This window comes from Bradyrhizobium sp. 195 (assembly GCF_023101665.1).
GTDB lineage: Bacteria > Pseudomonadota > Alphaproteobacteria > Rhizobiales > Xanthobacteraceae > Bradyrhizobium.
In genome coordinates this window covers 1,483,589-1,598,931 of the sequence record NZ_CP082161.1, presented here as the reverse complement: position 1 = coordinate 1,598,931, position 115,343 = coordinate 1,483,589, and the positions used below count along the sequence as shown (strand labels likewise).

Genomic DNA, 115,343 nt, shown 5'->3' with positions numbered 1-115,343 from the left:
CGCGAATGAAAGCATCATCCTCCCAGGAGTCCCAAAGACCCTTGACTACTTCGACAAATTCTCTCGCTCGAGCATAGCGTGTGCTATGATTTGGCAATTCCTTTTCGCCAAAGTTTGCCGCTTCGAACTTGTAACCCGAGGTGACAATATTCCAAGCAGCGCGCCCCCGCGAAAGCCGGTCGAGCGAGGCGAGCATTCGCGCAATATGATATGGCTGATTGTACGTCGTGGTCGCCGTCGCAACAAGGCCGATATTTTTTGTTCGCGATGATAGTGCTGACAGTAGGGTCATTGGCTCGAATCCGTCGTGTCGACTTCTGCGAGCTATGGTGGCGTGAGCCTCATCTGTTACGCTCGGACTATCGGCGCAGAATATGAAGTGAAATGCAGCAGTTTCCGCAAGGGCTGCGAGATTTGCAAAATAGTCGATATCAATTCCGCCATTCGCTGGCACGCGCGGATCGCGCCATGCAGCTTCATGGCATCCCGCTTGAAGAACCATCACTCCGAGTGTCATTTCGTCGTACCGCATGCCGCACCTCCTCGATCGCAGTAAGATTCCTTTAACGTCTTCCAATGGCACGAGCAAAACGAGCAGCATCGGCCTCGCAAGCAGCCATCTGAGCATACGAAATGGTCTAATAAAAAGACGACATCCAGAGCGGCTTAGAAGCGAGGCGCCGAGCGCCGCGCCTGAGAGACGATGAAAGACGAACTGTTAACGAGCGACATCTGAATGCGTCCAATCGTTTCTAGTCAGCGCGTTTAGGCGATTAGCCCTCCTTGAATTGGGCTATCAAACTCACTGCAAGCGACTTCCCAAATGCGAAGTTTGATGGGTCTCATAGCATACAATATCGTTACACGCTCTCAGCTCTAACTCAACCACCAGCATCGGTAGGTGGCGCGAAATACACGCTCATGGCAAGCGCGAGTTTCTTCAATCGAAAGTGACTGGTACGACGCGCCATCGCCGCAGCGAAGAAGCGCGTGCGACATAGTGAGCGGGTAGAGGCCGATCCACCGAGAGATCCAAATCGAATGAACGGTCGTGAGTTTGCGCAAGGTAACGACTAAACGATACAGCGGTAGGCCAGTTCTAGCATGGTACAAACCGCGCCGCTCCGCTATGAATGCAGCGAGAAGATTGGGGTCACATGCTATCGTCGGCCGACTTACCTACGCCCCCTGCTCCGCCTTGCCGCGAATTCTAGCCGCGGGCTAGCACCGTATTGACGTTCTTAAGCTGGTTGGTTCGCTTGATAGTGCGCAGGACCGGGCTTGCGCCCATCCTGTTGGTCGAGCGGGACGAGGTTGTCGTATGCGCGACCGTTCTGGGCGAGTTGCGAAACCGGCTTAAGCAGGTCGATCCTTTTGGCAATTCGGACGTCTCGCTTGAATGAAGATGCAGACGTCAAAACTAAAGGATTAATTGCGTTTCACAGCCAAGCTAATGATTCCGGGGCCGCTGCTCTCCCGCTGCCTCCACCGCAGTATGACAGGAGACGGATGGCCATATGCCAAACGCATCGCTAGAGTATGTCTGCCGGTCAGTTGGATTGGCGCGATAGGAGATGCCGCGTGGGTTCAGTGGATCTGATTGAGGAAATCAAGGAAATTTGCGTCGATTTGTCCGGTCAGGCCGTCGAGGCGGCTCATTATCTCATCAACAATCCGGATGAAGTGGCCTTCCACTCGATGCGGGAGATGGCTCGGCGGGCAAACGTACCGCCCGTGAGCCTCGTCCGGCTGGCCCAGCGCATGGGATTGCCCGGCTACGGCGACCTGCGGCAGCGTTTCATCGACACGATGCGCGATCGTCAGCAGAGGGATCGCCTGTCCACAACCCGCAACGAACAAGCCGCAAGATCGTTAATCCATAAAATGGGCGAAGGCGCCCGATTGAATGACATCATCGAATCGTTTTTCGCAGCGGAGCTCGATGTTGTAAGGCGAGCTCGTGCGCATCTGTCCAAGGAGAAGGTCACCGAAGCAGTCGGTCTTCTGGCGAATGCGCCAAAGATATTTGTTTGTGGCAGAAGGACTACATTCACTCCAGCTTACACATTGGCATATGCCTTACGAAAGGCGCGGCCAAACGTGATCCTGTTAGACAGCCCGGGAGGAGCACCCGAAAGTCTTCTAGAGGACCTCTTGCCCGGCGATGCGTTTGTGGCGGTAACTTTTGCACCCTTCAATCGGGTAGTTCATCGCCTCGCTGAGAAGGCCGCGCAATCGGGGGGGCACATAATCTCAATTACCGATAGCTTCGCTGCGCCTGTGAGCGAGCTTGAAGGTCTGCATTTTGTCGCGCAAACTTCTGGGCAATCATTTCCAGAGTCCACATTCGGGGCCACTGCCATAGCCAATCTTCTCGCCGCCTTAGCAATCGGCCGTCTAGGTGAGCCTGCGCAAACCAGGATTCGCGAAAACGAGCGGTTCTTGCACGCATCTGGCGAATATCTCCTCTCTGGAAAACTTATCAAGCGCCGGCGTCCGGCGCCCGCGGTTTTGCGAAAGCCGACGGCAAAAGATAAACGAAAAAAAAGTTAGGTCATTCCGCAGAGAACTTCTGCCATTTGCCCGTCCGCTGCAGCAGGTTGAATTTTGACCTCTCTGGATCAAATGATCTGGTGAGCCGGCCGGTTCAGTTTAATGACAAGCTGATCGCGTTCGCGAAGCATTGGGGCTTCCGTCCTCGCGTCTGTGTGCCGTATCGGGCGCGCACAAAGGGTAAGACGGAGAATGGCGTCGGCTGCGTGAAGGAGTACGCGATAGCGGGGCATTCCTTCGAGCTGGGAGGCATTCGAGGCGCATCTCGCCGAGTGGAAGCGTGAGGTGGCGAACGTGCGTATCCACGGCACGACCGGCGAGGCGACGATCGTCCGCTTTGAGCGTGACGAGGCGCACCGATTGAAGCTGCTCGGCGGGCCGTCGTTCGGATCGTTGCGCGAATTGCCCCGCGTCGTCGGTAACGATTGCGCCGTCGAGATCGACACGAACAGTTACTCGGTGCCATGGCGGCTGATCGGCGAGCGCGTGGCGGTGACGGTCGCGGCCGGCGAGGTGCGCATCCGCAATGCATGCGTGAGGTTATAGAAGTTTCGACTTAATCTTACAGCATGGCTTGATCTGACGGGGAATGGAGCTGCGGGCAAGCAGGAGCGCTCACCCGAATGGGCGCTCCCGCGCATCTCGGAGCGTCTTGCAGAGGAGACGCCACCATGACGCAAGAGCAGAAGGTCATTCGCGCAAAGGTCGGCATGTTGGCACTGGCCAAGCAGATCGGCAACGTCAGCCAGGCCTGCCGGATGATGGGCTATAGCCGCGACAGCTTCTACCGATTCAACGAGCTGTACGACAAAGGCGGCGAGCTGGCGATGTTGAGATCAGCCGCAAGAACTGATCCTAAGAAAACCGTGTTGCGCCCGAGCTCGAGGCGGCGGTCGTCGAGCTGGCGATCGAGGAGCCGGCCTGGGGCCAGGTGCGGGTGAACTCAGGAGCCGGGGCCTGTCGATCTCAACGTTCGGCATGCGGGCGGTATGGCTGCGTCATGACCTCGCCAACGTCAAGAAACGGCTGAAGGCGCTGGAGGCCAAGATGGCCCAGGACGGCCTGGTGTTGACCCGAAGCCCCGCTCGTCGCGTTGGAAAAGGCCAAGTCCGAGAAGGAGGCACATGGCGAGTTCGAGGGCGAGTGCCCCGGCTACCGTGGCGCGCAGGACACCTTCTATGTCGGCAAATACAGGGGGGCGGGCGCATTGTCAGCAGACCTTGATCGACACCTACAGCAAGTGGCGTTCGCCAAGCCGTATGACCGCAAGACGCCGATCACGGCAGCCGAGCTGTTGAACGACCGTGTCGTGTCGTTCTTCGAGGCGCATGGCATCCACGTCAAGTCGCCACTTTTACATCCAACGCGCGCGCCCTGCAGGCGGGCTCGAGCCGGCGGTCGCGACCAGCACGGCTTCCTCCTCCGGTGAGTTCTTCGCTCAGCGCTCGCTCCAGGTTGCCTTCGACAAACAGCCGCTTGGCTCGGTAGACCGTCGAGGCGCCAACCCCGACACTTGCAGCGATGTCCTCGTCGCTGCGCCGGCGTCGGCGGCCAGCAGGATCTGGGCTCGCTTGAGCTTGCGGGCGCGATCCGCGGGCTGCACCGCCGGAAGGCCTCGTAGTACTGGCGGGCGAGCAGGCCTCGCTGGCGACTGCGACCCCCTGGGCCGCCTGCTTGCCGCCGCTCATGAGGCGCATGAGTTCTGCGCGCTCGCTTTGGCTCAATTCGACCCGACAGCGTACATTCATCCGTGCCTGCACGTCTTGAGGCACGGATCACCAGCTGAATCGGATGGCCGGCGTGAGTCGCTCGGGAAAAACCTTCACCGCAAAGCAGGGCCAATATCTGGCCTATATCCACCTGTACACGCAGTTACACTGCCGTCTGCGCATTTCGGTGATCGTGAGCGGCGTCCCCCCGGCCGAGACCGACATGCGGGAATACTTCCGCGTCAGCCCGCCATCGGTTCATCAGATGGTGGCGTGGGCTCGGTTCTGTCCGGACCCAAACGCACCCGACGTCAGGAATCCGCCAAGCTGATTGCGAACACGACATTCCGCCGAAAGCCATTGGGCGCTTCCTCTGGTTCACACTGGCGCGAAACATGCATTGATCTAAGCCAGGCGGGCATCTGGCGGTCGCATCCGCTCGCGATATCCCTTCCCGGCGCTGCGGCCATGCCGTTGATGGCGAAACGCACATCGACATGCTGAACGAAACGTTGATCAAGGCAGAGTGCGTGCAGTGCAAGCGGGAATGGGTCAACGAAGACTGCTTGCTCCCCTGCTTTCGGAATCGGAGCGATTTTCGGATGGATCGAGTTTCTGGTGCTAAAAATGGAGGTAGTATGCGGATCTGCGGCATGAAACTGACGCATGACGGAGCAATCGCTCTTGTCGAGGATCGCCGGCTCGTCTTCTGTTTCGAGCAGGAGAAGCGGGATAACAATCCGCGGTATCAGACCATCAACAATCTCGATAGTGTTGTTGTCGCCTTAGAGAGGCACGGTCGGGATCCGCAGGATATTGATCAGTTCGTCATCGATGGCTGGCGGGGCGAAGTAGAGTCCCAGTTCCAGATCCTCAGTGGTGTGGCGCCCATCACTCTCAAGGGGGCGCCATACATTGAACCTGATCGAGGCCTCCTCACTTCGCGCGACGGCTCTGGGTTGCTACTCGATGGCAGGTGCTTCCCGTATCGAAGCTATTCACACATCACGGGTCATGTCGCCTCTGCATACTGCACGAGTCCCTTTGCCAAGGCCGGACAGCCCGCGTTCTGCCTGGTGTGGGACGGCGGTACCTTCCCACGTTTCTACTACGTAGAACGCCGTAAAGCCCAATTCCTCGAATGCCTGTTTCCGATCAATGGTCATGCTTATGCCGTCGCGGGTCATCACTTCGGACCGTATAAGCAGGCGAGCTGCACCAACTCGGATGTGGATCGTGCCGTCAAGCGCGACCCGGGTGGTGGCACCACGCTGGATTTAGGTGTGGCAGGGAAATTGATGGCCTACATCGCGCTTGGCTATGTTGATGAAAACATTGTCACGGTTTTTCAAGAACTCTACAAAAAGCACCTTGCGGCTGGCACAGAGCTTGCCAGTCGGTACAGGGCCCAGTCCTCCCTTGGGACTTTGCATGACTTCTTCGATGCAAGCGCGCTCCGCCTGAAGGCCAAAGCACCCGAGGATGTGCTTGCATCGTTTCATTGTTTCCTCGAACGTCTGCTTGTCAGGCAAACGGCGATTGCCTTGCAGCGGCATTCGCATCTTTCGGAAGCGCGCAATCTGTGCGTAGCTGGCGGCTGCGGTCTGAACATCAAATGGAACAGTGCTCTGCGTGCCACAGGTCTGTTCGATGCTGTCTGGGTGCCACCCTTCCCGAATGACAGTGGCTCCGCAATCGGTGCCGCTTGCTCCGCACTGGCGGCCAACAGCGGCTTCGTGCCGCTGGAATGGTCGGTCTACGGCGGTCCAGCCGTGCAACCTAGCGACGTGCCACCCGGTTGGCAGGCCGCGTCGTGCAGCATGCGCGAACTTGCGGCCATTCTCGCCAGCAACAAACCCGTGGTCTTCCTTGCCGGCCGCGCCGAACTGGGACCACGGGCATTGGGTAGCAGAAGCATTCTTGCAGCCGCGACTTCGTCGAGAATGAAGGATCATCTCAATGAGATCAAACTTCGCGAACCCTTTCGACCAGTGGCACCGATATGTCTAGAGGACCGAGCGCCACATATTTTTAACCCTGGAACACCGGATCCTTACATGCTATTCGATCACCAGACACGACTGGGATGGCAAGAGAAAATCCCGGCCGTTGTGCATCTCGATGGATCTGCACGATTACAGACCGTTCCCAGAACCTCGCAGCACAAAGTCGCCGAGCTTCTCGTCGAATATGAAAAGCTCACGGGCGTTCCCCTGCTCTGCAATACGAGCGCCAACCTCCATGGACGTGGGTTTTTCCCGGACGCCGCTAGCGCCTGTCAGTGGGGGCGCATTGAACATATATGGTGCGACGGCATGCTGTGGACGAAAACGCCGCAAATCAGCGATGGTCGACCGACTGCGTTTTGACGCTGAGATGAGCGCCAGTTCCGACCACGGAACTGGAAGCTCTCTGTCGTGGCGGTGACATGTAAGCTGACGTTGATCATGCGTCGGGTGCCCGGCTTGACGGCGGGGACACCATTGGCGATGCGGAGATGCTTGCGACAGCTCGTTCCGGGTGTAGACCACGCCCGCGTTGCAACCAGGAATCGACAATAGGATCTAGCGGTCACATTGCCTCGGCTTAATTGTTACCCGATGCTGAGCCGTTTGCCTCACGCAAATTGCTCCCTTGGATCGGAAACGAGCGGGGGCGAAGATGGGGTGGCTAAGCATGGCGACGCCGAAGGAACTGACGGCGGCAGCAGGCGCGCGCTATCGGACGTCGGATCGCGCGAAGAAAGCGCGGATATTGGACGGATTCGTCGACATCACCGGATTCCATCGCAAGCATGCGATGCGGCTGCTTCGAGGTCAGGAAGACGCACGCCCAGGCCGGCGGGCGCGACGCAGGGTCTATAATGAGGCAGAACACAACGCGCTCGTGCTCCTTTGGGAGGCGTCAGACCGGATCTGCGGGAAGCGGCTGAAGGCGTTAATGCCTGCGCTGATTGAGGCGATGGAACGGCACGGCCATCTCGGCCTTGCCCTCGAGATCCGCGACATTTCGGCAATGAGCGCTGCGACGATCGACCGTGCATTGGCGCGGGTCCGGGAAGTGTTAGTCGCAAACGCCGACGGCACGCGACGCACTCGTTGCGTCGCAGTATTCCAATACGGACGCCGGCAGATTGGAACGATCCGGCGCCGGGTTTTGTCGAAGCGGACCTCGTAGCGCACAGCGGACCTTCAGCGCGGCGGCAGCTTCATCCAGACCCTCGTGCTCACCGACATCGCGACTGGCTGGACGGGTGCGCTCCATTGATCGTGCGCGAACAGACGCTGCTGAGCACGGTGCTGACGGAATTGCGCAAACAATTACCCTTCGCGCTGCTCGGCCTCGATACGGACAACGACATGAACGAAATGCTGAAAGTCTACTGCGATGCGGCCAACATCGGTCTTCACGCGTGCCGGCCCTACCGGAAGTACGAGCAGGGGTTCGTCGAGCAGAAGAACGGCGCCGTCGTGCGCAGGATGGTCGGCTATCGTCGGTTCGAGGGCCTGGAAGCCGCCAAGCTGCTGGCTGAACTCTATCAATCGGCGCGGCTGTTCGTGAACTTCTTCCAACCCTCGTTCAAATTGATAGCCAAGCAGCACGACGGCGCCCGTGTGCACAAGACATACAGCGCGCCGGCAACGCCACACCAGCGCTTGGCTGCCGACGCCGGCGCGTCCGACGCGGTTCGACACCATCTCCAAGAACTCTATACCGCTCTCGACCCGGTCGCGTTGTTGCGCGACATCCGCGGCGCGCAGGAACGCCTCGCGGCCCTCGCGGACACCCGGCCAGTCGCCCATCCTGCTGCGGCATTGCAATCCAGCTGACGACAGTGATGAGGGCGAGCAGCTTCACCAGCCGCTCGGCAGTCTGCAATCTCGCGTCCTCGGCGCGGCAACCAGATTTCATGACCTGTGGAACACCTCGACCTTCCAGCGCAATGCGTACCAGTCGAGCTTTTCGACGGCGGCTGCGAGATCGTCGATAGGCAGATTGGTCACCAGCTTCCAGTCGATCGGATCGCGATCCGAAAGTGGGTCGACCTCCAGGGCATGAATGTAGACGAGGATTTGCGGCGCGTCGCGCTTTTGCTCGCCGACAGGCGGCAATGTTTTCACCGAGGCGAACTTGATCTGCAAGCAAGCAGTTTCGCCATCTTCGCCATCGCGACCTGGTGGCGACCAGACCAGGGACCGTGGCGAGTGGGGCGAAGACACGATGGGCCGCATCCGTCGGCGCGGCTTTCGGTGGTGGCTCGGCCAGCCGATTGGTCTGAACCCGCACAAGAACCCGCGTCCCGAGATCCGGCGCCAGGCAAAACAGTTCGTAGATATCGCTTTCCCGGTCGCCCACGTGCACGCAACGCTCGGGTGAGCCCATAAGCGCGATGGACTGGCGCAGATTCTCGAGCCAGCGATAGCTTTCCTTGGTCTCGATCGGCACGCGCGTTTGGTTCACGAGCCGTCTGAGCGCGGCCGCCCCTTTGAATTTGCTGCGGGTCCAGAACTTCACCGCCGACAGGCCGAGCGGAGTCCCGCTTGTGGTGACGACCAGACTCGAATGCATCAACACACCGCACGAGGTGTGGGTGGTGGGTTGTCCGGCTTTATAGCGGCCAGCGTTGATGGTCTTCGTGTACCCGATCTTGCAGGGCGACTCGCGACTGTAGATGAACTCGGGCGTGTCCTGAAGGATCAGGACAGGCCCTTCGCTGGCTTTGAAACGCGCTGCAGTCGCAGCGAAATGTCCCGCCATCACGCCGTGTTCGGTGACGCGCGGATTGTCGAAAAATCGATAGGCCGCCTTCGTCGCAGCCCAATTCGCCAAAGGCCGCTGGAACCGGCTTACCCGGCGCGGCGGAAAGCTGCTCCAGCAACCGCCGTAAACGACGCTGCAGACGTTTATCCGGAAGACTCGCCGCAGCCGACGCGGCATCTTGCCGGCCGGCCGGGCCGGGCTTCGATCCAACATTCATTCATAACGCCCCAGTGATTCGGCGTCATGGACAGAATCACGCCCGATTCAGATTGGGCAAGCCCGCCCGAAGATGTGGGTAATTGAAAGCTTCGCCGGAGCGATAGGAACAATCAAACACGAAGCAAGGAGCTCAGACAAAATCGACGAGGTCGTCAGTGAGCCGCGGGCCGATGGACCGTAAGCCGCTCACGACGTGCTTCGCGCATCGGATTTACGATCTTAACTCCGGTGAAATCTCCCGTAGCGGGCTCGTTGGCGAGGGCTTCTGTTAAGTTGCTGCGCTAGCTGCTGACTCTTCCTTCTTCTTAATGTCAGCGACCAACAAGTCCACCTCCCTTTGGATGACACGCCGACACATCGATCGCAGGCGGTCCAAAAGTACGCGCTCGTGCATATTCAACCGATGCTTCCCTCGTTGAACGACGTGTCGTGGCGCGACTCCCGTACTTCGTTGGTCTTCAGGGCCGAAGGAGTTTTGGCATTGCGGGGGAGGTTTATGAAGACGCTCTCGCGATCAGTAAACCTGGACGCCAGACACATCTGTGTACTGTTCGTACATGGTAGCAAACATGAGTGCTTGAATTGATGCAATGACTCGAGCCGCGCTTAAATTTGGCGCTCCATCGAATTTTTCGACGAATTCCACCATTGATGACAGCAGACCGGCCCTTGCGGGGTGCAGATCGAGCTTGAGTTATGTCAGTTGTTGGGACGCCCACACGACGCCAGCAAAATCGAGATAGACTGCCTCACCGACCTGCACACGACGAAGGTGCTGCCGGTATGCGCCGCTGCTGGTCTCGTATAACTTTTCAATCGTACGAGGCAGGTCCTGTCCATCATCGATAAAGACCTCTGCGAGCGCACGACCGGTCATCGTTGCCGGTCGCGAAAGGCCCAGAAGACCGAGCACTGTCGGCGCAATATCGCAGATGCCTGAGGGAACTTGCGAGACGAAGCCGTTTTTGATCGGCGGTCCCGCCAAAATGCCGACCGACGACATCTCCTTGGCATGCAACCCGCCGTGCACTCCGAAGCCGATCGGCCCATCCGCACTCCAACTGCGGCCGATAAGACCAAATGGATCGAGATCGTCATCCGACCGGAACGAAAACAGGATGTCCGCCGATCGGGCATGGTCGGCGAACACCAAATGGCGGGCAAAGCTGCCCGGTGCAATGCCATCGTCCGCGCCACCCGCGGTAAACACCGGACCACACCAGGGCCGCTCGATCATCGATCCTACTGTGCGGCGGATAACGGCGTCCGATGGCTCGGCGAGGTAAATTGCTCCGACCTGGCCAGGTATGACGATGGCATCGATCCCGGCCGCTGGTGCGGGACCGCAGCGCAGCCCAGCAGCCTCGAGCGTCTCAAATAGATCGGCCCGCGCATGCACCGTCACGTGTCCATGATCGGAGGCGGCAATCAGGTGCACGCCAAGGGAGACGCCCTCAGCGTCCCACCAATCGAGCACGCGGCCCAACTGCCGATCGACAAAGCTGATCGCTTCCAGCGTCTTTGGCGCGCCAGTCCCACAATCGTGAGAGGAAATATCGGGCTCGCCGAAGGAGAGGATTGCGACGTCGGGCCGAATTTGAGGCCAGATTACGTTGAGGAACGCTGAGGTCAGAAAGGCTTGAGAGGCAAGATCTGGGTCGCCGGGGGGCGGCGGCGCAGGCGTCGGCCCCAGCAGGGTTTCCACCTGTCTGAGCATCTCGGCGGAGGTCGCGATGCAAGGGAAGTGGCCGGAGAGCGTCACTTGTCTGAACTTTCGAGCTTTATGGTTCAGCAGGCGCGTTGCCCCCGCCGAGTTGGAAGCGAGGACTGAGAAGGTCCTGCCGTTCGCCGCGAGGATCTCACCAAGTGACGGCACACCGAGTAGATGGCCGTCGCTCGCGGCATCAAGGTGCTCGATCAGGCGCGCGTCGCTCGTGTCGACAGAGCGCGGTATCGGCGACTGCCTGTCGAGATATTGATTCCCAACGATGCCGTGGCGATCCGGCGTCGTGCCCGTGACGAGGCTCGTGAGCGCTATTCGTGTTTCACTGGGATAGACGGTGCGCTGCCGGGCCAGCACCGCACCGCGGCGCTGAAGCCTGACCAGATTCGGTGTCAATGACGGTTTGACGAGATCGGGTCGAAGCCCATCGAACAGCACGATGAGAACCCGATTCCGGTTCGGTCGGTCGAACATGCGTAAAGCTTTCGCCTAGCTGGAACGTAGCGGACCGGGAGCGACCAGGACTTGGCTGGCGCAGCCCAGCGCCATCGACTTGGAGCCGAGGCTGATCGCTAGCGCGAGCGCAATGCGGGTATGGCGCTCCCAGCCACGCTGACCAAAGCCCGGCCAGCGCGACGGCCGGTCCCGAGCCGGGATTAGCGGCGTGCGAGCGCCAGCAGCTCTCCTGAGCCGTAGATCGGCCCGGCTTGTCTTGGACGGAGGCTGCGGCGTCAGTGGTTTGGTCTGATCATGATCGCCTGATGCACCTCTGCGGGCGCAGCGCGAAGCCACGGAATTCATCACAGGCCCCGAGGACCGCCCAACTCCGGCGAGGACGTCAGGTAGGATGTCCAGCAAGCCGTCGATAGCATGGCCTCGCAAGGAAGGGTGGCAAATACCGCGTCCAAGAGAACTGCTCGGCGCCCTAGCCGATCCTGATCTGGTCCACGTCGCGATTGAGCCAGGAACCGTGGCTGATGCTGCCCGCGGATCGTTTTCGCGTGGCGGCTTGATTCCGGCGAATGCGATGCATCTCGTGTGCTTGGCAGGAATCTCACAGCTGTGGCGGTCGCAGACACCGGTCGGGGTGTCGAAAGATATGCCCTGACTAAGCGTGATCGCATCGGCGCCTGGTGCGCGCCGCTGGGCCGCTCGGGCCGGCGTTGCTCTCGAAGGGAGGGACCCGTTGAGCCATTCCGCCAGGAGTGACAAGTTGGAAAGCCTGCAAATCGCCGGGGACGCCTTGAGGATTCCTACTCGCAATGAAACGAGCTAACCACTTTGGCCATCGTTTTTTGAAATGAAATGATCGAAAAATACGATGCTAGTCGAGTTACTATCTCTTGTTATGTTATCCCTGCAGTCGCGCCGTGACACGGAACCTTCAATTTTCAGTCCGACTTGCGTTCGCCCCGGTCACAACCGCGCGGGCAAGCATCCCGGCGTATCGTCGCCGCTTGGAATCAATGATGCGCGCGCATCAGAGAGGACGACTTGCTAAGTGGCGGAACCGCAGGACGAGGATCGCCGCATAGATTGTGTCTCCGGTCGACAAGCCAATCCATATACCGACGGCGCCCAAACCGATCTTCAGACTGAGCCAATAGCTGAGGGAAAAGCCGATCAGCCACCAAGCAATAGCCGAAAACAGCAGCGGCACCCGCGTGTCCTTCAGCCCGCGCAGGCCGCCTGCCGCAATGCACTGGGCGGCGTCAGTCATAAAGAGGGTTGCGCCGACCATGAGGAGCTTTGCAGCGAGGCTGATCGTTGCCTCGGAATCGCGGGTCGCTCTGCCCAGAAACAGCTCCACGATCTCAAAACGCACGGTGATCAACGTAAGCGTTAGCGTTGTAGCTATGACCATACCAAGCAACATCGCCGCCAGATTGGCCCGCTTGACGCCTGCACGGTCGTCGCGGCCGGCGGCATGGCCAACGCGCACGGCAGCGGCCGTCCCAATGCCGAGATAAATCATAAACAGGGTCAAGGAAATCTGAACAACAATCTGGTGAGCGGCCAGCTGTTGCTGATCAAGCCCGCAAGGAGCGACGTGGCTCCAAATAGTCCCGACTCGATCGATGAAGAGATGGAGATCGGCGTCCCAATTGCGATGAGCTGCCGCATTGCGCGCCAATCGAAACGCCAGAGATCCGCAAGCACATGGTACTCACGGAACGGCCAGCGCAGTGCAGCGAACCACAAGCCCGCCAAAAACATGCCGCAGTTGACCAGCGTGGTCGCAAGGCCTGCCCCGAACAGCTCCAACCGGGGCAGCCCAAGCTTCCCATAGGCCAGAATATAGACCAACAACGCATTGAGGGGGATGGCTGTTAGCGTAATCCAGAAGACTGGCTGTGGCCGATTGACCCCACCCATGAAACTGCGGATAGCCAAAAACGCTAGTGCCGGAGCCGTGCCGAAGGCTAATCCGAAGAGGTATTGCTGGGCAAGCTGCGCCACATCTGGGGTCTGGCCCAAGGCAAGCAGTATTTGCTCTGCTCGCAGCGCCACAGCAGTGATCGGGAATGACAGGATCAGGGCCACCCATAGGCCCATGCGCAGCGAGCGCTGTACCGCGCCTAGATTATTTTCCCCGAGCGCCCGCGCCGCCAAAGGCGCGATGGCACTTAGTAGTCCCACGCCGAATGTGACGCTAATGAGATAGAGCCGGCCTGCCAGCGCTGCCGCGGCGAGCGCCTCAGCGCTGATACGCCCGATGAAGGCAAGATCAGTCGTCATCATCGCAACCTGCGCAACCTGCGTCAGCACCATTGGCAACGCGAACTTCGCGGTTTCATTGAGCTCGATAGAGAAGCGACGGATAGCCGCCCGTCTCGTCCCTTCTGGTCGCGAGATTAATGCCGGCTTTGTCTTGGCTATCTTGTCCATATCATCATGCCGCCCGTTTGCGTCGGCGAACGAAATACCGCTTCTTTCACGGGAGTATTACGTTCCGACGTGAATTCACGGTCAGCCTCCGATGCTGCTCGCGGGCAGCCTCGTGCGACGGCACGTTTAGACGCAAAAACGGACCACGGCTTGGACGCTGGGCTTCGACCAGCGCAGCCCGCTTTTCGCATGCGATAAGCGCGAAGGAGAGATTGCAAATGCCGCGCCAGAATTGGCCAATCATCCGCGCAGTCGGGACGGCGCGCATCGCGATCGAGCGAGCTTGATCGCGGAGGCGATTCATGCGCAAGCCATTGGGTTGATGCCAAAGGTTGGAGGGCCCGAACTTGGACCCGATCCACGCCATGAACTGAAGACTTGTCATCCCCTAAGCCATCCCTGCACGTCTGAGCAATCGGGATCTCACTCTTCAAAGCTCATGCCAACTGCGACAGCTTTAGTAATGCTTGCTCATCCAAGCCGACCTGTCGCAGGATCGACAGCACGTCGCAAATAAGACAACGACATCGCACGCTCACGCCCGAGAGGGCGGCGATGCGACCACATGGCGACTCGCGATTTCATCGGTTAGGAAGATCTAGTGGGATTGACTCGTTTGCTCGACTGGATCACAGATATCGATATGCAATCACATTGATGAGCTGCGTGGCCTCGATCCCAGTCTTGGCACTTAGAAAAATGAAGTGCTCTCGGCATTAAGGGCACAAGTCAGGAAGCCATAGACGTCGATGCTGACTTCCCCTTCTTTGGCCTTGCGCAGGCTTGTCCACTTCGTTCACACGGGACACATTCCGCTGGGCGGGTGCAGCGCTTTTTTCCATCTGTTTGGGTGACGGCATGCGCCAGCTTGGGGGTCGACCGTTCATGAGAATCTAACAAGAACACAGAGTCGTGTCCCGATCCGCAGTCTTGTGTGCGGCGAGCGGCTCGGCCCAGACAAGCAGCACGATCCGAGCTGCGCGGGCACATGAGGTGGCGGGTCCGAAGACTACATATGAATGCGGTACTCTGCTCCCTCGTTAGCCTTATCCGAAATGTTTCCGTGGAAAGCGCTGATGTGCGCTACCCGGCCGTGGCCAGCGCCGGTATCGTCGGGTTTTCAATGACTCTTTGCGGGCGCATGTGAGCTTTCAACTGTCCATACTGAAGATACTTGCCGGGCAGCCGGGCGGCCGAGCCAGTCTTGAAGTCGTCAAACAGCACTTGGTCATCTTTTACACCAGCGGGCCCGAGTGGCCGGCGCGCATGAAGCGCATCGCGAGCCGCGAGCCGAATCTCGACATCTTCCGACAAAAGCTCATCGATCGGGAGCTGGGATACTGGACCATCACTGAGGAGGGACGGAAGGTACTGGAGGCCCTTGAGAAGCTCGATCGATCTGTAGCGCAAGGCCAGCCCGAGGCACAGGCCGAGGAGCCGGCTGGCGATGAGCGACAGCCATTGCAGGCCGCGCCGCCACGACCGACCGGCCGCAGGAACCGTCCTCGGCGTAAAAGATTATGGACGCGTGAGGGGCGCTCAGCGTGAGAGCTACCTATTGGGTGGAAGTCCTTATGGTTGGGAAGCTCTTCGATCAGATTGCGGTACTTCAGTTTGGAGATAATGCATTGGCGATGGGGGCTGTGAAGTGGTTCAACGCGGCCACAGGATACGGCTTCATCCAGCTAGAAGACGGGGAGCTGACGTCTTCGTTCACATCAGTGCGGTCGAGAAGGCAGGCTACACCAATCTCGGCGAAGGCGTTCGGGTGCGCTCCGAGCTGATGGCTGATCGTTCGGGCGACGGTGAGCGCCGAAAATCTGGCGCGTCGGCTGATCGACTTGCCCTGAGGAACCTGCCAAGCTTTGGCTTTTCTGAATCAGTTTGTGGCTTGCGCGAGAAGCATCGACACGGCCTCAGTATATCTCCCGGCACCGCTGAGGCCGTTTCCTGTCCGACGCACGATCAGCGCTGCGCATTGGAGCGCCGCGCAAGGCGCTTATCGGGATCGCATTCTCAAGCAGACATTGCAGCGAGGGAGGCGACAAATCTCTCGGCTGCTTCAACGCGCGAGCACTGGATCCGCTCATTCACTCCGTTGGACGAGCGAAGATCGATCTCACCATATACGCAGATCGGTAGCTCCCGGTTGTTCTTGAAGCGCCGGTCCGGACCGCCCCTACGATTCACGTAGCGACAGGTCTGGTCTACGACACGAGAGCGTAATCAAACGTAATCAGCACGATATCGACAAGCAGACAGTGATGAAGGCCTACAAACCGGTCAAAGACAATGCGGGCGCGGCCGTCGTGGATAAGGTATCGTTCGAAGCTTTTGAGAAGGACTTGAAGGGCAACCTTTACAAGGTCTGGAATCGAATGTCTTCTGGCGGCTACTTTCCACCTGCCGTTCGGGCTGTCCCCATTCCCAAGAAGAACGGCGGACAACGCATTCTAGGCGTGCCGACAGTAGCAGATCGCGCGGCGCAGACGGTCATCAACCTGCAGATTGAACAAGCACTCGAGTCTTGCATTATGCGTTCGATACATGGATGGCGCTATTCGAACGCGGCCGCCGCGAGATCGCTGCAGCCGGTCGAAAGGCAGGATGTTGCGGGGCAGAGGGATCGAAAGCAGGGTTCTGGAAGGCTCATGATAATGTCTTGTCGATCCGATCGCGCAGCCAATCGCCGACGAGCGAAATCGACAAAGTGGTGAGTGAGATGACCAGCGAAGGGAGCAAGGATCCAGGGAGCACGGGTCAGATAGTCACGGCCGTAACCGACCATATTGCCAAGCGAGGTCAGCGGCGGCTGCACTCCAAGTCCAAGAAAGCTAAGGCCGCTCTCGAGCAAAATGACGTCCGGAAACGCGAGCGTCATGGTGACGATCACGGTGGAGGCGATGTTCGGCATGACGTGGCGCAGGTAGACGCGCGATGGCCTTGCGCCAAGCTGGCGTACGGCGATCACATAGGCTTGCTCGTTGGAACTCATAGCAAGCGCACGGGTGACACGCGCGTAGCGTTCCCATCCGTGCAGACCAATGAGCCCCACGAAGAGGAGCAGAGAGTTGCCGAAGAAAGCAAGCACCGCGAGTGCCAAAACGAGAATCGGCATGCTCGCCTGGAAATCAACACAACCGAGGATGACCTGCTCTACCCAGCCTCGGAAGTGAGCGGCCAAAACTCCAAGCGTAGTGCCAAGGACGACGCCGATCAACGTCGCTCCGAAAGCAATAAGTAAGCTGATGCGGATGGATATAATCAGGCGCGCCAGCACGTCCCGGCCGAGTTCGTCCGAACCGAAGGGATTCGCGATGGTTCCGCCGAGACCAAGAGGTGCAGCGAGGCGATGATGAAGGTCGAGGGCTGCATAGTCATAAGAGGCGAGGCGATCAGCGAAGATTGCGACAAGAAGCATGAGGGCGAGCCAGGCAACCGCAATTGCGACCCCGCGGTCACGCCACCACCCCAGACTGCGCATCCTCGAAGTCGGCAGAATTCGGTCTGCGGAAATGCTCGACAATTATTGCCTCCCAGAGCGCAACTCGCGCATACGTGGATCGAGCACGCCATAGAGCAGATCGATGGTGACATTGGTGGTAATCATGGCGGCGGCCACAATGAGCAGGATGCACTGGACGACAGCCAAATCACGGCTCGCAACCGAGACGACCAGCAGACTGCCAATGCCTGGCCATGAAAAAACGCTTTCGACGAGCACCGTTCCCGCGATGAGATTGCCAACCATGAAGCCGACGATGGTCAGCACCGTTATCGCGCCGTTGGGCAGAGCGTGGCCGGTGACGACTCTCGCCCAAGGCACACCCTTGGCGCTGGCGGCACGGATATAGGGCTGCCCAAGTACCTCGAGCATAGCGCTGCGGCTGAAGCGGGCCAAAACGGCCGCACCACCCAGACCGAGCGTGATGACGGGCAGCATCAAATGCTGCCAAGTGCCTGCACCGCCCGAGGGGAACCAAGAGAGCTCGACTGCGAAAGCCAATACGAACACGAGGCCGAGCACGAAAGATGGCACGGTGAAGCCCACGACCGCTACCATCATCACCAATCGATCCGCGATGCTATCTCGTTTGAGAGCCGCGTAGATGCCAGCCGGAATGCCGACCAACAGATTGAGGGTCAGTGCCGGCGCAGTCAGCATCAGCGTGACGGGGCGCTCGGCCACGACGGTGATCGCGGAACGCCCGTCACGCATCGATTGGCCGAGATCACCATGACCGACCGCAAAGAGGTATCTGAGGTATTGCACCCAGAGCGGCCCATCGAGCCCCCAGGCCTTTCGGAAGGCCTCGACCGCTTCCGCCGGGGTTTCCGGCGAAAGTAACGCACGGGCGGGATCGCCAGCGGCGCGCAGCACCGCGAATGCGAATGTGACCACAATTCCGATGGTCAGCAACGCGCGCGCCGAGCGAACCACGATCAAGCGAGCCATCATGCCTCCTTCTCGAATACGGCACCATGGTCGCCGATCAGATGGCAGGCGACGCGGCGCCCGTCGGGAGCGGATGTGAGCTCTGGGGCGAACCGCGCGCAAAGGGGAGGCGCTACCGGACAGCGAGGATGGAATGCGCAGCCGCCCGGTCGCGCAGCCGGATCGGGCGGATCTCCTTGCAGGATCGTGCGAGACCGATGTCTCCCCGGCCTGTCACCGCGGAAACGAGCGCCCGCGAATAGGGATGCAAAGGATCCAGAAGAACCGCCTCAAAGGCGCCTTCCTCGACGATGGCGCCGAGATACATCACAGCAATCCGATCGCTGATCAGCCGGACTACTCGCAAATCATGGCTGATGAAGATCATCGCCATGCGCCACCGCGCCTGCAGATCCTGCAGAAGATTGATCACTTGCGCCTGGATCGAGACGTCGAGCGCCGATACTGGCTCGTCGCAGACAATGAGATCTGGATCGGTCGCAAGCGCTCGGGCCAGGACAGCACGCTGGCGCTGACCGCCTGAAAGCTCGTGCGGAAAGCGCCTGAGGTGATCGGCCCTAAGCCCCACATCCGCGAGAAGCGCATTGACCCGCCCCTTTCGTTCCGACTTGCTGCCAAGCCGATGAATTTCGAGCGGCTCGGCTATCTGCGCGCCGATCGTCAGGCGGGGATCGAGCGCAGCTAGCGGATCCTGAAATACCATTTAGATTCGCATCCTGAGCCGGCGCCATCGAATATCGCCGATAGCAGGCAAAGCTTCTCCGCCGAAAGTCACAGAGCCGGCATCTGGTCGGTCCAGGCCGATCAGGAGCCGGCCCGTCGTGGACTTACCACAGCCGGATTCGCCAACCAGTCCGAGCGTTTCGCCCTGAGCCAGCTGCAGCGAGAGCCCATTCACCGCGTGGACCATCGCTGGACGCTGGAAAGGGCCCTTTGGCAAGCGATATCGACGGACAAGCCCATCGGCTTGGAGGATCGGCGGAGCAGTCGTTGTCATGCAGCCACGACCTCGCCCGTGGGCACCTCGCTCGTGACATGCAAGCAGGCAGCCCTGTGTCTGATGTCGCCATCCAGCGAGGCGAGCTCAATCGCCCATTCACTGCAGCGTCCGATCCGCCGATCGCAACGAGGAGCGAAAGGACAGCCTGGCGGAAACTCGGCTGCGTTTGGCACGACCCCCGGAATGGGGAAGAGGCGTTGCCGCGGCGCATCCAGACTTGGAAGAGCGGCAAGAAGACCTCTCGTATATGGATGATCAGGTTGGTCGAAGAGACGGTCGGTGGGCAATTCTTCGACGATGTGCCCCCCGTAAAGGACTAGTACGCGTTCACAGATCTCACTGACGATGCCGAGATCATGCGAGATCAGGACCAACGCCATACCTGTCTCGCGTTGGATCTGCCGCAGAAGCTCAAGGATCTGCGCTTGAATAGTGACATCCAAGGCGGTGGTAGGTTCATCAGCGATCAAGATGTCGGGTTGCCCCGCAAGGGCCATGTGCGATCATAACGCGCTGGTTCTGCCCACCGGATAATTGGTGCGGATAGGCGCCAAGCCGGCGCGCGGCATCGGGTATACCGACCTGATCGAGCAGACGTCGCGCCTCGGCAAGCGCCGTGCGGCGGTCCATGCCGCGATGAAGCCGCAAGGCCTCGATGATCTGATTGCCCACCGTGTGCACAGGATTAAGCGCACTCGCCGGGCCCTGGAAGATGATGGCGATCTGCCCGCCGCGCACGTTGTCGAGGCGAGAGGCTGGCGCATGGAGCAGCTCCTCTCCGGCCAGGCGTACGCTGCCCGTTATGTTAGCACGCCGTGTCAACAGACCGAGCGCTGCAAGCCATGTCACGGATTTGCCGCAACCGCTTTCGCCGACCATGCCCAGCGATTCGCCACGCCTGAGAGTGAGATCGAACCCGCGCAGCGTCGGCACACCGTCGAACGCGACACCCAAACCTGCGATCTGAAGAAGCGCCTCCATGCGAGATCCCTGCCCTTCCCGCATCATAGGGGCCGCATCAGCTCGATTTGAACGAAGCCCTTGCCACGGCAAGAGAGCAACGATGCGGCATCCTCGAATGGCAACTCCGCCGACCTTCGGCGATCGGCGGCAAGCGTGCTTAGCCAGCGCAATTGTGCGACAGGTGTGCGGGCGCGCCTGGAATTGCTGGTATCGACAAGGCCGGCAAAAGAGCACGAATGCTCCCCAAAGGAGATCGTACCATGCGCCTCGGAATGGCCGATGTTCGCGCAGCTTTCGAACATGGGCTGGACACTTGCAGCAGCCTTGAGCTCGCATCCGATCTCAAGGCGCTCCGCTACTTGCCGGCGCGCTATCAGATCGTCGGCGCGGTTCTGAGCCACGCTTTGATGAATTCGGCGCAGCGTCCGCGCCTCCCAGGCAACGCGGCCGTCCCCTCGAATCGGCTGCGAGACCTTGAACAGGATCGCAAGATCTCCAGCGGCAAGAATGTCGTCAAACCAGGTCATCGCCAAGACACTCTGCCCGAGGGCTAGCTCCAAGGGCGGATTGCTGTCGGACAATGGTCGATTCAAGGTGTGCATCATCGCGATCAGGTCCGGATCAGAGCTCTGTTGAAGGGGCCGAAATTGAGGTCGAGCGTCAGTCCCGGCAGCCATGGCACATCGCGGCGCTTGCCATAGAACTGGCCCGAGACGTGCAGAATCACGCAAGGCGGATCGATCTAGTTGATGATCTCGAGCATACGACGGATGATCGGCCGGCGCTGTTCGGCCTGGACGATGTCCTGGAGCTTGGCGCCGAGCGCGAAGTATTCCTCGTTCCTCCAGACTCCGATCGACTTTGGCAGGGTGCCGCTCGGACCGAATTCACGCCAGGGATGGCCGAGATGATCCAAAAAGAGCGCCGTATTCGACGTATCAAAGATGGCACGCACCGGCTGGCGTTGAATTTGCGCGAAGTTTTCCATCATCTGGATCTTGACGTTCAGGCCAACCGCACGCCACATCTCGATCATAATCTGCGCACCAGAGACCTGATTGGGGTAGTAATTGTTGAGCAGACGATAGGCGATCTGCTCTCCCCTGTAGCCCGCTTCGGCCAACAGCTCCTTGGCTTTGCCGGGATCATAGGCAAGCGAGGGAAATTCGTGGATGTAGCCTTCGCCGTAGCTCGGCAGCTGGTAGCCGTTCGGAATCGGGAGCCGGTCTTCCCACAAGCTCTGCACGATCAGCTTGCGATCGAGCGCAAGGCTCATGGCGCGGCGAACACCCGCATCCTTCAAGATGGCATCGGTCTGATCGAAGACGAGCGAGCGGATATTCTGCACTGCACCACCCACGATCTCGAGATCAGCACGCTTCTGGATGGTCGCGAACTGGTCCGGCGGAATGTCAGTGGCGATGTCGAGCTCGCTGGCGAGCAGGCCGTTCACGCGGGCGGAAAGCTCGGGAATGATGCGGTAGTCGATGCCATCGAACGGCGGCCGACCGCCCCAATAGGCATCGTGGGCGGTCAACGAGACGCGAAGATCGAGCTTGTGGTCGACGAGCTTGTAAGGACCGCTTCCGACAGGGGCTGTGGTCCAGCGCTCCTACGAGCCCGCCGCCACGAAGGCGCGCTGACTGACGATCTCCGATCCCCAAGCAGCCAGGCGCTGCTCGAGGAGCGCGTCGCCGCCCTTGGCATGCACAATGACGGTGTAAGGATCGACGATTTCGACTTTCTCGAGCCGATCAAGCAACTGAAGCGCCTCGGACTTTCCGCTGCGTCCAGGTCCCAGCAGGTGGTCAGGACCAAGACTAAAGGCGACATCTTCGGCCGTCAAAGGCGTTCCGTCATGGAAAGCCACTCCCTTGCGCAAGAACAGCCGCAGTGACTGCGCATTGATCCGCTCCCAACGCTCGGCTAAGCCGGGCCGTAGCGGCATATCATGGGCATGGTCGAAGGTGATCAGCGTATCGAAAAGCTGCGGCATGATCCGGCGAATGGCAGTATCGGTCGCGATGACCGGGTCGAAGGATCGCGGAAATCCGGACATGCCGACCTTGAGGCGGCGACGCGTCAACGTCTTAGGCTCACCCTCCGCAGCACCGGCGCCTGTGCTGGCCAACACGCTTGCGGCAACCGCGCCTGCGATGGCTTGCCGTCGCGTCAGATCGATATGGGTCATCACCGCCTCCGGTTCCACTTCCATTCATACGAATGCCACGCCCGCGAATTCTTAGATCGGCACTGACATTGGCGGGCCACCGAAATTGGTCGCTTGTGTCATCAGGCATATTCGCGATTGTGTGCGACCTTAAAAACCTGAACTGCTACGGCAGGATGACACTAATCGAATAAGTCGATGTAAGCTTGCGAAGATGCGATAGTTGGCACTTCTAACGCAGGCTGATGAAGAGGGAGAGCGAAGACGCAACGCACTGCGAACGGCCCAACAGAGCCGCACGAAGAAGCGATACAGTTATCGTAATCTTCGATTATTTTATCCAATGCCGCGATCACCCGGTTAGTTTGGTCGTTCTCGTTCGGATAGATCGCCACGAAACCGCTCATTCGAACTCGAAGGATATTGTGTCTTGTCTCTCGTTTCAGAACGGCTCAAACTCGTCCGTCCCTCTCAAACCAAGGTCATGACAGCTCGCGCCGCCGAGCTGCACGATCAGGGCGCCGACGTGATTACGCTCAGCCAGGGTGAGCCGGATTTCGACACGCCGTCCGCTATCTGTGAAGCTGGCATCCGAGCCATCCGCGACGGGAAGACGAGATACACGGCGGTCGCCGGAATCAAGCCACTGCGGGCAGCGATCGGCGAGAGCCTCCGTCGCGATCATGGCCTCGATTACGGTATTGACCAGATCACGGTGGGCTGCGGCGCCAAGCAGGTCGTTTTCAACGCACTATTCGCTAGCCTCGATCCGGGCGACGAGGTTGTGATCCCAACGCCATGCTGGGTCCTCCTATCCCGACATGGTGGCGCTGGCTGGCGGCAAGCCGGTGCTCGTCGCCTGCAGCGAACTCGATGGCTTTAAGCTCCGGCCCCGGGCGCTGGAGAAGGCGATCACGCCGCGCACCAAATGGTTGATGTTGAATTCGCCGTGCAATCCGACCGGCGCAGTCTACAGCCGAGGTGATTTGCTCGCGCTCGCTGCGGTGTTGCACGAGCGTACCCATGTGCATGTGCTATCCGACGACATCTATGAAAAGCTCACCTACGACCCCGACTTCGCAACAATGGCCGCAGTCGCGCCGGATCTCTTTGAGCGCACCTTAACAGTCAACGGCGAGTCCAAAGCTGACGCGATGACCGGTTGGCGCGTCGGGTATGGTGCCGGACCTCTGGCGCTAATCAAGGCCATGAACCTCATCCAGGGCCAGACCTCTTCACACACCAGCTCGATTTCTCAACATGCCGCGCTCGAGGCGCTGTCAGGGAGGCGGGACCATATCAAAGAGTTCGTGCGCGCGTTTTTGGAGCGCCGCGACCTTATCGTCGCCAAGCTGAACCAGGCCAAGGGGCTTGCTTGCCGTGTGCCGGACGGTGCCTTTTATGTTTTCCCCTCTTGCAACGGGGTTATCGGCAAGCGCACGCCGGACGCGAAGCTGATCGAAACAGACGGTATTTGCTCGACGCTTTCGCCGTGGCTGTCGTGCCCGGCGCTGCCGGACATGAGCCTCATCTCAATGACACAGCATCTCGACATGCTGCGGGCGATCGCCGGACGCACGAGGCTGCCGATCGTCGCGGACATTGATACGGGCTTTGGCAATGCGATTAACGTCATTCACGCTATCACGGAATATGAGCGGGCCGGCGCCAGCGCCGTTGTGATCGAGGACAAGACTTTTCCAAAAGTAACGAGCCTTGTTGCCGACGGCCGTCAGCACCTATTGCGAGTTGAAGAGTTCGAGGGGAAGATCGAGGCCGCCATCAAGGCCAGATCGGACCCGGATTTCCTCGTCATCGCCCGCAACGAAGCCTTGATTGCCAACCTCGGCGAAGCGGAGGCCCTGCATCGGGCGCACGCTTATAAGGAGGCTGGCGCGGACATGATCCTGATCCATTCGAAGAGGGCGAATCCTTCCGAGATCGAAAGCTTTTCGCGCGCCTGGACCGGAGCGGTGCCGCTGGTGATCGTGCCGAACGCCCACCCTGACCTCGACTCCAAGCGGGTCAAAACGTTGGGCAATATTTGCATGATGATCTATGGCAATTACGGCATCCGTGCTGCTGCAACCGCCATGCAGGAGACCTTCCGTCGGATCATCGCCGACGGCGCAAGCCTCGGCTCGGCCTCTTTCATCCGGCCATAGCTCATCGCTTTGTTGATCCCGGCATTGGCCTTGATCTTGGTGCCGTCGAGCGCCACATGGCGAAGCTTCACAAGGCCGGCCTCCCGGCACAGCTTCAAGACCTGCCGGAACAGGCCCGATAACGCTGCCAGATGGCGTTTGCGGAACTCGCTGATCGTGCGGAAGTCTGGAGGTTGCTTCCCCGTTACCGCCGCAAAATCCAGTCGCTCCTCGCAGCCCGCGCGATCTTGCGCGACGAGTAAACCCCTTGGCTGTACGCATAAAGCAGCAGCGCCACCATCATGCCAGGATGATAGGGCGGAAAGCCGCGCTCCTCGTCGTAGACATCCATGATCGCCGACAGGTCCAAACCGGTGCGAACCGTATCACGGACAAAGTGCGCCACGTGCCCTGAAGGCACCAAAATCCTGGATCGACGGCGGCGGCAGCCAAACCTGATCAACGTCCCACGGACGAAATGTCTTGCTCATCCATCGTTTGAATCACGATGCTTGTGCTTCGTCGAGAAAAATCAGATTACTCAGACAGGCTTCTAGGGCGCAATTCTAAACGCTCTTAAGACTGCGAGCCTGTCGTCTAGACGACCCTCGATGTCGACTGGGATCAACGGTTAGCCGCCTTGCCGACGCCTGGAGATCACCTCTTAAAGAACCGTCGACAGCAATCGTAGTTGCGGGCAGACCGCACGAACCATACCGAGAAGGCGGATTTTGTGCGTGAGATATCGTTTATAAGCAGCGATCCGGATATACACATCGAATAATGTGATGGAGCATTTATTCCGGCAATGGCCCGCCGTGACAATCAGCGGACATTCCAGGAGCTACCGGAGCAGAAAATGACTGCCGAACACGATGAAGTGCCCCTCAATGCTATCCGGGTGTTTGTGACCATTGCGCGTGAGGGTAGCGTCACGCGTGCAGCGAGCACATTGGGGATGACACAGAGCTCGGCCAGCCGTTATTTGTCTGTGTTACAAGACTACTTTGGCACGGATCTTGTTCAACGGCGAGGCCGACGGAGCGAATTGACAGAATTCGGAAGGCTCTTCGCGAACGCCGTTGCCGAACCGCTTGACACAGTGTGTTTCACCGCGAAGAGGATGCGGCGTAGGAGCCGAGCGGATGCTAATCGAATCGTGGTCCACACGTCTCTTTCCACCTTCGCGTACTCCTTTCTGATTCCGAATCTCCAGGCGTTCTCTGCCGAGATGGGCGGCGTAGTCGTCGACGTGATCAGTTCATTGTCTCCGCCGAGATCTTCCGACAATTTCGACATCTTGCTCACTCGCGATCTTTGTATCGCTGAACCGGCCGACGATTGGGCGATCTACAATGAGACGCTCGTATGCGTAGGTTCTCCAAATTACGTCATGGGAAAAACGCTCTCAACTGTCCGTTCGATGCCAATTCTGAACATCACATCGCGGCCCGACATACTGCCAACATGGCTTAGGGCCATGAACCTTTCCGCAAAGGACATCAAGTCGGGGGCGCGATACGATCATAATTACCTTGCTTTGCCGGCCGTGATGACCGGAAAATGCCTGCTGGTGGTGCCTGAAATTATTGTCAGCGATCTCATGCGGACAGGGGCGCTCCATGTGATACCAGGATCGCGCACTTCAAGCGGCATGCAGTATCGGGCCTATGCGGTGGACCGAAGTGACAACCCCGAGATCGCTCGTGCCTTTTGCCGATGGGTCGGTCGGCTCTGTAAAAAGGCCGCAACTCCGGAAGCCGCCTAACCGCGTATCGGTGTTAGCAGAAGTTCGATCGATGCTTCGAATAGTGCTAGCGTCCATTTGCACGTGCGGACCGTTCCCGATCGACGGCGATGCTCATTTTTAGGCGAGTACCGCGGCCAACCCGCAGTCCAAAACGCTAACCGCGCCCCGCCAGAACCCTTTCCGCCCTCAAACCGGCCGACTACAATCGTCTTGTGAGATATCAGGGGCCGTACCATCAACCAAAAGCTCAGGACCCCTCGCCCTTGTCTTTGCGGTTGCGACGGAGCAACGCGCGATAGCCGCCTCGCATGAGACGCAGCCCCGCCCGGACCAGGCGAATGGTCCGGCTGCGGAGATGGTCTGTTTTCCAGCCGCGATCGGGAATACGATGCCTGCCGAATAGGCCTTGCGCGATTTCGCGATAGCTGTTTCCTTCCAGGGATCCATCGACTGCACGCAAGGCGAGGATGAGCCGATGACGCGTCAAGAACGGCAGCGTCAGAGGGGATGGTCCGATGGGCCGCCGTTCGAGCGCCAGCCAAAATCGATGAGCTGCCCGCATACCAACCTCGAAATTGCGATCGAGCGGCAGGTCGACAGCAACCGATGAGCCTCCCGGTGGCAGTTCTGCTAGCCAAAGGCGATGCTTCGCGCCTCCGAGCGCCACGATGGCATGCCATCCATCCGGCGCGCAACGAAGCTCGCTATCCGCTAGTTTGCTGAAATCCAGGTTGTACCGTTTGGACGCCGCTGAGCGGACAGCCGCGCGCACGGACAGCACGGTCGACAGCACTTCAGGCGCCCAGAAAATGGCTTGTTGGTCAGACGTCTTTTGCGGATCAGCTGCGAAAAGACAGCCCCCATCGCCGTCGAAAGTGGTCCGCCATCGCGCTGGATCGTTCGTTGGCCGCCAGGGCCATATAGTCTCTTTGGTACTCGCAATTGCGGCGCAGCCATTCCCAGGCTATGTCCGCAGCTTCTGCTTTCTTGGCGTCAGGATAGGCTTCCTCTGATTTCCAGTCAGCACCTGGCATCGTACCACTTTCCCCTATGTTCTTTGACGCACATGCAACTGCAGCCCGACAAATGTGACGGTTTATGGTTGCACAAACGCAGATATTCGCTGTTAAATGCAGTTACGCGATGGGACGATCTAATTTTGCGATCGGACATCAACAGAAGTGACGTCCGCATCAAACACATTCATTCCTCGCTGTTCGGCCAACCGCGCTGCAGGAGATGCCGAAAGCCGTGACGCGCCGCCCATTTGGCGCGAGCCAGATGACTTTCAAAAGTACGGCGGGCGCGATCCGGATCCAGGGTAGGATCAATACCAAGCACCATGCGCGCAACTTCGCGCCAATCAGCATTATCGGCTTCGGCATCCAGGAGACGCATATAGGTGACGGCATGTTGCTCGTCATACGGCGTGAGCTGGGGCGCGTTAGGCGCGGAATCTGCGATCTTGGGATCGGACGGCACTGCCTGAAAGTCCTACCAGATTGAGAAGCGTCGATTTAAGCGAGGGTAGCGGTATTCAGAGCCTCTTCGTAGAGAACGGATTGTCGCTGTCTGCAGGAACATGCCTTACCGTAGTCAATTGATGGCTGGGAGCGGTTTCCCGTCCTTCTATTTCGCCGCTCCGACAAGGCCAGAATGCTGATCGCAATTCGTTGCGCTCAGAAGCGCGATTGTCAGAACTACTGCCCTGCAGCGTGCAGCGCCGTCGACCCGACTCAAGAAGTCCACATCGGATGCCGCCCGCCATAACTCATCAACACTGGATCAGTCGGCGCGACGTAGCGGTATCTCGATCAAATACAGGCTGTTTCATTTAGCTTGCGCTTGGTGTCTGCGATCAGCAATCTGAACAGACTTACCGCACTCATACGGCTATAGCCAGTGGTTTGATCGACGTCAGAATGGCTGTTTTGGCGCATGAAAGCTCGTGCGCTTGTCGCCTGGAATGTGCGCCGGATCCGCGTAGATCGCGGTATTCCGCAAGAGCGCTTGGCGTATGATGCCCGGATTGACCGTTCCTATATGGGCGGTATTGAGCAGCAATCGGAAAACCCGACCGTTGATATCCTCGACCGTATCGCTGCAACGCTTGCCGTTCATGTGTCTGAATTTTTCATCCAACCACCCAAAGGTGCGACGCCTCCAAAGACCTTGCGTAAGGGTCGCAAGCCCGCGCGCCAGCATCGCAAAAAGAAATAGCGCTCCTCGCGGACGAGGGTCTATGCTTGCTGCCCAAGTGGCGGACAATCGCGTGCCTTCCGGAACCCGCATCAGCTACATAATCAGCACGCTGAGCTGTTCGGCGAAGAACACGAGATTCGCGAACAACGGACCTGAGTATAACGAGTGACCTTGCCGCCAGCGCCATACGGCATCAGCAATGTCGCGAATCGTACGAATTATAAGTTCAGGACTGCGGTTTCAGGACTGCGGTTAATGAGACGTAACTTCCTTAAGTTTCCGAACGAGGACGTACGAATAATACTTTGGACTTGTAGACTTTAGAAAGATCGGCACCGGCCCACGACGTGACGTTCGGCAAGTCAGCTCTCGAAACCTGTCGCAAGCACGTTTGGATCACCGACATCGGCTTCTCAATTGCGCTCGTCCTTTTTAGTGTGCTTGGAGTGGCGGCGCTGCAATTCGCTGCCAATTGTATACCATCCGATGAAAACAGATAGGCGCCTTGCCGGAGGTGGCCAGACCGGACATACAACATTCACGCAATCCTATCGGGTCCTCAATCCGGTCTCGCTGCACACTCCGAGGCTCTAACCGCCGCTGCATGAAACTTCAGGTCAGGTGCCGCCAGACGCTCCTTGAGGCAAGTCTCCCGGGCAGCGAGGGCTTTTTTTTGCCGCGGCGAGGGCGTCCAGCCGCCCGCCACAATGTAGTCTTTTAGGTGTCTTGCGGTTAATCCCGAGCTCCCGGGGCGATCCGTTTGCTACTCACCGCAGCTCGTGAGCCGGAGTATTGCCGAAAGCTCGTCAGGCTTCGGGGCATGGGATCGTGTCCCCTAGCGTGGTGTAGCTGGCGGCGGGTCACCGCGGTCGCCGGCAAGAGCCGGGCCGGTCAGCTGGCAATAGCCGGAAGGCTGACGGTTGGATTATCGCTCAAGGGTGCGATGGTTTCCAGCGTCATGTAGCGGGAACGCTGGACGGCCCACTCATCGTTTTGCTCGAGCAGGATCGCACCGATGAGGCGAACGATGGCATCTTCGTTGGGGAAGATGCCGACCACCTCGGTCCGTCGCTTGATCTCGCCGTTGAGGCGCTCGATCGGGTTGGTAACCGGTATGAGATTTCTCGGTGCCAACGTTCCGCTGCGGTGTTCTGCGTCGTGGCGTATGGTGCGACATCGGGACAGAGGCACCGGGAGCACGATGTGCGGGCAGGCCGATGCATACGATGAGCCGAGAGCTCGAGTTAGTAGCTGGCCGCCTCTGCGACTCGCCCGGTTGCGCTGGGAGCGCGAATCCGTAGTTGTCGTGTCGCCCGCAGCTCCCGTCATGTGGTCTGATTGGCAGGAGGTGCGAATGCGACGGGTGATTGGCATGGACGTCCACCGAACTTTCGGGGAGGTGGTGGTTTGGGAGGATGGCAGGCTTCGACATGCGGGCCGCATTGATATGACGCGGACTGCGTTGGAGGGATTTGGCAAGACCCTGCTGGCCAGTGATGAGGTGGTGGTCGAAGCGACCGCCAACAGCATGGCGGTATCGCGGGTTCTGGCACCGTTCGTGGCACGGGTGATTATCGCCAATCCGCTGCAGGTGAAGGCGATCGCCCAGGCTCACGTCAAGACCGACAAGATCGATGCCGGCACGCTCGCCAGTCTGCAGGCGGCTGGGTACCTGCCGCAGATCTGGACGCCTGACGCGGAGACGGAACGCAAGCGTCGGCTGGTGGCGCGGCGCTACCAGGTTGTGCGGCATCGCACGCGGCTCAAGAACGAGGTGCATTCGATCCTGCACGCGCACCTGATCCCGAAGTGCCCGCATGCCGATCTTTTCAACGGCCGCGGCCGGGCGTGGTTGGCGGCCCAACCGTTGCCGGACGATGAGCGCGCGGCGATCGATCGGCACGTCCGCGAGCTTGACCGGCTGGCGGAAGATCTGGCCCTGCTCGACCGCGAGATCGCGCAGGACGCCATCGACGATTCCGCGGTCAACAGATTGATGACGATCACCGGCGTCAACTTGGCGGTCGCTGCCGGCATCATGGCGGCGATCGGCGACATCAGCCGGTTCAACAGCCCGCAGAAGCTGGTGAGCTATTTTGGGCTGAACCCGCGGGTGCGGCAGTCCGGACTGGGCGCCGCCCATCACGGCCGCATCAGCAAGATCGGCCGTAGTCACGCGCGCGCCATGCTGGTCGAGGCGGCCTGGGCAGCGGCCAAGGCGCCCGGTCCGCTGCATGCATTTTTCGTGCGCATCCGCGCCCGGCGCGGCCATCAGATCGCCGCGGTGGCCGTGGCCCGGAAGCTCACCGTGCTTTGCTGGCATTTGTTGACGAAGGGCGAGGATTACCTGTGGACGCGCCCGGCACTGGTCGCCATCAAGACCCGCGCGATGCAGCTTCAAGCCGGACATCCGCAACAGAAAGGCAGCCGGCGTGGGCCAGCGTATGCCTACAACATCAAGGCATTGCGCGACCGCGAGATGTTGATTGCTGCACAGGCGGAGCAAAGCTACGAGCGCTTGGTGACGCAATGGAAACCACGGCGGCCAAAAACCGGCGCGCGGGCGCCTCAGCTCGGCAAGGCAAAATAGGGCAGCCTGGTGGCGCTTGCAGCCCATGCGCCACGCTTCGCCACGAGGTCGCCCGCGCCCGCCAAGGATAATCCCGCCTGACGGCAAGTGCCAGCCAGGAATGCAGTCCCGTTCCACGCCAGCATGCCGCCGTGCTCGGGCCGGTCAAGGCCAAGCCTTGCGGTGGCCGCAAACGCGGCCAGCCTTGACCGCCCCTGCGCGCGGCGGCTGCGAGATCGATGGCCGGGACGGACGAATGGCCCGCGGCGCAGCCGAACAAAAGAATGGACGTACGCGATTTCTGCAATCGTCATCACGGTCATGAAAAAAATTGCTTGTCCATCTCATCCGTGGAGTGCAGCTTGGTCCGATGCTGCGGCGGGAAGGTCATGTAGGCGAGCACGTCGGTCTCGGCCTCATCGAGGAAGCCGGCCAGCTTCGGCAGCTTGGGGCGGAGCTGATCGGCGACCTTGCGCCATTGCGTCCGCGCGGCCTCGGCATCGTCCTGGGCAAACGCAGTGGCGATGAAGGCGGAGACGACGCGGCGGCCGCTCTTGCCGGCATGCGCCAGCGCGTTGCGCATGAAGTGGACGCGGGAGCTATTGAAGAACCCAACAGCGCTGATTCACTCCATGTGAAGGTGAGTCGCGATAGGAACGACGGCGATGCTGGGATGCAAGGAACGCGGGCAGCTCGAACTGTTCATCACCGGCTCGTTACGCCAGCTTGTCCCCGACGATCATATCCTCGCCAAGGTCGATCGGGTGTTGGATCTCTCTTGGCTTCGGGGCGAAGTAGCGGGCCTCTACTGCAACGGCAACGGCCGGCCGGGGATTGATCCGGAGGCCGCGCTTCGGCTGATGCTGGCTGAGTTTCTCCTGGGCGTCGTTCACGATCGGCGCCTCTTGCGGGAGGCTCAGGTCAACATCGCGATCCGCTGGTTCATCGGCTACGACCTTCACGAGGTTCTGCCTGACCATTCTTCCCTAACCCGCATACGCCAGCGTTGGGGCGCTGATCGTTTCCGCCGCATCTTCGAACGAACCGTTCAAGCCTGCCTCGTGGCGAAGATCGCCACGTCGTACCGAAAGCGTCGGCGGTGACCGTGGTCACCGCTGTGCCGGTCCTCTCAGCCGTCCGGTCCACCTGCTCGACCGAGGCAAAGACTTGGCATGGACTCGCGCGCGCAATCCGACGCGATCTTCAGAACATGCGCGTCCAGGCGTTCCTGACCGCCACGGCCGCGACGTGCCTCACCGCCAGACTCTCCCAGAATACATTGGCGCGGATCAGGGAGGCGTCGATGTGCACGATCTCTCCAGTGGCTCGTGGAGAAGACCCCTGATGCCGATCTGTTACGCGAGATGATCGGCTTTGCCGCCCAGCGGGCGACAACGATCATCGCCCTCTCGCCGCCGCCTGATCGGCAACCGCTATCGGCGTTCGGCTCTAACTGGTTCTTCACTTGTTCCGACGACCGGCAGACAGGCAGAGGTTCGCCATCGAGCAACGGCCGCAGTCCTTGGCTTTCGAGTAGAAGAAGCGCCCGTGCCTGGTGAAACGCGCTGCGGCCGCAGGACCTTGCCTCTGGGGCACTTCAGGATGTCGTTCTGGGCGGGCTGTAGTGGTGAGCGACCATCATCCTGCGCTCCTTCGAGCGCGTCGCCGCGACGAACGGTCGTAATCGCCGGCTCGAGCCGGCTTATAAGCAGCACGCCGTCGCCGTGGACGACAAGCGCGGCGTCATCCGACGCGGGCTACGCCTACGCCAAGGTCTATGGCGCCATGGAAGAGCGGAACACCCATGCCATGATCCCAAGTGCGCCAGAATGGCCCGCATCGTATCGGTCGCGGTTGGCGTCACCTCGACGTGGAGCGATATGCTGGCCCTTGTTCAACTCCCCGGTGGTGACCTAAACCACCCTCCTGACAGTTTCGCGAGGGGCCATTCCTCGGGGGCACTTTTCCATTTCGCCTGGCATTCCTCGCCGGATATCGCAATGGGTGAACCCGCGCGGCAACTGCCGTCGACGAAGTCCTAGCCGGTTCTCGTCCTCTTGGCGCAAGACCGAACTCCATGCGTCGCTTCTCGTGATCGTCGTACAACCAATCTACATGCTAAATAGGAGAGATCTGTTTTGCGGGGCTGCAGCAAAGCCAACTTAACCGTCCCTCAATTGGTCGATTTATCAACCCGCGCCTTATGCGGACTGTGTGGAATAACCAGTTCGATCTCGCGAGATATCTCGAGGATAGCTTCTGGATGTTGGCCATTTTCGCATAATGCATATTTGAGCGCTTGCGCGCGGCTCGCGAACATGCCACCAAAAATACCATTCTGTTCGCGAACGACCCAGTTTCCAGAATGATCTTTGCCAACAAAGACGGTCGACCCGGCAGAGCTTTCGGGAGGATATTTAGGTTTCATGACCATGAGTCCATGAGTTTGCATGCTTCATCATCTGGAGATCTCCGCATCGATTCATGAAACGGCTCGCTGCACAGCACCGGTGGACCGATCGCCTACTATTGCTGCGAGACCATCGCTGTTTCGGCTGAGATAGGTAGCTCGGCTGTACCGTACGTTCGACGCGCAAACGGGGCATTGCCATCCGGGTTCTCAGCCCAGCTTGCTTGGCGCCTCCAGGTACGAACCGCATCGGTGCAGCGACATACTAGTTGTCGTGAAAATTGTGAGCGCTGGATAAATGGGACTATCTATCGGTGCTTGTCATCTGCAGCTCCGTTCTTAGATCGGGATTCATGAATGGCGGGAGTAGAACCTCTCAGGTTCTAGTCATCTGCCACGATAGTTGCAGATCGCGGTCACCAATTATGGCGCTTTGCTCGCGAACCGGTCGTCGATCTCAACGGCGAATTCTACGGCAAACACGAAGTGAGTCCCGCTACCAATTCTAGGGAAGGCAGATCGCTTTCGCCTTGGCTGAAGCGAGAAACGTGCCCTGCAGCCGTCGGGAAGCCTTCGGTTCTCTCTCCAGCAGATCCGAGAGAATGAATAGACGACAATTGATGACGCTCGCGAATTCACGTGGCATGCGTAGGACTTGGCTTGGACTAACGCCAAGGCAGAACTCCGCCGGAGGGGCCTTGGCCGTATAAGGAAGCAAAGAGACGCCCATCTCAGGCACTTGCTGGTTATTGGGGCCTGCAACATCATCCGCTACCCAAAGGCGCTATCACGAGTTGGAGCGGTCTGGATCAAAGCACTACTTGAGCGACGTCGCCCCACGATCGTTGCAATCGCCGTTGCCAACAAGTTTGCTCGGGTCATTTTGGCGATGATGATGACCGGTGAGTTCTACCGGCCTAAGGCTGCGGGGTAAACTGCAAAGCAGGTAGGCAACTTTAGGCTGAGGGCAAATGACAGCACGATGGAAACCGGCAGAGCTGGGATCAAGCGAGCCCGAAGGGCGAACCGCGATCACCGTCAGGGCCCGCGGCCATGATATCGGCCGCAATACGAGCCGTATACATGGATGCACCCGACCGATCTCCAAAATACTGTCGAAATCGCTTGCGCCGGAGGGGCCATCTATAGATGAAGCTCTCGGCGTCTGCATCGGTTTGCCTAGCGCGATGTAGTGCCATCCGACACGGCTCTGGTCGGTCCATGCGAGAATGGCGTTGCTGGTGAGTTCGCTACCGTTGTCGCTGACCACCATCTTGGGCTTGCCCCGCTCGATTATCAGCCGGTCCAGTTCCTGCGCCACGCGGACGCCGGCGTGCGGGCAACCAGCACCAAGCACCGCCGTTACAATCACCGACGAACGTCAGGATGCGGAGACGGCGGCCGCCATCAGTTGATCCCGCGCAAAGTCGAGCGACCATCGGTCGTTCGGCGTCATCAGATCCGGCATCGGCGCCCTAGTCCCGATCGGCGATTGCGGCCACCCCCGCGGCGTTCCGTCAGCTTCTCTTTCCGATAGGGCCGGAAGAGCTTTTTCTGGTTGATCAGCTCCCAGAACATGCAGCTGCCGTTAGTCGAAGGGGCAGCGTCCCTGGGCAATCGCCCTCATGCGTTGGCGAAGGCTAATACCGTCAGCCGGGGTCGACCGATATCTCATGGGCATGCATGCTGATCCCGGCCGCAGGCCGAGGCTTTGTCGCCAACTTCATGGGCCACAGCGGCGAGGGCGCGCCGGTCAGCGGCGGAAGTCTTACTGCGGAAATTGCTCCCGTAGCTTCGCTTTCCAAAACTTGCCGGTCGACGCTCGTGGTACTGCGTCGATGAACTCGTAGCGATCGGGCAACTGCCATTTTGCAAAACTGCACGCCAATAAATGCTCGCTGAGCTCATTTGTGTTCGCCTGCTTATCGATTTTGAGTACGATGCAAGCGAGCGGTCTCTCGCCCCATTTCTCGTTGGGAATCGCGATGACCGCTGCTTCGGCGACTGCGGGATGCTCCATCAACGCGTTCTCAAGATCGGCCGAGCTGATCCACTCGCCGCCGGATTTGATGAGGTCCTTTGTTCGGTCGGTGATACGCACGAAGCCAAGCGGATCGATTGAGCCAACGTCTCCGGTACGTAGCCAGCCATCCTCGGTGAACGTGTCGCGCGCAACGGGCGTATTATGATAGGAGCCCGAAATGAAGGGCCCGCGCACCTGAATCTCGCCTACGCTCTTGCCGTCCCATGGCTGCTCACCTTCATCGCCGCACAGCCGCAGCTCCACCAACGGTACGGCTACGCCGGCCATTGCAGCGCGACGGTACTTCTCCTGATTGCCCGCATCGCGCAGTTCAGCCCGGTGGTATGATCTGGTGCAGAGAGGAGACGTTTCGGTCATGCCCCATCCCTGCTCAATCCACACGCCATGCCTATCGAGAGCCCGAATCAAAGACTCGGGCACCGATGCGCCGCCAGTCACGGCACGCAGCGATTTCGGCAACTTCCATCGGCCGCGGTCGGGCGAGCCCTCAGCCCGCGACGCCTCGAAAGTCTGCAACAAAGTCATCCAAATTGTCGGCACACCGAAGGCCAACGTCGGCGGTTCCATTTGCATCAGGTCGAGGAGGTCGCCGGAATGCAGGTACGGTCCGGGGAACACGAGCTTCGCACCCAGGTTCACCGCGCCGTAGGGAACGCCCCAGGCGTTTACGTGGAACATCGGCGTGATGGGCAGCAGGACGTCGGTGCTACGCAGCGCCCAAAACTCCGCGAGGCTTCCGACGAGCATGTGCAGGATTGTCGAACGGTGAGAGTAAACAACGCCTTTAGGACGGCCGGTCGTACCGGACGTGTAGCACATTGCAACTGGGTCGGTTTCCTCGTGCGCTTCATATTCGAAAGCATCGGGATCCGCGTAATTCAGCAAACTTTCGTAGTCTTTTGTGTCCGGCGGAACGCGCCCTCCAGAAAACGGGAAGACGATCACACGCTCAAATTGGTGCAAATGCGCGAACTGCTTGTATAAGGGCAAGAGGATATCGTCGACGATCAGGAAGCGGTCGCCTGCGTTTCCGGCAATCCAGCCGATCTCGTCGGGCGTCAGTCGCAAATTCAGGGTGTGCACCACACCGCCTGCCGCAGGGATACCGAAATAGCACTCCAGGTGAGCATGATGATTCCAGCACAGCGTGGCAACGCGGTCACCTTTCTTAAGACCAAGCCGCTGTAGCGCAGACGCGAGCGAGCGTGTGCGCCGATAGAACTCACGGTAGGTGTGCCGGCGAAGGCTCTTGTCAGGCAGCCGCGAGACAATTTCGTTAGCTGCAAAAATCTTGCCCGCGCGCTCCAGCAGATGATTAAGCGAGAGTGGCACGTCCATCATCGTGCTTTGGAACACTTGTCTTCCTTTCGAACGGATTTAGGTACTGGCCAGCAAGCTGCTAATCTTAGGATATTGGCAGATCGAGGATATATCTGACGGCGAGCTCGTGGGATAATGAGATCGTCGGAGGCTCAGAAATTCGGCGTGTGCACATACGATAAGTTGCCTGGCGCGCGACTACCAAACCAGAAAATAGATGGATGGCACGCACTCGGCGTAAAGCCAAAGTCATCGCTGCCTGCCGACTGTCTCCGGTCGTTGAGGAATGCATCGCGACCAGCCGTCTCGTGGACGAGCTTCCGAAAGCGGCTGACCATTTCGATATCGTTGACCACCGCGGGGCCCCCTGCGAAATGATGCATTCGGGGGCGCCGCGGTGCGTTACCGCGCCCCCCTCGGCTGCCTCGCGGGCGCGTTGAGAGAGCAGCGCCCCTCTTTCGGAGCTGCTGATCCTGATGGTCCCCTTCTTCACGACCGACGGGTAGATGATGTTGGTCGCCTCCTCGCCATGGATCGCGCCGATTGTGGTGATTGCGCCGTCGTGGACGGGCATTTCGCGGGAAACCACCTTCTGCACGTCGTTGACGAAGGGGGGCGCGACGGCGATCGCGTCAATGCCGCTATGCGGCGACGGACCATGCGCCATCTTGCCGGTGATAGTGAGATTGAACCGGTCGGCGGATTTGGTTACCACGCCCTCTTGGGCTCCCAATATGCGAGTGGGAACTTCAACACTGATGTGGAAACCGACTGCCCGGTCGAAACCGTCCAGCAGATGCTCGTCGTGCAACGTGCGCCCCCCGACCAGCTCTGCCTCCTCACCCGACTGAAAGAATATCCGCCCCTTGCCAACGAAATTGTGACGCAGCCGGTGCAAGGGAAGCGCAGTGCCGAGCGCGATAGAGCTATGCATGTCGTGACCACAGGCATGCACGACACCATTGATCTGCGAGCGGCAGGAAAGATCGACGCGTCCCTCCTGGATCGTTAGCGCATCGATATCGCCGCGCACCGCGATCGATCGCTTGGGCGCGGAAGATATTGCCAAAGGTGACGTCAGCGTCTCGTAGAATCTTGACCATGGCATCGAAGCCCTGATGCTGGCCCTTGGTTGAGGCCGTGTCACAATCAGATCGCCAGCCGCTATCATCGCGAAGCCATCCGCAACGTTCGTCGCGATCGACCAACCGTATCGTAACAGTCAGCCTGCACAACTGAGTGAGATTCGTTCGCGTCCAATTGTCTTCCCATAGGTTTCTCCCGAGACCAGTCTTCCTCAACCAAAGCTCTCTGCCGTTGCGCCGGAGTTGGCACAAGCTGTTGAATTGTGATAGAAGTCTCCTCCTGAGCGCGCCAGAGAACTGCCAGGGCTTTCGTGCGGGAGCGGGCGCGAACTGGTGCTCGCTCATTGCTGGCTATCGCGGAGCAGCCGTCCCAACGTCTGCATCTGCGGCAACGTGATTCGGTCGCCGTGAACGGCCGATGCGACCGGATGAGACGCAAGGCGCGCACAATCATCTCTGCCTTCGGTGCGACATACACGCGCTGACCGTGAATGCCACGCGGTTCGAAGACGTCCAGCGCGTTGTGGGCTACCCACCACAAGCTGCGATACGAGTAGCCGGGTTGCGGCATGTATTGGCACGTGGCGGGATCGTGCCCCTTTGCACGTTGCCGACGACGGACGCGGTTGGAAGGCCCCAAAATGCTACGACCATTCAAACGCTGCACTTTTGCGTGCTTGCACGACATACTGCGGCGCGCTTTCTTCTGAGCGATGGCGGCTTGGCGAGAGCACCGGAGAAGTCTTGATAGGCGTTGAAATGCGCCGTACCACGACGCTAACAGTACATTAATCTGATTCCGTTCATCGCTCGGAGCAGGTACGTTGCCGCAAGGTTGAGGCACAACGTCTCCATGACTGACCACCTGCTGTGCAACGCATACAACTCTCGATAAGATCGCATCCGCAATCTGCGAACCGTACCCAGAATTGCAGGCGCGGTCCTCTCCAAAACCGTTATCTGTTCCTATCATTGCCACCTCGGTTTGCCTTCAGTTACTGGCAGCTTCGCCATAGACATCCAGCAACGCGCGTGCCAGCCGCACTCCAATTGCAAGGCTCAGGGCGCGACAAAACCTGGGTCAGCTTGGCGCTTTCTGCCGGCGGCTCTGCAGCGGCCGCGAGCTTTAGGATCGTACGGGACCAGCAACCGTGCGTTTACTTTTAGCCACTCACGATTGACCCCTTTTGATATCAGCGGCGTACACCGCTCGCCGGTATCAATGTTTACTTTGGCACTCATGTGCCAGACATCCGACACGGTCGGCAGGATCATTTCCCTGCGGAATTTACTGATCTCGCTCGTAACACTCGTAGCGCTTGGCTTGTGCCAGATTCCGCAAACGGCTTGCATATTGCTGACAACATGCTGATCGTTCCAGATGCCACAACGAATGCTTATCCAGACTTGGGCTAGCGGATCCCATGCGGAGGCAATGCAATGGAGCAGAGTCAACATCGTTTTTGCCACGAACCAGCGGTATGAATCGGTAGATAGTAAAGATCCGAATCGTCGTACGTGACTTACTTGTTGATGCGCCAATCATTAACGACCAACGCTAACCTGCCAAGGCGGTTGGCTCAAGAAGGCGTTTGAATCGATGTCTTTCCAAGATTCGAAACTAGCATTCCCGGTCAATCGGGCCCGGCGCGCAGGCGTTAAGCTCGGTTTGTCGTTTCTTGTGACGGCTGCATTCGCAAGATGCAGTCGCACAGCTGCTCTATGTCGCGAACGTCATGATCGGCCGTAATGCATACTCGAATCCCTGCCTTTCCTTGCGCCACTGTCGGGAAGAATGTCACCGAGGTATAGAATCCAGCATTGAGAACCTCTTTGGCAACTTCGATGGCTTTCGCCTCCGATCCAGTTGTGATCATTCTGATCGGAAGCGAATTGCCTCGCTCAACAGTCGGGATAAGATCGTCAAACATTTCTATTCGTCTCGCTAACCGTGTTTGCCGTTCGTTCAGTTCTGCGGAGCGATGGATTTTACAAGAGCCAAGCGCCGCCCCGACAGCCGCCAGATTTGGCGCGGCGGAGAACGCGTAGGCAATGCCATACCGGCGAAACAGAGCCTCCTGGTGCTTAGTTCCAAGCATCAACATTCCGCCAGAAGCACCGAATCCCTTCCCCAGGGAGGCTGCTATGATCGTACGCTCACCGAGCTCCTGAGGAAAGTGAGAGCGAGCAAATCCTTGTCCCTGGTCTCCAAACAATGAGATGCCGTGAGCATCGTCGATATAAAGAAACAGTCCATAGCGCTCCTGGAGCCGGCGCAAATCTTGGACAGGTGCATTGCCTCCCATGGAGTAGACGCCATCGCATACATAGGCAACGGCTGGATATTCACGGCACAGTTCCTCGAGCGCGTTGATGTCGTTGTGGGCGATCGTTTTCACCTGGGTTTCGTCAGCGACCACGGGCTTGTGATAGGCAAGCGATATGTGGGCTAAGCGATCGTACACGACGACAGGCTTCGTCCCCGACGTTAATTGGCCGGAAGCGAGGAGTGGCATTGCGCTTAAATTGGCCAGCATAACAGTTGAAAATGCCAGCACGCGAGCGCCGAACAACTCCGATAGGGTCTCCTCAAGCTCTACCAGAAGATCAAAATTAAGGCGAGTGCGCGCACATGACCAGTGTAGCGAATGATGCGCTTCGATGGCGTCGATGGCGCCCGCGACAACTGTCGGATGATTGTCGAGACCCAGATAGGAGCACCGCACAAAATCTACTATCTGCGGTCGATCATCAAGTGGTCCTGTACCAAGAGCAAAGACGCGCCGGATCGTAGAGCGTCCCTGTATACCCATGAGATCAGCCTCGTAGGCCGCATCGAAATAAGCCCGGCTCCGATCAATAACGTAGTGAGTATTGCGAAAGTTTCCGGCACGATAGTCGGAGACGCGGTGCTTCATCTGTTGTCCACTTTGGTTTGGGCCTGACATGCGTAGCGTCCGCAAAGGGCTGTGCGAGTGCATAGATGCGCATCTACAAAGCTGCCGGCTCTGCATGGTGCTTTAGCTGAAACACAATAGTCATGGGCAAGGGCGCCTTGACAGCTACCAGATTGAACAGGCGGGATAGAAAACTACACGAGTTGCTAGTCCTCGACATCTAACTTGCCCGCCGGACGAGCTTGGCAAAAGAATTACGAGAACGATTCCCTTGCGCTTGACGAGAGGACTCAGACACACGCGTCCCACCATGCATCGTCCGTGCTCGCTCATCGCCCCTGTCCCTAGGTTGCACCTGGAGAGCGGCGCTGGAAGGCGCCGCACCACAAAAGCAAATATTACTGAACTTTTGCATCGGTCAGCGAAACGTCCGCCAAAACACGATCACAGACGTAGCAACGTTAAGCTACGTCAGATCGGCAGCGGGCACACAAATCCGCTTTGTAGAGCGGGTCGCAACAACAATCGTAGAATGGATAGCTGTCGCGACGCCGCGCATGAGCGCGCAACTACAAAAGATTGTAGTTGCAGATACATTAATCGTCTGACACGCTCACGATTAGTGCTTGCAGAACGAGTGACGAATCTCAATCGTATGACTCTCTGAGATGCGCGAGCGGCCCGGGCCGATCACAACAATTGTCGATTGCTTCTAGGCGGCAGTAGCCACCTACTTCCCACTGTTCCAACAATGGGCAACGCTGCCTGAGCGATGCAACTCAGTTCAACAAGGCGCGAGGAGAAGCGATACATGATGGTGCAGACGGTGACAGGGCCGATCCCCGCGGAGCGCCTAGGTCGAACTCTGATGCATGAGCATCTTTTCATTGCCTTTCCCGGCGCCGCATTCGATCCGCTCGCCAAATTCGACTGCGCGGAATTTACTAAAGACGCGGTCCTGCGGCTGTTGAAATTGCGCTCCGAGCACGGCGTGCGCACCTTGGTCGACCCGTGTCCCATTGAACTAGGCCGCGACGTCACATTGATGAAGGAGATCTCCGAACAATCCGGCATGCAAATCGTCTGCACAACTGGTTTTTACTATGAGAAAATGGGGCTTCCAAGCTATTGGCGCGCACGTAGCGTTGATGAAATAGCCGAGCTTTACGTCAGCGAGATCACTAATGGGATCGGAGACACTGGTGTGAAGGCAGGCGCAATCAAGGTCTCAACGGGCGCGCCCACGATCGCAGAACAAGAAATGAGATTCGTCTCAGCCGCTTGCATCGCACAAAAAGCGACTGGCGTGCCGATCATTACCCACACCACAATGGGCTGTCAGGGACCGGAACAACAGCAGCTGTTCGCCGAAGCCGGCATTGCTGCCCGTCACTGTCTCATCGGCCATAGTTGCTGCAATGATGATCCGGCTTACCATCGCCGCATTGTAGACGCTGGCTCTTATATAGGTTTCGATCAAATCGGGATGTTCTACTATCGGACGGACGAGATACGCGCAGACAACTTGGTGAAGCTCGTGCGCGATGGCTTTCGCGCGCAGCTCATGATGAGTATGGACCGCTTCTGCGCCAGACTCGGCAAGTTCAGCTTCCATGCTACCCCGGAGTATACAGCAAAAGTTGAATACCTGAAGTCGCAAGGGCTCTACCAGGCCTACAGCTACATGTTCACCGACTTCATTCCGATGCTGCGCGCGCGGGGTGTGAGCCAGGCGGACATTGACTCGATCTTGGAGGACAACCCTCGCCGATTCTTTGCCGGCGACGAGATAGCCACGTAGTCAGGCACCAGATGATCCACCTGCGCGCGGCCGGCGCGACCGAGAGCCCAAATGAGCAGGCCGACATCCCTAATTGCCGGAGCGCCCCATCACTAAAGTTAGCCGCGCATGAGGGTGCGGTTCTTTCTCATTCGTGCTGGTCGATGTGGGTTGATCGGCGAGGCGGTTCGAGGATCATTGAGTTAGCAATGTGCCTAACGATTGATAGCGCAGACGCTATGACCCGCACCAGGACCATGCCGAGGCTGGCGCAAAGATCAACGCCAATTCAGCTCCTCCTCGTGGGGATGTGCTTTTTCGAGCGAGCGACGAAGGCCTTTATCGAGAATAGCTTAATCGGCCTCGTGATCGATAATGCGGACATTCGTCCACAGAACTCCGTCGCGCGATACCGATCTCCGTGCGCTAAATGCTCGGTCGACGACCGGCTGAAATCTACACTCTCACGCCACAGCCGCGGAGGACGATACGGCGCCTGGGCTATACTCGCCAACGTGACTGCGCCTGCAGGGTCGCGCGGACCCAAACGCATTCATGAACTGCCGCCTCGGGGCTCCCGCACGTTGAGCACAATCGCCATTCCAAACAATCGCTGGCTAACTGCCATTGGCGGCTGCGCCGGAGGCTCGTCGCCTCGAAGCTCAATTGCACAAGCTGTTACCACAGGGAGCCTTGATGTCGGTCGGCTTGATTGGGGACACAACATGATGAGTTGCTTTAGCGCCCGTAAACCGCTCGTTCGACGCTGGTGCCTCGAGGACCCAGGTGCCGGCGCGCAGGCCTGCCAAGTCGCTTCGGCACTCCATCATGATTGCCGGTCTGAGGCCGAGCTTGCCGCATAAATAGGCCGGGCTCATTTCTGATGGAATCCGCTTACTTTGGCGCTCCACCGAGGCACATTACGATTATAGGATATATACAATGTGGGCAAATCAAGTGGCTGTGGTCACAGGCGGTTCCAGGGGTATCGGACGAGCAATCGCGCTCTTGCTGGCTAGCCGGGGAGCTGCCGTGTGTGTAACCTATACAGAGCGTGCCGACGCGGCGGAATACGTTGCGACGGAGATTAGGGCTTCTGGTGGTCGGGTGATGGTCGTGTGCGCGGACGTGACAGATGTTGCATCGGTTCAGGCGACGATCGAGCAGACGGAGACGGAGCTCGGTCCGGTTACGATCCTCGTAAACAACGCCGGTGTGCTGTATCAGGCGACGCTCGACACCGTTGACTGCAACAAGTTTGACTCCATGCGTCGAGTCAATGCAGACGGCATTGTTCACACAACTCGCGCCGTAATGGCGAGCATGCGTGCAGGTCGATATGGCCGGATTATTAATATAACATCAGTCGCCGCGATTGGGTCAACGCTCGCCGGAAACGCGTTCTATGCTGCTACTAAAGCAGAGGCGCTGATTCTGACTCGGCGGTTCGCTATGGAGTTGGGGAGCCATGGTATTACCGTAAACGCCGTTGCGCCAGGCTTCATCCGCACAGACATGACGCGAGGACGAATTCACGGCCAACCATGGGATTCGATTGAGAAGCACGTCCGCGAGCGGACCATCTTAGGGCGGATTGGGGAGCCCGATGATGTTGCGAATGCCGTAGCTTTCTTGGCAGCTCCTGAGGCAGGCTGGCTGACAGCTCAGATGCTGGTCGTAGACGGCGGACGAATGGATTATCTTGGGTCGGGTTGACTTGGCGGCATGCGTGGATCCGAACGGCATTCCGATCACCGCCACAAGATGGAGAGACCAAATAAATTGCACGCCCTGTTAACTGTCAGTATACAACCAGTTACAAATCTTGCTGATAACGCGAGCTACCGATCGCGAGGCCCACCGGATAGATGCAGATCGAGCTTTATCGACGTTGAGTATGACTCGCAGCCTAAATCCCATGAGCTGCTCGTTAGCGCAGCATCATGGGATGAAAGCTCATTAATGGATTGAAGAGCTTTCTCGGATTCCGGCGGAACTCGATGTTGTAAGACGAGTTCGTGCGCATCTCTCTGAGGAAAAGCTGACCGAAGCAGTCGGTCATCTGGCAAATGCGCGAAAGGTATTTGTTTGTGGCAGGAGGACTACATTTACTCCAGCTTATACATTGGCATATGCCTTGCGAAAGGCGCGGCCAAACATGATCCTGTTAGATAGCCCGGGAGGAGCACCTGAAAGTGTTCTGGAGGACCTCTTGCCCGGCATGCGTTTGTGGCGGTAACCTTTGCGTCCTTCAATCGAGTGGTACATCGGCTCGCGGAGCAGGCGGCGCAATCGGGGGTACCGATAGCTTCGCTGCGCCTGTGAGTGAGCTTGAGGGCCTGCATTTTGTCGCACAAACGTAAGCGTCGTTTTCAGGCCACGGCTTTGAAGTCTTGACGGTGGTAGGCCAGGGAAGCAACTGGTCGATCTCGCTGTTCGGATGGCTGTTGACGATCCTGGTGAGGACGTCGGTGAGGTAAGCGAGTGGGTCGACGTCGTTCAGCTTGCACGTTTCGATCAGAGACGAGATAGCGGCCCAATGCTCGGCGCCACCGTCGGAGCCCGCGAACAGCGCATTTTTCCGATTGAGCGCGATCGGACGGATCGAGCGTTCGAAGGCATTGTTGTCGAGCTCGATACGGCCATCATCGATGAAGCGCGTCAGTCCCTCCCAGCGCGAGAGAGCATAGCGGATAGCCTCCGCAAGCTTGCCCTTCTGGCTGATCAGACCGAGTTTTGCGCGCAGCCACTGCTCGAATGCGTTGGCGAGTGGCTGGCTTTTCTGCTGCCGGATGAGACGCCGCTCCTCGGCGCTGCGACCACGGATGTCCTTCTCGATGGCGTAAAACTCGGCAATGCGCTTGAGCGCCTCGCTCGCAATGGGCGCCGGGCCAGGGGTGGCAAGTTCATAGAAGTTGCGCCGCATGTGCGCCGTACGCATGCGACGAAGGCCGCCCGATTGACACATGCGCGCGGGGGCCGGGTCGGCTATGATGGCGCTGCGTGAAGGTTAGGCAGCTTGCTGATCGTTGGGTTCGTCGGCTTGGCGCGGGAGCTTCCATTTCCAGGGCAGCAGTTCGTGCAGACGCGACGCGGGAAGATCGGCGATACGGGCGACGATATCGGCGAGCCAGGCCTTGGGATCGACGTCGTTGAGGCGACAGGTCGTGATCATCGTCAGCATGATGGCGGCACGGTCGGCGCCACGCTGGCTGCCGGCGAAGGTCCAGTTGCGCCTTCCCAAGGCGATGCCTCTCAATGCGCGCTCAGCACAATTGTTGGTCAAGCAGATCCTGCCATCGTCGAGGAAGCGGGCAAAGTCGGCCCAGCGCCTGAGCATGTAATTCATGGGCTTCAGGACCTCGGAGGAGCGCGAGAGGGTTTCGCGCACACGCAGCAACCAGGCGTGCATGTCCTCGAGCAGCGGCTTGCTCTTTTCCTGGCGCATGGCGCGCCGCTCGTCGGCGCCGCAGCCGTTGATGGCGCGCTCGATCTCGAACAACGCATCGAGGCGTCTGACCGCCTCCAGCGCGATCGGAGAGACCGGTTTGCCCTTCTTACCTTCCCGGGCATTTTTCTCGATGTCAGCCAGCTCGAAGAAGCCCCGCCGCGCATGGGCCAGGCAAAACGCCGGTGTGATCGGCATCGCTTTCTTTTGCGGGTCGAACAGCGGCTCGAAGCCGTTGTAGCAATCGGCTTGCAGGATGCCGGCGAAGGCGGCCAGATGCTTCTGGGGGTGCTCGCCTCGACGGTCGCTCGAGGCGTAATAGACCGCCGCCGGCGGCGCACGCCCGGCGAAGGGCCGGTCATCCCGCACATATGTCCAGATCCGCCCGGTCTTGCACTTGCCCTTCGCCAGGATACGGATGGTGGTGTCGTCGCCATGCAGGCGCTCGGCAGCCAGTACATGGCGTTCGATCAAGTAGAAGAGCGGCATGACAGCGAAGGTCCCGTGGCCGACCTGGTCGGCCAGCGTCGACAACGGCAGGTCGATCCCCTCGGCCTTGAAGCGTGCACTCTGGCGGTTGAGCGGGATATGCATGCCAAACTTGTCGAACAGGATCGTCGCTAGCAATTGTGGGCCGATGAAGCCGCGCGGTGTGGCATGGAACGGCGCGGGCGGCTGGCTGATCTTCTCGCAATCGCGACAGGTGAACTTCTCGCGCACGGTCTCGATCAGCTTGAAGCGGCGCGGGATCTCCTCCAGCGTCTTGGTCACATCTTCACCGATCTTCGCCAGCCGCGATCCACCGCAGCAGGCACAGCTCGTTGGAGCCTCAATGACGACGCGCTCGCGTTCGATGTCATCCGGCCATGGCTTGCGTACCGGCCGCTTGCGCATGAAGGGGCGGACGTTCTGCGTCTTCGCCGCTGCGGCCTGCGCGGCAAGCTCATCCTCGCTCGCCGTGGTGACGAGTTCTTCGAGCTCCAACTCCAGCTGCTCGAGCAGCCGTGCCGTGCGCTCGGAGCGCGGCCCGTACAGTTCGCGTTTGAGCTTCTCGATCCGCAGCTCGAGATGCGCGATCAGCGCCTCGTTGTCCGACAGCTCCGCCCGCGCACTGGCAGCCACCGCCTCGGCTCGCAGCCGGGCCTCACGCTCGGCCTGCAGCGCTGCCAGGGCACTGACAAGATCCGATGGAAGGTCGTCCGGCTTCGATATCATGAAGCTATTGAATCAGATCAAGCAGCAGATTCAAACCCAAAACGGCTATCCGACCCGCGCCGGACGCTGGGTTTCTTGAGGGTTGCGCCAATCGATCCCGGACAACAGGTAACTCATCTGCGCCGCGAGATCGTCACTGCATCGCCCGCAACCGAAGGCCAGATGAACCGCCCTCTCTCCAGTCTTTTGGTGAACAGGCATGCTCCCTGGCCATCGTGCCAGATCACCTTCACAAGATCGCTTCGGCGACCGCGGAAGACAAACAGATGACCGCTGAGCGGGTCCTTGCGCAGCACCTCCTGGACCTGGAGTGCCAGCGACGGAAAGCCTCGGCGCATGTCCGTGTAGCCTGTCGCAAGCCACACTCGTGCGCCCGTCGGAACCGGGATCATCGGCGTACCAAAGCATCGAGGACGCGACGTAGTGCGCCTCCATCAACGTCGCCATCGACCCGGATGCGGTGCCCGCTACCAAGATCTATCTCGATAATGCCCAGGCTCTTCCGTCGACGCGCCGCCGTCGTCGTCAGCGGCGCTTCGGCCACCTCCCGCGGCGGCACAGACGGCCCAATCTCGACCGGCACGAACGGCGCTATACTCGCTTCACCGTGCTTGCAAAGCTCTTTGCGCCACCTGAACAGCTGGCTTACATGAAGGCCAGCCATGCGAGCCACCTCGGAAACACTGGCTCCGGGCTCGAGCGATGCTGCAACAAGCTGTTCCTTCTCATCCTGCGACCACCGGCGCCGCCGCTCGACCGATGTGATCACCTCCGCCCTCGAAATCGTCATAGCGCTTCTCCTAGGATTACCCCTAGGACCTGCAGCGTTCGCGTCCGTCAAACAAGGCGGCCCTCAACGGAGGAATACTGTGCGCCCAGCAGAACGCCAGCTGGACGTCGCCGCGCTCGGCGAGCTTGCGGTAGCCGGCATAGCCGTCGACCTGCAGGATCCCCTTGAAGCCGTCGAGATGAGCGATCGGCCGCTCGGCCTTGCGGTCGGGTGCATAGACATAGACGACGCCCGGTGGATCGGCGCCGCCCCATGGCCGGTCGTCAGCGGCATAGGCCCAGAGCTGGCCGGTCTTGGTGCGGCCGCGGCCGGGATCGAGCACCGGCATCGTCGTCTCGTCGGCAAACAGTTTTGATCTCTGCCTGAGCTTGCCGAGCAGACGCTCGTGCAGCGGACGCAGGTGCCAGGCGGCATGGCCGACCCAGTCCGCCAACGTCGAACGATCGAGATCGATGCCCTGGCGGGCGTAAATCTGGGCCTGCCGGTACAGCGGCAGATGATCGGCATATTTGGATACCAGCACTTGGGCGATAGTGGCCTCGGTCGGCAATCCGCCCTCGATCAGCCGGGCCGGAGCAGGCGCCTGCACGACACCGTCTTCGCACGATCGGCAGGCGTATTTGGGCCGCCGGATGACGAGCACCCGGAACTGCGCCGGCACCATGTCCAGCCGCTCGCTTCTATCCTCGCCGATCCGATGCAGTTCGCCTTTGCAACAGGGGCATGTCCTGTCGTCGACATCGACGACGACCTCGATCCTCGGCAAATGCTGCGGCAGTGCTCCACGATTAATGCGGCGCTTGCGAGCCCGCGCCGCGCGGGCATCAGGCGCGCTTTCGTCCTGCTCTGCCTCACCGGATGCTCCGACCTGCTCGACGTCTTCCAGACCCAGCAGCATCTGCTCCTCGGGCAGCGTCTCGGCCCGGCGGCCAAAGCGATGTCGCTGCAGCTCCTTGATGATCTGACGCAGCCGTTCGCTCTCGCAGCGCTCGGCGAGCAGCATCGCTTTCAGCGTCTGAAGGTCATCAGGCAGGGCGTCGCTCGGCACCAACAAATCAGATCATATTCGCCGGAACTTTGCGACGATCTCGACCGCCCTGATTCACTTCGCCGCAGTGCTGCCAACAGCTATCCGGGCTGCGTTGGCTTTGCCGTCTCCCGTGCCTCATGGACACGCCGCCAGTCGATCACGCCGTCTTCGATCTTCGGCCAGCGGAAGATGCCGTCCTCCAAGCGCTTCGCAAACAGGCACAGACCCGTTCCATCCCAGAAGATCAGCTTGATCCGGTCCGCGCGTTTGGCTCGGAACACATAGACCGTGCCCCGAGAACGGATCGGCCAGCATACGCTCGCGCATCAGTGTGGCTAACCCTTCGGCGCCCTTGCGGAAGTCGACCGGCTTGGTCGCCACCATCACCCGAACCGGACCCGTTGGGCCGATCAACGGCTCGCCTTCAGCGCCCGGACGATGGCTGCGATCGTGTTGGCGTCCGCGCCGCGGCTGGCCCGGATCGTCACCCCGTCGACCTCAACTTCGATCATTCCGACATCGGCCTCGGACTTGCATCGCGGTGCTTTGCGCCGCCGGCGAAGCGCGGGCGTCGATGCGTCCACATCGACCACCGCCGGCACAAACTGCAATTCTTCCGCTTCAGATTGCCTGGCCGCAGCTTCTCTCAGTAGACGGCGCCAGCCAAACAATTGCTGCGGCGACAGACCATGGCGCCGAGCCACGGCACAGACTGACTCCCCACTCGTCTCGATCTCCGCGACAATCCGTGCCTTGTCCTCGTCGCTCCACTTCCGCCGCCGACCAGCTCCAGTGAAGACTTCCAGCCGCCGGACCGGCTCCATGATAGCACTATGCACTGTGTCCATTCTAACCCAACGGTCAAAACCAAACCGCAGACTCGCAGATCAGCACGTCATCCGGAAGGTGGCCGCAAAACATCGCTTACGCACAAACATCCGGGCAGGCATTTCCAGAATCGGCCCTCGGGGCCATTGCAATAGCCTACCTTCTCGCGGCCCCGCGGCCGCGGTTTCGCGAAAATCGGCAGCAAAAGCTAAAACAAATCGTTAGCCCAGCCCGCGGAGTCCTTCGCCATTTGCCTACCCACTGCAGCCGGTCGAATTTTGACGTCTCCTGACAATCGTCCGCCTTGGTGAGCCTTCGCAAATCAGGATTCGCGAAAACGAGCGTTTCTTGCACGTATCTGGCGAATATCTCCTCTCTGGAAAACTTACTAAACGTCAGCCTCTGGATCAAATGATCTGGTGAGCCGGCCGGTTCAGTTAAATGACAAGCTGATCGCGTTCGCGAAGCATTGGGGCTTCCGTCCTCGCGCCTGCGTGCCGTATCGGGCGCGCACAAAGGGTAAGACGGAGAATGGCGTCGCTGCGTGAAGAAGAACGCGATCGCGGGGCATTCCTTTCGAGCTGGGAGGCATTCGAGGCGCATCTCGCCGAGTGGGAGCGTGAGGTTGCGAACGTGCGTATCCACGGCACGACCGGCGAGGCGCGTCGTCCGCTTTGAGCGTGACGAGGCGCACCGATTGAAGCTGCTCGGCGGGCGGCCGTCGTTCGGATCGTTGCCCTCTCACTGCAACCCGTGAAGCTCTTTATGAGTTTGCTGCCTAACCAAGCGCGAATCTCAACCGCGACCGCAAGACTCGCCGACGGCGATGTCGATGCCGTAATCGTGCGACGGTTTTCTTCGCGATCGGCTTCTTCTTGGCCTTCATGATGTTGGGCAGCGAGGCGTAGCGCGGCTCCTTGAGAAGCAGGTCGGCGATCACCATCGCGGTCCCTTCAGCTTCATGGTCTGCAGGCCGCCACCGACCTCGCGGGTGACCTTGAAATCGCCGCCCAAGCTGATCGAAACCCCATTCAGATGCTCGTGATGGTGAGATTCGAGCGGGAGCGTTCAGATCTACTGACAGACTCAAGAAGGCCATCAAATCGTCCGTCGAAATTGTCAAAGGATTTTACCTGACGGACGAGGTCGAGTCCGTCCTCTGCATCATAGCGCGTAGCATGGAGGGCTATGAGAAGTTCACGCATCGCTCCTTCAATGCGAACTCGGACATCAAGACTACCACAACTATGGTCATTGTAGACCGCGTGAAGGTTGGCTTTGCCGTTCCCATTGAAACTCCATCGGAGGATTGATCTCGTCGCTTGCGCTGCAGCTCTATCCTTTTGCGCGTTTTTTCATCGCGATCTCGTAAAGAACGCGGGAAACCGCACTGTCGCTCCGTCTAGGAGCTTGTCTCGGTAATGGACTTTGGATCAAGCGAATTGCGTTCTGAGCGATTTTTTGGAAGAGGCAAGTCTCTCCTCAGAGTGCGGCTACGAGTTTTGCGAGGTTGTGGGCGGTGCAGATCATGGGCCCATTCGGCTTTGACCTTGTCTATGCTGCGCAGGAGGAACTGGCGGAAGCCTCTTGCCTGCTTGATCTGGCCGAAGAAGGGCTCGACGATCTGTTTTCGCAATCGATACCGGCTTCGATAGCCTGCGCGCTTGAGCTTCGTGCTCATTTGAGCGTGCCAGATTTGAGTTTCCTTTTCGTCGTGGCCGCCTTGGTGCCGTGCTTTTGCCGTCCGGTGGCGACGTAGCCCTCGATCCGGCGTCGGATGAGCGTGCGAAGATTGGATTGCGAGCAATAGCCCGCATCGGCCGACGCTTCGTCCGGGTTCTTCCCGAGATTGGCTTTTATGGCATCGAGCAATGGCGCAAGCTGCGCGTTGGACTTCCGCTGCAAGCCTCGGCTCGGCCTCTTTCATCCGGCCATAGCTCATCGCTTTGTTGATCCCGGCATTGGCCTTGATCTTGGTGCCGTCGAGCGCCACATGGCCAAGCTTCACAAGGCCGGCCTCCCGGCACAGCGTCAAGACTTGCCGGAACAGGCCCGATAACGCTGCGAGATGGCGTTTGCGGAACTCGCTGATCGTGCGGAAGTCTGGAGGTCGCTTCCCCGTTACCGCCGCAAAATCCAGTCGCTCCTCGCAGCCCGCGCGATCTTGCGCGACGAGTAAACGCATAAAGCAGCAGCGCCACCATCATGCCAGGATGATAAGGAAAGCCGCGCTCCTCGTCGTAGACATCCATGATCGCCGACAGGTCCAAACCGGTGCGAACCGTATCACGGACAAAGTGCGCCACGTGCCCTGAAGGCACCAAAATCCTGGATCGACGGCGGCGGCAGCCAAACCTGATCAACGTCCCACGGACGAAATGTCTTGCTCATCCATCGTTTGAATCACGATGCTTGTGCTTCGTCGAGAAAAATCAGATTACTCAGACAGGCTTCTAGGGTATAACTGCTCGGCAGTAGCGGCTTCGCTGCTACCGATTTTCACGATATGCCATGTTGATTGGTCGGGCCAGCGGCAGCAATTCCGAACGAGATTACAGCCGAACAGGATATGCCACAGCCAGCCGCCGTCAACTTTGCTCAAGCGCTGGGCATCGTCACACCCTATCCAAGATGATGATGCCTGTTTCGAGAAGGCCAGCACGGTGGGCAAGGTGTTTGGTGCTCACTTTCGGAACAGCAGAGGCTGTTCATCGCGGACGGAGTGGCAAGCGCCGAAGAACCAGGATGCCTCAAGATATTAGCAGATCTCGTAACCCCTTGAAATGCGAACTGAGCTATGGGTGCGAAATTGAAAGACCGCTTGCGCGGTTGCTAGTGAGCAATTTGCAGAGAGTATCACTGACCTGGGCCGAAACGCAGCAACTCTACTCGGTTCGGAGGCCGATGTGACCGATCGAATCGAGCCCCAGACGTTCAGCGCCGATGGCATAACCGCTCCGCTTCGCTATGCGGCCTTCAGGCGAATATGGCTTGCCGGCCTGCTTGCCAATCTCGGCTTTCTGATCCAGGGAGTCGGTGCAGCGTGGACGATGACGCAAATGACATCGTCGGCGGGCAAAGTTGCGCTGGTGCAGACGGCACTTTCGTTGCCTGTTATGCTGATTTCAATGCCGGCTGGCGCTATTGCAGATATGCATGATCGCCGCATCGTTATACTAATTGCGCTCTCCATTGAGCTCTGTGGCGCAATCGCGCTAATCGTTCTTGATTGGACGCGTCTCACCACGCCGGAGCTGTTGCTTGTCTTGTGCTTTATGTTCGGCAGCGGCGTGGCATTGAGGGGACCTGCCTGGCAATCCTCTGTCAGCGAGCAGGTGTCGGCCGATACGCTGCCCGCGGCCATTGCGCTCAACGGCATCAGCTACAACATCGCGCGCAGCGTCGGACCTGCGATCGGCGGCATTGTGGTTGCAATGGCTGGAGCAGTCGCAGCGTTTTCGCTCAACGCGTTGCTCTATCTGCCGCTGATTGCGGCGCTGTTCCTCTGGAAACGTGTGATCGAGCCGTCGCGGTTGCCGCGCGAGCAGCTGAGCCGGGCCATTGTCTCGGGTGTGCGCTACATTACCAATTCGCCGTCTATCAAGGTTGTGCTAACGCGCACCATGGTAACTGGCGTCATCGGTGGTTCGGTTCCGTCGCTCATGCCGCTGGTTGCGCGCGACCTCTTGCATGGGGGTCCGCAGACTTACGGTATCATGCTCGGCGCGTTTGGCGTCGGGGCCGTAATCGGAGCCCTTTTTATCAGCGAAGTACGAAAGCGCATGAACGGCGAAGCCGCTGTGCGTGCCTGCACCCTCTCTATGGCGGGCGCGACTGCAACGCTGGCACTGAGCCACGAGCCGCTTCTAAGCGCGGCCGCATTGGTTTTAGCTGGCGCGGTGTGGGTCATAGCGGTGACGCTGCTCAATATTGCCATACAGCTATCCGCGCCGCGTTGGGTCGCGGGCCGTGCGCTTGCGGCCTACCAAGCTGCGGGTTCAGGCGGCGTAGCAATCGGCAGCTGGGGCTGGGGTCGCCTGACCGATGTCGCTGGCGTCGAGACTGCGCTTCTGGTTTCCTCCGCGCTCATGCTGCTCTCCCCGCTTATTGGGCTCTGGTTGGGTATGCCGCGCATCGACGGAAGCGGCGAGGACGGAGAGGCATTGGCGGATCCCGAAGTACGGCTCGGGCTCACCGGTCGCAGTGGGCCGCTTGTTGTCGAGATCGAATATCGTGTCGCGCAGGAGAACGCGCGCCCATTTCACAACATAATGCAGGAGGTTCAGCTCTTACGCCAACGTAACGGCGCTTACGGCTGGTCGATTGCGCGAGACATCGCCAATCCCGAACTGTGGACCGAGCGTTATCACTGTCCGACGTGGCTCGACTATTTGCGCCAACGCAACCGCTCGACCCAGTCAGAACGCGTGCTTGATCAGCAAGCGGCGGCTTTCCACATTGGCGCTGAGCCTGTGCGAGTTCGCCGGATGTTGGAGCGCCCGTTCGGATCGGTGCGATGGAGGGATGACGTGCCGGGCCGCGCCGCGGACGAGCTCGTGCCCGGTGGCTACAATAGCGGCCGTAAACCTTAGCAAAGCCTCGCTACGCTAGTCTCAACACCAGCGATTTAATGCTCCTGTTCAAGAGTACGTTGCACACGCAAGCTTGTCAGCAGCAAGAAACAAGGGCGGTCGGTGGACGGCTTTCGTAAGCTGCGAGCGCGTCGTCTAGCCGACGATTGTCGCAGATGCCCTAGACTAGCTCAGCTCTTCCTTGCTACCGGGAATGGGTCGCTCAACCTTCCTCGCCCACACGTAGTTCAGACTCCGCAGTCCCCCTTGTCAGCGAGTCCACGCGCCCTAGGAACCTCCCGAAATCCGGCCGCAGCTTGTTGATCGGTGAACACTCCAGATCGAGACTCGTGCTCAAGCTTGATGTGGATCGAGGAATTGGTCCACACCACCTGGGACCAACTCGCGAGACTTGCTGCGCATGGAGCGGTCTGGAAGAGCTCCCGAATTAAGCGTGCGGCGTGGTTCCGCCGGAAACTGATGAACCCCATCCCGGTGAAGGGCTTACGTCGTCTGGGGCTTCGGAGCCGTGAGCTGAGGCTGTAGCCTCGACCGCCACCATGTGCCGTAAAGGGCGACCAGCCATAGCAGGGGAAGAACTACTAGCAGCGAGGCCACCGCGGCGATCGTCGGGTCGATGTCGTGGCGCATGTTTTCCCACATTTTCAGCGGTAGGGTGCGGATCGAGAGGCCGCTGACGAGTGATGTTTTGACGACCTCGTCGAAAGAGTGGATGAATGCGAACACCGCCCCGCCTATGACTCCAGGCCAGATCATGGGCAGCGTCACCCTCGCGAACGTCCGCAGTGGACCGGCCTGCATGCTCTTTGCCGCCAGCTCCAGCCGCTGGTCGAAATTCGCCAGAGTCGCCGAAACGATCACAACGACGTAGCTGATGGCACCTATGCTATGCGTCATCACGATGCCGGTCATCGTTCCGGTCAGTCCGAGATTGAGCAGACCTAGATAGGCTGCGATACCGACGACGATACTCGGGAAGGTGATCGGTGCCAGCAGAATCATCGTCAGGAAAGCGCGCAGCCGTGGACGAGTCCGGCTGAGGCCGAAGGCCGCGAGCGTACCGACCCCCGTAGATAGGATAACGACCGCAACACCGATTTCGACGCTGGTCAATGCGGCGTCCGTCCAGGAAGGGTCGCCAAAGAAGGACCGGTACCATCGCAGTGAAAGTACGAACGGCGGAAATTGCAGATAGTTCCCGGCGCTGAAGGACATGATGATGACGACGAGCCCCGGAAACAGCAGATAGAACATGACGAGCACCACGAAAACGGTACCGAGCATCGACGACCAGCGGCTGTCTCCACCCGCCTTGTAGAGGGTGCTCGTCCAGCGTTTCGCCCGATAGGGAATAGCGCGCTCATTGAGATAGTGTGCAAGTGCGCCGAATAAGCCTCGTGGAGTCCACCAGGACTTCCGAAAGGGTCGCTCCCCGCGGCCCGGCGTACCAGAAAGATCCACCCCCAGAACAGAGAGCATGACCGCGGCTATGCCCAAAAGGATGAAGGCTGACGTGGCAGTACGTGCCATGTTGAAGGAGCTCTGAACCTCCGAGGCGATGAAGGTCGATAGCATAGCATCGCGTAGCCCGCCGAGGGCGGCTGGCGTAATGTAAAAGCCCAAGCAGAGTACGAACACTAGAAGCGATCCGCTGCGCACGCCCGGCAGGCTGAGCGGAAAAAACACGCGCCAGAAAGCAGAAAAGGGGTGCGCACCCATGCTGCGGGCGGCGGCCACCAGTGACTTGTCAATGCTCTGCATGACGCTGATCAGCGGCAGAATCATTACCGGCAGCATGATGTGCACCATGCCGATATAAACCGCGCCGCGGTTGTAGATGAGCGAGAGCGGAGTGGAGATCAGCCCCAGATCGAGCAACAGGTTGTTAATGAGGCCGCGGTCGCCGAGGATCACGATCCATACATAGGTGCGCGCTAAGGCGCTGGTTAGATATGGGATAATCACCAACACCACCAGTGCCATGCGCACGCGTTTCGAGGCGGAGGTGATCAGATAGGCTGTTGGATAGCCGATAATGAGGCAGATGGCCGTTGCTACCACGCTGACTTCGACAGTCTGGAAGAGCACGCGGACATTTGCTTGCTGCGCAAGAAACGCTTGATAATTGGCGAGCGAAAAGGCCGGAGCATTCAGGCTGCTTAGGAAGAGCAGAACCGTTGGTATTCCCACTACGACCAGCAAAATCGAGAAGGCCGGGACAGTGAGCACGATTGGCATTCGGGCAAGTTTCTGAAGCGACTGCATTCGCCATACTCCCTCAGCGCGTTAGGCCGCAACGAAACGGACGTCGGACCGCAGCCAGTCGAGCCGGACCTCCTCGCCGGGTTGGAATATCTGCTGGCCGGAGGCGACATGCTCGCGCACGATGATCCTGCTGCCGCCGACGCGAACATGATACTTGCGCCGGGGTCCGGCATAGATCATGTCTTCCACGGTGCCGATGACAGACTGACATTGGTCGGCATCAGAATGGCTCGAGACCAGGGGAGCGCCGACGCGGACACGCTCCGGTCGGATCATGGCCGCGGTGCCGGACGGTTGCACGGCTTCGGATTCCACATTGAAACCCGGATTCTCGAGGATATTGGCCTCGCCCAGAAAAGTGGCTACGAACCGCGTCGCCGGCCGATCGTAGAGGGCCTCCGGCGTGTCGGTCTGCTCGATCCGCCCGGCTCGCATGACGACGATGCGATCGGAGAGCGTGAGCGCCTCGTCCTGATCATGCGTAACACAAACAGTAGTAATTCCGAATTCCTTGTGTAGGCTCTTGATCTCGACCTGCATCTGCTCGCGCAAATTGCGATCCAGCGCACTGAGAGGCTCGTCCAGCAGGAGGATCGGCGGATCAGCGATCAGCGCGCGGGCAAGTGCCACACGCTGCTGTTGGCCGCCGCTAAGTTGCGAGGGCATCCGGCTGCCGAACTCACTGAGGTGCACGCGGTTGAGAATGCGTTCCACTCGCTTCGCTCTCTCGGCCGCGTTCATGCCCCGCATTTCAAGCGGAAACTCCAAATTCCGACGTACTGAAAGATGCGGGAACAAGGCATAGCTCTGGAAAACAATCCCTTGGTCGCGCCGGTAGGAAGGCACTGAGGCGACCGACCTTCCGGCGACCAGAATGTCGCCCTCAGTAGGAGCTTCGAAGCCGGCAAGCAGCATCAGGGTCGTAGTCTTGCCCGAGCCGCTCGGACCAAGGATGGTCACGAACTCACCGCGATCAACAGTTAGCGACAAGTCTTCGACCGCCGTGATTGGTCCGTACGCCTTGGTGACCCTGCAAAACTCGATCTGCGCGGGACGGCTTTTCTTCAATGTTTGATCCTCGACATAGACGAGATGTCTGAGCTGCACATTCAGAAGTGATGCTCCCGAACGACGCAGTTGCGCTAGCGAAGAATCCAATCGTTCCACCGATCACGGAGCCGATCGGCGTTGGTCCGGCCGTCCGATCCAACTTCAGTGTACCACTTCGGATTCATGCGAATACTGTTCTTCAGGTGGTCAGGTTGGCTAGCAAGCTTGCGCGCTCTCTCCTCCGGTATGAACTTGTAGGCGTTAATATTGCTCGGACCAAAGGCGGCAAGCTGGGCGAAGGCCGCCTGTCGCTCTGCGCGAGTTGCGAACTCGATGAACTTCTGCGCATTTCGCTCATTCGGACTACCCTTCGGGATGGTCCAGTAATCCCAGCTGAGCTTGGCCTGGTTCCGATTGATCTCGATCGGTGCGCCTTGGTCAATCGCCGCCTGCCCGCGCCCATCATAGCAATTGCCGATGTCCGCCGCCTTCTCGCGCATTATTTGCTGGATCTCGGAGCCGGTCGCATACCATTTGCGGATGTGCGGCTTTATCTTGTCCAGGCTGGCGAAGACGCGGTCGAGGTCCATCGGATAGATGGCGTCGGGAGCGACACCATCAGCCAACAACGCCTCCTCCCAAGCGCCTTCAGTTCCGTTTTGACCAGTTATGAGCGTACGAACGCTAGGAAATTTCTTGACATCCCAGAACTCCGCCCAGTTGGCCGGTCGTGGCTTACTATTTGGAAATTTTTCCCTATTGTAGAACATTACAAAAGAATACAGCAGGCCGGTGACACCGAAAGGCTGTTTCGCGAAATCGAGGATGCCTTCCAGCTCCGCCTTGTTGTAGATCGAATAATCGATGTCCTGAAGGTATCCCTTCTTAGCTGCTGAGAAGATTACGTTTGCGCTCGCGGCAACCACGTCCACTGTGATATTATTTGACTTTACCATCAACTCAAGCTGGGCTACATTCACTTGATCGGTGATCGGCGTCACCTTGACACCGGTCTCGGCTTGGAATGGTTTCACATAGGCTTCGATGTTTGCCTTTCCGACATCGCCGCCGTAAACCATAACTCGCAGCTCGCCTGGCGACTGCGCCGAAGCTTGACCACGCGCCAAATATAGCGCCCCGCCCGCCACAGCGGACGTCGTAGTCTGCATGAATTTCCTGCGGTTCATGTGCATTGCTTCCTCTTTGCTTTCGCAAGCTCAACCTTAGCCACTAGAAATATTTATTCGTTAGGCAAATTGTAACTCGTTCTTTAAAGTTGGAGTTCTCCAATTTTGGGCCTCGTACGGCTGAAATTCTGCACCTAACCGCGAGCGGTGGTGCTTGCATGCTCGAACGTCGAGTCGGGGCGCCTCGAGCAGCATGCGAGAGGTGATCTAGCCTTCGAACCGACTTGCCGGCAGGCCCCACGCATAGCAGCCCACTCAGTGCAGGCGAGATCGTTTCTCTGCGACAAGCGCACACTTGATTTCTGGTTGTGATAGCAGCACCAATAACCGCAGATTGCAAGATAGTTGGCCGGCAAAATATCCCGCGGCGACAAATTGTCGGTTGACCGACTTCTGACGGCCCCCTGAGGCTGACTAAGTGGTCTGGCGTGAGGTGGCGATGGCGAGCTCAGCTTCTCAGGCTCGAGAAGCTGTTCCGGCTCTACCGGGAAGAGAAGCTTGCGGTGCGTCGCCATGGCGGCCGCAAGCGGACGATCGGGACGCGGACGCCGACGACGGTGCCGATGGCGCCGAACGACCGCTGGTCGTTCGACTTCATACCCGGATCAGCTTACCGATGGGCGCCGCTTCCGTATCCTCACCGTGGTCGACCACCGCACCCGCGAGTGCCTGGCGCTGGTGGCCGACACCAGCAACGCCATCCTAACATGGGCCGATCAGAGCCCCGTGGCATGGCACTACATCGCGGCGGGCAAGGCCATGCAGAATGCCTTCATCGAAAGCTTCAAGGCCGGCTACGCGATGAACTGTTGAGCGAGACGCTGTTCAGGTCGCTGGCGCCGCGTCGGGCTCTGATTCTGGCGGGCCGACTACAACCGCGCATCAGAACACCCATCTGTCTATGTTGTTGAAGAGAAGAGACTTTGCTGATTGGGATTTGATCCCGTGGGGTAGCTTGGGTTCCGTCGTGCTCGTTCTGCGATAGATTGAGTAGCAGTTGTTATCAGCGAGGTGCGGGCGAAGATCCACTGGCCGTCCGATAGCGGATGGAAGGCTTCGATCTCGCCGGCTTCAGCGGCCAGCCGAAGCGTCTTGGGCGCGATCTTTAGAAGCTTTGCGGCGTTACTGAGATTGAGCCAGGGTTCGATCCCGTCCTCGGCGGGCTTGAACACCGGGATGCGATGGTTCGAGCGCATCGAGGTGACACGCTCGCGCGTCCAGCGATTGCCGTTGCCGGTCTTGAGGCCATTGCGGTTGAGGAGGCCGGCGATCAGATCGTCGCTGGCGATCAGCGCCAGTCGGCGCACAGTCTCGATGATGGCGGAGGTGCTGTTACGCTGCCCGCGCCGGCGCTTGGGCAAGCGCAACTCGCTGTGGGCACCACCCACCCAGTGGACGAGGATAACGATCTCGGAGGCCGCGTCGTCGATATTGGCTACGACTTCGTGGATGAGAGTGCGCACAATGCGCTTCTTGAGGCGAGCATCCGTCGTGGGCGCATTCCAGGCCGTTTTAAGCTTCGAGGCCAGAACGCTGAGCGCAACTGAATCAGCAATGGGTGCGGGGCCTCGCCGCATCATGCATGGCGATCTTGCCCTCGACCTCCGCCGCGTGAGCGAGCGCCCTGTTCCAGCGCGCTTCGAGCTCACTCGCCTCCAACCGGTTGTCGCGCGCTGCCCAGTTCCTCGATCTTGTCAAACACCAGCTTGATCGCTTCCTGCACGCGCCGATCCGGATCTTTCTCATAACGGTCGCCGGACTTAACGAAGCCCACCGGTGCCGCTACAACCAACTCGCCCCGGTGCGCCTTCTCGTAACGGACCGAGAGCAAGCGCTGGCGCAACAGATCCAGTTCGTATTCGTTGAGGCTGCCCTTGAGCCCGAGCAACAGGCGATCGTTACCGCGCCTTGGCGCATAGATGGTCTCCTGATCGACCAGAACGGTATCGACCACCCGGCACATCTCGATGAGTTGCTGCCAATCCCGGCTGTTGCGAGCGAAGCGCCAGACCTCGCGGGCGCAAACCGCACCAACCTTGCCGAGGCAAACCTCCGCCACCATCCGCTCGAAACCGGCGCGTTGTACGCCGCCGGCAGCTGAGTGGCCGAGATCATCATCGATCACTTCGATCTATGACCACCCGAGCGCCGTCAGCCGGTCCCGCACGGCGTATTGCAACGCGCTGCTCTCGCGATTGTGCAACAGCTGATGGGCCGAGGATTGGCGCACGTAAAGAATCGCCTTGCGCTTCAGATGATGAGGCCTGACCTTGTCCAGAGATCATGATCGACTCCTTCGCGGGCGGCGTCGCTGTCATCGCAGCATGGTCGAGCATCAACTGCGTCATCAGGCTCGTGAGGGCCGCCCGCGCTTCCGCCAGCAGCTCCGGCCATGCCGGCGCGCCGATGCCGCCGTTCGACAGGCCGCTTCCGAACAGATCCATCTGCAGCTGCGGCCGCCGTTGTCGATTGTGTCGGTATCCGCTCTCTGGCATTGCCGTCTGCCGTGACATGGGTCTCTCCCCGATTCTGGTCGTGAAAGGCTCTGGATGCGCCAGAAAGCAGGGTAGCTGATGGCGCGATCCTTCAACGCCAGATCGAGAAGCGCAGAAAGCGCTGCAAGTGCGGTTATGCTGACAAATGGCCGAGCTGCCAAAAGCTCAGCCTCAGGGCATGCCGTTCGGTCGAACATCCAGGCTGGAACCTCCAGCCAACGATCTGTTCGCGATCCATCCAGAGAGCAGCGGAAGGCGACATCGCCAGCCTTGTCGACGGCCCCATGAACGCAAACTCGGCAACCAAACCAAGGATGATATCGATAAAGAACCTCGCGAAGAACGGTCCTGTGGGCGTTCTCAAACGTTGTTGTACAACGAGGCACGACCACACTCGCAGCTCGGATCGAAGACGCCGTCGGGTTCGCCTTCACCTGCCGCCCGCGCCGGGAGCTCGCGCTGCGCTATGCCGAGGGCTCCGCGCCAACTCCCCTCGCTTCCACCGCCCAGCACGGCAAATCCAAGGTACGCATACGACGACCGCCTGATTGAGACATGCGCGCGGGCACGGCGAGCTCTATGATGGCGTTGCGTGAAGGTCAGGCGGCCTGCTGACCGGCGGGCTTGTCGGCTTGGCGCAGGAGCTTCCATTCCCAGGGCAGCAGTTCGTGCAGACCGCGACGCGGGAAGATCGGCGATACGGGCGAGGACGTCGGCGAGCCAGGCCTTGGGATCGACGTCGTTGAGGCGACAGGTCGTGATCACCGTCAGCATGATGGCGGCACGGTCGGCGCCACGCTGGCTGCCGGCGAAGGTCCAGTTGCGCCTTCCCAAGGCGATGCCCCTCAATGCGCGCTCAGCACAATTGTTGGTCAAGCAGATCCTGCCATCGTCGAGGAAGCGGGCGAAGTCGTCCCAGCGCCTGAGCATGTAGTTCATGGGCTTCAGGACCTCGGAGGAGCGCGAGAGGGTTTCGCGCTCGCGGAGCAACCAGGCGTGCATGTCCTCGAGCAGCGGCTTGCTCTTTTCTGGCGCACGGCGCGCCGCTCGTCGGCGCCGCAGCCATTGATGGCGCGCTCGATCTCGAACAACGCATCGAGGCGTCTGACCGCCTCCAGCGCGATCGGAGAGACCGGTTTGCCCTTCTTACCTTCCCGGGCATTTTTCTCGATGTCAGCCAACTCGAAGAAGCCCCGCCGCGCATGGGCCAAGCAAAACGCCGGCGTAATCGGCAACACCTTCTTCTGCGGGTCGAACAGCGGCTCGAAGCCGTTGTAGCAATCGGCTTGCAGGATGCCGGCGAAGGCGGCCAGATGCTTCTGGGGATGCTCGCCTCGTCGGTCGCTCGAGGCGTAATAGACCCATCCCGCACATATGTCCAGATCCGCCCGGTCTTGCACTTGCCCTTCGCCAGGATACGGATGGTGGTGTCGTCGCCATGCAGGCGCTCGGCAGCCAGTACATGGCGTTCGATCAAGTGGAAGAGCGGCATGACGGCGAAGGTCCCGTGGCCGACCTGGTCGGCCAGTGTCGACAACGGCAGGTCGATCCCCTCGGCCTTGAAGCGCGCGCTCTGGCGGTTGAGCGGGATATGCATGCCGAACTTGTCGAACACGATCGTCGCCAGCAATTGTGGGCCGATGAAGCCGCGCGGCGTGGCATGGAACGGCGCGGGCGGCTGGCTGATCTTCTCGCAATCGCGGCAGGTGAACTTCTCGCGTACCGTCTCGATCAGCTTGAAGCGGCGCGGGATCTCCTCCAGCGTCTTGGTCACATCCTCACCGATCTTCGCCAGCCGCGATCCACCGCAGCAGGCGCAGGTCGTTGGAGCCTCAATGACGACGCGCTCGCGTTCGATGTCATCCGGCCATGGCTTGCGCACCGGCCGCTTGCGCGTGAAGGCGCGGACGCTCTGCGCCTTTGCCGCCGCGGCCTGCGCGGCGAGCTCATCCTCGCTCGCCGTGGTGACGAGTTCTTCAAGTTCCAATTCCAACTGCTCGATCAGCCGCGCCGTGCGCTCGGAACGCGGCCCGTACAGTTCGCGTTTGAGCTTCTCGATCCGCAGCTCGAGATGCCGATCAGCGCCTCATTGTCCGACAGCTTCGCCCGCGCGTTCGCCGCTTCGGCTTGCCAATTGATGGCTTCGGCCTGTATCCGGCTGACCTTCGCCGCGGCCGCATCGCGTTCGACCTCGACCCTCAGCCGCGCTTCGCGTTCAGCCCGCAACGCCTCACGTTCGATCAACAGCGCCGCCTGGGCGCTGGCGAGATCCGAAGGAAGGTCATCCGGCTTCAAACTCATGAAGCCAGTGAATCAGATTTCCCGGTAGGTTCAATCGCAGAATGCTATCCAACTCGCGTTGGACGCAAAGTTTCTTGAGGATTCCGCCAGTCGATCCCAGATAGCAGGTAAGAAAGCTGCGCCGGAGAGATCGTCACGGCTTCACCGGCAGCCGAAGGCCAGATGAATCTTCCTCTTTCGAGTCTTTTTGTAAACAGGCACGCTCCCTGAGAATCGTGCCAGATGATTTTTATCAGATCTGAACGGCGCCCCCTGAAGCAAAACAAATGCCCCCCAGTGGGTCATGCTTCAAGACCTCCTGCACCTGCAAAGCCAGGCTCGGAAAGCCGCGCCGCATATCGGTATGGCCCGTCGCCAGCCATATCCGCACGCCAGAGGGGATCGGAATCATCGCAGCGCCTTCAACACCGCCGACACCAGCAAGGGCGGCGCCGACCCGCAAATCCTGATCCGTCCGCTCCCCGTCAATTCCACCACGATCACTTCACCGGACGGTGCCGCTTCCTTGATCGGCTCCGCTTCCATCGCCGCTTCCACAAAGCCCTGGTCAGCAAGGTCCTGGCGAAGCCGACGCCGCCAGGTGTAAATCAGCCCCGTTGAAATATCGTGATCCCGCGCAACCTGCGCCACACACGATCCCGGCGCAAAGGCCTCCGCAACGATCCGGCACCGCTCATCCTCGCTCCAACGCCGCCGGCGTTCCGGCCCCGTCAGCACCGAAATCTGACCCATCAATCGCTCTTAAGCCCGCTCTTAAACACGTGCTTATGAGTGCTCAATCCGCCTCTCAGAACAAGGCGGCCTTCATCGTGGGCGTACAATCCAACGGCAAGGGCGAACTCAGGACTACTTGATGTGGCGGAACGGCCCGCTCCAACAGCATCAAAGTGCTAGAGCGTGGTCGTTGAAACAGGTTATCACCATCGGGCTGGATCTGGCCAAGCACGTTTTCCAGGTTCACGGGGCGGATGCCGAGGGCGTACCCGTGTTCAACCGGAAGCTACGGCGCAGCGAAGTTCTTCTTTTTTCGAGAAGCTGCCACCATGCCTAGTGGGGATGGAAGCATGCGGTAGCGCCCACGATTGGGCGCGCGAGATCGCAGCTCTCGGTTATGAGGTGCGGCTCATTCCGCCAGCTTATGTCAAACCCTTCGTCAAGCGTGGCAAGACGGATGCGGCGGACGCGGAGGCCATCAGCGAAGCGGTGATCCGAAAGACCATGCGCTTCGCGCCGATTAAGACGGCCGAGCAACAGGCTGCCGCGATGGTGCTGAAGGCCCGCGCTCTTCTAGTGCGGCAGCGAACGGAGGCGGTCAACGCGTTGCGCGCGCACCTAGCAGAATCGGGAATCATCGCCACCGCCGGCTTGGCAAAGGTTAAGACGCTGGTCGCAAACGTACGGGACGAGACGGATGCCCACCTGCCCGCAGCGGCGCGCTTCGCGCTCATAGCTATGCCGACGAGATTAACGCTTCAACCGACCAGATCGAGAGGCTCGAGGGCGCAATCGTCATGGAGGCCAAGCACGACGAGGACATGCGTCGGTCGACCACGATCCCTGGCGTCGGCGCCATTACGGCGGCGACCATCAAGGCGCTTGTGCCGGATCCCGGGAGGGTTCAAGTCGGCTCGCCACTATGCCACCTGGCTGGGATTGACGCCGCGGTCTCATTCAAGCGGAGGCAAAGAGCGGCTCGGAGGAATATCGAAGATGGGAAATCCGGAACTCCGCTCTCTCCTCGTTGTTGGGGCAACGGCCGTCTTGCGTGTTGTCCGACAAGCAGAGGGCAAGTGTGCGATAAGAGGCGATGAACCCTTGGGACGAAATCCGGAAACCAGTGGAGCTACTTCTCCCAATGCGCTCAAGCGCGTAAACTTGATTTGGCTCCTCGTTCAGCGGATCTCATCGAGGCCAGCGGCGATGTGTCGCCGCGCGCAAACGCCGGACATATGACCGCACTGTTCCAATGTGTTAAATCGACTGAAAAAGCTCTTGCCTCGCGGGCCGTTCTACATATGGGGCAAAATCAAACGCGGCGTTTTAGTGCGGCACATAGAAATCGAGCAGGGATTTCCCGTGAGACCGCGGCGCATGTGATTTCCTGGCGCCGCCGATCTCGGAACTTTTGAGGCTTTAGATTCAGCGTCGATTTTGGCTCTATGCACGATAAAGCTTGTGAGGTGTACGGCTGAGCATCTCCGCTCCGCCCTCCGTCACCACAATGTGCTCGCTGCACCCAAATATATAACCGGTGTCTCCCCAGAGATGGATCGGCATGTGAAAGGTCATGCTGGGCTCAAGGATGTACGTCGCACCTGGCTCCAAGCTCACATTCCCGCGGTGGCCCGACCACTGAGGGCCAGTTGAATACCCGACTCGGGCGCGAGAAGCCTTCAGGCGCCCATGCCGCTCAAGAACTTTGCGGGCGGCGGCATCTACCGCACCGGCCGGGACACCTGGTTTGATCGCGGCGATCGCAGCCTCGAGGACCTCCTCCGCCAACGAGTGTAGAGCTTCGGTCTCGGGATGCCGACCAAGTACGGCGCCCCTACACACCCCAGCGGCATAGCCGCTCTTCACGCCGCCGCACTCAACCAGTGCGGGTTCGTTGTTTCTGATGGGATGTTGTGCCGGGACACCGTGTGGGAGCTTGTTGCGTTCGCCGAAAGCGAGAACCGGCATCAGAAACTTGCCGCCAGCCTCCTTGACCTTCTCATTGAGGATAACAGCCATTTCCGCTTCTGTTATTCCATCACGAAGGGAACGCTGAAACGTTTCTATGGCGAGGTCGGTGATGGCCATGGCCTGGCGCATAACTTCAAGTTCCAAGTCGCCCTTGACTGCCTTTGTCAACCGGACCACGTCGGTTGCATCTGTGATCTTCATGTCAGGAAGCTGCGCCTGAAGGGCGCTCACATCCGCTGGCGCGAGGCCCCAAGCGTCGAGCTCAAAGCCCACCTTCTTCGCCTGCGCGCCATATTGTCGGAGAACGTCGGCAGTTAACTTAACGAACTCAGGCCGATGCATATAAGAAACGATCTCGTCAATGCAGCTGTTCGCCCGAACGGCAATCTCGTCGTACAATCGGACGACAAATGTTGGTGCCTGTCCAGGTACAAGAATCAAGGGAAACGGCGCGAAGTAGTTACCCCATTGAGGATCGTACCCGGTCAGATATTGCAGATGTGCATTGGCAGTGACCACGAGCGCGTCAAGCTTGGCGCGCGCCATTGCCTCAAGCACCTTCTTCTGGCGCCGGTCATACTCTGATTTCGGGAATGGAACACCGGTTTGAGGAATCGCGGAAGATGCCATAGCAAACAATCACCCCTGTTGATCGCAGTTGTCGTTCTCCACCTTAGCTTCCTCGACAGTGCTGATGATTCGGAAGTCTACAGATGGTCGAGCGAGTCATACAAAGCATAGCGCGGGCTAAGGTCGGTTTTCCCTCAAAGAAGCTCTACAATCGTCGAAATACTGCACTGGATCGCGAGGGTACGAAAGATCCACACATCGGAAAGCAAGAAGACGGCATCTTGCGCGGCCGAGATGAGCGAGCGTCACGGCGTGGTCCTCAGGCGCTTCGTGGCGACCGCGATATTAAAGGAAACCGGCAGGTCCTGATGGGTTACATCACTGGCGGGGCGTCGGGACCGCTCGCGAGCGAGTAGCTCACAGGCCTGGCATAGATCGGAGCGTAAAAGTTGGCTCCGGTCTACGTTCAGAGCCGCCTGTCACACTTGGAGAGCGCTGCGCGAGGCGCCCGACTAAGCTTCGGGCCTGTCGATGGACAGCTAAGAACCTCCTCCGAATGAGTGGACACCTTTAGTAGGCTCATTGAGCCCGGAGGTATCGAATGGAACGTCAACGTCGGTCATTTTCCGAAGAGCACAAGCGCCAAGCCGTCGAGCTGGTGGTGTCGAGCCGCCGCTCGATCACGTCGGTGGCGAGGGAAACTCGATTTGCGCGACTCCGTGCTAAGGCGCTGGGTTGACAAGCTCCGGCAGGAGCCGGCATCGGCGGCGTGGCGCCCCACCACGCAACCGACGCCGATGTCGGCGGATCAGGCTTCGGAGATCGCCCGGTTGCGCCAGGAGAACAAACGGCTGCGCATGGAGCGCGACATTTTAAACAACTGTCCAGCACCGTGGCGCGCCTGTGCGGCGTAGAAACAGCCTTGTGCTATCCTCTGTGGCTGGAGGGTAGCGGCCGTTCGATTATCGGAGGCACAATCCCCGTTAAAAAACATGGTCCATGGGTGCATGCGAACTTGAGAGTGGTGACGTCGCCTTGGCGGGGATCCCGATTAGGAAGATGGCGATTGGCATAGCCCAGACCCTCCTGCTGGTCATTGAATGGAGGATTGCCATGCCCAAGAGGACGACCGGCGACCGCCCGGAACTGAAGCCGGTCAACGTCGCGGCCGCCGCCATCGACATCGGATCAAAGATGCACATGGCTGCGGTGAACCCGGCTTGCACCGACGTGCCTGTGCGCTCGTTCGGCACATTCACACAAGGCCGGCATGATCTGGCGGACTGGTTCAAAGCGTGCGGCGTGACGAGTGTCGCGATGGAATCCACAGGGGTCTCGGCGCCCTGGATAAGCGAGTTTCACGATCTCTTTGAAGGGATCGGTTCGTGTCTACGCTTGACCATACGCTCAGGTCGGACGGGACGGCGCGCCGGCTGGAAGTGATCACGGAGACAGGACGCCGTACGGGCTGGCACCGCAACAAGTTTTCACCTGGCGCCGGCGAGCACGCCGGTTGCCGGCAACGAAAGCTGACGAACCGCAGTTTGCCACGCGACGCGCTTGAGATGAGTTAGCTCGATCATTTGGCAAGTCCGTTCGCAGGGAAGCTCCGAATATTTTCATTCGCTGCAGAATTTCGGCGACCCGCGGTCCATTACAAGGGAATTCGACATCCTGCCTAGTCTAGCTTTTACCCAAGCGATCGTAGGCCGAGCTCAGTCGGAGTGTTCATCTATGGCATCCCAGACTTCACGCGCTCTCGGAATACTTGACCTCGAACGCGGGTTACCGCCCGACGGCACTCCGCCGCTGTCGTCTGGTTCGTTGATCAATCCAGCTACGTACGAGTTTCCGGTGATCTTGGAGACTGTAGCCGGGGCTTGGGCGGATGTTGTCGTCCCGGGCGATCCAGCGCTCGAGGTTGCCTGCATCGCAGCCGCCAGGCGGCTGGTCGAGCGAGGCGCCGTCGCAATTAGCTCAAACTGTGGCTTCTTTATTCGCCATCAGTCAGCAGTGGCAGCGGCAGTAAAAGTTCCGGTCGCGATTTCGAGCCTACTGCTGGTACCGACGTTGTTGCGCCAATTGCCACCCGCCGCCAAGCTCGCCGTACTGACCGCCGACTCGACGCATTGCGACAAAGAATTGCTTGGGATCCATGATTCGGTCGAGCCCGGGAGAATCGTGATCGGCGGCATCGAAGACGGTAAGTACTTTAAAGACGCTGAAGCGCCCGTTGCCACCGCCCGATGTTGCCGCTCTCAAGGAGGACGTCACCGGCTGTGTCGCGCGGGTTCGCGCCGCGCATCCGGAGGTCGCGGCTTTCCTGTTTGAATGCACAGGCTTCCCGTTGGTCGCGCCATTGATCCGTCGCACCACTGAACTGCCCGTCTACGATATCACGACCCTCTGCCGCATGACGATCGCGTCAATAGCCTGAGGGTATCGCGTTCGACGGCATTGGCCCGAAACACCCGGCGCATTTAGGCTGAATTCAGTGCACAAGCGATGATTGCCCAAGCGGCTGCTGAATAAGACAATTCTCCTGAAGATTGCGTCAGTTGACACGCTCTCTGCCCACGTGCACGAATTCATCGCACTTACCAACTCGCGCATACATCGTGCTGCTTTCATTGTATTCGCTAGAGATCGACGGCAGCTTTCGAGCTCGCTTGGATGCGAGCGGGCTCTGCGGCATCGAGCACGCCCGAGCATCCGGGGAAAACTATGACCCGTTGCCATTGAATGCGCCCCTCGTGCGCCGCAGGAAACCCTACGGTTTCGTATCCCGGCGCAGCATTTCACGTATGCAGGCCCCTATTCCAGCGCAATTCGACATGAAGCTTGGTATGTACTGATCACTGACAATCTCGACCTAACGCCCTCTCGGAGTATCTATCCATGACCACGTCGACTCGCCCCTCTCTTGGAGTACTTGAACTCGAACGCGGGCTGCCGCCTGGCACTGAGCTGGTTGCTCAACGGCTACCGGGCTCGTTGATAAATCCAGCGACCTTCGATTTTCCGATCGTTCTGGAGACCGTGGAGGGAGCTTGGGCGGATGTTGCTGTGGCCGGGAATCCGGCACTCGAGTCGGCCTGCATCGCAGCCGCCCGACGATTAGTCCAGCGAGGCGCCGTCGCAATAAGCGCAAACTGCGGCTTCTTTATCCGGCATCAGGCAGCAGTAGCGGCTGCGGTGAACGTCCCCGTGGCGATGTCGAGCCTACTTCTGATACCGACCTTGCTTCGCGACCTGCCGCCTGCTGCCAAGATCGCACTCGTGACCGCTGATTCGAAAAATCTTGGAAGAGATCTGCTCGGGGTCAAGGATCCGGGCGACCAGGCGAGAATCGTGATCGGCGGCATTGAAGGCGGAAAGTACTACAAACAAGCAATGCAGCGCCCCCTACCGCCTCCCGACCTCGCTGCTATCGAGTCGGATGTCGCCGGATGCATCGAGCGACTTCGGGCCGCGCATCCGGAGATTGCCGCCATCTTGTTTGAATGTACCGCGTTCCCAATGGTCGCGGCATCTATTCGCCGTATGACGAACCTGCCGATCCACGACATAACGAGCTTCTGTCGTCTGATGATTGCGTCCGTTCGCTTGAGCTAACCCCAGGCAATGGCGTGGTGGAATCGGCAACTTCGGCGTGCCATACAGCATCTTTACCGTGCTCCCGGTGTACAATTCAAAACACGGCAAGCAGCCGCTTACGTCATATTCAGATATCGCCGGGCCCGATTTGAAGAATCGCGTGGCTATTGCGACCCGCTTTTTCAACACCATTGGTCAGTACGTTCTTGGTTTGGCTGAAGAGAATGGCGTCTCGGACGGTTGTGCCGGATCTTAAGCAGGTTTCTTGCTGTTGCTAGGCGGCATCTCAGCAGTGTAAGTAGTCGTCCGAAGAGGTCCCAAGCCGTTGATTTGGAATCCAGAAGTGGCGTTTTGCCGTGACTGGGTTTGCCGGAAAGCGGCCCTTTGGAGCGGGATTCCTTGCAAACTTGATTTGTGATTCACTCGCCTTTGACTGTTTTGGCGAGCGGTGAGATGCGACCACGGGAGCGGAGTGAGACGGGAGAGTAGGATCTTTTCCGCTCACGGCTCGATCAGATCATCGACATGAAGCATCCGCTGGTGGCGCTGGCGCGGACGGTGGATTGGGGTTCCTGGAGGAGCGGTTCGGCGAGGTCTACACCGATGATCCCGGCCGGCCGCCGCTGCCGACGCGCCTGATAGCCGGGCTGGCGATTCTCAAGCACACCTACGACCTCTCCGACGAGGTGCTGTGCGAGCGGTGGGTCGAGAACCCCTATTACCAATACTTCTGTGGCGAGGAGTTCTTCCAGGACCGGCTGGTATTCGAGCGTTCGTCGCTGACGCGCTGGCGCAAGCGCATGGGCGAGGAGCGGCTTGCTGCGCTGATCGAGGAGAGCCTGTCGGTTGCCACCAAGAGCAAGGCGATCAAGCCCTCTGAGCTGTCGCGGGTGATCGTCGATACCACGGTTCAGCCCAAGAACGTGACATTCCCCACCGATGCGAAGCTTTTGAACCGGGCGCACGAGAAGCTGGTGCGGCTGGCGCAGTGCCATGGGGTGGCTTTGCGCCAGTCCTATGCGCGGCTGGGCAAGTTCGCCCTGATCTAGCATCAGCGCCATGCCCACGCCAAGCAGTTCAAGCGCGCCAACCGGACACTCAAGAGTAAGCGTGGTGCTGAGGCCCTTCAGATTGTTTGTGCGCCGTCTTGTGAGCGCCGCTAGAAGAGTCTTTTTCTGCAAGGGTGCTCACAATGGACGACCATTCGGACGACATAAGACGACCGCTGTCTCCGCGTGTCGAAGTGTATGCTGGAGTAGGCCGTAAGCAGTGGCCGGACGATTTGAAGGCCCAGATTGTCGCGGAAAGCCTTGAGCCAGACGCGATTGTCACAGATATCGCACGTCGCCATGGCTGCCGGCCCCAGCAGGTGCATGACTGGCGGCGCCGGGCGCGTTTAGGTCAACTGGTGCTGCCGGCTTCGGCGGATACACTATCGTTCGTGCCCTTTAGTATCGGAATCGTTGCTACCGGCAGCTACGGAGCCCTCTGGATCGTTGGAAGCCGCCATTGTTACGGTTGAGCTCCTGGGTGCACGAGTGGAGGTGCGCGGAACGCCCGGGCTTGCCGTGCTGAGTGACGTATTTTTGGCGTTGCGCCGGACACGATCATGCTGACGGCTCCCGCTGGCCTCATGATTTACGTTGCGACCCGACCTGTAGACTTTAGGAAAGGCGCGGATGGCCTGGCGCTGTTGGCGAAGGAGACTCTAGGCCACGATCCGATGAAGGGCGTGGCGGTGGTCTTCCGTGCGAAGCGCGCTGACCGGGTGAAGATCGTGGTCTGGGATGGCAGTGGCCTTGTGCTGTATTGGAAGCGGCTTGAGGGCAGCGCCTTCAAGTGGCCGCCGGTTGTTGACGGCGTCATGCGAATGAACGCCGCGCAGTTGTCGGCGCTTCTGGCCGGCATGGATTGGACACGCATGCATGCGCCTCGAATCCCGCAGCCGAAAGCGCTTGCGTAGGAGATAAAATCTTCGCTGCATCGGGGCGCGAAGCATGGCAGACTCGGGCCAATGAGTGATTTGCTGATGAACTGCCGAGCGATCCAGCCGAGTTGCGTGCCTTTGCCGCGGCTCTGCTGGAGCGCTGCGCCAGACTCGAGCGGTTGCTCAAGCTTGCAAAAGACGCGCAGTTCGGTCGATCGTCGGAAAAGCTTGACGCTGATCAGCTACAGCTTGTTCTGGAGGATATCGATCAGGCTGTCGCGGCTCTCGAAGCAGCCGAGGACCGCGCCAATCCCAAAACACGCGAGAAGAGAGCTGCCGAGCGCAGGGCCAATCGTGGCAAGCTGCCGGAGCATTTGCCACGCATCGTCGAAACGCTGATGCCGGCTGCAACCTGCTGCCCGTCCTGCAAAGGCGATCTCGTTGAGATTGGCCGCGATGAGAGCCAGAGGCTGGACGTCGTACCGGCGCCGTATCGCGTCATCGTTACCCGCCGGCCCAAACTGGCCTGCCGCGCCTGCCAGGGCGTCGTTCTCCAGCACGCTGCTCCCGAGCGACTGATCAGGGGTGGATTGCCGACCGAGCGGCTCGTCGCGCATGTGATCGACGCCAAGTATCATTGGCATTTGCCGCTTTACCGCCAGGCGCAGATGCTGGCGACCCACGGAATTGCCATCGATCGTTCCACGCTCGCCTTCTGGGTCGGCTATGCTGCCCAGGAGCTGAAGCCCTTGTGGCGTCGTCTGCGCGAGGTTTTGCTCGCCTCCGCGAAGCTTTGTGTCGATGAGACCCCGGCGCCGGTGCTGGATCCGGGGCGCGGCAGGACCAAAACCGGCTACTTCTGGGCGCTCTCGCGCGATGACCGGCCTTGGGCCGGCCCTGATCCGCCTGGGGTGGTCTATGCCTATGCACCGGGCCGTGGGGCCATCCATGGCTTGAGGCTGCTCGAAGGCTATCGCGGCATCATCCATTGCGATGGCTATGAGGTTTACAAGACCATGACCCGAGAGACGCGTGCGGACGCGCTGTCCGGCACGCTCGCCTTCTGCTGGTCGCATCTACGGCGCCAGTTTGTGAAGATCGAGCGCGAGGCTTCGCCGGCGCCGGCTCCGGTTGCACGCGAGGCCCTCGAGCGCATCGCCCAGCTCTACGCGGTCGAGAAAGCCCTCCGCGGCCGATCTGATGCCGAGCGCCGTGCGGGCCGACAAGCGCATGCCCGGCCTCTGGCTGCAGCTTTGAAGCAGTGGTTTGAGGCTATGCTTGATCACCTTGCGCAGAAGAGCGACACGGCGAAGGCTTTGCGTTATGCACTGCGTCATTGGGACGGCCTGACGCTCTATCTTGATGATGGGCGCATCGAGATGGATACGAATGCGGTCGAGCGTGCGATGCGGCCGATCAAGCTCAACGCCAAGAACTCCCTTTTTGCCGGTTGCGACGAGGGTGCCGAGAATTGGGCATTGCTGGCTTCGCTCATTGAAACCTGCAAGCTCAATGGAGTCAGCGCCGAGCACTGGCTCTCCGACGTCCTCGCGAAGCTCGTCAATGGCTGGCCTGCGTCGCGACTGGACGAACTGCTTCCCTGGGCGTCGACCTACACGATGCACGCGCACGATCCGAGGCTGGCAGCATGAGCCTGAACACGACCGCCGTCCGGATCAGGATAACTCTCAAGGACGTGAAGCCGGAGGTGATGCGGTGCCTTGTTGTACCCGTCACCCTGCGCCTTGATCGGCTGCATCTGACGCTTCAGGCGGCATTTGGCTGGACCAACAGCCACCTCTTCGAGTTCCTGGCTGGCGAAGGGCGTTGGGGCATCCCTGATTCCGACGGTGATTTTGGCCCCCAGCCGATCGATGCTCGCAAGGCGCGGCTCTCCGATATCGTTCAAGAGACAGGCGCCAAGACGATCCATTATCTCTACGACTTCGGCGACAGCTGGGACCATGTGATCAAACTCGAAAAATGGTTCGACAACACGACGATAGAGGGACTTCCCCTCCTGCTCGAGGCCGCCGGTCGTTGTCCTCCAGAGGACGTCGGCGGTGCGCCAGGCTATGCCGAATACCTCGACGCCATCAGCGACCCCACTCATCCAGAACATGAAAATATGCGCCTCTGGGACCCCGAACAGTTCGATCCAAACGTTATCGACCGGAAGGCGATCGAGGCCGCCGTCAACGCATTGTCCGGAATTTGGAAGCCACGCCCGCGCAAGCTGCGATCAAAATAGACGCAAGCGCCAATCAAAAGGGCCGCAGAGCTACGCTTACACTCAAGACGCTGCGGACCTATCTCGGCCGTGTCATCCGCGATATCGGCCGCAAGATTGAGAACAACGGCGGGCTCGAAGCGGCGTCGCAAAGCTGCTCGCTGGCGCGGCGCGTGCGGAGCAGCAACAGCGTCAACGCGGGCCGAAGGTCTACTCTCTGCACGCGCCGGAGTCGAATGTATCGGCAAGGGCAAGGCCCATCGGCCTTACGAGTTCGGTGTCAAAGTCTCCGTCGCGACCACGCTCAGCCACGCCAAGGGCGGCCAGTTCGTCACCCATGTGAAGGCGCTGCCAGCCAATCCAATGACGGGCACACGCTGGCCACTGTGATCCGGACATGGAGGCGCTGGTCGGCAACACCATCGCACGGCATCCTCGCCGACAAGGGATACCGCGGCCACAATGCGCCGCCCGATCACAAGCTCAAGGTCTTCATCTCCGGCCAGATGCAAGAGTGACGCCCAAGATCAAGCGCGAACTGCGCCGCAGGGCCGCCGTCGAACCCGTCATCGGCCATCTCAAGGCCGCGCACCGCATGGGACGCAATTATCTCTGGTTCCGCCAGGGGGACGCGGCCAACGCCGTCCTCGCCGCCGCCGGCTACAACTTCCGCCGCCTCATCCGTTGGCTCAGCCTTTTGCTGCGCCAAATCCTCTCGGCTCTCACTGCCGCGCTTCAGACCGTTCCAGCCTGAAGCCAAAGTTCTTCACGGACGACTAAGTAGCCAAATAGGGACGTGAATTGAAGACAGAGATCTGACTGATACGGGCCGACCATGCTCGATGCGACGCTAACACCATAGCGCGTGTCGCGATAATTGCGGGCCCAGGCTATAGTTGGGATTCGGTGGAGGCTGCTCGAGTTAATCAACTACTTTGTTTGGGCAAGCTGACAAACTCAACAACTCCAGAAGAGATGCGTTGTGCGCCCGTGCTGCGTTCTTCAGCTTGGGGTGAGCACCGCGCGTGTGGCGATTACGCGTGTCTTGAACCTCCTTAAATACCGTATTTTGGACAATCCGCTCTGCGGGAGGGTATCCGCGTTGAGCGTGGTGGTTATCCCGCTTGAAGACAGCCCGTGTCTCGGACGACGATACTGAACCTCCTCCGAATGAGTGGACACCTGTAGTTGGCTCATCGAGCCGGGAGGTGTCGCATGGAACGTCAACGTCGGTCGTTTACCGAGGAGTATAAGCGTTAGGCCATTGAGCTCGTCGTGTCGAGCGGCCGGCCGTCACATCAGTCGAAGGAACTCGGTCTGCGCGATTCTGTGTTGCGCCGGCGATGCGGCGTCCCACAACGCAGGCGATGCCGACATCGACGGACCAGGGTGCGGAGATCGCCCGACTACGCCAGGAGAACGAGCGACTGCGCTTGGAGCGCGACATTATAAAAAGTCGATCGCAATCTTTGCCACCTGCGCGCTAGGCGGCTTCGTCCAACACGTTTTTAGATTAGCCGTGCGCGTCAATAGGGGCGTTTTTAGATTGCCGCGCAGCTGTGAGTGCGCGCGTAAGACACTCTTTCCGGAGTAGCATGGCTTGCATCTGCGATTAGGCTAAGCTCTCTAAAGTTCTAGCAGCACCCGTGATTTTTGCCCGTGCAAAGGCGAACGTAGCAATGGCGGTGTCCTGAATTCCGGTGCCAGTAAGATCAGCGATGGTGATCTCGCTCTCGCTGACTCTGCCCCTTGTCTTCCCAGCAATAATCTCGCCGAGCTCTGGGGAACTACCTGAGTCAGCGACAGACCCAGAGGCAATGGCATGGTGGAGCTCGCCTAGGAGCCCTGTTTGGCTAAGACTATCGGCGACATAAAGATTTGACTGGGCAACTGCAAGGCAGTCACCGCGACGGCCTGCAAGATCGCAGTCCTGTTCTACAACGCTGTCCGTCACGGAATGGACTACGTCGATCCCGGCGCCTCGTCCTACGGGACACGCTACCGTACGCGAGTGATCAACAATTTGCACCGACGTGCCAAGACATTCGGCTTTGTTCTGCAGCCCTTGGAACCAGGAGCTGGTGCCGTTCTTAGGAATCGTTCTCCAGCGTCAGCTCACCGATCTTGGCATGCAGCGACTTCACATCGGCTGCAGGTGCGGCCGGCGGCCCCCAGTCCGAAAATGCCGGAAGCGTTGCCCTCAAGCTGCGATTTCCACGCCGTAATCTGATTGGGGTGAACATCGAAATGCTCGGCCAGTTGGGCTACCGTCCGGTCGCCCTTGATGGTTGCCAGCGCCACCTTCGCCTTGAAGGCCGATGAGGGATTTCGGCGTGCTCGTCTGCTCATCGTCTCTCCTGATTCGCGGGCCAATCTTGCCCGCCGTCAGGCAGAAACTCCACTTATCGCCCTGTTCAGATTTCCGGAGCCGGCTCTAGCGCCGCTGGCGGCCGCCCTCGGCGCCAGCGTTGAGAGAATCTTTTTAGGTCCTGACCGGGTGGCGCGATCAGCGTGTCCAGGAACGTCGCCGCCGCGCCGTTGCGCTTATGATCGGACCAAGCATCGCGAAATTGTGAGTTTCTGGCTTGGCGAACCTGAGTTGATTATAAAAGACCTCCGGCGGGCATGCCGGAGGCCTTCTTGGAGGTAACACTTGGATCAATAGAGCCGTTCCGTTTTCTCCTTCCGCTAGTTTGACACAGATTCACCAGACGCGCTGAGCGCGGAGACGAAACGTTACGCTGCCCTGGTCCTTCAGCTCGTACAAAGCTGCCGGTTTCGCGATACCTGACTGCAGCGGCAGTGCCACCGTGCTTCCGCTCGCATACTTCTGGTCGAGCATCGTGTAGGTGAGCTCGCCCATGAAGGTTAGTTTCGGGATGGGGGTCCAGTAGGTCGCCGTACCGATAACTGCATAGTTGAAGTTGGGATTACAGCCAGCACTCGATAGCGCGAGGTTTGCAACCAGCGCGCCGCACATGTAGCTCTTGGCCGTGTCGTTGTACCGCACAGCGGCCCAGGCGCCATAAATCGCCGTGGCCCAGTGAGGATCCCAGTTGTGGGTGTAGCCAGCATTGAATCCGTAAGTAGTGGTCAGCTCCAGACCGGCACCGGTGACGAACACGGAGTCTGACACACCGCCAATGCCGAGGCTTTGGTAAACGCCAGGCAGACCCGTCCCACCGTACATCGCGTACGTGGTCGACATATAATCCTGGAAGTTGTAACGGCTTGCACCCTTCGTATACACGCCTTGCACGTTAATAGTGTCGCCTGCGCCAGTTGGAATGTTCTTGATCGACAGCCCTAGTTGGCCAGCCCAACCCCACTTGTCGCCTGGATAGCCGGTGACCTCGGAGGCGCCATAGTATCCCGCATGGTTATCATGCGCAGCCACCGACGCCTGGAAGAGGCCCCACGCCTGATCAACGCGAAGCATCGCGACGAGATCCGGAGCTCGCGTGCCCCCGATATCATTAGCGCCGTACGCACCGGCCGCCAGGCCTGCGGGTGTCGCACCGCTCACGTTCCAGATGTTCGTCGTGTAGTTCACAACCTGATCCTGGGCAGACAAAGAAGCCGTAATGCCCTGTCCGAAATCGGCGGTATAGGTGATTTGGTTCACGGCGTCGTAGCCACCGCCACCCGGCAAACCATCGAAACTATTCGCCGGATAGTTGGTCCAGGGAGTCGAAAACTGGGAGGCGGCCTTACCAAAGGTAAAACCAGCGAACTGAATGAAGGCAAAGTAAATACTGAGAGCACCACCGGCGATTGAACCGGTGCCGCTCGTTCCTGTCGCACTTCCGCCGTAGGTCGTCGTGCCATTCACGCCTGTGGTGCCGGCTCCGTTATAGCCGCCGGATGTCCATGTGAAACCGATGTCAAAGTAAGTGCGCACAAGCCCGTACTCTGTCGCAGTACGGGTATCGATGGTCAAGTCTTCACGAGAACGCCAAGTGTAGTAATTGCTGAGGCGGTTCCGTGCACCAGTGACACCGTTGTTGGCTGCGTCAGCAACGTAGTTGGTGTTGTACATGGAATCAGCGCGCAGGTAACCACCAAGCTTGAGGCAAGTGTCAGTGCCTGGGATGTAATAGAATCCGGCGCCGTACAGCGAGCAGATCTTGACGTACTCGACCGCCTTAGCCTTGACCGGCAGATCCGCAGCCTGCACTCCCCCCAGCGCGATGAGACACGCCGCCGAACCCAACAAAAGGCTCTTCGCCATTTTCATAAAACGTCCTCCAAGTTATGTCGCCTCGCAGGTGGCTGCCCGATCAACGAGACCAGCTACCTCGCCCCAAATCATTCTCGACCTACGGGCCTTCCTCGAACGCCAGCTGAAAGATTCGTACAGTGACGTCGCGGCGCGGACCATTCCGCCCCCCGCGTTGTTTACGTTGACAGATTATGTTCATGATCGGAGTGAAAACTCCGTACGTAACGGACAGAGCGATCCGCTGATCATGCCGGCGTGCTCTAATCGTGTCACAACCGTACATGTCGTACCATATTTGACATCGGCAGTACGATATGGACGGCACGTAGTCATTTTGATCCATTGAACGTGTGGCTCTGCGCTTCCGGAGATATTCACGCGAGGGGAAGGACGCTCGGGCTAATGCGGCACCTCGGGCTGCTAGTTACGAATTCAACCACGCAGTTTCCCGTTTCGGTCGATCCGACGTTCGCTTCCATTTTTCGTGCATCAGACTGCTGCAGGTTCAAAGCAACCCGATCGCTAAGCGCGTCTTCGATAATGCACGAGCTGCTTGGTACTCGTCCGAGGAGGACCGCCATCTTGCGAGTTTATCCGGTCTGTAGCTGACTGTCGGTATGGATCTCCTTACTGATAGTCGCCAAGCGCGTCGCCTTGAAATTGTTAAGTCGGGTCGGCGTCGGCTACCGAGAAGCTGCGGATTGTCGAGGAGAGTTTTTGGGGTCGCGGGTGGTATCGGCGACAGCACAGCATCATGGGCCTTCGAAACAGCTTCTGTTTTCGTGGCGCAAGGCTTGTCGCGAAGGACAGCTTGGCGGCTGTCAGGTAGTGGATTTGTGCCGGCCCGGATTGTGTCGGAGGTCCAGTCGACGACGGAGCGTACAGCATCGGCGGCGACTGGCACTCTCGAAGTCGTGACCGCGAATGGCCGACGCGTGATCGTGGATCGCAACGTCGATGTCGCGGTTTTGCTACGGATATGCGAGCGCTGAATGACACGACGGTGATACCGATCCCGACAAGGCGTGCGAGTGTGGCTGGCGACGGGCGATACCGACATGCGGTGTGGTTTTCCGAACCTGGCTCTGCGCCTGCACGAAGTGCTTAAGCGCAATGCCATGGGCGCCAGTCTGTTCAGCTACAAGCCGACTTTGTTAAAAAACCGGCTGTTTCGACTCAGACATACCGTGATTCGGTCTGTTTAGTTGGCAGGACTGAAGATCATGATGGCGCATGGGCAACTCGAACAGGCTGCCCTGTTCTATAAGTTCTCGCTCGAGAAACATATTCCTGTCGACCACCTGCTCAGGTCGATCGATAGATTCGTCGACCTTCAAGAGATGAGACGGGACCTTGCTTCGTTCTACAGTAGCATCGGTCGGCCTTCGATCGATCGGGAGCTAACGCTCCCGATCGGCCACTGCTTCGGCATCAGATAGGAGCGACGCCTGTGCGATGAGGTGCACCTCAATTTGGTCTACCGCTGGTTCTGCCGGCTAGTCCGGACGGGGCGGTGCCAGATCACTCGATGTTTTCCAAGAACAGGTGTGGGCGCTTCCGGGAGAGCGATCTCTTTCGTCGTGTGTTCGAGAGCGTCTTGCGCCGCTGCATTGAGGAGCGACTGGTCGGTGGTGAAGGATTTGCAGTCGGTGCGAGCCTGACTAAGGCCGATGCCAATCGGCAGAAGGGGATCGAAGGCGATAAGGGACTTCCACCGGGGCGCCGGCCGAGCAATCGATGAGTATTTGGCTGTCCTCGACGATGCCGCCTTCGGCGCAGCGACTGAGGCTGCTCCAAAGTTTGTATCGCCCTCCGATCCTTGATGGCCGCAGGCAGCGGCGGATCGCGCCGGGCCATCGCAAGATCCCACGCCTTACCGATCGCCACCGCGACGAGCCGATCATGATCGTGCGCACTGGCGACACCGTCGCAACCCGACCACTCGACTTCTACCAGGCGGTCGGCCAGCGCATGGCGCAGGGAGAGCGCCCATGAGTTCCCTGGAAATCGTCCCCTCGGTCCTCGACCGCATTCGCAAGTCCGTGCGCTGGAGGTTCTTGATCGAGCGGTGCGTCAGCTCGAGCGTGGCGAAACCAGCGCGCTCGAGGTGATCGATACGTCGTTTGCAGAAGAGCTGACCTTACGCGAGAACCGTCGCGTCAAGATGGCGCTCCGGATGGCAAAGCTCTCGACCGTCAAGACTCTGGCCGGCTTCGACTTCTCCTACCAGCCCTCGCTCGATAGGAACCGGATCCTGGCGGTCGCTCAGCTCGACTTCATCGAGCGCAACGAGGTCATCCACTTCCTGGGGCCGCCCGGCACGGGCAAGAGTCATCTCGCCACGGCGCTCGGGATCGAGGCCGTGAAGGCCAGCCGCAGCGTTTACTTTGCAAGCCTGGCCGACATCGTCAGCGTTCTGGCCAAGGCCGAACGCGAAGGCCAGCTTTGCGAGCGGATTCGATTCCTGTGCCGACCGTCCCTCCTCATCGTTGACGAGATCGGATACCTGCCGGTCATTCAAGGTGGCGGCAACCTGTTCTTCCAGCTCGTCAACGCGCGCTATGAGCGCGGCGCCATGATCCTGACCTCCAATCGCGGCTTTGCAGAATGGGGCGAGGTCTTCGGCGAGCCGATGACTTCATGATGCCTCCTTCTTTGAACGCTTGGTACGTCGTATCCGATTGCGCAGCCGACTGATTTGTTCGTCTGAGAGCTCGATCTGCCATGGCTGGCCTTTGGCTAACTGACGGCCTGCCAGCAATCCGCGCGCGAGATAATCGAACACCGTTTGCGGGGTGACGCCAAGCTCGGCTGCAGCGCCCTGAATCGAGAAGCTACCGTCGGGCCAGCGCATCGGATTCTTGTCCACGCCGTTGATTTTGATGGTGGGAATGCCCCAGCGGGTACGCAACACCCAGACGTTCTCGCCTTTGAAGGCGCAGCCTCGGGCCGCGACGAAGCCTTCCTGATTGAGTATTGCCGCGATCTCGCCATCCATTTTGTGTTCAGCATTCAACTCGACGATCTGTCGCCGCAACCGATCAATGTCGATGTAATCGCGGTAGGTGTGAACGCGCCGTTGCACGTGATGCTCGCTGGTTGCGCCGGTCTGCCAGACGATCTTGAGCCACACCTGACCTCGGGTCCGCTTCTGATCAAGAACGACTTTCCGGATGACAAATCGCAGAATGCGCTTGCGATCGGCTGCCGACGTGGTGGCCGCGTTCCAAATCCGCGGCAGGTTCTCGCCGAGCGCTTGTAGCCCTGCGCGTTCCGCCGGGCCAATCAGAAGCGGCTCTTGCGCTCGCCAACGCGCATGCTGCTGCTCGACCGCCTCGACGACACGCAGCTTCTCTTCCCAAGCCCGCTCGAGTGAGCGCGCCACAAGACGGTTCTCGGGCTCTACGGCGTCATACTGACGCCGAGCGCGCTCTGCCTCGTAGCGGGCGCGCTCCACGCGAAGCGCCCATTGGCGCTCGAGCTGACGGCTCTCCTGCTCCAGTTGGCCCGCCGCCGCGAGTGCGATCTCAATCTGATCCGGCACAGGGCATCGAGGACCACCCGCTCGACCAGCGCGTCAACCGCCAAGGCCCGGACTTCCTGACACAGTGCATTGCCTTGCTGGTCCCGATCCGAGCGGCAGCAATAGACCGGATAGTCGGCATTCGGGCCCGTGTAGCGCATGCTCATGTGCCGTCCGCAACGGCCGCAGATCGCAATCCCTTGTAACAGGGCTGCCCCCTTGCGCGGTACGCCAGAGTGTCCTGCCTCATAGCGGAAGACGTTATCTGCCAGTCGCCCCTGGTTGGCCATGAACTCCTCCCAGCTGATATAGCCTGGATGAGCGGCGTGGAGGCAAACCGCCCAATCCGCGATCGCCACCTTGACCGTTCCCGTCAGCGATCCCGGCCGGCATCGGCTCGGATCCTTTTGCCGGCGGCCATAAACATACGCACCAGCATAGGCCGGATTTTGAAGGATACTAAGGACGCGTGCACTATCTGGCGCACGCCAGGCGATCTCATGTGGAGATGGTCCAAGCAGCGGTCGAACCGGCAAGGACAATCCGTTTCTGTCCAAGTACCGCATCACACGGCGAGCGCTTTGCAGTTCCTGGAATTTGGCAAACACGAGATGAAGACGGGCCTGCACCTCCTCATCGGGATTGAGAATAATTGTGCCCGCTCGATCATAGGCGAGCCCGGCTGGCAGGGGCAGCCGCAGTTCGCCCCGCGTTGCCTTCTGGCGTTCCCCTTGGTGAAGGCGCATCCGAAGTTGATGCAACTCCGCCTCGCTCATGATGCCGGACAAGCCCAACAACAGGCGGTCGTGGTAGGCGCGCGGATCGTAAAGCCGCTCGCCATCCGCAATGAGCACGCCGAACACCGAGCACAGTTCGAGCAGCTGATGCCAGTCCCGATTATTGCGGGCCAAGCGCGAAGCGTCGAGGCTCACCACAAGACCGGCGTTGCCAAGGCCGATCTCGGCAATGAGCTTCTGGAAACCATGACGATCCACACCGCCAGCACCGGATTTGCCCAGATCCTCATCAATGACCTGGACACGTTCAGGCGGCCAGCCCAGACCGATGGCACGATCGACGAGGCGGTACTGCAGCTGCGTGCTCTCCTGGTGGTGGCGCACCTGGTTCACGGATGACTGCCGCACGTAGACATAGGCCAACTTAGCTCGGTGCGCAGTCGTGAGCCGCTCGTCAGCGACGTTCAAGCTGATCAGCACGGCTCAGTCCCCTTCCGGGCGTGCCGGGAACCGCTTGCATTCGCCGCAGCAGCGTGGCGAGGATTTGAGCGATCTGGGTTTGCGTCGCGGTCGACAGATTCGGCCACAGGCGCGGAATGTCGGCCGTCGGGCGGCCGGGTGGATTTGCCGACGTCGGCAGTGGTCGATACGCAACGCGACCTGGAAGCGGTCGGTGGGTCATCGCGAATCACCTTCTCGTCGAGAAGGCTCAGACTCGCGCTCAAATGTTGCATCAATGGGATCAGCGTACGTGCACTGATGCGCGGCAGATCGGCGGCGTTCGGGCGGGAAGTGATAGGCGTCTCGCCAAGATCCGTCGACGCGATCCGAATCGCCCGCGGCCGTCCGTCCGGCAGCGCGACAACGACGTAGGCGGGACCGCGCCCCGACCGCTCCTTCAGCACCTCAAGCCGGTGCCCAACAGGAAATGATGCGGGTCGGTGATCGTGACGTGAGACACGACCCGCTCAAGAATAGGGGTACTCTGTCGTGTTCGGCGATCCCGTCGTCGCAACGGCACTGCTCGATTGCCTCCTGCATCATGCGGTCGTCGTCCAGATCGAGGGATCAAGCTACCGCCTTCGTCAGCACGCCGATCTCATGCCGGAAAGTGTCCGCACCAAAGTCTTCATCAATCCCCCAATCCCGGCACAGCCGGCGCGACGCCGCGGTCGGCCGTCCAGAAATGGAGCTTCCGATCACACTACCGGCTGATCACCCTCTGCAGCTGGGGAATTTTACTTCGGCACATTTGGGGACTTTTGAACCGGCATTGACAATTGCAACCCTGCTTTACGTCGCCAGCAAGCGCGATTGCGATCGCTGCGCACTGAAGTCCCGGTGTGCCCCCAGCAGCCACGCGACATGGCCCGCCAGATAGCAACGTCGTTGCAAGAAAGCACCTTCCGTCGGCTCCGCAAAAAGATCGAGATGCTGTCCGCGCACCTCAAGCGCTTCTCAAGCTTGACCGTCTACGTTTGGGAGGCCCAAACGGAGCCAGGATGAGTTCACGCTCGCGGGCAAATGGCCAAGCTGATCCCCATGCAAATCCTCAGACCGACATAAAGGTCGGCAATGCCGTTCGTCCGCATTGCCGACGGCGGCAATACATCAGACTATTGCCGCCCTTTTCGGAATCGGTCAAAAGCGGCGCGAGGCGCGGCTGCGAGCCGAAGCGGTGGCTGCCAGTGCGCGGGCGGAGCTGTGTCGGACAACGAGGCGGCGATCGTACATTTCGAGCGTAAGCGTGGTGCTGAGGCCCTTCAGATTGTTTGTGCGCCGTCTTGTGAGCGCCGCTAGAAGAGTCTTTTTCTGCAAGGGTGCTCACAATGGACGACCATTCGGACGACATAAGACGACCGCTGTCTCCGCGTGTCGAAGTGTATGCTGGAGTAGGCCGTAAGCAGTGGCCGGACGATTTGAAGGCCCAGATTGTCGCGGAAAGCCTTGAGCCAGACGCGATTGTCACAGATATCGCACGTCGCCATGGCTGCCGGCCCCAGCAGGTGCATGACTGGCGGCGCCGGGCGCGTTTAGGTCAACTGGTGCTGCCGGCTTCGGCGGATACACTATCGTTCGTGCCCTTTAGTATCGGAATCGTTGCTACCGGCAGCTACGGAGCCCTCTGGATCGTTGGAAGCCGCCATTGTTACGGTTGAGCTCCTGGGTGCACGAGTGGAGGTGCGCGGAACGCCCGGGCTTGCCGTGCTGAGTGACGTATTTTTGGCGTTGCGCCGGACACGATCATGCTGACGGCTCCCGCTGGCCTCATGATTTACGTTGCGACCCGACCTGTAGACTTTAGGAAAGGCGCGGATGGCCTGGCGCTGTTGGCGAAGGAGACTCTAGGCCACGATCCGATGAAGGGCGTGGCGGTGGTCTTCCGTGCGAAGCGCGCTGACCGGGTGAAGATCGTGGTCTGGGATGGCAGTGGCCTTGTGCTGTATTGGAAGCGGCTTGAGGGCAGCGCCTTCAAGTGGCCGCCGGTTGTTGACGGCGTCATGCGAATGAACGCCGCGCAGTTGTCGGCGCTTCTGGCCGGCATGGATTGGACACGCATGCATGCGCCTCGAATCCCGCAGCCGAAAGCGCTTGCGTAGGAGATAAAATCTTCGCTGCATCGGGGCGCGAAGCATGGCAGACTCGGGCCAATGAGTGATTTGCTGATGAACTGCCGAGCGATCCAGCCGAGTTGCGTGCCTTTGCCGCGGCTCTGCTGGAGCGCTGCGCCAGACTCGAGCGGTTGCTCAAGCTTGCAAAAGACGCGCAGTTCGGTCGATCGTCGGAAAAGCTTGACGCTGATCAGCTACAGCTTGTTCTGGAGGATATCGATCAGGCTGTCGCGGCTCTCGAAGCAGCCGAGGACCGCGCCAATCCCAAAACACGCGAGAAGAGAGCTGCCGAGCGCAGGGCCAATCGTGGCAAGCTGCCGGAGCATTTGCCACGCATCGTCGAAACGCTGATGCCGGCTGCAACCTGCTGCCCGTCCTGCAAAGGCGATCTCGTTGAGATTGGCCGCGATGAGAGCCAGAGGCTGGACGTCGTACCGGCGCCGTATCGCGTCATCGTTACCCGCCGGCCCAAACTGGCCTGCCGCGCCTGCCAGGGCGTCGTTCTCCAGCACGCTGCTCCCGAGCGACTGATCAGGGGTGGATTGCCGACCGAGCGGCTCGTCGCGCATGTGATCGACGCCAAGTATCATTGGCATTTGCCGCTTTACCGCCAGGCGCAGATGCTGGCGACCCACGGAATTGCCATCGATCGTTCCACGCTCGCCTTCTGGGTCGGCTATGCTGCCCAGGAGCTGAAGCCCTTGTGGCGTCGTCTGCGCGAGGTTTTGCTCGCCTCCGCGAAGCTTTGTGTCGATGAGACCCCGGCGCCGGTGCTGGATCCGGGGCGCGGCAGGACCAAAACCGGCTACTTCTGGGCGCTCTCGCGCGATGACCGGCCTTGGGCCGGCCCTGATCCGCCTGGGGTGGTCTATGCCTATGCACCGGGCCGTGGGGCCATCCATGGCTTGAGGCTGCTCGAAGGCTATCGCGGCATCATCCATTGCGATGGCTATGAGGTTTACAAGACCATGACCCGAGAGACGCGTGCGGACGCGCTGTCCGGCACGCTCGCCTTCTGCTGGTCGCATCTACGGCGCCAGTTTGTGAAGATCGAGCGCGAGGCTTCGCCGGCGCCGGCTCCGGTTGCACGCGAGGCCCTCGAGCGCATCGCCCAGCTCTACGCGGTCGAGAAAGCCCTCCGCGGCCGATCTGATGCCGAGCGCCGTGCGGGCCGACAAGCGCATGCCCGGCCTCTGGCTGCAGCTTTGAAGCAGTGGTTTGAGGCTATGCTTGATCACCTTGCGCAGAAGAGCGACACGGCGAAGGCTTTGCGTTATGCACTGCGTCATTGGGACGGCCTGACGCTCTATCTTGATGATGGGCGCATCGAGATGGATACGAATGCGGTCGAGCGTGCGATGCGGCCGATCAAGCTCAACGCCAAGAACTCCCTTTTTGCCGGTTGCGACGAGGGTGCCGAGAATTGGGCATTGCTGGCTTCGCTCATTGAAACCTGCAAGCTCAATGGAGTCAGCGCCGAGCACTGGCTCTCCGACGTCCTCGCGAAGCTCGTCAATGGCTGGCCTGCGTCGCGACTGGACGAACTGCTTCCCTGGGCGTCGACCTACACGATGCACGCGCACGATCCGAGGCTGGCAGCATGAGCCTGAACACGACCGCCGTCCGGATCAGGATAACTCTCAAGGACGTGAAGCCGGAGGTGATGCGGTGCCTTGTTGTACCCGTCACCCTGCGCCTTGATCGGCTGCATCTGACGCTTCAGGCGGCATTTGGCTGGACCAACAGCCACCTCTTCGAGTTCCTGGCTGGCGAAGGGCGTTGGGGCATCCCTGATTCCGACGGTGATTTTGGCCCCCAGCCGATCGATGCTCGCAAGGCGCGGCTCTCCGATATCGTTCAAGAGACAGGCGCCAAGACGATCCATTATCTCTACGACTTCGGCGACAGCTGGGACCATGTGATCAAACTCGAAAAATGGTTCGACAACACGACGATAGAGGGACTTCCCCTCCTGCTCGAGGCCGCCGGTCGTTGTCCTCCAGAGGACGTCGGCGGTGCGCCAGGCTATGCCGAATACCTCGACGCCATCAGCGACCCCACTCATCCAGAACATGAAAATATGCGCCTCTGGGACCCCGAACAGTTCGATCCAAACGTTATCGACCGGAAGGCGATCGAGGCCGCCGTCAACGCATTGTCCGGAATTTGGAAGCCACGCCCGCGCAAGCTGCGATCAAAATAGACGCAAGCGCCAATCAAAAGGGCCGCAGAGCTACGCTTACTTTCGAGCTGCGGATCAAGAAGCTCAAACGCAAACTGTACGGGCAGCGCTCCGAGCGCACGGCACGGCTGCTCGAGCAGCTGGAGTTGGAGTCGAAGAACTCGTCACCACGGCGAGCGAGGATGAGCTTTCCTGCGCAGGCCGCAGCGTCGAAGACGCAGAACGTCCGCCCCTTCATGCGCAAGCGGCTGGTGCGCAAACCATGGCCGGATGACGTCGAACGCGAGCGCGTCGTCATTGAGGGTCCAATGACCTGCGCCGGTGGATCGCGGCTGGCGAAGATCGGTGAGGATGTGACCAAGACGCTGGAGGAGATCCCGCGCCGCTTCAAGCTCATCGAGACGGTACGCGATAAATTCACCTGCCGCGATTGCGAGAAGACAGCCAGCCGCCGACGCCGTTCCATGCCACGCCGCGCGGGTTCATCGGCCCACAATTGCTAGCGACGGTCCTGTTCGACAAGATCGGCATGCATACCTGCTCAACCGCCAGAGTGCGCGCTTCAAGTGCGAGGGGATCGACCTGCCGTTCTCGACGCTGGCCGACCAGGTCGGCCCCGGGACCTTCGCCCTCCCGCTGGTCTTCCACTTGATCGACGCCATGTGCTCGCGGCCGAGCGCCTTCATGGCGATGAGACCACCAGCGCTTGCGCGCTTGAGCAATCCCGGACTTTCTTTGTACATGCTACGATGTCCAGTTTTCGATGCCCAAGTCGGTTAACGCCTAGACGGCATCTTGTCCGACGCCATAGATCCAGATGGCGCCGTCCTCGATCTCCATTTCATTTGCGACATCTCGCAGACGAGTCCTCGTCTACGCCAAGATCTTCGGGGACGTGGTTGATTGTGGTGACGTGATGGAACTGTTTGACGTGCGTGGTCATGTCGCCCGAGCAGGGATCGTTGAGACTGATGGGGTCCAATTCCAAGGCTGGAGCTCTGCCGATGAGCTGGATAGGCGGCGATGCGGGCTAGATAATCGGCCAGCCAAGCCTGCGGATCGACGCTTGCGTCCGCGAGTGCCGAGGAGACCGTCGCCGGTCGCGAGACACAGGGAGGCCTGCCGCGCAGGAAATCGCCGACAGGCGGTCACTTGTCGCGGCGCCTCATTCTGGCGCTCCTGAGCCATGGGGACGCAACTCGTTCTTCACGACCCGTCCCTCCTTCATCACGAATCCGACGCGCTCCAGCTCGCTGATGTCCTTGAGCGGGTCTCCAGTCACGGCGATAATGTCCGCAAACTTGCCGGGTTCGATCGCGCCGATCCGGTCCTGCCAGCCCAGCATTTCCGCGCCGTTGGCGGTCACGGCTCGTATGATGTCTAGCGGCGGCATACCTGACCGACTCAGAGCGGTGAACATCGTGGCGGAAGCCTCGCCGCGGGTCTTGCCAGGGAAGTACAAGTACATGTCTGATCCTGCCGAAAACTTCACGCCCGACTTCAGGACCTTCTGCACGAGCGCCGCTTCGGCCTGGCGGCCCCGATCGTTGCGCGCGGGTGACATCGGATAGACTTTCTCCCATACCCATGGGGTTACGTCGAGAAAGATGCCCTTGTCCCGCATCTCCTTCAGCTGCTGATCCGTGGCTTCGTCTCCGTGTTCGATCGAGTCCACGCCGGCGTCGATCGCTTCCTGGATACTCTCTCGGTCATGGGCATGCGCAAGCACTTTCAAGCGTTGGCGGTGCGCCTGGTCGACCACTGCCGCGAGGCTCGCCGGGGACATATCGTGGTTGAGAGCAACCTTGATCTGGTCGACGCCCTGGAAGACGTTCCTCTGTACTGCCGCACGCGCATCGTCTGGCCCGGCGACGGTCAAATACTCCTGCTGCAGGATCGCGTCGGCGAGCGCGGGATTCAGATTCCTGACGTAGGAGCCGCGCGCAATCAGCTTTCGTCCGGACGCCAGCAGGCGCGGCCCCTCGACCTTGCCACCGTTGATCGCGTCGCGAAGCTCGGTGTCGCCATCGATTCCAGAGTTCCCAACGTTCCTTACGGTCGTAAAGCCGCTCTCCAGATCTTCGCGGGCGAGCTTTGCACCTGTAAGCACGCGCTTAGCCGGCGACTCCACGATGGCGAGGAGCACACCCGGTTCGCTCCGGCCGGTCCGGATGCGCTCCGCCTCAGCGGGAGCGACCGCGTCGAGGAAGAGGTGCGTGTGACTGTCGATCAGGCCCGGCAGGAGCGTGGCTCCGCCTAGGTCCAGCACTCGGGCGTGCGCGGGTGCATGGACCAGCGACGGCCCTACCTCAACGATCTTTCCGTTTTCGATCAGGACCGCAGCCGGGGAAAGTACTTGCCCGGATCGCGGATCGAGAAGGTGGGCGGCCTTGAGGAGCGTTACGCCCTGCACATCCTGAGCCGCCGCAGGGCTTCCGTTGAGCAACGCAACAGACAAGGCTAGAGCCAGCCACTTGAACATTGATGTCCTCCAATAAGTCATAAGAAGCAGGGGATGAATTCTCGCGTTCGGGCCTGTTTGGGATTTGCGAGAACCTGTGCGGTGGGCCCGCTTTCGACAACGAGGCCTGATCCACGAACAGCATCCTGTCAGCCACCTCCCTGCGAAGCCCAGTTCATGTGTGATGATCATGGTGACGCCCGGCTGCGCGATGGACGCCGCGGAGGCTTGCGGGCGCGCTCGCGCACGTCTGCACGGTTCATAGTTTCCCGCTGCGCTAGGCACCAAGCAGGCTTTTTTGCGAAAGCAGCAATGTCCCAGGTCGGCACGCGTATTGCGGCAACGATGTCCGCCCTGAATTGGGGCATCGCGGTACATTCCAAGACAAGCGACACAATTTCAGTGAATGCACCAGTTTGACGTTCGCGTAGGCACACCTCAAGAAGCTCTCTGCGGAGCGCGTCGGTACTAGCCCGCAGCTTTTTTGCATACCAGTCTGGGGCCCAAAAGTTAGACCAGTTCGCCTGGTCGCTGAGACCGACGATCCGGAGCCTAGATGCGTCCGGATGATCGGCAAGCATCTGTTCGGTCAACCTCTTGTCGAACGTGAGGATCCCAACAGGTCGGCTGGATGATGCGAGAGCATAAGGAAGGAGTTCTAGGGCGCTCAGCAACCGGACGGTGTTATCCGACGGATGATCGACAAGTGGCTGAAGGCAGGAGTGCTGGAAGACGGGCTCCTGCATCTGGCGACGTCGTTGCGACCGTCTTGCGCGCGACAGGATTCTCGTCCTTCTCGTCGACCTCGACCGAGTCTTCGAGATCGAACATCTGGGCATCGCCGCATACTTGGGCGCCATCAGCATCCTGTCGTGCACCGTTCAGGGAGTCGCAAATATCGGACGAAACCACTTAGCTTCTCGAGACGTCTGAGACATAAACTTTGAATTTACCGGACTGATTTCTATCTTAACAAGGTCTCGCTATGGTTTGAGGCAATCGGTCAGCCTTTAGAGCCCAATTTCGGCGTCACGGGGGCTCTTTCGGAGGATTCCAACCCGATGAATGCTCGCTTTCGTGCCGGCCTAATCCCGCGCCAGAGGCAAGGGAGAAGGCGTTCGACGTCCCATGATCGCGCCTCCCCTTCGGTGAAGCCCGCGGAAGCGGCATCCACACATGGCCTGCGATAGAGACGGTCTTGGGCGGCACGGACTGGCAATACAATTGCGTCTTTCGAAACCGGTCAGATTGCCCCCGCTAATGTCGTGCAGCCCGTTCATCGGACTTGGAGAAGGTCAGGTTGAGAACTTGGTTGACCTGGGGCACGACGCTTTTTCGACCAGCAGCCGCGCTTCGCAGCTGCAATGATGCGTCAATCTGGCGGTCTTGAGCTATCACCCAAAGTTAGTGACGGCGGGAATCGGAAAGGCCAGCCGGGTGTACGCGATCGCGAAGCGGACGCCGCCGATCCTGGCCGCATCCGGTTCTCGCCGTCGATCCTGCCGCCCTACATGCGCCGGTCGAAGTCGATCGAGACGCTGCTGCCGATCCTTTACCTGAAGGGTATCTCGACCGGCGACTTCTCCGAGGCGCTGGCTGCGCTGCTCGGCAAGGATGCTGCCGGGTTATCGGCATCCGCCATCGGTCGCCTGAAGGATGGCTGGCTCGACGAGCACGCCGCGTGGCAAAGGTGCGATCTGTCGGCGAAGCGCTACGTCTACATCTGGACCGATCGCATTCATCTCCAAGCCCGCCTCGAAGACGAAAAGCAGTGCATCCTGGTGCTGATCGGCGCGACGCCGGAAGGCCGCAAGGAACTGGTCGGCTTCACCGATGGCGCCCGCGAGAGCGCGCAGGACTGGCGCGATCTGCTGCTCGATCTGAAGCGGCGCGGGCTCGACGTGGCGCCGCGGCTCGTCATTGCCGATGGCGCACTCGGGTTCTGGAAAGCGGCCGGCGAGGTCTGGCGGAAAACGCGCGAGCAGCGCTGCTGGGTGCACAAGACCGCCAACGTGCTCGCCAAGTTGCCGAAGAGCCAGCAGCCGAAGGCCAAACGCGCGTTGCAGGAAGTCTGGATGGCTGAAACGAAGCTCGCCGCCGAGCCGGCGTTCGACGCCTTCATCGAGAGCTACGCGCTGAAGTACGAGAAGGCCGCCGATTGCCTGAGCAAGGATCGAGACACGCTACTGGCATTCTACGACTTCCCGGCCGAGCACTGGAAACACCTGCGGACGACGGATGAGATGGACAAGCGACTTCTTCATGGCCGAGGCGACGATTGCGGAGATCGCCGTAAGTCCATTCTTTTGTTCGGTCGCGCTGCGGGCCATTCTTCCGTCCCGGCCGCCGATCTGGCAGCCGCCGCGCGCAGGGGCGGTCAAGGCTGGCCGCATTTGCGGCCACCGCATGGGTTGGCCTTCACCGGCCCGAGCACGACGGCACGCTGGCGTGGAACGGGACTGGTTTCCTGGCCTGGCTAGACCTTGCCGTCAGCCGCGACTATGGTTGTTGGGCGCGGGCGACCTCGTGGCGAAGCGTGACGCGTCGGCTGCAAGCGTCACCGGACTGCCTATTTTGTCCTGCCGGACTGAGGCGCCTGCGCGCCGGGTTTTGGCCGCCGCGCTTTCCATTGCGACACGAACCGTTCGTAGCTTCGCTCCGCCTGGGCGGCAATCACCATCTCGCGGTCGCGCAGCGCCTTGATGTTGTAGGCATAGGCAGGTCCACGACGGCTACCTTTCTGTTGTGGATGTCCGGCTTGAAGTTGCATTGCGCGGGTCTTGTTGGCGACCAGCGCTGGGCGCGCCCACAGCGTAATCCTCGCGCTTCGTCAGCAAATGCCAGCAGAGCACCGTGAGCTTGCGAGCCAGGGCCACCGCGGCGATCTGATGGCCGCGCCGGGCGCGGATGCGCACGAAAAAAGCATGCAGTGGACCGGGCGCCTTGGCCACTGCCCAGGCTGCCTCCCAGCATGGCGCGCGCATGACTGCGGCCGATCTTGCTGATACGGCCGTGGTGGGCCGCTCCCAGACCGGACTGCCGCACCCGCGGGTTCAGCCCGAAATAGCTCACCAGCTTCTGCGGGCTGTTGAACCGGCCGATGTCGCCGATCGCCGCCACGATCCCGGCGGCGAGGCGAGATGACGCCGGTGATTGTCATCAATCTGTTGACCGCGGGATCGCCCATGGAGTCCTGCGCGATCTCGCGGTCGAGCAGGGCCAGGTCTTCCGCCAACCGGTCAAGCTCACGGACGTGCCGATCGATCGCTGCGCGTTCATCGTCCGGCAACTGTTGAGCGGCCAACCACGCCCGGCCGCGGGCGTTGAAAAGATCGGCATGCGGGCACTTCGGGATCAGGTGCGCGTGCAGGATCGAATGCACCTCGCTCTTGAGCCGCATGCGATGCCGCACGACCTGGTAGCGCCGCGCCACCAGCCTGCGCTTGCGTTCGGTCTCCGCGTCAGGCGTCCAGATCTGCGGCAGATACCCGGCCGCCTGCAGACTGGCGAGCGTGCCAGCATCGATCTCGTCAGTTTTGACGTGAGCCTGGGCGATCGCCTTCACCTGCAGGGCATTGGCGATAATCACCCGCGCCACAAACGGCGCTAGAACCCCCGACACCGAGATGCTGTTGGCAGTCGCTTCGAGCACCACCTCATCACTGGCCAGCAGGGTCTTGCAAAATCCCTCGAGCGCTGTCTCCGTGTCATATCAACCCGGCCCGCATGTTGGAGCTTGCCGTCTTCCCAAAACACCACCTCCCCGAAAGTTCGGTAGACGTCGATGTCAATCACCCGTGGCATTTGCACCTCCTGCTTGATATGACGGGGGCTGCGGGCGACACGACAACTACGGATTCGCGCTCCCTGCAACCGGGCGAGTCGCAGAGGCGGCCAGCTACTAACTCGAGCTCTCGGCTCATCGTATGCATCGGCCCGCCCGCACATCGTGCTCCCGGTGCCTCTGTCCCGATGGTCGCACCATACGCCAGGATGCAGAACACCGCAGCGGAACGTTGGCACCGAGAAATCTCATACCGGTTACAAACCCCATCGAAAGCACCTTCGCCACCGTGCGCCACCCCACCATCGGATCGAAGGGCTGCCTGTCCAACAAGTCGGCACTCGCGATGGTCTTCAAGCTGCTTGAGGCCGCGCAGAAAAGCTGGCGTCGTCTCGATGGCCACAACCAGTTGCCAAAACTCGTTCTCGGTGTGACATTCAACGATGGGATCGAGGTCATCGCCAAGCCGACCGACCGTCAGCCCATAACCGCCGCCGCCTGACCGGCTCCGGCCGTCACCAAAATTTGGCGATAGCTCCGGCGGTCTTCGTCGTATGCGTACCAGTTAGTCGTCCGTTAAGAAGCTGATTTGAGGGCTGACTCAACGCAGATAGCTGCGATGAGTGCGGTCAGGATGAGGCGCCAAAAATCCCTGAGCCATGCGAGGATTCGGCGGAAGTTATGGCCGACCGCTGAGAGGACGACGTTGGCGGCATCGCCGGCGCGGCCTTTGAGGTAGCAGCGGCCGAGGTGGCCCTCGGCCTTGAGGTGTCCGATGATGGGCTCGATGGCGGAGCGACGGCGCAGCTCGCGCTTGATGACACCGAAGACGCCGCGCTTCTGGCCGGAGATGAAGACACGACGGGGATTTTGTGCGTCGTGGCCGCGGTAGCCCTTGTCGACATAGGCCCGCTCGATCGCGCAGCCGGTGAGTGCCTCGGTGCGGTCGATGACGTCCCGCAAGGTGTGACCGTCGTAGGGGTTGTCGGGTAGCGCCCTGGCGTGCAGCACGAACAGGCCATCGGGAGCCCGGCGGTTGTTGGTGACGATGGAGGCCTTCACGCCGAACTCGTAAGGCGCGGCGGCCTTGCCTTTGCCGATGCATTCCACCTCCGGGGCATGGAAGGAATAAAGCTTCCAGCCGCGCTGGCGCTGCTGTTGCGAGCGGATCTGCGTGGCCCGGCCAAGCGGGAGGGCGAACGCTTCCTCCAGTGCTGGCTGGCCCTCAATCTTGCGGCGGATGTCGCGGATGATCCGGCCCAGCCGGCCGCGCAGGATACGCAACTGCCGCTGATGCCGCCTGAACTGTTTGGCATAGGCGTAGCGGCCCGCCATCATCGCGGCGGCCTTGGCGATGCGAGCATAGGATTGCCGCAGCCTGACGCCGTGCCTGATCGCCAGGCGGTTGAGCCCCTTTATGGCCGCATGCAGCAGCTTGGCATCGGTCGGAAAGGTGATGGCCTTCGGCTGCACCGTGGTATCGACCGTGACCCGCTTGAGGTCTTGGCCGCGCAACGCGCCAGCCTCGTGCGCCACCCGCAGGCTCTCGGCCAGCAGCAGCTCCAGTTTGTCGCCGAGCCGCTTGCGCCAATGGCTCAGGTCGCTTCGCTCGTGCGGAAAGACGTGCTGGAAAAACTCTTCCCCGGTAAAGAACTGGAAATACGGGTCGTGGATCCAGCGCTCGCACACACCCTCATCGGACAGCCCGTAAATGTGCTTGAGCAACAACAGCCCGATCATGAAGCGCGTCTCGATCCCGGGCCGGCCGTTCTCGCTGTAGAGCGGCGCGATCTCACCGTCGATCCACTCCCAATCGATCTTGCCCGCAAGCAGTGCCAGCTCGTGCTTCATGTTGATGATCTGGTCCAGCCTGGCTCGGAACAGATCGTTCGATCCCGTCGTCTTGTGCTTCTTCGGCCGCATCGTTCCCTCCGATGCACCACAGAATCATGGTCCGAAAGCAAAGGGAATCCAAAAACGAAATTGCAGGGTTCAGGGGTCTCAAGCCGCCAGTCCCTGCAATCTCAAATGCCGCCAAATCCGAAAAACAGACTCCCGCTCAGTCGCTTAGAGCCTTGTTCACGGACGACCAGTTAATGTTTGAGTTGAATATGACGGTCAGGCATGGCGACGACCTCAGCCCTAGAATTGATTCGAGGTGCCACGCAGACCATTTTCCGCATGTGAATAAGGACACGCGGCATTGCGCCTGATGGGCTTCACTGCCTGACTAAGGTGCCCTCGATCCGATGAGCGTTTCGGCTACAGCGATCTTCGCTGCGAGTTGACAGCTTGTATAGGCCTCTGCGTGCATAACAGGCAGATGGATAAACTGGAGCGAATTGCTAACCAATTGGCTCAGCGTCCGAAATCATTGCCTCAGTCGCGGTGTAAGCGCTCGAGATAAGCTTGTAGCAGCTGCATGTCTTGTTCTCCAAACAGCCACGCCCGTCGATTTGCAAGACACCGCGCGTTTTATGAATCAGTCTCTGTTCTTCAAAGCGAATTAGCGTCTCGGTTACCCCAGCGCGCCGCAATCCTAAGACGGACGAGAGATATTCATGTGTAACTGGCAGCCGTTTTGCATCAATAGCGTCAGCTGCCAAACATAGCCAGCATGCCAAGCGCTTCTCAAGATCGTGCCGTACGCCGCAGAACCCCGTCTGAGCGCAATGCAAATTCAGCGCTTGAACGTATCTGACGAAGTGTTCTCGGATTTGCGGGCGCTTCTGGATCACACAATGCAGATCTTCAACGCGGATCCTGTGCGCGCTTCCGGGAAAGAGAACAACAGCTTGGTGCGTCGAAAGATGCGCCCCCCACAGGAGCGTAGCGCCAACTGCGCCACGGCGTCCGATTAGGGCCGTTTCAAGAATGCTCCCCGCTGCCACAATCCTCAAAGAGACGAGACCCGCTTCCACGAAATAGACGTGATCAAGATGGCGTCTCGGCTCTTGCAGCACCATACGCTCTCTCAGGACAATTGGCTCCAAAAATTCACCCATTGCTGCAAGGTCTTGCAGTGGAAGCCCTGCCAGTATGGAGTTCTTGACGAAGAATCGCGAACTGGACCGCATCTTAACAGGTGGCTGATATATCGGCTGTGTGGCACCTGCGTGCTTGACAGCTGCGTCTCCTGCAGCATCAGGCGCTTCGAGCATGGCCGGTGCGTCGGTGGTCATGGTGCGGTCCGTCTCCTGGCGAGGGGTTCTACCGGGGTCAACCCCGGCGGACCTTCACAAAATATTTATAAAGAAATGTCGGTCCTGATCGGTGCAATGAACCTAGGCTCAACGACTAATTCACGCGCTTGATCGGCCTTTTTCGACGGATTTCGACTCGCTCGTATGCCCCATACTTGGTCCCGGAAGCAGTGCGTGTCACAGACGAAATAAGGAGGCTGTACGAACCTGCCGACAGCTTAGGTTCATGATCATACCGTCGCGCCCAATCTGCAATGCCTGCAAAAGTGATGATCAACATCACGGTGACGAGGGTCTACATTTGTCTGCTGTTAAGCCGATTCGGGTTTGGAATTACTCAAGCGACTGAACTAGGCAGCATAGCGGTCGCCGATATGCCGTCGTAATAAAAGGGCGAGCGGAACGTAGCGCGGCAAAGGGTGGCGCTTTGCCACCACTTCAAACCGAAGTGCGACGCACTGGCACCTTGACGCGCGCGGCAGGCTTGCGTCAAAGCTGAAAGCGTAGGCGAATAGCGTTCGCCGCGTTTGGGTACGAGCACGATGTACGAAGCTCAAATCTGAGCATGAGAGAGTTCGTCCTCCTACTACACGTTATGGAGCTGCGGCCGGGACTCCATTCTGGCTGACTACTTGCCGAGTTCGGCCGTCAGCTCCGGAAGCGCCTGGTAGAGATCGGCGACCAGGCCGTAATCGGCGACCTGGAAGATCGGCGCGTCCTCGTCCTTGTTGATCGCGACGATCACCTTGGAGTCCTTCATGCCGGCCAGATGCTGGATCGCGCCGGAGATGCCGACCGCGACATAGAGCTCGGGGGCCACCACCTTGCCGGTCTGGCCGACCTGCCAGTCGTTCGGCGCATAGCCGGCGTCGACCGCCGCGCGCGAGGCACCGACGCCGGCGCCGAGCTTGTCGGCGAGCGGCTCGATGTATTTGGCGAAGTTCTCGCGGCTCTGCATGGCGCGGCCACCGGAGACGATGATCTTGGCCGAGGTCAGCTCGGGGCGGTCGTTCTTCGCGACTTCCTCGCCGACGAAGGACGACAGGCCCGGATCGGCCGCTGCAGCCACGCTCTCGACGGGCGCGCTGCCGCCTTCGCCCGCCGCGGCGAAGGTCGAGGTACGCACCGTGATGACCTTCTTGGCGTCCTTCGACTTCACCGTCTGGATGGCATTGCCGGCATAGATCGGACGCTCATAGGTGTCGGGCGCGACCACCTTGATGATCTCCGAAACCTGCATGACGTCGAGCAGGGCTGCGACGCGCGGCATCACGTTCTTGAAGCGCGAGGTCGCGGGCGCGACGATGGCGTCGTAGCCGGGCGCCAGCGAGACGATCAGCGCAGCCAGCGGCTCGGCGAGATCGTGCGCGTAAAGCGCGCCATCGGCGAGCAGCACCTTCTTCACACCTGCGAGCTTGGCGGCCGCATCTGCCGCGGCTTTGGCGTTCTCGCCGGCGACCAGCACCTCGACATCCGCGCCGAGCGCGGCGGCCGCGGTCAGCGCCTTGTTGGTCGCATCCTTCAGCGACGCGTTGTCGTGTTCGGCAATCAGAAGCGTCGTCATCAGAGCACCCCGGCTTCGTTCTTGAGTTTCGACACCAGCTCGGCGACGTCCTTGACCTTGACGCCCGCCTTGCGGCCCGCCGGTTCCGTCGTCTTGAGAACCTCGAGACGCGCGGTGGCGTCGACGCCGTAATCGGCGACGGTCTTCTCCGCGATCGGCTTCTTCTTGGCCTTCATGATGTTGGGCAGCGACGCGTAGCGCGGCTCGTTGAGACGCAGGTCGGTGGTGACGATCGCCGGTCCCTTCAGCTTGACGGTCTGGAGGCCGCCGTCGACTTCGCGGGTGACCTTGAAGTCAGAACCTTCGACCTCAAGCTTCGAGGCGAATGTCGCCTGCGACCAGCCGAGCAGCGCGGCCAGCATCTGGCCGGTCTGATTGCTGTCGTCGTCGATCGCCTGCTTGCCGAGAATGATCAGGCCCGGCTGTTCTTCGTCGGCGATCTTCTTGAGAATCTTCGCGACCGCCAGCGGCTCGACGGTACCGTCGGCCTTCACGAGGATGCCGCGGTCGGCGCCCATCGCAAGTCCGGTGCGGATCGTCTCCGACGCCTGCGCCGGTCCAATGGAGACCACCACGACCTCGGTGGCCTTGCCAGCTTCCTTCAGGCGCAGGGCTTCCTCGACCGCGATTTCGTCGAACGGGTTCATCGACATCTTGACGTTGGCGAGTTCAACGCCTGATCCATCGCCCTTGACGCGGACCTTGACGTTGTAATCGACCACCCGCTTTACCGGCACCAAGACCTTCATCGATCCTCTTTCATATGAGGCAAGACGTAGCGCTTGCGTCTTGAGATTGAGCCCAAGGCCCCGTTCCAGACGATCCGCAATAGCTCAAATGGCTACCTGCGATGGAGATCGCCTCTCACCAACAATCGTGACCGCTACTGTAAACGCGCATCGACAAAGACCACCCTTGGAGCTTCCAAGAGGGTCGAACACCTCCCCAGCTCAGAAAATATTCATCCCGGCGCGTTGAAATTACCGTTTGCATTTAGATACCGGTGTTGCAAAGATATTTGCGTCGTATTTTACTGCAGTTCGGAGGATTTCCTGCAGTTGACAGCCAATTTTCGGTGAAATTAACCTGGAGCCGATCATGCAATACGATCAAATAGACGCCCGTATCCTGGAGATCGTGCAAAAGAATAATCGTGTAACTTCCGAGGTGATCGGCGAAATGGCAGGACTTTCGGCTACCGCTTGTCAACGACGATTGAAGAGGCTGCGTTCGGAAGGCATTATCGAGGCCGATGTCTCAATCCTTTCGCCGAAGGCGGTCGGAAACCCCATTCAGATGCTTGTGATGGTGAGCCTAGAGCGGGAGCGTTCAGATATTATCGACAGGTTCAAGAAGGCCATCAAATCGTCCGTTGAAGTTGTCAACGGATTTTACGTGACCGGGGAAGTTGACTTTGTCCTCTACATCACCGCGCGTAGCATGGAAGACTATGAGCAGTTCACCCGCCGTTTCTTCTATGCGAACTCGGACATCAAGACCGTAAAGACAATGGTCATCGTAGACCGCGTGAAGGTCGGCTTTGCCGTTCCAATTGAAACTCCATCGGAGGCTTGATCTGGTCCTTCTTTATACCTTGGCGCTTTTTTTCATCGCTATCTCGTAAAGAACGCGGGAAACCGCACGATCGCTCCTCTAGTCTATCATGCTTGGGGATGATGGCGAACCTTGACGTTAATGCCATGGTCATTGGTTACGCCAGCGACAGCAATTTCGAAGCGGATTACAGCCGAGCAGGATACGCCCCACAGGACGGCGGCAAGCTTTGCCCAGGCGCCGGACACCATCGCGGCTCATCCAAAACATCACGTAGGCGCTTCGAGAAAGCCAGCGCGAGGTGCTTACTGCTCACGTTCGGAGCAGGAGAGGCTGTTCATCGGTCGCCGGGTGGCAAGTGCCCAATCATCAGGATTGCCTCAAGGTATCAACGGATCTCGTAACACTTCGCATCGGAAACTGAGCAATGCGTATCTGCGCGATTGGGCGGCCAATATGACGGATCGAACCCCAGACATTCAGCGCCGATGGCATAGCCGCTCCGCTTCGCTATGCGACCTTCCGGCGCTTATGGCTTGCCGGTCTGCTCGCCAATCTCGGCATACTGATCCAGGGCGTCGAGGCAGCCTGTGAGCTGGATTCGCGCGAGCCTTTGTCTGACTTGGGCAAACTGACGTGATGCCTGATTGGGCGAGATCCGCGCTATTTGCCGGCCTTACGTCTCAACCGCTTGATGGTGCCGGAAAAGGTCACTAGCAGGCGGTCGCTAGTCTTGAGTTCGCCTCTGACAAAGATCAGCAACCCGCCGGCGCGAGTCACTTCGCCGGTGGCCTCTATCAGTTCGCCCTCCCGCGCGGCCCCGAGAAAGTCGGTGCATAGCGAAACGGTAACCCCTTGGCCGTCGAGCACGAAGCCTGCCAAAGCAAAGATTGTATAGTCCACAAAGGCCATGAAACAGCCGCCGTGAACATTTCCGGCTCCATTGAGGTGCTTCTCCTGAGCGCGAAAAGCGCAACGCACGCTTCGATCTGCCTCCACCCGGTGCCAAAAAGGCCCGGTAAGATTCAGAAAGCTGTCGAAGGTCCACGTACGCCAGCCTTTGAACTCGCCTTCGGTGGCCTCATGCAGGTCAGGGCGTGACAGCAAACTTGACTTGGTACCTTTTGAGTCGTGCATTGGCCCTCCATGTGTAAACCCACCGCCTGATTAAGAATTGGCTGCCTGCCATGGTCGCGAGCGAGTAGGCGTGCGTTCCATGGAACGCTCTGGGAGCGAGAAGTTGCTTTACGGCCTACATTCAACCTTCGTCAGTTGTTGACGGCGCACTCGCGTTGCCTCTTCGTCGACTTTCAGATCGCCACCGATCAGAATGATCCCATAGTCTGCCTCAGCCTTTTCACGACTGACCATTCCATCAAGAACGTCGTTCAAGACTTCTGCCGGGTGACGCTCCAGCGGTGAACCGAAGCCGCCGCCGTCTGCGGCCTTGATCGTCAGGGTCAACGAAGGTAGCCGTTCAACCCCGAAACGAGGCGGAACGTAAGATGCGCCATCTTCGAACTTGATCGAGCAGCTTCCGATCCCTGCGGCCTGTCCGCCGAGAGCTCCAAACGATGTGGGATTGCCGTTACCCTCGCCGCGGAATGAGTACTCCGCCGGGTAGTTCACACGAACGGTTGCCTCCGCTCCGGTGCCGCCCCGATAGCGCCCCGGACCGCCGCCGTCGGTGACGAACTCCTGACGTTCGACAAGGAAGGGATAGGTCGTCTCAAAGTTTTCGACGTCCGGCAAGGCGAGACCGCCAAGAGTGGTGATCTGTCCCATGACATTGAACCCGTCGCGACCTTTGACCGCGCCGGCTCCGGGCTGAGCCAACCATTGATATGCGACGTAGTAACGTCCACCTTGGTCAATGCCTGAGGTGTTGCAATGCGAGATCCGGCTCCAGCCCGCACAGCTCAATTCGGGAGCCGCTGGGCTGAGCGCCTGCCAGATGACGTGGATGATCTGGTGCGCTGGATAGGTCGTCGCCGAGGTCACGGGCGCCGGAGGCTTTGCATTGACCAGAGATCCTTCCGGCGCGTCGACGCGAACGCGGCGGAACACTCCGTCGTTGCGCGGAATATGGGCGCCAAGGAATGAGATCAATCCAAAGAGCACGGCCGATCGCGTGTTCGCGAGTGAACTGTTTTTGAGCCCGCGCATCTGCGGACTCGCGCCGGCAAAATCGACGAGGATTTCGTCGCCCGTGACGGTGATCGCGGTCTTGATGCGGGCGTCTATGGTTTCGAAGCAATCGTGATCAAAGAAGTCTACGCCCGTATAGGTACCTGGCTTAAGTTGACGTATCGCGGCGACAAAGCTCTCTTCGGCCCAGTCGAGAAGTGAGGCGAACAACTGGCTGAGTCCTTCCGCCTCAGGTGGGGCTGCCATATCCTGAAGACGCTTTCCACCGATTTCGGTCGAGCCGAGCATCGCGCGCAGGTCCCCGTCGAGCAGGTCCGGCGTTCTGGAGTTGAGGAGGATTAAGCGCCAAATGTCGTCCTGAATCTCCCCTCGAGCAACCAGCTTCACGACGGGAATGCGCAGACCCTCGTGGAAGATCTCCTCGGCCTTGGGATTGTAGGTTCCTGCCGCGCCGCCTCCAATGTCTGACTGGTGTGCACGGTTGCAGGTGAATGCGATTAACGTTCCGTTCAGAAAGACCGGCCGCATGATCGTGAAATCGGGGAGATGGTTGCCGCCGGCGACATATGGATCGTTCGCCAAGAAGCAATCGCCGGGGTTGATGCGGCCTGCGAAAGTCTCGAGGAGCCGCGAGAGCGCAATAGCGCCGCCACCCGTGTGGATCGGGATGCCGTCTGCCTGGGAGACAACCTGTCCGGCACTACTTCCGATGAAACAGGAGAAGTCATGGGACTGGCTGAAGATCGGGCTTCTCGCCGTCCGCGCCATGACCCAACCCATGGTTCGGCAAATATGATCGAGTTGCTTCTGACCGAGAGCAAGGCTGATCGGATCAATCACCTTCATTTCGCGCCTCCTTGAGCAGGAACGGCCAATTCAACAACGAAGTTGTTCGATGCGTCCACGTGGAGCCTATCGTCTTTTTCGATGAAAACAGTCGTGGTCATGTCGTTGATGATGGCCGGCCCAATGAGATGCGCGCCCGGCTTGAGACCTGTGCCCTCGTAGACACTCACATTCAGGGGGCCGATGTCGCGGCTTACGACGACACGACGCTTCGATGCCGCCTGAGGAGAGTATTCAGCACCCGCCGTTTTCTGGATCGAAACGCGAGGGAAGCGCCGTGAGCCGCTCACGCGCAGCGCACATGTCATCAGGGGCGAATGCTTGTGGGCATGGCCATAGAGACGACTGTAGCGCTCTTCGTAGGAAGCGATGATGCCTTCGATGTCGTTGTCCGTCCACTCGGCGGAGAGCTGAGACTGCTGACCGAGATAATTGAGATCGATGTGACGGCTGAAGATCGGATGGCCTCCGGTCTCGCCATAAGCCATCAGGCGGGCGCGCAGCCCCGTCTCGAGCTCGTGCGCCACACCTTCCAAGTCCTGCAACGCATCTTGGTCCAAAGAACGCCGGATGGTCCGCACCTCGTCGAGGCGCACATCTGAATTGAGCATGCCGAAGGCACAAAACACGCCCGCAAGTCTGGGAATGTACACCCCCGAACAGCCAACGCTCTTGGCAACGGAGGTGGTATGGAGCGCGCCGGCTCCGCCGACGGCGACGAGGATAAACTTACGAAGATCGAACCCTCCCTCCGCGCTGACATGCTCGACAGCATGACGCAGATTCTGGTCCATCAGCTCGACCACGCCAAGTGCTGCGGCTTCCGGCGCAAGTCCAATCGTCTCGCCATAGACCCGCTGTAGCGCCTTGCGAGCCGTCTCATCGTCGAGATCGAGCGTGCCGCCGGCAAAGGGGCCGGGCGCCAGACGGCCAAGGACGAGCTGGGCGTCCGTGTTGGTCGGATTTTGGCCGCCGCGCCGATAGCATACCGGTCCCGGGGTGGATCCTGCGCCATCTGGACCCAGCGTCACCATACCGCCGGCATCCAGGCGCGCGATGCTGCCGCCGCCAGCGCTGACGGAGTGGATGTCGACACTTGGTACGAGCGCGAGATATCGCGCAATGTCGATACGATCGGTCGAGTGGACGCGTCCCCGCTCCATCAAGGCGAGATCGCAGCTCGTGCCGCCCATTTCGAGAGAGATCAGATTGTCCATTCCAGCAGTCGCCGCGACGTGCCTGAGCGCACCGACTTGCGCGGCGGGGCCCGACAGGAGGAGACACGCGGGATTGCGGGCGATTTCGTCGACGGACGCGATGCCGCCATTGCTCTGGATCAGGAGCAGTGGGCCGAACAATCCGCTTTGACGCAGAATTCCCTCCAGCGACCGCAGATCAGGCACAACGCGCCGCGAGACATAGGCTGCCAACACCGTCGAGGACGTACGGCCGTACTCACCGGCGTAGGGTGAAATCTCGTGAGAGCAGAAGATCGCATCCGGATGCCAATCGGATCCAAGGATCTGCATGGCCAGACGTTCGTGCGCGCGGTTGGCGTAGCTGTGAAGGAAGGAGACCGCCACGCACTCGACGCCGTCATTCTTGAAGGCCTTCGACGCGGCTTTCACGTCGGCTTCATTGAGGGGTGCAAGCTCCGCGCCGTCCTTATCGAGTCGTCCGCCGACCGGCAAACGCCAGCGCCTGGGAACGAGCACATCGGGAAACGGCGGACGATGATTCCAAGGCTCTTCGCGGATGCCGCGCCGAATTTGGAGGGTATCACGGAATCCCTTGGTGGCCAGTAGGCCAACCTTGGCACCTTTGCCCTCGAGGACTGTGTTGGTCGCAATTGTCGATCCATGTACAAGCATCGAGCATCCGCCCAGCAACTGCTCGGTGGCTACATCGAGCCGCCGCGCAACCGCATCCAGCGCTGCCATGACACCAGCGGTTGGGTCATCCGGCCTTGAAGGCGACTTAAGGACCTCGATTTGGCCGTTTGCGTCGATGGCCACGACATCGGTAAAGGTCCCTCCGATGTCGATACCAATTCGCCAGGGCGCAACAAGCATTCGTCACTCCGATTTGGTGCTATGTGTCGTCACAACTGTCATTTACGGAAACAGGAACTTGGTGCGATTTGCAGATTGCACCATGTCCACGCCGATGAATGGCTCATGCTCTAACGAGCCGATTGTGCTTCGGAAGCCGGCTCGCGCGCATTGCCCGAGAGAGAAAACGGGCCGCCCGCTGAGAGGTGCGGCCAGAGGGCGTTCGTCAAGTGAGGAATAGGACGACGAAAGAGTCGAGCTCAACGCAAGTGTCCCAAGCCTGGGATTGGCAAGTGAAACATCGCGACCAAGCTCGGCCATTTTGAGCAAGGCGCGGCCGCGCGAAATCGCATCGAGCTTGCCCCAAGATCCCTTCCGGGCGGCATGGCCCGCTGCGACCGCAGCGTCGATTTCGGATGCTCCCCCGCGCGCGATCTCGGCCATTTTGGCCCCATCCGAGGGATTGATCACCTCCAACGTATTGGACTCCAGCGGCCGGCGATGTAGTGTCGGTAAGTATCCATCAGCAATCCCTTCGCATTCTCAATGTTGCTTCGCGCTTGCCGCCGCCCTGCCGGGCCGCATGAGCAACCGCCTGAACAGACCGGCGTCGGCGACAAAACCGACCCGGTCGGGCCTCAATACCTGTCGTTCAGCTGCGAAGCTGCCGAAGCTCTCAGACCGCCTCGGCTGCCCGATCGAGTGTACCGTCGAAGAGCGAGATGGGCGGATGAGCCGCCGGATCGGGAACGATTTCGATCAGCCACGGCCGCTGCTCGCCAAGGGCGAGGTCAAGCACCTTGCCGAGATCACCTGACCCCTTTACGACGATGCCGCCGCAGCCGCATGCCCGCGCGATGGCGGCATGATCGACCGGCGCAAAATGACAGGCCGTCGTATAGCCGCCGAACTTTACCGTCTCCGCATCCTTTTGGAATCCGAGGATGCCGTTGTTGAGCACGATGACAATGACGGCAACATTGCTGCGGCGTTTCAAGCTCGGCCCAGCTGTCGGCGAAGCCGCCGTCGCCGACCAGAGCAATGACGGGGCTTGCCGGGCGCGCCACCTTGGCGCCGATTGCGAGCGGCAATCCCCAGCCGAGCCCGGCTAATCCCCGCGGAGTCAGAAACCGTTCGCCCGATGTTCGGGTCCGAAGCTGGCCTACGACCCACATCGAGGAGTAGCTGGCGTCCGCCATCACGATCGTTTCCGGCGTCAGACGAGCCTGCACCTCTCGCATCACGCGCTCGGGGCGGATCGGGGTGCTGTTGCTTCCCCAGAAGACCGAGCGATCGCTGTCGAACTTTTTCCAGGCCGAGGCGATGCGGTCCTCGAGAGGTTTACGCTTGTCACGACGCAAGGACAGGTCGACCTGTTCAAGCCCGGTGCACAGCGCCTCGACCGTGGCGGCAGCATCACCGAGCAGGCGGACGGACTCGTAATTGCGTCCGATTTCCTGGGGATCGACGTCGATGTGGATGACGCGCGCGGTCGAAGGCACCTGCCGCCAGTTGCCCGTCCCGTTCTGGTTGGTACGCGTGCCGATCAGGAGGACGAGATCCGCGTCGTTGAGGATCGGCAGCGCATGCCGTCCGAGCAAACGCGGGCCGACCAGTGCTCCGAGGACGCCCGCCGAGAGCGGGTGAGTTTCATTGACGGCTCCTTTGCCCATGTTTGTCGTGAAAACCGGCAGATGGGCGAGGTCCTGCAGCTTTGCGAGAGCGGCGGCAGCAGCCGGAGACGTTGCACCGCCGCCGGCAAGCACAACGGGGGCCTTTGCGGAGGCGATCGCAAGGACCGCCTTGCGAAGGTCCACATCCGCTGGCCGCGTGCGATCGATCGGCCATTTGCCAAGATTCGATCGACGTTCTCGTACGGTGGCCGGCACTTTCTCCCGCAACAGGTCGGCCGGCAGCATCAGGACGGCCGGGCCCGGACGGCCACTGCCGGCAGCGACAAAGGCGGCATCAACATAGTCGTCGACGCGATCAGCAGTGATGATGCGGCGCACCCATTTGGCGCAGGAAGAAAACAGCGCAAAGTGATCGAGTTCCTGGAAGGCATTGCGATCGAGCTGATTGCGCTCGACTTCCTGCACGAGAGCAACGATCGGGACGCTTGCCTTGTAGGCCTCCGCAAGCGGCGGCACCAGCAGGGTTGCAGCGGGACCGTTCTGCGCTGCAACGACTGCGATTCGTCCCGACACGCGCGCATAACCATCGGCCATGGCGCCCCCCATGTTCTCCTGGCGATAGGCGATCTGGCGAATTCCTATGGCTTCGCAAGCGAGGATGACAGCTGACGGCAAGCTCTGGCCAAAAATGACTTTCACGCCATGACGCTGCAAGGCGCGGGCGATGCGTTGCGCAACTGTTTCTTCGGTCATCTCTATACCTGAATGAGATCCAAATTGTTGTGGTCACTGTCGAGAAAGCCAGCGAACACGTCGACGACGAGTTCGGCATCACCGCGCGTTATCGGCGTGGAGAGACAGGCTGCAGCCCCGTAGGGCAGGATAATGCCGTTGGAAGCAAAGAAGCGCGTAAGCCCTTCATCACGGCAGCTCCCCCTTGCGTGAGATAGGCCGCGCGATAGTCGCCCGGCGGCCGGACCACCGGATGGATGCGGAACAGCGATGCGATGCCGGTCACGCACAGCGAGACAGCCTTCTTTTCGATGAGCTGGCTGATCGCGTCTCGAATAAGGATCCCGAGCTCTCAAGATGGGGGAGGGCCGCGTGATCGAGATGCCGCATCGAGGCAAGACCAGCGATCATCGAAAGCGGGTTGGCCGAGAAGGTGCCACGCTGCGGCAGCAAAGGCCGCCCGGCTGAGGCGTCGAAAACCTTCATGACGTCCGCGCGGCCGCCAACCGCCCCGATGGGAAGGCCCCCGCCGATGATCTTGCCCATGGTGATGACGTCAGGCAAGAGGCCATGGCGAGCGGAAGCGTTCTGAAAACCTTGTCTGAGATTGAGAACCTCGTCTGCGATCACCAGGATCCCGTTGTTGCGCGCGGTTTCCTGCACAGCTGCGATGAACTCGGGTTTGGGCGCAATCAGGCCACCACGACTCGGCATGGGATCGAGAACGATGGCGGCCAGATCCCGGGCATGCGCTGACAAGAGCTGGCGCGCGCCTTCGACATCGTTGAAGCGGATCACGACCACTTCATCCAGCACGCTGTCCGGCATACCCCGGTAATTCCGGACCGATATGGGGCGCGCGGGATCACTCCAACTGGAGGGCGCAGAAGCCTGACTGACTTCGACCCAATCATATGCGACATGGTAGGCGCCCTCGATCTTAGCGATTTTCGTGCGGCCCGTGAAAGCACGCGCCGCCTTTACCGCGAACAGAACCGCCTCTGTTCCTGTGTTGACGAAACGGACGCGATCAAGGTGGGGGATCCGGCCACAGAGCAACTCTGCAAGCTCGATTTCACCCTTAGTCGGGTTTGCAACGCAGCTGCCGCGCTGGATCTGGTCCGAGAGCGCCTGCACTACCGGCGGGAAAGCGTGGCCATGAATGAGGGTCGTGAAGTTGCAATTAAGATCTAGGAATCGCCGCCCGTCAACGTCGAACACGTAACTGCCCGCGCCCCGCTCGATATAGATTGGCTCCGGATCGCGCTCAATGGTCACGCGCGAGGTCCCATCCGGAAAACCAGCCGCGCGCGGGCGAAGCTGTCCTTCGAAATTTGGCCAGCGCCGGCAGATCCGGCCGCGGTATCCGAGCGCGCTTCTCTCACGACACCCTCACTCAATCTGCTTGTCTCTTTTCTAAGTAGCGCGGCTTGGTATTGGGACAATCTGGTCCGGCTAGTAGGGAACGTGAGGGCTGGCGCAGGTGTGCTTGGCTCGTCAAGTGAGCACGTTCAGCCGCTCGTCAATCACGGTCAAAACGAAAACGGACATGACCCGCATCGCTCACCACACGCCCCACCGCCGGTGCGGGAAAATGGGCCGTCAACAGCTTCGTCGGTGTGTCAATCAGGCGACCGATCAGGTCGCGTATCACCTGCCGGCCCATGATGTGATCGTTGCCGTTCACCCAATCCGGCTCAGCGAATTGGATCGGGTGGTGAATCGCATCGCCGCTGAAGATCGCGTCCTGCGATTTGGAACGCAGGTAAAGACCGCAGTGGTGCGGGGTGTGGCCATGCAAGGGAAAGTAGCGCACCTCGTCTGGAAATTCGTTCTCCACGGCGTGGTCGTCTTCTACGAAAGTCGCCAGGCCATGCTGCACCACTGGCAAAATGCTGTCATCGAAGGGCAGCTTTCTGCTCGGCCCGACCTCGCCCGATTCGATGACGTCGCGCCAATACTCGAACTCCCCCTTGCTCATCAGATAGCGAGCATTGGGAAACGTGGGGACCCATTTGCCATCCTTCAGCAGCGTGTTCCAGCCGATGTGATCGGCGTGCAAGTGGGAGCACATGACGTAATCGACCTGCTCCGGCAGAACACCTGCGTGCGCCAGGTTCTCGAGAAAGGACGTGCGCAGCCGATGCCAGGGCAAGTAATACGGACGCTCCTTGTCATTGCCGCAGCAAGTGTCGAACAGAATCGTGTGGTGACGCGTGCGGATGAGATACGCGTGGGAGCTTCCCTTCAGATGGAGCGTTTCCGGATCCACTAGGCTTGGTCCCAGCCAGTGCGCATGTTCGCCAATGACCTCGTTGGACGCGCCAGCGAGTAGCCACTCGCCGTCCACCGCCCAGTCGTATTCCGGGATCGTATCGACCCGTATGTCCCCGAAAATCTGAGTTCTCAAGCTGCAGCCCCTGTTGCCCGAAGGGTCGCGATTTCGTCATTTTGAAATCCGAATTGCGCGAGGACCTCGTCGGTATGCTCGCCCAGCATCGGAGCACGCCTCGTCTGCTTGTCTCCGATTCCCATCTGAACCGACTTGCTCATAGCCTTGTACTTGCCGACTATGGGGTGCTCATGCTCGACAACGAGATCCTCCGCCAGAATTTGCGGATGGTCGAACATGTCTTCGATCGATCGGACCGCGATGCAAGAGAGCTTGCCGAGCAGCAATTCTTCCCACTCGATCGCTGTACGCTGCATGAGACCCTCCCTGATGAGGGGCCTGATCTCTTCCCTGAGTTCGGTACGTTTCTTGAGGGTATCGAAACGTGGATCGTCCGCGAGCTGCGGAAAACCGAGGTTCTCACAAAGGTTCTTCCAGAAGGTGGGAGTCGTAGCTTGCAGATAGAGATATCCCTCTTTGGTTGGATAAATTCCGGAGTAACTTGGACCCCACCACCGGTCTATGTCTCGAGGCTCGTTTTCGGCCCATATGAATTGGCCAGCCTGCAAGGAGATCGCTGACCGCAACAACGACGTTCTCACATGTTGCCCTTCGCCTGTGCGCAGCCTGTGCACAAGCGCCGACAGGATTCCGAACGCAACGAAAGAGGCCGAGTAATAGTCGACGATGGAGCCGCTCTGTATTTGTGGGTTTTGGTTTCGGCCGCCTTGCATCGACGCTATCCCGGTAAAGCACTGCAGCAAGGTGTCGAAACCAGGATGATCGCGCAGTGGTCCCTTTTCTCCGTATCCCGTGAACGAGCAGTAGATGAGATCGGGTCGAATGCTTCGAAGTGTCTCGTAGTCGATGCCAAGCCTTCGAGGGACCGAGGGTCGGAAGTTGTGCACGACGACGTCGGCGTGCTTGACCAGTCGATGGAACGCAGCTTGGCCCTCGGGAAGCTTCAGGTTAAGAACGATCGACCGCTTGTTTCTATTCGCTCCTAGGAAGGTGCGGCATTCTCCGTTCAGGTTCGAAGGGTAGTGTCGCGACATGTCCCCGCCGGGAGGCTCTATCTTGATGATCTCGGCTCCCACATCGCCCAGAAGGGCGCACCCATACGGCCCCGCAAGATACGCAGTGAGATCAAGCACGACTATTCCTTGAAGGGCGTCCGCCATATCTGCTCCTTAGCGATCGTTACTGCAGTTAATTGTAATAGGCTGCCAAGGTCGGTTTGATGCAAACCTAAGCACTTTCAAGCGCGAAGCCTGCGCTGAGAGCGTCTTTTTGGATAGTTTTGTTCGGAAATGTCTCCGGGCGTCACTCCGTGCTGTCAATCGAATCGTGTGGCGCCGTTAGCTCAAGCTGAATAAATCGAGAAGCTGGATTGAGTCGCGCGAGAGCGCGACATCCTTCAACATCGATCGATCCGAGGAGCGCCGGGGGTTCGAGTCCGCGACCTGCCGTCGACCACCAGTCACACGGTGATTTGTCCGGCCAAATTCCGACGCGTCGCCCGCCCTCAATTGCCGCATCGGCAGAGCTGTGTCTCCGTGGCTGACGGTTCATTTTGGCTGGCAAGGTCCACGCGCTCGTCAGAGATCGCCACCGCAGCCGCGAGTTCATCGAACTCCTCAAGCTTCTCGATGCCGCCTATCCGGCCAGCACCGCGATCAAGCTGATCCTCGACAATCATTCGGCACACATCTCGAGGGAAACCAGAGCCTGGCTCGACACCCGACCGGCAGGCCGCTTCGACTTCACGTTCACGCCAAAGCACGGCTCCTGGTTCAACCTCATCGAGGGCTTCTTTTCCAAGTTTGCCCGCTCTGTCCTGCGTCACATCCGAGTGACATCAAAGCACGAACTCAAGGAACGCATCATGGCCGGCATCGACGACGTCAATCATGCCGCAAACCGTGTGCGATCTGAGGCGACCCGCCTTATCCCGCCCACTGTTTATGCTCTTGCTGATGCCGATCGCTTCTGACTTCTCGCGTTCATAGCTGAACTCGGTTGTATCGTGCAGCACAAGAACGAGACCTTCAGTGGCGGCGGCATGATCACGCGTCGATTGGAAATGGCCGGCCAGAATGTCCGCTTCGCTGACCCGGTCATTAGAGAAGAAGCGGTAGGCTGCCCTGGTATTCGCCCAATCGTGGCAGACGAGCGGAATGCTTTGTCCCATGGCGCTTCCAATCTGCGTGAGCAGTTTGCGGAATCTGTCGCCGAGCCGCGCGTCCCTAAACTCGCATCCACTACTCTCGATCAATCCACATTCACCTTGAGGAGATCGCAAACAGCCTTTGCCGGTCGATCCCTTAATGTCAGCCCCATAGAGCACCCCCTCGCGAATCAGGTGCTCAGAAAGGGATCACAAGTGATTCTTTCGATTCAAGATTTCGCCGATCAGCGGATCAGCCCGAATGGGCAAAGTTACGGGTAATTGAAAGCCAGTGAAGGCCGCCTTGCCGAATGAGGCCTGTTGTTGAGAACTGTCCTTATGGACAGTGATAGGCGCAGTGCCCAAGTCGAGCGGCTTGAGGTGGTGGAGACGGGTCGGCGGAGGCGCTGGTCCGAGGATGAGAAGCTCAAGATCGTCCTGGAGAGCTTACAGGCGCCGCGCCAGTCGCGGCGACAGCGCGGCGGTATGGTGCTTCGCGCTCATTGCTGCTGCGATGGCGGCGATCGTTTCGGCCTGAGAAGGATGCCGCCCATCAGGCTGGCTTCGTACCGGCGATGGTGGTCGCGGAATCAGGTCTGAAGCCTTGCCCAGTCGCGCCGGCCAGCAGCGGCGGGTCGATCGAGATCGAGTTTGCGGCCGGGGCTCGGATGCGGATCACGGGTGAGGTCGACGCGGCGACGCTGAAGGCAGCCGTGGCGGCGCCTCGCAGATAGGCGCCTACGGTGATCCCATTGCGTCGGGCGTGCGGGTGTGGATTGCGACCGGCCACACCGATATGCGTCGCGGCATGAACTCGCTGGTCTTGCTGGTGCAGGAAGCGTTCACGCGAGACCCGCACGGGGGCGACCTCTATGTGTTCCGTGGCAAAAGCGGCAAGCTGATCAATATCCTTTGGCACGATGGACTGGGTATGTCGCTTTATGCCAAGCGGCTGGAGCGCGGCCGCTTCCTGTGGCCGTCGTCGGCTGATGGCGTGGTGACAATCACCCCCGCCCAGCTTGGCGCAATTGAGCTGGCGACCGCAGAGCGCAGGCTGAGCGAAGAAATCTGCGGTTGCCGCCATTTTTGGGGAGTCCCAACGCATCCAATCTGTGATTCACTGTGTCGCATGGATGCCGACCGCGACGCTGCTCCGGATGACGCTCGCCCTGAAAGAGGCGCTCGCGGTCGAGCGCGCGAAGGGTTTGGAGATCGCCGCCGAGCTCGCGGTCGCCCGCGCGAAAGCGTCGGAAGACGAGGCGCTGATTGGACAGCAGAAGCTGCAGATCGCCAAGCTAAGACATCAGATCTATGGGCAGCGGCCGGAGCGTTCGTCGCGCCTGATCGAGCAGTTGGCGCTGACGCTCGAAGAGCTGGAAGCCGACGCCACCGAGGATGGCGGAACGGGCCGTAGCGAAGACGACGACGGTGCGCGGATTTACGCGCAAGCGCGCCGAGCGCCAGACCTTCCCTCAGCACCTTCCCCGGGAGCGGGTGGTGATCGAAGGACCTACGGCTTGTGAATGTTGCGGAACCAATCGCCTTCGCAAGCTGGGCGAGCATGTGACCCGCACGCTGGAAGTGGTGCCGCGCCAGTGGAAGGTGATCGAACGTCCGGGAGAAGTTCTCCTGCCGCGATTGCGAGAAGATCAGCCAGCCGCCGGCGCCATTCCATGCCATCGCCCGGGGATGGGCTGGTCCGAGCCTCCTGGCCATGATCATGTTTGAGAAGTTCGGCCAGCATCAGCCGCTCAACGTAAGCGCGAATTTCTCCGCACCTTTTGCTTTTGAGTGCTCTGATGCATGAGGTGTCCACCAAAATAGGTGGACACCTTGTGATGGCAGCGGATGATCAGAAACTGCGGGTCAGGCTTGTTGGCCGGAACGGTCGCCGGCGCTACGAGGCGGCATCGAAAGAGCGTCTTGTCACGGCCTGCCTTGAGCCTGGGGTTTCGGTATCGAGGCTTGCACTCGAACATGGGGTCAACGCGAACCTCCTTCGGAAGTGGATCAAGAAGCACACCGCCACCAGGTCGCTGCCGCCGTCCTCACGCCCGGCGTTCATCCCGGTTCAGCTTGAGGGGTCCGCCGATCGAGCCCTGTCGCGGCAAGACAGCGTGGCGACGGTGGATTTGCCGGCGACTTGCGATGAAATGCGTGGTTCGGAACCCAAAGGGACTCCAGCTTTTTGTTCTCCGGCCAAAGTGAGCGTGTCGCTGCCGAACGGCGTGAAGCTCGCGCTGGAATGCGGCGATGTGGATGCATTGACGGCGATCATCGGAGCACTGGGCCATGTTCAGACTGGGCGGTGACCTGCAGGTCTATCTGCACCGTGAGCCGATCGACTTCCGGGCTGGCATCAACAGCCTTGCGGTCCTGGTCCAGGAGACGATGGCGCTCGATCCATTCACTCCGGCGGTTTTTGCGTTCTGCAATCGCCGTTGCGACCGGATGAAGTTGCTGTTCTTCGACCGGTCCGGCTTTGTGCTGGTCCTGAAGCGGCTGACCGAGGACAAGTTCCGATGGCCGCGCCGCCAGGAGGCGGTCGTCACGCTGACGACCGAGCAATTGCACTGGATCCTTGACGGCATCGATATCGATGCGATGGTCCGCCATCCGGTGCGGCAATATCAGGTTGCCGGCTGAGCTCTCGAGTTGAGCGGTTGACGCGTCGGTA

At 59.9% G+C, this 115,343-nt stretch carries 75 protein-coding genes and 43 pseudogenes (1 of these 118 cut by a window edge); 51 read left to right on the top strand and 67 right to left on the bottom strand.

Annotated features, from left to right (window positions below; translation table 11 throughout):
- Window positions 1-532, bottom strand: the start of a protein-coding gene (locus tag IVB26_RS07485; protein WP_247971130.1) for an LLM class flavin-dependent oxidoreductase. The gene continues 866 nt to the left of window position 1, outside the view; 532 of the gene's 1,398 nt are visible here — the first part of the coding sequence; the start codon lies at window positions 530-532; its stop codon lies beyond the left edge, outside the window.
- A 1,049-nt stretch (window positions 533-1,581) separates the two neighbouring features.
- Here IVB26_RS07485 and IVB26_RS07480 point away from each other — a divergent pair.
- The 3 genes and pseudogenes from IVB26_RS07480 to IVB26_RS43460 all read left to right on the top strand — a co-directional run bounded on the left by IVB26_RS07480 (window position 1,582) and on the right by IVB26_RS43460 (window position 3,494).
- Entirely contained in the window at window positions 1,582-2,553 is a 972-nt protein-coding gene (locus IVB26_RS07480; RefSeq protein WP_247971129.1) for a MurR/RpiR family transcriptional regulator, read from the top strand.
- A gap of 71 nt (window positions 2,554-2,624) precedes the next feature.
- Window positions 2,625-3,084: pseudogene (locus tag IVB26_RS07475) on the top strand (Mu transposase domain-containing protein); the annotation flags it as partial.
- A gap of 140 nt (window positions 3,085-3,224) precedes the next feature.
- On the top strand, window positions 3,225-3,494 hold the full coding sequence (locus IVB26_RS43460) for a helix-turn-helix domain-containing protein (RefSeq protein ID WP_458309337.1): 270 nt from the start codon (window positions 3,225-3,227) through the stop codon (window positions 3,492-3,494).
- Between the two features lie 419 nt (window positions 3,495-3,913).
- Here IVB26_RS43460 and IVB26_RS43455 read toward each other — a convergent pair.
- Window positions 3,914-4,135 (bottom strand): annotated as a pseudogene (locus tag IVB26_RS43455) (helix-turn-helix domain-containing protein); the annotation flags it as partial.
- A 438-nt stretch (window positions 4,136-4,573) separates the two neighbouring features.
- Window positions 4,574-4,930, bottom strand: coding sequence for a hypothetical protein (locus IVB26_RS07460; protein WP_247973409.1), 357 nt, complete (start codon window positions 4,928-4,930; stop codon window positions 4,574-4,576).
- Here IVB26_RS07460 and nodU point away from each other — a divergent pair.
- Window positions 4,901-6,631 carry a nodulation protein NodU gene (nodU, locus tag IVB26_RS07455; RefSeq protein WP_247973095.1) on the top strand — a complete coding sequence of 577 codons (1,731 nt, stop codon included), beginning with the start codon at window positions 4,901-4,903 and terminating at the stop codon, window positions 6,629-6,631. The genes IVB26_RS07460 and nodU overlap by 30 nt on opposite strands.
- Before the next feature lie 292 nt (window positions 6,632-6,923).
- Window positions 6,924-8,086: pseudogene (locus IVB26_RS07450) on the top strand (ISNCY family transposase); the annotation flags it as partial.
- Between the two features lie 84 nt (window positions 8,087-8,170).
- Here IVB26_RS07450 and IVB26_RS07445 read toward each other — a convergent pair.
- Window positions 8,171-8,404, bottom strand: coding sequence for a hypothetical protein (locus tag IVB26_RS07445; protein WP_247971128.1), 234 nt, complete (start codon window positions 8,402-8,404; stop codon window positions 8,171-8,173).
- A 79-nt stretch (window positions 8,405-8,483) separates the two neighbouring features.
- Between IVB26_RS07445 and IVB26_RS07440 the strand changes: the two genes are divergently transcribed.
- Complete coding sequence (locus IVB26_RS07440) at window positions 8,484-8,639, top strand: hypothetical protein (RefSeq protein WP_247971127.1); 156 nt, start codon at window positions 8,484-8,486, stop codon at window positions 8,637-8,639.
- A 232-nt stretch (window positions 8,640-8,871) separates the two neighbouring features.
- Here the strand turns inward: IVB26_RS07440 and IVB26_RS43450 are convergent, their stop codons facing one another.
- The 5 genes from IVB26_RS43450 to IVB26_RS07420 all read right to left on the bottom strand — a co-directional run bounded on the left by IVB26_RS43450 (window position 8,872) and on the right by IVB26_RS07420 (window position 15,264).
- Window positions 8,872-9,240: a transposase DNA-binding-containing protein gene (locus IVB26_RS43450; protein ID WP_247971126.1), complete on the bottom strand. Its 369-nt coding sequence runs from the start codon at window positions 9,238-9,240 to the stop codon at window positions 8,872-8,874.
- Window positions 9,241-9,936: 696 nt separating this feature from the next.
- Entirely contained in the window at window positions 9,937-11,439 is a 1,503-nt protein-coding gene (locus IVB26_RS07430) for an alkaline phosphatase family protein (RefSeq protein ID WP_247971125.1), read from the bottom strand.
- A gap of 1,006 nt (window positions 11,440-12,445) precedes the next feature.
- Window positions 12,446-12,952, bottom strand: coding sequence for an MATE family efflux transporter (locus tag IVB26_RS43165; protein WP_346732867.1), 507 nt, complete (start codon window positions 12,950-12,952; stop codon window positions 12,446-12,448).
- Window positions 12,949-13,854 carry an MATE family efflux transporter gene (locus IVB26_RS43160; protein WP_346732866.1) on the bottom strand — a complete coding sequence of 302 codons (906 nt, stop codon included), beginning with the start codon at window positions 13,852-13,854 and terminating at the stop codon, window positions 12,949-12,951. The genes IVB26_RS43165 and IVB26_RS43160 overlap by 4 nt, the downstream gene beginning before the upstream one ends.
- 1,083 nt (window positions 13,855-14,937) lie before the next feature.
- Window positions 14,938-15,264 carry a hypothetical protein gene (locus IVB26_RS07420; RefSeq protein ID WP_247971124.1) on the bottom strand — a complete coding sequence of 109 codons (327 nt, stop codon included), beginning with the start codon at window positions 15,262-15,264 and terminating at the stop codon, window positions 14,938-14,940.
- Window positions 15,265-15,482: 218 nt separating this feature from the next.
- Between IVB26_RS07420 and IVB26_RS07415 the strand changes: the two are divergent.
- Together IVB26_RS07415 and IVB26_RS07410 are read left to right on the top strand one after the other, a co-directional pair.
- Window positions 15,483-15,697 (top strand): annotated as a pseudogene (locus tag IVB26_RS07415) (cold-shock protein); the annotation flags it as partial.
- Between the two features lie 421 nt (window positions 15,698-16,118).
- Entirely contained in the window at window positions 16,119-16,571 is a 453-nt protein-coding gene (locus IVB26_RS07410; protein WP_247971123.1) for an RNA-dependent RNA polymerase family protein, read from the top strand.
- Here the strand turns inward: IVB26_RS07410 and IVB26_RS07405 are convergent.
- The 7 genes and pseudogenes from IVB26_RS07405 to IVB26_RS07375 all read right to left on the bottom strand — a co-directional run bounded on the left by IVB26_RS07405 (window position 16,504) and on the right by IVB26_RS07375 (window position 22,850).
- Window positions 16,504-17,338, bottom strand: a pseudogene (locus IVB26_RS07405) (ABC transporter permease). The gene IVB26_RS07410 and the pseudogene IVB26_RS07405 overlap by 68 nt on opposite strands.
- Window positions 17,339-17,380: 42 nt before the next feature.
- On the bottom strand, window positions 17,381-18,310 hold the full coding sequence (locus tag IVB26_RS07400; protein WP_247973094.1) for an ABC transporter permease: 930 nt from the start codon (window positions 18,308-18,310) through the stop codon (window positions 17,381-17,383).
- A pseudogene (locus IVB26_RS07395) lies at window positions 18,310-19,307 on the bottom strand (ABC transporter ATP-binding protein). The gene IVB26_RS07400 and the pseudogene IVB26_RS07395 overlap by 1 nt, the downstream one beginning before the upstream one ends.
- A pseudogene (locus IVB26_RS07390) lies at window positions 19,304-20,291 on the bottom strand (ABC transporter ATP-binding protein). Before IVB26_RS07390 ends, IVB26_RS07395 begins: the two co-directional pseudogenes overlap by 4 nt.
- A 23-nt stretch (window positions 20,292-20,314) precedes the next feature.
- Window positions 20,315-20,806: a hypothetical protein gene (locus tag IVB26_RS07385; protein WP_247971122.1), complete on the bottom strand. Its 492-nt coding sequence runs from the start codon at window positions 20,804-20,806 to the stop codon at window positions 20,315-20,317.
- A 209-nt stretch (window positions 20,807-21,015) separates the two neighbouring features.
- Window positions 21,016-22,221, bottom strand: a pseudogene (locus IVB26_RS07380) (ABC transporter substrate-binding protein).
- A 404-nt stretch (window positions 22,222-22,625) separates the two neighbouring features.
- On the bottom strand, window positions 22,626-22,850 hold the full coding sequence (locus IVB26_RS07375; RefSeq protein WP_247971121.1) for a hypothetical protein: 225 nt from the start codon (window positions 22,848-22,850) through the stop codon (window positions 22,626-22,628).
- A gap of 23 nt (window positions 22,851-22,873) precedes the next feature.
- On the opposite strand from IVB26_RS07375, the gene IVB26_RS07370 reads away from it, so the two are divergent.
- Both IVB26_RS07370 and IVB26_RS07365 read left to right on the top strand, forming a co-directional pair.
- The gene (locus tag IVB26_RS07370; RefSeq protein ID WP_247971120.1) at window positions 22,874-23,326 is read left to right on the top strand and encodes an aminotransferase class I/II-fold pyridoxal phosphate-dependent enzyme; all 453 of its coding nucleotides are present in this window, start codon (window positions 22,874-22,876) and stop codon (window positions 23,324-23,326) included.
- Entirely contained in the window at window positions 23,265-24,608 is a 1,344-nt protein-coding gene (locus IVB26_RS07365) for an aminotransferase class I/II-fold pyridoxal phosphate-dependent enzyme (protein WP_247971119.1), read from the top strand. The genes IVB26_RS07370 and IVB26_RS07365 overlap by 62 nt, the downstream gene beginning before the upstream one ends.
- Here the strand turns inward: IVB26_RS07365 and IVB26_RS07360 are convergent.
- Window positions 24,572-25,078: pseudogene (locus tag IVB26_RS07360) on the bottom strand (transposase); the annotation flags it as partial. The gene IVB26_RS07365 and the pseudogene IVB26_RS07360 sit on opposite strands and share 37 nt — an antisense overlap.
- A 368-nt stretch (window positions 25,079-25,446) precedes the next feature.
- On the opposite strand from IVB26_RS07360, the gene IVB26_RS07355 reads away from it, so the two are divergent.
- Window positions 25,447-26,355, top strand: coding sequence for a LysR family transcriptional regulator (locus IVB26_RS07355; RefSeq protein WP_247971118.1), 909 nt, complete (start codon window positions 25,447-25,449; stop codon window positions 26,353-26,355).
- 229 nt (window positions 26,356-26,584) lie between these two features.
- Here IVB26_RS07355 and IVB26_RS07350 read toward each other — a convergent pair whose 3' ends face one another.
- The 3 genes from IVB26_RS07350 to IVB26_RS07340 all read right to left on the bottom strand — a co-directional run bounded on the left by IVB26_RS07350 (window position 26,585) and on the right by IVB26_RS07340 (window position 27,819).
- Window positions 26,585-27,130 carry a DUF2285 domain-containing protein gene (locus IVB26_RS07350; protein WP_247971117.1) on the bottom strand — a complete coding sequence of 182 codons (546 nt, stop codon included), beginning with the start codon at window positions 27,128-27,130 and terminating at the stop codon, window positions 26,585-26,587.
- A gap of 46 nt (window positions 27,131-27,176) precedes the next feature.
- Window positions 27,177-27,371: a transcriptional regulator domain-containing protein gene (locus IVB26_RS07345; RefSeq protein ID WP_247971116.1), complete on the bottom strand. Its 195-nt coding sequence runs from the start codon at window positions 27,369-27,371 to the stop codon at window positions 27,177-27,179.
- A 169-nt stretch (window positions 27,372-27,540) separates the two neighbouring features.
- Entirely contained in the window at window positions 27,541-27,819 is a 279-nt protein-coding gene (locus tag IVB26_RS07340) for a DNA -binding domain-containing protein (protein WP_247971115.1), read from the bottom strand.
- 456 nt (window positions 27,820-28,275) lie between these two features.
- Between IVB26_RS07340 and IVB26_RS07335 the strand changes: the two genes are divergently transcribed.
- On the top strand, window positions 28,276-28,557 hold the full coding sequence (locus IVB26_RS07335) for a helix-turn-helix domain-containing protein (RefSeq protein ID WP_247971114.1): 282 nt from the start codon (window positions 28,276-28,278) through the stop codon (window positions 28,555-28,557).
- A gap of 873 nt (window positions 28,558-29,430) precedes the next feature.
- Here the strand turns inward: IVB26_RS07335 and IVB26_RS07330 are convergent.
- Window positions 29,431-29,649: pseudogene (locus tag IVB26_RS07330) on the bottom strand (transposase); the annotation flags it as partial.
- Between the two features lie 262 nt (window positions 29,650-29,911).
- Here IVB26_RS07330 and IVB26_RS07325 point away from each other — a divergent pair.
- Complete coding sequence (locus IVB26_RS07325) at window positions 29,912-31,129, top strand: IS110 family RNA-guided transposase (RefSeq protein ID WP_247973093.1); 1,218 nt, start codon at window positions 29,912-29,914, stop codon at window positions 31,127-31,129.
- A gap of 313 nt (window positions 31,130-31,442) precedes the next feature.
- On the opposite strand, the pseudogene IVB26_RS07320 reads toward IVB26_RS07325, so the two are convergent.
- Window positions 31,443-31,703: pseudogene (locus tag IVB26_RS07320) on the bottom strand (transposase); the annotation flags it as partial.
- Window positions 31,704-31,773: 70 nt separating this feature from the next.
- Between IVB26_RS07320 and IVB26_RS07315 the strand changes: the two are divergent.
- Window positions 31,774-32,184: pseudogene (locus IVB26_RS07315) on the top strand (transposase); the annotation flags it as partial.
- A gap of 1,097 nt (window positions 32,185-33,281) precedes the next feature.
- On the opposite strand, the gene IVB26_RS07305 reads toward IVB26_RS07315, so the two are convergent.
- A complete protein-coding gene (locus IVB26_RS07305) occupies window positions 33,282-33,536 on the bottom strand; it encodes a hypothetical protein (protein ID WP_247971113.1) in 255 nt (84 codons plus the stop codon).
- 638 nt (window positions 33,537-34,174) lie between these two features.
- Here IVB26_RS07305 and IVB26_RS43445 point away from each other — a divergent pair.
- Window positions 34,175-34,452: pseudogene (locus IVB26_RS43445) on the top strand (transposase); the annotation flags it as partial.
- Between the two features lie 204 nt (window positions 34,453-34,656).
- Here IVB26_RS43445 and IVB26_RS07300 read toward each other — a convergent pair.
- From IVB26_RS07300 to IVB26_RS07280, 5 genes and pseudogenes are all read right to left on the bottom strand, one after another.
- Window positions 34,657-35,211, bottom strand: a pseudogene (locus IVB26_RS07300) (DDE-type integrase/transposase/recombinase); the annotation flags it as partial.
- A gap of 75 nt (window positions 35,212-35,286) precedes the next feature.
- Window positions 35,287-36,918 (bottom strand): long-chain-fatty-acid--CoA ligase, encoded by a 1,632-nt coding sequence (locus IVB26_RS07295; protein ID WP_247971112.1) that lies wholly within the window; start codon window positions 36,916-36,918, stop codon window positions 35,287-35,289.
- A 49-nt stretch (window positions 36,919-36,967) separates the two neighbouring features.
- A complete protein-coding gene (locus IVB26_RS07290) occupies window positions 36,968-37,915 on the bottom strand; it encodes an amidohydrolase (protein WP_247971111.1) in 948 nt (315 codons plus the stop codon).
- Between the two features lie 1,111 nt (window positions 37,916-39,026).
- Window positions 39,027-39,425, bottom strand: coding sequence for a hypothetical protein (locus IVB26_RS07285; protein WP_247971110.1), 399 nt, complete (start codon window positions 39,423-39,425; stop codon window positions 39,027-39,029).
- A gap of 200 nt (window positions 39,426-39,625) precedes the next feature.
- Window positions 39,626-40,885 carry an 8-amino-7-oxononanoate synthase family protein gene (locus IVB26_RS07280; protein ID WP_247971109.1) on the bottom strand — a complete coding sequence of 420 codons (1,260 nt, stop codon included), beginning with the start codon at window positions 40,883-40,885 and terminating at the stop codon, window positions 39,626-39,628.
- Window positions 40,886-41,675: 790 nt separating this feature from the next.
- Between IVB26_RS07280 and IVB26_RS07275 the strand changes: the two genes are divergently transcribed.
- Window positions 41,676-42,665, top strand: coding sequence for a phosphotriesterase family protein (locus IVB26_RS07275; protein WP_247971108.1), 990 nt, complete (start codon window positions 41,676-41,678; stop codon window positions 42,663-42,665).
- Window positions 42,666-43,586: 921 nt separating this feature from the next.
- Window positions 43,587-44,360: an SDR family NAD(P)-dependent oxidoreductase gene (locus tag IVB26_RS07270; protein WP_247971107.1), complete on the top strand. Its 774-nt coding sequence runs from the start codon at window positions 43,587-43,589 to the stop codon at window positions 44,358-44,360.
- A 691-nt stretch (window positions 44,361-45,051) separates the two neighbouring features.
- Here IVB26_RS07270 and tnpC (IVB26_RS07265) read toward each other — a convergent pair.
- The 7 genes and pseudogenes from tnpC (IVB26_RS07265) to tnpA (IVB26_RS07235) form a co-directional block, all read right to left on the bottom strand.
- A pseudogene (gene tnpC, locus IVB26_RS07265) lies at window positions 45,052-45,576 on the bottom strand (IS66 family transposase); the annotation flags it as partial.
- Window positions 45,577-45,654: 78 nt separating this feature from the next.
- Complete coding sequence (tnpC, locus tag IVB26_RS07260) at window positions 45,655-47,307, bottom strand: IS66 family transposase (RefSeq protein WP_247971106.1); 1,653 nt, start codon at window positions 47,305-47,307, stop codon at window positions 45,655-45,657.
- A 113-nt stretch (window positions 47,308-47,420) separates the two neighbouring features.
- Window positions 47,421-47,645, bottom strand: coding sequence for an IS66 family insertion sequence element accessory protein TnpB (gene tnpB / locus IVB26_RS43155; protein ID WP_346732884.1), 225 nt, complete (start codon window positions 47,643-47,645; stop codon window positions 47,421-47,423).
- A gap of 50 nt (window positions 47,646-47,695) precedes the next feature.
- The gene (tnpA, locus tag IVB26_RS07250; protein WP_247971105.1) at window positions 47,696-48,097 is read right to left on the bottom strand and encodes an IS66-like element accessory protein TnpA; all 402 of its coding nucleotides are present in this window, start codon (window positions 48,095-48,097) and stop codon (window positions 47,696-47,698) included.
- 79 nt (window positions 48,098-48,176) lie between these two features.
- Window positions 48,177-49,100, bottom strand: a pseudogene (gene tnpC, locus IVB26_RS07245) (IS66 family transposase); the annotation flags it as partial.
- 125 nt (window positions 49,101-49,225) lie between these two features.
- Window positions 49,226-49,541 (bottom strand): annotated as a pseudogene (gene tnpB, locus IVB26_RS43440) (IS66 family insertion sequence element accessory protein TnpB).
- On the bottom strand, window positions 49,538-49,951 hold the full coding sequence (tnpA, locus tag IVB26_RS07235) for an IS66-like element accessory protein TnpA (protein WP_247971104.1): 414 nt from the start codon (window positions 49,949-49,951) through the stop codon (window positions 49,538-49,540). The pseudogene tnpB (IVB26_RS43440) and the gene tnpA (IVB26_RS07235) overlap by 4 nt, the downstream one beginning before the upstream one ends.
- 535 nt (window positions 49,952-50,486) lie before the next feature.
- On the opposite strand from tnpA (IVB26_RS07235), the gene IVB26_RS07230 reads away from it, so the two are divergent.
- Window positions 50,487-50,633, top strand: a complete 147-nt coding sequence (locus tag IVB26_RS07230) for a hypothetical protein (RefSeq protein WP_247971103.1) — start codon at window positions 50,487-50,489, stop codon at window positions 50,631-50,633.
- 147 nt (window positions 50,634-50,780) lie between these two features.
- Here IVB26_RS07230 and IVB26_RS07225 read toward each other — a convergent pair.
- Window positions 50,781-50,966: pseudogene (locus tag IVB26_RS07225) on the bottom strand (electron transfer flavoprotein subunit beta/FixA family protein); the annotation flags it as partial.
- A 41-nt stretch (window positions 50,967-51,007) separates the two neighbouring features.
- Here IVB26_RS07225 and IVB26_RS07220 point away from each other — a divergent pair.
- Entirely contained in the window at window positions 51,008-51,268 is a 261-nt protein-coding gene (locus IVB26_RS07220; protein ID WP_346732883.1) for an Lrp/AsnC ligand binding domain-containing protein, read from the top strand.
- 169 nt (window positions 51,269-51,437) lie between these two features.
- On the opposite strand, the pseudogene IVB26_RS07215 reads toward IVB26_RS07220, so the two are convergent.
- Window positions 51,438-52,346: pseudogene (locus IVB26_RS07215) on the bottom strand (transposase).
- Window positions 52,347-52,861: 515 nt separating this feature from the next.
- On the opposite strand from IVB26_RS07215, the gene IVB26_RS07210 reads away from it, so the two are divergent.
- Complete coding sequence (locus tag IVB26_RS07210; protein ID WP_247971102.1) at window positions 52,862-54,547, top strand: MFS transporter; 1,686 nt, start codon at window positions 52,862-52,864, stop codon at window positions 54,545-54,547.
- A gap of 483 nt (window positions 54,548-55,030) precedes the next feature.
- On the opposite strand, the gene IVB26_RS07205 is transcribed toward IVB26_RS07210, so the two are convergent.
- The 3 genes from IVB26_RS07205 to IVB26_RS07195 all read right to left on the bottom strand — a co-directional run bounded on the left by IVB26_RS07205 (window position 55,031) and on the right by IVB26_RS07195 (window position 59,049).
- Window positions 55,031-56,812 carry an ABC transporter permease subunit gene (locus IVB26_RS07205; RefSeq protein WP_247971101.1) on the bottom strand — a complete coding sequence of 594 codons (1,782 nt, stop codon included), beginning with the start codon at window positions 56,810-56,812 and terminating at the stop codon, window positions 55,031-55,033.
- A gap of 21 nt (window positions 56,813-56,833) precedes the next feature.
- Entirely contained in the window at window positions 56,834-57,880 is a 1,047-nt protein-coding gene (locus IVB26_RS07200; protein WP_247971100.1) for an ABC transporter ATP-binding protein, read from the bottom strand.
- A 74-nt stretch (window positions 57,881-57,954) separates the two neighbouring features.
- Window positions 57,955-59,049: an ABC transporter substrate-binding protein gene (locus tag IVB26_RS07195; protein WP_247971099.1), complete on the bottom strand. Its 1,095-nt coding sequence runs from the start codon at window positions 59,047-59,049 to the stop codon at window positions 57,955-57,957.
- Between the two features lie 455 nt (window positions 59,050-59,504).
- Here IVB26_RS07195 and IVB26_RS07190 point away from each other — a divergent pair.
- A pseudogene (locus IVB26_RS07190) lies at window positions 59,505-59,940 on the top strand (integrase core domain-containing protein); the annotation flags it as partial.
- A gap of 8 nt (window positions 59,941-59,948) precedes the next feature.
- Here IVB26_RS07190 and IVB26_RS07185 read toward each other — a convergent pair.
- The 6 genes and pseudogenes from IVB26_RS07185 to tnpA (IVB26_RS07155) all read right to left on the bottom strand — a co-directional run bounded on the left by IVB26_RS07185 (window position 59,949) and on the right by tnpA (IVB26_RS07155) (window position 64,577).
- Window positions 59,949-60,629 carry a recombinase gene (locus tag IVB26_RS07185; protein ID WP_247971098.1) on the bottom strand — a complete coding sequence of 227 codons (681 nt, stop codon included), beginning with the start codon at window positions 60,627-60,629 and terminating at the stop codon, window positions 59,949-59,951.
- A 65-nt stretch (window positions 60,630-60,694) separates the two neighbouring features.
- Window positions 60,695-61,174 (bottom strand): recombinase family protein, encoded by a 480-nt coding sequence (locus IVB26_RS07180; RefSeq protein ID WP_247971097.1) that lies wholly within the window; start codon window positions 61,172-61,174, stop codon window positions 60,695-60,697.
- On the bottom strand, window positions 61,164-61,562 hold the full coding sequence (locus IVB26_RS07175) for a hypothetical protein (RefSeq protein ID WP_247971096.1): 399 nt from the start codon (window positions 61,560-61,562) through the stop codon (window positions 61,164-61,166). Before IVB26_RS07175 ends, IVB26_RS07180 begins: the two co-directional genes overlap by 11 nt.
- Before the next feature lie 699 nt (window positions 61,563-62,261).
- A pseudogene (gene tnpC / locus IVB26_RS07165) lies at window positions 62,262-63,582 on the bottom strand (IS66 family transposase); the annotation flags it as partial.
- A gap of 307 nt (window positions 63,583-63,889) precedes the next feature.
- Window positions 63,890-64,182 (bottom strand): annotated as a pseudogene (tnpB, locus tag IVB26_RS07160) (IS66 family insertion sequence element accessory protein TnpB).
- A 50-nt stretch (window positions 64,183-64,232) separates the two neighbouring features.
- Window positions 64,233-64,577, bottom strand: coding sequence for an IS66-like element accessory protein TnpA (gene tnpA / locus IVB26_RS07155; protein ID WP_188106852.1), 345 nt, complete (start codon window positions 64,575-64,577; stop codon window positions 64,233-64,235).
- A 172-nt stretch (window positions 64,578-64,749) separates the two neighbouring features.
- Here tnpA (IVB26_RS07155) and IVB26_RS07150 point away from each other — a divergent pair.
- Window positions 64,750-65,798 (top strand): annotated as a pseudogene (locus tag IVB26_RS07150) (IS110 family RNA-guided transposase).
- A gap of 204 nt (window positions 65,799-66,002) precedes the next feature.
- Here IVB26_RS07150 and IVB26_RS07145 read toward each other — a convergent pair.
- Complete coding sequence (locus IVB26_RS07145) at window positions 66,003-67,160, bottom strand: M24 family metallopeptidase (protein WP_247971095.1); 1,158 nt, start codon at window positions 67,158-67,160, stop codon at window positions 66,003-66,005.
- Window positions 67,161-68,213: 1,053 nt separating this feature from the next.
- On the opposite strand from IVB26_RS07145, the pseudogene IVB26_RS07140 reads away from it, so the two are divergent.
- The 9 genes and pseudogenes from IVB26_RS07140 to IVB26_RS07100 form a co-directional block, all read left to right on the top strand.
- Window positions 68,214-68,468 (top strand): annotated as a pseudogene (locus IVB26_RS07140) (IS110 family transposase); the annotation flags it as partial.
- A gap of 366 nt (window positions 68,469-68,834) precedes the next feature.
- Window positions 68,835-69,431, top strand: coding sequence for an aspartate/glutamate racemase family protein (locus IVB26_RS07135; protein WP_346732865.1), 597 nt, complete (start codon window positions 68,835-68,837; stop codon window positions 69,429-69,431).
- Window positions 69,432-69,998: 567 nt separating this feature from the next.
- A complete protein-coding gene (locus IVB26_RS07130) occupies window positions 69,999-70,715 on the top strand; it encodes an aspartate/glutamate racemase family protein (RefSeq protein ID WP_247971094.1) in 717 nt (238 codons plus the stop codon).
- Window positions 70,716-71,213: 498 nt separating this feature from the next.
- A pseudogene (locus IVB26_RS07125) lies at window positions 71,214-71,809 on the top strand (transposase); the annotation flags it as partial.
- Between the two features lie 80 nt (window positions 71,810-71,889).
- Window positions 71,890-72,219 carry a transposase gene (locus IVB26_RS07120; RefSeq protein WP_247971092.1) on the top strand — a complete coding sequence of 110 codons (330 nt, stop codon included), beginning with the start codon at window positions 71,890-71,892 and terminating at the stop codon, window positions 72,217-72,219.
- 87 nt (window positions 72,220-72,306) lie between these two features.
- Window positions 72,307-72,660, top strand: coding sequence for an IS66 family insertion sequence element accessory protein TnpB (gene tnpB, locus IVB26_RS07115; RefSeq protein WP_091898177.1), 354 nt, complete (start codon window positions 72,307-72,309; stop codon window positions 72,658-72,660).
- 51 nt (window positions 72,661-72,711) lie between these two features.
- Window positions 72,712-74,276 (top strand): annotated as a pseudogene (gene tnpC / locus IVB26_RS07110) (IS66 family transposase).
- A complete protein-coding gene (locus IVB26_RS07105; protein ID WP_247971091.1) occupies window positions 74,273-74,875 on the top strand; it encodes a plasmid pRiA4b ORF-3 family protein in 603 nt (200 codons plus the stop codon). Before tnpC (IVB26_RS07110) ends, IVB26_RS07105 begins: the two are co-directional and overlap by 4 nt.
- A 23-nt stretch (window positions 74,876-74,898) precedes the next feature.
- Window positions 74,899-75,608: pseudogene (locus IVB26_RS07100) on the top strand (IS5/IS1182 family transposase); the annotation flags it as partial.
- An 858-nt stretch (window positions 75,609-76,466) separates the two neighbouring features.
- On the opposite strand, the pseudogene IVB26_RS07095 reads toward IVB26_RS07100, so the two are convergent.
- A pseudogene (locus IVB26_RS07095) lies at window positions 76,467-76,757 on the bottom strand (ornithine cyclodeaminase family protein); the annotation flags it as partial.
- Here IVB26_RS07095 and IVB26_RS43150 point away from each other — a divergent pair.
- Window positions 76,737-76,919: pseudogene (locus IVB26_RS43150) on the top strand (IS110 family transposase); the annotation flags it as partial. The pseudogenes IVB26_RS07095 and IVB26_RS43150 sit on opposite strands and share 21 nt — an antisense overlap.
- A 31-nt stretch (window positions 76,920-76,950) precedes the next feature.
- Here the strand turns inward: IVB26_RS43150 and IVB26_RS07090 are convergent.
- Window positions 76,951-77,203, bottom strand: a pseudogene (locus IVB26_RS07090) (transposase); the annotation flags it as partial.
- Between the two features lie 355 nt (window positions 77,204-77,558).
- Window positions 77,559-79,091: a porin gene (locus IVB26_RS07085; RefSeq protein ID WP_247971093.1), complete on the bottom strand. Its 1,533-nt coding sequence runs from the start codon at window positions 79,089-79,091 to the stop codon at window positions 77,559-77,561.
- A 1,208-nt stretch (window positions 79,092-80,299) separates the two neighbouring features.
- Between IVB26_RS07085 and IVB26_RS07080 the strand changes: the two are divergent.
- From IVB26_RS07080 to istB, 3 genes and pseudogenes are all read left to right on the top strand, one after another.
- Window positions 80,300-80,896, top strand: a pseudogene (locus tag IVB26_RS07080) (transposase); the annotation flags it as partial.
- Window positions 80,814-81,071 carry a hypothetical protein gene (locus tag IVB26_RS07075; RefSeq protein ID WP_247973408.1) on the top strand — a complete coding sequence of 86 codons (258 nt, stop codon included), beginning with the start codon at window positions 80,814-80,816 and terminating at the stop codon, window positions 81,069-81,071. The pseudogene IVB26_RS07080 and the gene IVB26_RS07075, both read left to right, overlap by 83 nt.
- Window positions 81,068-81,717 (top strand): annotated as a pseudogene (istB, locus tag IVB26_RS07070) (IS21-like element helper ATPase IstB); the annotation flags it as partial. The gene IVB26_RS07075 and the pseudogene istB, both read left to right, overlap by 4 nt.
- Here istB and IVB26_RS07065 read toward each other — a convergent pair.
- Both IVB26_RS07065 and IVB26_RS07060 read right to left on the bottom strand, forming a co-directional pair.
- Window positions 81,715-82,461 (bottom strand): hypothetical protein, encoded by a 747-nt coding sequence (locus IVB26_RS07065; protein ID WP_247971073.1) that lies wholly within the window; start codon window positions 82,459-82,461, stop codon window positions 81,715-81,717. The pseudogene istB and the gene IVB26_RS07065 sit on opposite strands and share 3 nt — an antisense overlap.
- A 17-nt stretch (window positions 82,462-82,478) precedes the next feature.
- The gene (locus tag IVB26_RS07060) at window positions 82,479-83,816 is read right to left on the bottom strand and encodes a recombinase family protein (protein WP_247971072.1); all 1,338 of its coding nucleotides are present in this window, start codon (window positions 83,814-83,816) and stop codon (window positions 82,479-82,481) included.
- Between the two features lie 510 nt (window positions 83,817-84,326).
- Here IVB26_RS07060 and IVB26_RS07055 point away from each other — a divergent pair.
- The 8 genes and pseudogenes from IVB26_RS07055 to IVB26_RS43435 form a co-directional block, all read left to right on the top strand.
- Window positions 84,327-84,551: pseudogene (locus IVB26_RS07055) on the top strand (ATP-binding protein); the annotation flags it as partial.
- A gap of 73 nt (window positions 84,552-84,624) precedes the next feature.
- Window positions 84,625-84,838 (top strand): annotated as a pseudogene (locus IVB26_RS07050) (IS5/IS1182 family transposase); the annotation flags it as partial.
- Between the two features lie 327 nt (window positions 84,839-85,165).
- A complete protein-coding gene (locus tag IVB26_RS07045) occupies window positions 85,166-85,495 on the top strand; it encodes a transposase (protein WP_247971092.1) in 330 nt (109 codons plus the stop codon).
- Between the two features lie 87 nt (window positions 85,496-85,582).
- Complete coding sequence (gene tnpB, locus IVB26_RS07040; RefSeq protein WP_091898177.1) at window positions 85,583-85,936, top strand: IS66 family insertion sequence element accessory protein TnpB; 354 nt, start codon at window positions 85,583-85,585, stop codon at window positions 85,934-85,936.
- Between the two features lie 51 nt (window positions 85,937-85,987).
- Window positions 85,988-87,552: pseudogene (gene tnpC / locus IVB26_RS07035) on the top strand (IS66 family transposase).
- The gene (locus IVB26_RS07030; RefSeq protein ID WP_247971091.1) at window positions 87,549-88,151 is read left to right on the top strand and encodes a plasmid pRiA4b ORF-3 family protein; all 603 of its coding nucleotides are present in this window, start codon (window positions 87,549-87,551) and stop codon (window positions 88,149-88,151) included. Before tnpC (IVB26_RS07035) ends, IVB26_RS07030 begins: the two are co-directional and overlap by 4 nt.
- On the top strand, window positions 88,115-88,633 hold the full coding sequence (locus IVB26_RS07025) for an IS66 family transposase (RefSeq protein ID WP_458309336.1): 519 nt from the start codon (window positions 88,115-88,117) through the stop codon (window positions 88,631-88,633). The genes IVB26_RS07030 and IVB26_RS07025 overlap by 37 nt, the downstream gene beginning before the upstream one ends.
- Window positions 88,573-88,828, top strand: a pseudogene (locus IVB26_RS43435) (IS66 family transposase); the annotation flags it as partial. The gene IVB26_RS07025 and the pseudogene IVB26_RS43435, both read left to right, overlap by 61 nt.
- A gap of 467 nt (window positions 88,829-89,295) precedes the next feature.
- Here IVB26_RS43435 and IVB26_RS07020 read toward each other — a convergent pair.
- Window positions 89,296-90,612, bottom strand: coding sequence for an amidohydrolase family protein (locus IVB26_RS07020; RefSeq protein ID WP_247971090.1), 1,317 nt, complete (start codon window positions 90,610-90,612; stop codon window positions 89,296-89,298).
- Between the two features lie 1,409 nt (window positions 90,613-92,021).
- Here IVB26_RS07020 and IVB26_RS07015 point away from each other — a divergent pair.
- Window positions 92,022-92,840: pseudogene (locus tag IVB26_RS07015) on the top strand (IS256 family transposase); the annotation flags it as partial.
- A gap of 320 nt (window positions 92,841-93,160) precedes the next feature.
- On the opposite strand, the pseudogene IVB26_RS07010 reads toward IVB26_RS07015, so the two are convergent.
- Window positions 93,161-94,377 (bottom strand): annotated as a pseudogene (locus IVB26_RS07010) (IS110 family RNA-guided transposase).
- A 257-nt stretch (window positions 94,378-94,634) separates the two neighbouring features.
- On the opposite strand from IVB26_RS07010, the pseudogene IVB26_RS07005 reads away from it, so the two are divergent.
- Window positions 94,635-94,877, top strand: a pseudogene (locus tag IVB26_RS07005) (IS256 family transposase); the annotation flags it as partial.
- Between the two features lie 74 nt (window positions 94,878-94,951).
- Here IVB26_RS07005 and IVB26_RS07000 read toward each other — a convergent pair.
- From IVB26_RS07000 to IVB26_RS06985, 4 genes are all read right to left on the bottom strand, one after another.
- Window positions 94,952-96,298, bottom strand: coding sequence for an IS5 family transposase (locus IVB26_RS07000; protein WP_247971089.1), 1,347 nt, complete (start codon window positions 96,296-96,298; stop codon window positions 94,952-94,954).
- A gap of 422 nt (window positions 96,299-96,720) precedes the next feature.
- The gene (locus tag IVB26_RS06995; protein WP_247971088.1) at window positions 96,721-97,557 is read right to left on the bottom strand and encodes a Crp/Fnr family transcriptional regulator; all 837 of its coding nucleotides are present in this window, start codon (window positions 97,555-97,557) and stop codon (window positions 96,721-96,723) included.
- A gap of 649 nt (window positions 97,558-98,206) precedes the next feature.
- On the bottom strand, window positions 98,207-99,142 hold the full coding sequence (locus IVB26_RS06990) for an electron transfer flavoprotein subunit alpha/FixB family protein (RefSeq protein ID WP_247971087.1): 936 nt from the start codon (window positions 99,140-99,142) through the stop codon (window positions 98,207-98,209).
- Window positions 99,142-99,891 (bottom strand): electron transfer flavoprotein subunit beta/FixA family protein, encoded by a 750-nt coding sequence (locus IVB26_RS06985; RefSeq protein WP_247971086.1) that lies wholly within the window; start codon window positions 99,889-99,891, stop codon window positions 99,142-99,144. Before IVB26_RS06985 ends, IVB26_RS06990 begins: the two co-directional genes overlap by 1 nt.
- Window positions 99,892-100,240: 349 nt before the next feature.
- Here IVB26_RS06985 and IVB26_RS06980 point away from each other — a divergent pair, with 349 nt between their 5' ends.
- The gene (locus tag IVB26_RS06980; RefSeq protein ID WP_247971085.1) at window positions 100,241-100,717 is read left to right on the top strand and encodes an Lrp/AsnC family transcriptional regulator; all 477 of its coding nucleotides are present in this window, start codon (window positions 100,241-100,243) and stop codon (window positions 100,715-100,717) included.
- 642 nt (window positions 100,718-101,359) lie between these two features.
- Here IVB26_RS06980 and IVB26_RS06975 read toward each other — a convergent pair.
- From IVB26_RS06975 to IVB26_RS06940, 8 genes and pseudogenes are all read right to left on the bottom strand, one after another.
- On the bottom strand, window positions 101,360-101,833 hold the full coding sequence (locus IVB26_RS06975; RefSeq protein ID WP_247971084.1) for a PaaI family thioesterase: 474 nt from the start codon (window positions 101,831-101,833) through the stop codon (window positions 101,360-101,362).
- 108 nt (window positions 101,834-101,941) lie between these two features.
- Window positions 101,942-103,690 carry a hydantoinase B/oxoprolinase family protein gene (locus tag IVB26_RS06970; RefSeq protein ID WP_247971083.1) on the bottom strand — a complete coding sequence of 583 codons (1,749 nt, stop codon included), beginning with the start codon at window positions 103,688-103,690 and terminating at the stop codon, window positions 101,942-101,944.
- On the bottom strand, window positions 103,687-105,762 hold the full coding sequence (locus IVB26_RS06965) for a hydantoinase/oxoprolinase family protein (protein WP_247971082.1): 2,076 nt from the start codon (window positions 105,760-105,762) through the stop codon (window positions 103,687-103,689). The genes IVB26_RS06970 and IVB26_RS06965 overlap by 4 nt, the downstream gene beginning before the upstream one ends.
- 42 nt (window positions 105,763-105,804) lie before the next feature.
- Complete coding sequence (locus tag IVB26_RS06960) at window positions 105,805-106,185, bottom strand: hypothetical protein (protein WP_247971081.1); 381 nt, start codon at window positions 106,183-106,185, stop codon at window positions 105,805-105,807.
- Between the two features lie 232 nt (window positions 106,186-106,417).
- Window positions 106,418-108,128, bottom strand: a pseudogene (locus IVB26_RS06955) (acetolactate synthase catalytic subunit).
- Window positions 108,129-108,389: 261 nt separating this feature from the next.
- Window positions 108,390-109,385, bottom strand: coding sequence for an aspartate aminotransferase family protein (locus IVB26_RS06950; protein WP_346732863.1), 996 nt, complete (start codon window positions 109,383-109,385; stop codon window positions 108,390-108,392).
- Between the two features lie 244 nt (window positions 109,386-109,629).
- Entirely contained in the window at window positions 109,630-110,517 is an 888-nt protein-coding gene (locus tag IVB26_RS06945; protein WP_247971080.1) for an MBL fold metallo-hydrolase, read from the bottom strand.
- Complete coding sequence (locus tag IVB26_RS06940) at window positions 110,514-111,680, bottom strand: CaiB/BaiF CoA transferase family protein (protein ID WP_247971079.1); 1,167 nt, start codon at window positions 111,678-111,680, stop codon at window positions 110,514-110,516. Before IVB26_RS06940 ends, IVB26_RS06945 begins: the two co-directional genes overlap by 4 nt.
- Before the next feature lie 398 nt (window positions 111,681-112,078).
- Here IVB26_RS06940 and IVB26_RS06935 point away from each other — a divergent pair.
- Window positions 112,079-112,408: pseudogene (locus IVB26_RS06935) on the top strand (transposase); the annotation flags it as partial.
- On the opposite strand, the gene IVB26_RS06930 reads toward IVB26_RS06935, so the two are convergent.
- On the bottom strand, window positions 112,358-112,846 hold the full coding sequence (locus IVB26_RS06930) for an IS4/Tn5 family transposase DNA-binding protein (protein WP_247971078.1): 489 nt from the start codon (window positions 112,844-112,846) through the stop codon (window positions 112,358-112,360). The pseudogene IVB26_RS06935 and the gene IVB26_RS06930 sit on opposite strands and share 51 nt — an antisense overlap.
- Before the next feature lie 616 nt (window positions 112,847-113,462).
- On the opposite strand from IVB26_RS06930, the pseudogene tnpB (IVB26_RS43430) reads away from it, so the two are divergent.
- The 4 genes and pseudogenes from tnpB (IVB26_RS43430) to tnpB (IVB26_RS06910) form a co-directional block, all read left to right on the top strand.
- A pseudogene (gene tnpB, locus IVB26_RS43430) lies at window positions 113,463-113,633 on the top strand (IS66 family insertion sequence element accessory protein TnpB); the annotation flags it as partial.
- Between the two features lie 162 nt (window positions 113,634-113,795).
- Window positions 113,796-114,431: pseudogene (locus IVB26_RS06920) on the top strand (IS66 family transposase); the annotation flags it as partial.
- A gap of 73 nt (window positions 114,432-114,504) precedes the next feature.
- A complete protein-coding gene (gene tnpA / locus IVB26_RS06915; RefSeq protein ID WP_247973088.1) occupies window positions 114,505-114,978 on the top strand; it encodes an IS66-like element accessory protein TnpA in 474 nt (157 codons plus the stop codon).
- The gene (gene tnpB / locus IVB26_RS06910) at window positions 114,959-115,312 is read left to right on the top strand and encodes an IS66 family insertion sequence element accessory protein TnpB (protein WP_137483046.1); all 354 of its coding nucleotides are present in this window, start codon (window positions 114,959-114,961) and stop codon (window positions 115,310-115,312) included. The genes tnpA (IVB26_RS06915) and tnpB (IVB26_RS06910) overlap by 20 nt, the downstream gene beginning before the upstream one ends.
- Window positions 115,313-115,343 lie beyond the last annotated feature (31 nt).

What these genes read in the sequence shown, in the direction of transcription:
- IVB26_RS43460 (WP_458309337.1), top strand. Translation starts at nt 3,225, where the DNA reads ATGACGCAAGAGCAGAAGGTCATTCGCGCAAAGGTCGGCATGTTGGCA.
- nodU (WP_247973095.1), top strand. Translation starts at nt 4,901, where the DNA reads ATGCGGATCTGCGGCATGAAACTGACGCATGACGGAGCAATCGCTCTT.
- IVB26_RS07460 (WP_247973409.1), bottom strand. Translation starts at nt 4,930, where the DNA reads ATGCGTCAGTTTCATGCCGCAGATCCGCATACTACCTCCATTTTTAGC.
- IVB26_RS07440 (WP_247971127.1), top strand. Translation starts at nt 8,484, where the DNA reads ATGGGCCGCATCCGTCGGCGCGGCTTTCGGTGGTGGCTCGGCCAGCCG.
- IVB26_RS43450 (WP_247971126.1), bottom strand. Translation starts at nt 9,240, where the DNA reads ATGAATGTTGGATCGAAGCCCGGCCCGGCCGGCCGGCAAGATGCCGCG.
- IVB26_RS07430 (WP_247971125.1), bottom strand. Translation starts at nt 11,439, where the DNA reads ATGTTCGACCGACCGAACCGGAATCGGGTTCTCATCGTGCTGTTCGAT.
- IVB26_RS43160 (WP_346732866.1), bottom strand. Translation starts at nt 13,854, where the DNA reads ATGGACAAGATAGCCAAGACAAAGCCGGCATTAATCTCGCGACCAGAA.
- IVB26_RS07410 (WP_247971123.1), top strand. Translation starts at nt 16,119, where the DNA reads ATGAAGGCCTACAAACCGGTCAAAGACAATGCGGGCGCGGCCGTCGTG.
- IVB26_RS07400 (WP_247973094.1), bottom strand. Translation starts at nt 18,310, where the DNA reads ATGGCTCGCTTGATCGTGGTTCGCTCGGCGCGCGCGTTGCTGACCATC.
- IVB26_RS07375 (WP_247971121.1), bottom strand. Translation starts at nt 22,850, where the DNA reads ATGAGCGGTTTCGTGGCGATCTATCCGAACGAGAACGACCAAACTAAC.
- IVB26_RS07365 (WP_247971119.1), top strand. Translation starts at nt 23,265, where the DNA reads ATGGTGGCGCTGGCTGGCGGCAAGCCGGTGCTCGTCGCCTGCAGCGAA.
- IVB26_RS07355 (WP_247971118.1), top strand. Translation starts at nt 25,447, where the DNA reads ATGACTGCCGAACACGATGAAGTGCCCCTCAATGCTATCCGGGTGTTT.
- IVB26_RS07345 (WP_247971116.1), bottom strand. Translation starts at nt 27,371, where the DNA reads ATGCCAGGTGCTGACTGGAAATCAGAGGAAGCCTATCCTGACGCCAAG.
- IVB26_RS07335 (WP_247971114.1), top strand. Translation starts at nt 28,276, where the DNA reads ATGAAAGCTCGTGCGCTTGTCGCCTGGAATGTGCGCCGGATCCGCGTA.
- IVB26_RS07325 (WP_247973093.1), top strand. Translation starts at nt 29,912, where the DNA reads ATGGACGTCCACCGAACTTTCGGGGAGGTGGTGGTTTGGGAGGATGGC.
- IVB26_RS07305 (WP_247971113.1), bottom strand. Translation starts at nt 33,536, where the DNA reads ATGAAACCTAAATATCCTCCCGAAAGCTCTGCCGGGTCGACCGTCTTT.
- IVB26_RS07285 (WP_247971110.1), bottom strand. Translation starts at nt 39,425, where the DNA reads ATGTTGACTCTGCTCCATTGCATTGCCTCCGCATGGGATCCGCTAGCC.
- IVB26_RS07280 (WP_247971109.1), bottom strand. Translation starts at nt 40,885, where the DNA reads ATGAAGCACCGCGTCTCCGACTATCGTGCCGGAAACTTTCGCAATACT.
- IVB26_RS07275 (WP_247971108.1), top strand. Translation starts at nt 41,676, where the DNA reads ATGATGGTGCAGACGGTGACAGGGCCGATCCCCGCGGAGCGCCTAGGT.
- IVB26_RS07270 (WP_247971107.1), top strand. Translation starts at nt 43,587, where the DNA reads ATGTGGGCAAATCAAGTGGCTGTGGTCACAGGCGGTTCCAGGGGTATC.
- tnpC (WP_247971106.1), bottom strand. Translation starts at nt 47,307, where the DNA reads ATGATATCGAAGCCGGACGACCTTCCATCGGATCTTGTCAGTGCCCTG.
- tnpB (WP_346732884.1), bottom strand. Translation starts at nt 47,645, where the DNA reads ATGCGCCGAGGCTTTCCGTCGCTGGCACTCCAGGTCCAGGAGGTGCTG.
- tnpA (WP_247971105.1), bottom strand. Translation starts at nt 48,097, where the DNA reads ATGACGATTTCGAGGGCGGAGGTGATCACATCGGTCGAGCGGCGGCGC.
- tnpA (WP_247971104.1), bottom strand. Translation starts at nt 49,951, where the DNA reads ATGGAGCCGGTCCGGCGGCTGGAAGTCTTCACTGGAGCTGGTCGGCGG.
- IVB26_RS07230 (WP_247971103.1), top strand. Translation starts at nt 50,487, where the DNA reads ATGGCGTCGCTGCGTGAAGAAGAACGCGATCGCGGGGCATTCCTTTCG.
- IVB26_RS07205 (WP_247971101.1), bottom strand. Translation starts at nt 56,812, where the DNA reads ATGCAGTCGCTTCAGAAACTTGCCCGAATGCCAATCGTGCTCACTGTC.
- IVB26_RS07195 (WP_247971099.1), bottom strand. Translation starts at nt 59,049, where the DNA reads ATGAACCGCAGGAAATTCATGCAGACTACGACGTCCGCTGTGGCGGGC.
- IVB26_RS07185 (WP_247971098.1), bottom strand. Translation starts at nt 60,629, where the DNA reads ATGATGCGGCGAGGCCCCGCACCCATTGCTGATTCAGTTGCGCTCAGC.
- IVB26_RS07175 (WP_247971096.1), bottom strand. Translation starts at nt 61,562, where the DNA reads ATGTCACGGCAGACGGCAATGCCAGAGAGCGGATACCGACACAATCGA.
- tnpA (WP_188106852.1), bottom strand. Translation starts at nt 64,577, where the DNA reads ATGGGTCAGATTTCGGTGCTGACGGGGCCGGAACGCCGGCGGCGTTGG.
- IVB26_RS07145 (WP_247971095.1), bottom strand. Translation starts at nt 67,160, where the DNA reads ATGGCATCTTCCGCGATTCCTCAAACCGGTGTTCCATTCCCGAAATCA.
- IVB26_RS07135 (WP_346732865.1), top strand. Translation starts at nt 68,835, where the DNA reads ATGGCATCCCAGACTTCACGCGCTCTCGGAATACTTGACCTCGAACGC.
- IVB26_RS07130 (WP_247971094.1), top strand. Translation starts at nt 69,999, where the DNA reads ATGACCACGTCGACTCGCCCCTCTCTTGGAGTACTTGAACTCGAACGC.
- IVB26_RS07120 (WP_247971092.1), top strand. Translation starts at nt 71,890, where the DNA reads ATGGACGACCATTCGGACGACATAAGACGACCGCTGTCTCCGCGTGTC.
- tnpB (WP_091898177.1), top strand. Translation starts at nt 72,307, where the DNA reads ATGCTGACGGCTCCCGCTGGCCTCATGATTTACGTTGCGACCCGACCT.
- IVB26_RS07105 (WP_247971091.1), top strand. Translation starts at nt 74,273, where the DNA reads ATGAGCCTGAACACGACCGCCGTCCGGATCAGGATAACTCTCAAGGAC.
- IVB26_RS07085 (WP_247971093.1), bottom strand. Translation starts at nt 79,091, where the DNA reads ATGAAAATGGCGAAGAGCCTTTTGTTGGGTTCGGCGGCGTGTCTCATC.
- IVB26_RS07075 (WP_247973408.1), top strand. Translation starts at nt 80,814, where the DNA reads ATGAGTATTTGGCTGTCCTCGACGATGCCGCCTTCGGCGCAGCGACTG.
- IVB26_RS07045 (WP_247971092.1), top strand. Translation starts at nt 85,166, where the DNA reads ATGGACGACCATTCGGACGACATAAGACGACCGCTGTCTCCGCGTGTC.
- tnpB (WP_091898177.1), top strand. Translation starts at nt 85,583, where the DNA reads ATGCTGACGGCTCCCGCTGGCCTCATGATTTACGTTGCGACCCGACCT.
- IVB26_RS07030 (WP_247971091.1), top strand. Translation starts at nt 87,549, where the DNA reads ATGAGCCTGAACACGACCGCCGTCCGGATCAGGATAACTCTCAAGGAC.
- IVB26_RS07020 (WP_247971090.1), bottom strand. Translation starts at nt 90,612, where the DNA reads ATGTTCAAGTGGCTGGCTCTAGCCTTGTCTGTTGCGTTGCTCAACGGA.
- IVB26_RS07000 (WP_247971089.1), bottom strand. Translation starts at nt 96,298, where the DNA reads ATGCGGCCGAAGAAGCACAAGACGACGGGATCGAACGATCTGTTCCGA.
- IVB26_RS06995 (WP_247971088.1), bottom strand. Translation starts at nt 97,557, where the DNA reads ATGACCACCGACGCACCGGCCATGCTCGAAGCGCCTGATGCTGCAGGA.
- IVB26_RS06990 (WP_247971087.1), bottom strand. Translation starts at nt 99,142, where the DNA reads ATGACGACGCTTCTGATTGCCGAACACGACAACGCGTCGCTGAAGGAT.
- IVB26_RS06985 (WP_247971086.1), bottom strand. Translation starts at nt 99,891, where the DNA reads ATGAAGGTCTTGGTGCCGGTAAAGCGGGTGGTCGATTACAACGTCAAG.
- IVB26_RS06980 (WP_247971085.1), top strand. Translation starts at nt 100,241, where the DNA reads ATGCAATACGATCAAATAGACGCCCGTATCCTGGAGATCGTGCAAAAG.
- IVB26_RS06975 (WP_247971084.1), bottom strand. Translation starts at nt 101,833, where the DNA reads ATGCACGACTCAAAAGGTACCAAGTCAAGTTTGCTGTCACGCCCTGAC.
- IVB26_RS06970 (WP_247971083.1), bottom strand. Translation starts at nt 103,690, where the DNA reads ATGAAGGTGATTGATCCGATCAGCCTTGCTCTCGGTCAGAAGCAACTC.
- IVB26_RS06965 (WP_247971082.1), bottom strand. Translation starts at nt 105,762, where the DNA reads ATGCTTGTTGCGCCCTGGCGAATTGGTATCGACATCGGAGGGACCTTT.
- IVB26_RS06960 (WP_247971081.1), bottom strand. Translation starts at nt 106,185, where the DNA reads ATGGCCGAGATCGCGCGCGGGGGAGCATCCGAAATCGACGCTGCGGTC.
- IVB26_RS06940 (WP_247971079.1), bottom strand. Translation starts at nt 111,680, where the DNA reads ATGGCGGACGCCCTTCAAGGAATAGTCGTGCTTGATCTCACTGCGTAT.
- tnpA (WP_247973088.1), top strand. Translation starts at nt 114,505, where the DNA reads ATGGCAGCGGATGATCAGAAACTGCGGGTCAGGCTTGTTGGCCGGAAC.
- tnpB (WP_137483046.1), top strand. Translation starts at nt 114,959, where the DNA reads ATGTTCAGACTGGGCGGTGACCTGCAGGTCTATCTGCACCGTGAGCCG.